Origin of the sequence: Rothia sp. HMSC066G02, from assembly GCF_001813145.1 — a bacterium.
GTDB lineage: Bacteria > Actinomycetota > Actinomycetes > Actinomycetales > Micrococcaceae > Rothia.
Genome location: NZ_KV811595.1, coordinates 72829 through 188171 on the forward strand (window position 1 = coordinate 72829; position 115343 = coordinate 188171).

Consider the following 115343-nt stretch of genomic DNA (forward strand, 5'->3'; position numbering starts at 1 on the left):
TCCGTGTGGATGGTGGCCCGTGGCAGATGATGATGGTGACTCCGCAGGCGACCAGTGATCCGTTGCTGGTGCGTGTCTGGTGGGTTGATGTGGGACGCGTAGCCGGTGACTGCAGCTATGACGACACTCGTTGGGGCTGCAAGAACGATCCGACGATGGGTAAGAAGGATAATCCGAACCCGCGTCTGCGCAAGGCTGATATCCGTACCGGTCAGCGTTGGCACCTGAATGATAACGGTGACGGGGACACGGAGTATTCACTGCACCGTGACTGGCCCGACATGTAAAGTCCACTGTGGGTCTTACGTTGAGAAGCCACATGTTCGCCGAGAAGCCACCATTCTCGTGGCTTTTCGAAACACATGTGGCTTCTCAGCTATCGGGGTTCTCCCCTTCAGCTGGTTAGTCTTCCGGTTTCTAACCAGCCCCCCTATTCACACTTCACACCGATACGAGGAATGTATTTCCATGACTTCCGTTATTTTGAACCGCCGCACACTGTTGAGCGGCGGTACCCTTCTGGGTCTTGGTGCCCTGCTTGCGGCATGCGGCCAGCAGGCGGCTAATGAGGCGAGCGCCTCGGCAGCACCGAGCGAGACCGCCTCCGCCACGCCGAGCGAAATGACTTCCGCTTCAGCTTCTACGGCGGCTTCCGATGCCTCTTCTGCATCAGCTACTCCGAGCCCGGTCATTACCCGCGGCTACTCCGGCGGCTCAAAGGCACCTGACGGGGAGTACCGCGGAGCTGACCCTAACGGTCCGGCACAAAACGTTCCGAAACCTGCATCACCTGAGGACGGATACCGAGAAAAATCCAATGAAGGTCTACGCAAAACACTCAACGCGTGGATTGAATGGAACAACTACGGCGCCCAAACCGGAGATTACAGCCAAGCACGCAAATTCGTTGATAGCAGCTTTACCGAACTACTAGACTCCTACGAAGGTCTTGAAGCCCTCTACAAGCGAGGCGGCTGGATTATCGCGGGACTTGATCACTACATTGCTGACGGGAACCCCTGGATCGAGGGGGAGACTTACTTCTGGAAGGCGTACCGGGAGTGGGGTTACGTTATGTACATTGAACCTAACGGTGATTGGAAGTCTTACGAGAATGACAGAAAGGATGACGACACGTGGAAGTTCTCGTTCAAGTACACCTCTGAGGGCTGGAAGATTATCGATTTTGAACAAGTAGATGACTAAATAGGAAATATAAAGCACTTATTAGTATCGCAAGAATTCTTATTCTTGCTTCGAGAATTTCTCTATCTTCCGCTTTCTAATCAGCATCCCCCATTCACACCACACCGATAGAAGGAATCTACTTCCATGACTTCCGTTTTTCTTACTCGTCGAGCGTTGTTGAACGGCGGCGCACTCATGGGTCTCAGTACCCTTCTTGGAGCCTGCAGTCAGCAGGCTAATAACGAGGCGGCAGCCACCGCCTCCGCAGCGCCGAGCGAAACGGCTTCGGCGTCTGTAGCGGTGTCGGAGTCGCCTTCGGCAAGCGCTACCCCGTCTACTGTCCGAGGCTACTCGGGCGGATCAAAAGCACCCGATGGCGAGTACCGCCCTGCTGATAAATACGGTCCAGCACAGAATGTACCGAAACCCAATGCTCCGGAAGACGGCTACAACGAAAAGTCTCTAGAGGGCATGCGTAAGACGATGGATGCCTGGATTTTGTGGGGTAATTACGGTACTCAAACTGGCGATTACTCGATGGCTTTCAAGTTCATGTCCCCTACTTTTGAAGACGAACGTAAGGCCTATACAGGCGTCGAGGAACTTTACAAAAGCGGCGGATGGGTCATTGGCGGTATAAACCATTATCTTGCTGACGGTAACCCCTGGTCAGAAGACGGTGAAACCTATTTCTGGAAGGCGTACCGCGAATGGGATTACGAGACTTATGTTGAATCTGACGGTAGCTGGCGCAAATGGAGTAATGACGATAAAACCGATGACACCTTTAGATTTGAGCTGAAGCACAACGGGCAGAAATGGGAAATCATGAATTATGAGCCCGTTGATGACTAGTCCCTCCAGCCGATCCTAAAAGTCCGCACCCCGCAGATATCCCGCATCCCACAGACACCCAGCAGACATTCCGCAGACACGCAGAAGCCACATGTGTTTCGAGAAGCCACCAAAAAGTGGCTTTTCGAAACACATGTGGCTTCTCGGCGTTAATTAGACCGTTATTTAGACCGTCGGCTAGACCTTAGTTGCCGAAGCCCTGCAGAGTTGCTGCCCAGGCGCGGCGCGCCTCCAGAGCTTCCTTAGCCTTGGCGATCTTCTTGGAGTCGCCGCCCTTTTCAGCTGCTGCGAGCTCTGCTTCCAGCTCGGCGAGGGAGTCCTCGATCTGTGCGAGCAGGGAGTTCGCGCGTGCCGCCTTGGCGGGGTCGTTGCGCTTCCACTTTGCCTCTTCGGCGCCGTTGATTTCGTCCTGAATACGGCGCAGTTCGCCGTCGACGCGGCGCAGGTCGTTGCGGGGCACGCGGCCTGCCGCATCCCAGCGGTCCAGGATCTTCTCGAAGGATGCCTTTGCTGCCTCGATGTCTTCGACGGGCAGGAGTGCGCGTGCTTCTTCGAGCAGTGCTTCCTTGACCTTGAGGTTTTCGGCGTAGACTGCGTCCTGCGCTGCTTCGGCTTCGTTGCGGGCGTTGAAGAACACGTCCTGTGCCGCGCGGAAGCGTGCCCACAGCTTGTCGTCTTCGCGACGGTGGCCGCGGGGTACCTGCTTCCAGGCGCGCATCAGGTCGCCGTATACGCGGGAAGTCTCAGACCAGTCAGTCGAGGTGGACAGCTCTTCCGCACGTGCAATCAGCTCTTCCTTGGCGCGCTTGATGCGTGCGTTGCGGTCGTCGAGCTGAGAGAAGTGTGCGCGGCGGTTGCGGTCGAAGGTGGTGCGGGCTGCACGGAAACGCTTCCACAGCTCGTCCTCTACGCTCTTTGCCAGGTGAATTTCGCGCTGTGCCTTCTTCCACGCTTCGAACAGTTCGTTCATGCGGGAGTGGGAGTTCTTCCAGTGGATCTGGTCGGGGTCCTGGCCGGCGATCTGCTCGGCTTCCGCGACGATTTCTTCGCGGACGGCGAGGGCGCGTTCACGGTTTTCGGTGCGTGCCTGCTGCTGCTTTTCGCCGAGTTCAGCGATCTGCTCTGCGAGGGAGATGAGGCGCTTCTGCAGGCCGGAGTAGTCACCGACCATGTTGCGCACACCAATCTGTGCACCGATGGAGGTGATGCCCTTCTGCAGGTCTGCGGCAGGGGCGTTGTTGGCGAGGCGGGATTCGAGCAGGGCAACCTGCGCCTCGACGTTTTCAAACTTGCGGGCGAAGTAGCTGAGCGCTTCTTCTTCGGAGGCGCCGGGCAGCTGGCCTACGGCGTATTCTTCGCCGTCGACAATGACGAAGACGTGGCCGTCCTCGGAGACGCGGCCGTACTGGCGTGCCTTTTCGAGGTTTACAGTGTCGTCGGGTTTGGTAGTCACCGCTATAACTCTTTCACTCGGGGGTGCTGGGGGTGGGGCGCCTTTGCGCTGTTCCCCGTGGTGGGCACCCGTTTGGGTGTGCGTGTGCACCTCCTAAGCATAGCCTCTGTGGGGTGTGTGTGAGTAGTGTCTGGTCGTGTTGTGTTGTGGGCGAACCTGCCGGCTGCGGGTTTGCGCGGGTTTGTGTCGGGTGAGCTGGGGGAGTGGGTGCTGTGCTGGGGCGGGTGTTGGTATGATGGGTAGATATGCCCGGAGGTGTTCCGGGGTTTTGTTGTCGAGTTCTTTGTCAAGGAGTATCGCGTATGGCTCGCAAGGCTTCGCTGTCTGGTTTTCCCGAGTATCTTCCGGCTGAGCGGTTGGTTGAGAATCATGTTCTGGACACTTTGCGTGAGACTTTTGAGTTGCACGGTTTCTCCCCGATTGAGACTCGTTCGGTAGAGACTATTGAGCAGCTGCTGCGCAAGGGTGAGATTGACAAAGAAGTTTACGCAATTTCTCGCCTGCAGGAGGACGAGGCTGCGAAGGCTAAGGAAAAGCTGGCTCTGCACTTTGACCTGACCGTGCCGTTTGCCCGTTACGTGGTGGAGAACGCCGGTTACCTGAATTTCCCGTTCTCGCGTTACCAGATTCAGAAGGTGTGGCGTGGTGAGCGTCCGCAGGAGGGCCGTGCCCGCGAGTTCACTCAGGCTGATATTGACGTGGTTGGCGACGGTGAGCTGCCGTTCCGTTACGACGTGACCTTGGCGCTGGTTGTTGTTGATGCGCTGTCGAAGCTGCCGATTCCTGAGTTCAAGCTGCGTGTGAATAACCGCAAGCTGGCTGAGGGTTTCTATCTGGGCTTGGGTTTGACTGATACTGCGGCTGTTCTGCGTTCTATTGACAAGCTGGAGAAGATCGGTGCTGAGCGTGTGGCTGAGGAGCTGCAGGCTGAGGCTGGTGCGAGCGCGGATGCTGCCGCTGCCGCCTTGGAGCTGGCGCAGATCCGCACTGAGGATGCTTCTTTTGTGGAGCAGGTGCGTGCGCTTGCGGCTAAGTATTCGGTGGAGCATGAGCTGCTGGATCAGGGTCTTGCTGAGCTGGCTGAGGTCATTGAGGAGGCGGCTCGCCGTGCGCCGGGTAAGGTGCTGGCTGACCTGTCGATTGCTCGCGGCCTGGACTACTACACCGGCACCGTGTATGAGACTGTTCTGGTTGGTCACGAGTCGCTGGGTTCGATTTGCTCGGGCGGCCGTTATGAGTCGCTGGCGTCGAACGGTAAGAAGACGTACCCGGGTGTTGGCCTGTCGATTGGTGTGACTCGTGTGGTGGCTCGTATTCTGTCGCAGGGTTTTGCGCAGGCGAGCCGTAAGGTGCCTTCGGCTGTGTTTGTTGCCCTGACGAATGATGAGGGCTGGTCGGCCGCGAATGATGTTGCAGATGCGCTGCGTGCCCGCGGCATTGCCTGCGAGGTGTCTGCGAATGCGGCGAAGTTCGGTAAGCAGATTAAGTACGCTGAGAAGCGCGGCATTCCGTTCGTGTGGTTCATTTCGTCGGATGAGTCGGGTGCCCCGGTTCACGAGGTGAAGGATATCCGTTCGGGTGAGCAGGTTGCTGCTGATCCGGCTTCGTGGATGCCGCCGGCTGAGGACCTGCACGTTCAGATTGTGCGTGCTGAGGGCCTGTAAACATTAGGGGCCTGTCATCTTAGGGCCTGTAATGCCTGCGGTGTTTTGCCGCTGTAGTATCTGGCTGCTGTAATAATTTGGTTACTGTAGCCTGCATATGGATGTGTACCCGCCTGGTGGGGAGGACTGACCTCCCTGCCGGGCGGGTCTTTTGTGTGAGCCCAGATTTTCGATAGGTTAGTGTCTTCGCCGTGGGTCTTTAACCCGGGGTGAAGGCGCTAACCTATCGACTGAGGCGTTTCCTCGCTTTATCTCAAGAGTAGTTTCCGCAAGTGGGTGATGACTTCCCGCTCTTTTTGAAAGATGTCAGCCCATGTGAGGTGTACGACCGTCCAGCCGGCGCGGGTTAGAGCACGGTCGCGGGTGGCTTCGTAGCGGTCCCTGCCGGGGTGGTCCACGTATTTCTGTTCGCCGTCGAACTCGAGAATGACGCGCGCCTCGGGCCAGGTGAAGTCCACTCGATAGTTACGGCCTTCGCATGAAATCGGGTACTGCGTTACGGGGAGGGGCAGCCTGTGCTCCATGAGTAGGCACCGGGTGAGGCTTTCACCAGCCGACTCGCTGGATGCATCCACCGCCTGCGCCAGGAGAGGCCCGGCGGAGCCGCCGTACCCGGTGAGGTTCAGTAGAATCTCAGTCACCTCGTGGGGTTCCAAGAGTTTCCGCCGCATGATGGAGTCAGCGAGGACCACCGCCTCCCGAAAGGGCATGCTGCGAGCACAATCCTGCAGCGTGCGAGCCACCGTCGTAACCATGATGGATGTGCCCGGCAACCTGGTGACTTCCTCGGGGCCAGGGGCGCTGTAATGCCGGGTGATTCTTCCCTTGTCAGAGGTGCTATGACTACAGCTATACACGCTTATCATTTGGGGAACAGAGAGTACATCAAGTCCCCATAGCGCCGCGGCTGATGTGTGGGAGAAGATTCCTTGAAGACCCATCATCTGAGCAGCGATGCACCGTACCGTGAGCCGCTCTTCGGGGGTGAGCGCTTGGGCATCGCGGGTGTAAATATAGGCTCCTCGCTGGATACGTTGCAGAGACCCTTCCGCCACTAGCTTGCGAATGCGTTTTGGCCCGATTCCTCGCAGGTTGAGCATCTGGGAGTTCAGCACGAATGGGTGCAGATCTGCGGCGCGGGTAATTTCTGGTGTAGCCGGTAGTACGTTTGGGACGCGTTGCCACGGAATAGTTACGGTGTTCATAGGCTTTATCCTGGCAGGCTGTGTGAGGTTGTGGGGCTTGTTTGTGAAATCTGTGGATAACTTCGCGGATTCTACCGAAAAAGTGTTTGTCCACAGGCATGCGGAGTGGATTCCCCGGTAATACTTCGATAGGGTAGTGGCTTTTCGATAGGTTAATGCCTTCACCCCGGGTTAAAGACCCATGGCGAAGACACTAACCTATCGACCGCAGACACCCACGAACCTGCCGCCCTACCCGCATCCCGCCTCCGCACCCCATTTTCTGGTGCCTGACTTGCCCCGACCCGCCATCGACCTGCCCGGAGGGGATACAATATATGAGGCGCACGCAGTGTGCGCATATCATCAACCGCGTGTACCCGGCTACTGTCTATAGTCGTGAGGTGCCCGCTATGAAAGGAATGTCTGTGCTTCGCACTCACACCAACGGCGAGCTGACCGCCGCAAATATTGGAGAGACTGTTACCCTGACCGGTTGGGTGGCTCGCCGCCGCGACCACGGTGGTGTCGCTTTCGTTGACCTGCGTGACCGTGAGGGTGTCACCCAGTGTGTTTTCCACAATGAGGCTGATTTTGAGCACCTGCGCAACGAGTATGTGCTGCGTGTGACCGGTCTGGTGACTAAGCGCCCGGAGGGTAACGAGAACCCGAACCTGGCGACCGGCGAGATTGAGGTTGAGGTGTCCGCCGTTGAGGTGCTGAACACTGCCGCTCCGCTGCCTTTCCAGATTGACGAGCACGTTGAGGTGGGTGAGGAGGCGCGCCTGCGCTACCGCTACCTGGATCTTCGCCGCCCGGAGCCGGCTCGCATCATGCGCCTGCGTTCGGACGCGAACCGTGCGGCACGCAACCTGCTGGCCGAGGACGGCTACATTGAGGTTGAGACCCCGACCCTGACCCGTTCGACCCCTGAGGGTGCGCGTGACTTCCTGGTGCCGGCTCGTCTGGCTCCGGGTTCTTGGTATGCTCTGCCGCAGTCCCCGCAGCTGTTCAAGCAGCTACTGCAGGTGGGCGGTATTGAGAAGTACTACCAGATTGCTCGTTGCTACCGTGATGAGGATTTCCGTGCGGACCGTCAGCCTGAGTTCACTCAGCTGGACATCGAGGCTTCCTTCGTTGATCAGGAAGACATCATTGAGCTGGGCGAGCGCATCGTTGAGGCTGTGTGGAACCTGATTGATGTGAAGGTTCCCCGCCCGATTCAGCGCATGACCTACAAGGATGCGATGGAGAAGTACGGTACGGACAAGCCTGACCTGCGTTTTGGTCTGGAGCTGACTGAGCTGACCGAGTACTTCAAGGACACCACTTTCCGCGTTTTCAAGGCTCCTTACGTGGGTGCTGTTGTGATGCCCGGCGGTGCTTCTCAGCCTCGCCGTACCCTGGACGCTTGGCAGGAGTGGGCGAAGCAGCGCGGCGCTAAGGGTCTGGCTTATGTCCTCATTCAGGAGGATGGCGAGCTGACCGGTCCGGTGGCTAAGAACATTACTGACGCTGAGCGTGCTGGCCTGGCTGAGGCTACCGGTGCGAAGCCCGGCGACTGCATCTTCTTCGCTGCTGGTGAGGCTAAGGCTTCCCGTGCGCTGCTGGGTGCTGCTCGTGTTGAGATTGGTCACCGTACCGGCCTGATTAAGGACGGCGAGTGGTCCTTCGTGTGGGTTGTTGACGCTCCCATGTTCGAGTCTTCTGCTGAGGCTACTGAGTCCGGTGACGTGGCTCTGGGTCACTCCGCGTGGACTGCTGTGCACCACGCGTTCACCTCCCCGAAGCCCGAGTTCATGGATACTTTCGACACTGACCCGGGTTCGGCTCTGGCGTACGCTTACGACATTGTTTGCAACGGTAACGAGATTGGTGGCGGTTCGATCCGTATTCACCGCCGTGACGTGCAGGAACGCGTGTTCGCTGTGATGGGCATTGGTGAGGAAGAGGCTCAGGAGAAGTTCGGCTTCCTGCTGGATGCGTTCAAGTACGGCGCACCGCCCATGGGTGGTATTGCGTTCGGTTGGGACCGTATTGTGTCTCTGCTGGCTGGCGTTGATTCGATCCGCGAAGTTATTGCGTTCCCGAAGACCGGTAATGGTTTCGATCCGCTGACTGCGGCTCCTGCACCGATTACTCCGGAGCAGCGTAAGGAAGCTGGCGTTGATTTCAAGCCGAAGAAGAAGGACGAGGAGTAATCTTCTCTAGTCTTTGGTCGTGCGCCCCGTAGGGGGTGCGGGCTGTGCGGCGTGGGCCCGGCGGGCGTTGAGTTGTGCCGGGGTCGCCGTTGAGGGTGGGCTGTGTATTCTGCTGGTGCAGGGTCGCAGCCCACCTTTTGTATCAACTGGCGTGCGTGCCGATTTGTGTACTAACCAAAGGGGGAGGGGAGGATGCGTATTCTGATTGCTGGCCCGAGCGGTAGCGGTAAGACGACGTTCGCGGCGCGGTTAGGGCGCCTCCTGGACATTCCGCATACGGAGATGGACTCGTTGCATTGGGGTCCGAACTGGACTCCGCGCCCTAGTTTTGAGGCGGATGTTCAGACACTCATTGAGCGGCCTGCGTGGATTACGGAGTGGCAGTATCCGCAGGTGCGTGGCCGCCTGCTGGAGCGTGCGGATGTGGTGATTTACCTACGCTATAGCCGTGCGGTGGTCATGTGGCGTGTGGTTCGCCGGACGGTGCGTCGTGCGGTGACGGGTCAGAGGCTGTGGGCTGATAATGTGGAGCCGCCGCTGAAGAATATTCTGCGCGACCCGGACAACATGATTCGGTACACGTGGAGGAGCTACCCGCACGTCGGGGAGTTGCTGGCGGAGGCTCGCGGGCAGCATCTGCAGAAGCGTTTTATTGAGTTTCGTACCCCGCGGGCGGCGAACCAGTTTTTGCGTGCCGTGCAGTTGCGCGGCGTGCTCTGAGGCTGTTGCCTCTAGAACTGCGGCTCTCCTAAACCAGCCGCCGAGAGTGGTGTCGAAAGAGATGTATGAGCCCGGCGAGGGCCGGCTCCATGATGAAAGGTGAACGATGCGAGTAGTTATTCAGCGTGTGACCCGCGCGGCGGTGCGCGTGGCGGGTGAGACGGTCGGCGCGATTGACCAGCCCGGCTACCTGGTGCTGGTCGGTATTACGCACGGTGACGGTGCGGCGCAGATTGCGAAGCTTGCCGATAAGACCGCGAACCTGCGCCTGATGGAGGGGGAGAAGTCCCTGCTCGATGAGGGCGCACCCGTGCTGGCGGTCAGCCAGTTCACCCTGTATGGGGATGCGAAGAAGGGCCGCCGCCCCTCCTGGTCTGCCGCTGCGCCCGGCGCGGTGAGTGAGCCGCTGTTCAACGACTATGTTCAGGCGCTGCGTGAGCGTGGCCTGCACGTGGAGACCGGCGTGTTCGGTGCGGACATGCAGGTGGAGCTGGTCAATGACGGCCCGGTGACCCTGATTCTCGATAGTGAGACCCTCTAGGCCGGCGCTAACCCGTGTGGTGTCACGCCGCGAGCTAAATCCGCAGCTGTATACCCACACCCCGTACCCGCCTCCAGATTGTGAAACGATAGAGTAAGACTATGGCTGATTCCCTCTTTGATCTTGAGTTGCCCGATGACGGGGACCGCGTGAGCCTGATTGGTGCGCCTGCTGAGGAGCCCTCCTCGCGTGCCTCTGCCTCGCGTACGTATTCTGCGCGTTCGGCGTCTCGTGCGCCGTTGGCGGTGCGTATGCGTCCGCGCACTATTGACGAGGTTCTCGGCCAGGAGCACCTGCTGACTCCGGGTGCGCCTCTGCGCGTGTTGGCGGGGGAGAACGCCGGCCCGGCTGGCCCGTCCTCGGTGATTTTGTACGGCCCTCCGGGTACGGGTAAGACCACTCTGGCGCATGTGATTGCGCGCGCGCCGGGTCGTAAGTTCGTGGAGCTTTCGGCGATTACCGCGGGCGTGAAGGATGTGCGCGCAGTCATGGATCAGGCGTTGCTCGACCGCGACATGTACGGTACGACCACAGTGCTCTTCCTCGACGAGATTCACCGTTTCACGAAGGCTCAGCAGGATGCGCTCCTGCCCGGCGTGGAGAACCGCTGGGTGATTCTGGTGGCGGCTACGACGGAGAACCCGTCGTTCAGCATTATTTCGCCGCTGCTTTCGCGCTCGCTGCTGCTGCGGGTTCATTCGCTGGAGCAGTCCGATATTGAGCAGCTGATTGACCGTGCGTTGGCTGACCCGCGCGGTTTTGACGGTGCGGCGGTCATTGATGAGGATGCGCGCGCCCACCTCGCGGCGGTTTCGGGAGGCGACGCTCGCCGCTCCCTGACCTCGCTGGAGGCGGCGGCTGCGATTGCGTTTAGCGAGGCCGAACAGGCTTCGGCAGAATCTGCCCGCTCCGCCGAGGATTTGGCAGATTTGGCAGACCCGGCGGGGGAGTCGGGGGAGAAGTCTACGAAACCTGCCGCGCCCGTGCGCATCACCCTGGCGCATGCTACGGAGGCGGTGGACCGCGCCGCGATCCGCTACGACCGTTCGGGCGATCAGCATTATGACGTGGTGAGTGCGTTCATTAAGTCCATGCGCGGCTCTGATGCGGATGCCGCGGTGCACTATCTGGCGCGCATGTTGGAGGGCGGCGAGGATCCGCGTTTTGTGGCGCGTCGCATCATGATTTTGGCGAGTGAAGATATTGGCCTGGCTGATCCGCAGGCGTTGCAGGTGGCGACGGCTACGGCGCAGTCGGTGGCGCTGGTGGGCATGCCGGAGGCGCGTATTATCCTGTCGCAGGCGGTGATTTATTGTGCGCTCGCGCCGAAGTCGAACGCGGCGTATAACGCGATTAACCGCGCGATTGCGGATGTGCGTGCGGGTGCTTCGGGTCAGGTTCCGGTGCATTTGCGTGATGGTCATTATGCGGGGGCTAAGCAGTTTGGTCACGGCGTGGGGTATGTGTATGCGCATGATGAGCCGGGGCATGTGGCGGCGCAGCAGTACCTACCGGATACTCTGCGCGGCACGGTCTACTACGAGCCGACTCAGCATGGTTTTGAGCGTACGTTGACGGAGCGTCGTGAGCGTATTCGCCGTATTTTGGATGCGGCACCGGTGCAGGATACGACCCGTTAGCTTACGTGGCTCCCATCGAGCCGTCTACTACTTTGAGTGCTGACCACCGGGGGAGTGGCGTGCCTCGGCAGGCAGGTAGCCGTATAGAGCAAGCAGCCGTATAGGGCTGAGCGCAAACAGAAAGCGGTGCGTAGTACCTCGGTAGTACTGCGCACCGCGTCAGAGTTTTGAGTTGTGATAGACGTCTTGACTGTCGGCCTTCCCGGAAGGGCGGACGCCAAGCTTGTTATGTTCTCTAGTCTAGGCGATATGGGGGTCTGATTCAAGCTATTCCCATAAAGACACAGGTTAAAAATAACGAAATGATTACAATCCAACATCCCGGCGCCGTGATTTTTTCGGGAAGTCGCACCTAAATAGCTCTGACGGGCATAAATAATTCTTGCGGGGTCGTGTGGGTAAGTATCAAAAACCCACACGCACAGTGATTTGAACCAAAGATTTCCCAAAAGGCTGGTAAAGCCCGGACGCATCCGGTAAGCTTGACGGGTCTGGCAATTACTATGCCCGCATTCGTGCGAGCGTCAGTAATGTAGCTGCGGGGTACTCTGCCCCGAGCTCTCCGCCCCACCGCCGTACAGCAACGACCGAACCGGTCGCGTACGGATCCCGGCGGGGTCAACCGAGGAGGCCAGTATTCAACAGACCGAGGCCCCACCCGCAAGGGTGCAGGAGCCTCACATAGAAAGGTAGATTGTGGCTAAGCACAACCGCACCCGCCGTACCGTGCGTCAGTCCCGTGCCCTGGGCATTGCACTGACCCCGAAGGCAGAAAAGTACCTCGAGCGTCGTCCTTACGGCCCCGGCCAGCACGGCCGTGCCCGCAAGAAGGCTGACTCCAACTACGCTACCCAGCTGAAGGAAAAGCAGCGTCTGCGCGCTCAGTACAACATCCGCGAGGCACAGATGCGCCGCGCATACCTCGAGGCAAAGCGTACCGAGGGCCAGACCGGTAAGAACATGGTCGAGCTGCTCGAGACCCGCCTCGACGCTCTGGTTCTGCGTGCAGGCTTCGCCCGCACCATTGCACAGGCACGTCAGATGGTTGTTCACCGTCACATCATGGTTGACGGCGTTCGCGTGGACCGCCCCTCGTTCCACGTCAAGCCCGGCCAGCTGATCCACGTTCACCCCAAGGCTGAGAAGACCACCCCCTTCCAGGCTGCGGCTGCAGGTGAGAACCAGGCAGTTCTGCCCGAGGTTCCCGCATACCTGAACGTTGAGATCGAGAAGCTGCACGCAAAGCTTGAGCGCAAGCCCAAGCGCGAAGAGATCCCCGTGATCTGCGACGAGCAGCTGGTCGTTGAGTACTACTCGCGTCTGGCATAATCTCGATTTTTCGAGAAGCAACCCGTCCTGCACCGTTCGGTGGGGGCGGGTTGTTCCCGTTTAACGCGTGGGTTTTTGGGGCTTATACACTACAGGGCTGTGGCGCTGCTGAACCTGTGAATCTTCCGTCGCTGGGAGTTTCATGAGAGTTTAGGGGGCGTTTGAAGGATTTTTCGACTAAAATAGGGGATTGAGCTGTGTATATAGTCCTGAACTGTATGCACGATCCGGCTGCGCGCCACGGTGGCGTCCAGCCTTGTACGACTATTGATAAGCATCATGCATTGAGCGGAATGGGGTTATAGATGACCGGCGGAGATATTGCGGGCCTGATTGCAGCAGGAGTTTTTGCGATTCTGGTGGCACTTCTTGCGCTACCCATTATTCGCCTGACCAAGGTGTTTGATGAGCTTATCGTGACGATTCGTTCGCTGAACCAGAGCACCGGCCCCCTCATTGAAGAGGTGACCCGTACTGTGGTGACCACCAATGAGCAGCTGGAGAAGGTTGACGACATCACTTCGAATGTTTCGGATGCGTCCGCGAACGTTTCTGCGCTGTCCTCGCTGGTGACTTCGACTGTGGGTCAGCCGCTGATTAAGGTTGCGTCCTTCTCGTACGGTGTGCGTCAGGCGTTCCGCGGCGGTAAGTCCGGCGATGCACACGGCACCGCCAACACTGGTAGCACTGGCGGTCAGTACGGTTCGGCACAGTCCTCTTACTCTGCAGGCGGTGAGAACTAATGGGTCTGCTTCGTTCAGCTCTTCTGCTCGGCGCCGGCGCGGCGGTTGGTTACTTCGCTTCCAGGCGTGCCGCCTCCGAACCTGCTCAGCGTACCCCCGGCAGCGCCCTGCTCATGCGTGAGCACGGTGAGCTTGCCCTCAACCCGGAGTCTCAGATGGGAAAGTTCTTCGATTCGCCGATTGGCAAGCCCCTGCAGCCGTATGCGTTGCGTGCTGTTGAGTTCGCCGCCCGCGTGCGTGAAGGCATGCAGGAGAAGGAGATGGAGCTCAACGCTAAGGTGGAGCGCCAGAAGCAGGATCTGCGTCCTGGCTCCCTGGACACCTGGGACCGCCAGATGAGCTCGGCTGAGATTGAATCCACGAACCGCCGCCTGGCTGAGCGTGAACTCATTGAGGTGGAGGCTGAGATTGCCTCCTTGGAAGAGGCTCAGAAGCGAGCGCGTGAGCAGCGTATTGCGCGTGACCGTCAGCTCGGCGACGGCTTCTTCAACTAGGTTTTTAAAGGTGGTGCTTTTGTCCGTTAACCACGGTACGAGACTGGCTCGATTAGCCATTTTGCTCTCGGACAGGCACCATAGGTCAGTAGACTAATTTAGAATTTCGCACAGATTACTCTAAGGAACGAGATGCTCTCACAGGAGATTTCTAAGCGCTGGATCGATTTCTTCGCTTCCCGCGGCCATACTGTGGTGCCTTCGGCATCGCTGATTTCGAACGAGCCCGGCGCTATGTTCACCATCGCCGGTATGGTGCCGTTCATTCCCTACTTCCTGGGCCGTGAGACCCCTCCGTTCTCCCGCGCGACCAGCGTGCAGAAGTGCATCCGCACCCTGGATATTGAAGAGGTCGGTAAGACTGCGCGTCACGGTACTTTCTTCCAGATGGCTGGTAACTTCTCCTTTGGTGATTACTTCAAGGAGAAGGCTATTCCTTTCGCTTACGAACTGTTGACCACCCCTCAGGATAAGGGTGGTTTCGGTCTGGATCCGGAGCGCCTGTGGGTCACCATTTACGAGGGTGACGAAGAGGCATACGAGATTTGGACTAAGACTGTTGGTTTCCCGTCTGAGCGTATTCAGCGCATGGGCATGAAGGAAAACTACTGGTCGACCGGTCAGCCCGGCCCTGCAGGCCCCGACTCGGAGATCTTCTACGACCGTGGCCCCGCTTACGGTAAGGAAGGCGGCCCGGCGGCTGACGACGACCGTTACATCGAGATTTGGAACCTCGTGTTCATGCAGTACCAGCGTGGCGAGGGCATCGGCAAGGATGACTTCGAGATTCTGGGCGACCTGCCGAAGAAGAACATCGATACCGGTCTGGGCGTTGAGCGTCTGGCTATGCTGCTGCAGGGTGTTGAGAACTTCTACGAGACCGACCAGGTCCGCCCTGTTCTGGATGCTGCTTCTAAGCTGTCCGGTAAGAAGTACCACGGCTCTGAGTCCGCTGAGGATGAGGGCTACGAGGACGACGTGCGTATGCGCGTGGTGGCTGACCACATCCGCTCCTCGCTGATGCTGATTGCCGACGGCGTGACCCCCTCGAACGAGGGTCGCGGTTACATTCTGCGCCGCCTGATGCGCCGTGCGATTCGTGCGATGCGTCTGCTGGGCGTGACTGAGCCCTGCCTGCCCGTGCTGTTCCCGGCTTCGCGTGATGCGATGAAGGGTGCTTTCCCGTACGTTGCTGACGACTTCGAGCGTATTTCGCGTATTGCGTACGCTGAGGAGAAGGCGTTCCTGCACACCATTGAGACCGGTACTGAGCGTCTGGAAGAGGCTGTTGCTGCCGCTAAGAAGGACGGCTCTAACTCTGTTTCTGGTGCTGAGGCGTTTGCTCTGCACGACACCTACGGCTTCCCGATTGACCTGACCCTGGAGATGGCTGCTGAGGCTGGCGTGAAGGTGGATGAGAAGGCCTTCCGTGAGCTGATGGCTGAGCAGCGTCACCGTGCGCAGGCTGACGCTAAGGCGAAGAAGGGCGCGTTTGCTGACCTGTCCGAGTTGCGTAAGCTCGTGGACGAACGCGGCTCCATCTTCACCGGCTACACCGAGCTGCGTACCGAGACTAAGCTGCGCGCAATCCTGGTGGATGGTGTGTCTGTTCCCGCTGCTAAGGCTGGCGACAAGATTGAGGTTGTTCTGGACGAGACCCCGTTCTACGCGGAGGCCGGTGGCCAGGCTGCTGATACCGGTGTCATTACCGGCAACGGCTTCATCATTGACGTTCAGGACGTTCAGCAGCCCGTGAAGGGTCTGAGCGTTCACCGCGCCGTTGTGCGTGAGGGTGAGGTTCACACCGGTGCCGATGTTGTGGCACAGGTTGACGTTCAGCGCCGCCGCGACGGTGAGAAGGCACACTCCGGTACCCACATCATTCACGCTGCCCTGCACCAGGTGCTCGGCAACGAGGCTACTCAGCGTGGCTCTTTCAACAAGGAAGGCTACCTGCGTTTCGACTTCGCGTGGGGCGAGGGTCTGTCCGAGTCCGCTAAGCGTGAGGTTGAAGAGGTTGCTAACCTCGCGATCCGCGATAACCACGAGGTGATTACCCGTGAGATGCCGCTGGCTGAGGCTAAGGCTCTGGGCGCGATGAGCCTCTTCGGCGAGAAGTACGGCGACGTGGTGCGTGTTGTTGAGATCGGCGGCGAGTTCTCCCGCGAACTGTGCGGTGGTACCCACGTTGGTTCGTCCGCTGAGATTGGTTCGCTGACCCTGCTGACCGAGGGCTCTGTTGGCTCCGGTAACCGCCGTGTTGAGGCTCTGGTGGGTCTGGACTCCTTCAACCACCTGGCTGCTGAGCGTACCCTGGTGAACCAGCTGACCGGCCTGATGAAGGTTCAGTCCTCCGCTGATCTGCCCGAGAAGATTAACCAGACTCTGGCTAAGCTGAAGGCTGCTGAGAAGGAGCTGGCTCAGCTGCGCCGCGAGAAGCTGCAGGCTGAGGCTGGCAAGCTGCTGGAGAACGCACAGACCATCGGTTCTGTTCGCGTTCTGGCGCATGACGCTGGCGAGCTGGACGCTAACGGTGTTCGTGACCTGGCTCTGGATCTGCGTTCGCGCTTCGGTTCCGAGGCTGCTGTTGTCGCCGTGGTGGGTGTGGCTAATGGCCGCCCCGTCGTCCTGGTGGCAACCAACGAGGGTGCTCGTGAGGCTGGCGTGAAGGCTGGCGCTCTGGTCCGCGTCGCTGCCGGTGTTCTCGGCGGCGGTGGCGGCGGTAAGGACGACGTCGCTCAGGGTGGTGGCCAGGACGCATCCAAGATTGGTGCTGCACTGGACGCTGTCCGCGACGCTATCGCACAGGCTCAGGCCTAAACATGGCAGAATTTCAGTGCGGAGTGCGGATGGGTGTCGATGTGGGTAATGCCCGCGTCGGCACCGCCCTCAGCGACCCCGACGGCATTCTCGCCACCCCGCTCAAGACGCTACGCCGCGACGCGAAGAAGAACTCTGACCGCCGTGTTTTGCGTAAGCTGATTGAGGTGAACGAGGTGGTGGAGGTTTTCGTCGGGCTTCCGAGGACCATGCGTGGTGGGGATTCTCCCTCCACGGAAATGGCTCGGGAGTACGCTCAGGCTCTGCGCTCCGAGCTGGATGCCGAAGAGAAAACACACATTAACATTTGGCTGGTGGATGAGCGACTCACCACCGTGAGCGCTCACCGTGCACTGCACGAGGCTGGGGTTTCCAGCCGAGATTTCAAGACTATGGTTGACCAGGTGGCGGCTGTGAACATTTTGCAGTACAGCCTGGATGCCCTCAAAGCGGGGCAGTCCGTAGCCGGGTACAAGGTGAGCGATCCGGCCCACGAAGAAAACCGACCGTCCGAGTCAGAAGGGACCACGGTCGGTGCCGTCAACGAAACGGAGAACCTTCAGTGACCGAACAGAATAAACATCCCGAAGAGAGCGGGCTCGACCTCTTTAGGCCGACAGCCGAGGATGAACGTAAGGGCATCACCGGCATCACGATGGAACAGGAAATCGTGTCGGTGGCTACGTTGCGTGCGCGTAAGCGCCGCCGCCGCGCCATCATGCTGAGCGCTATTTCCTTGTTTGTGGTGGCTCTGGTCATCATTTCGGGTGCCTTGATTACTCGCTATGACCCGTTCAAGACTCGTGACTACTCGGGTGGCGGCAATGGTACGACCGTGACGTTCACGATTCGTTCTGGCCAGTCCACCGCGCAGGTGGCGCAGGAGCTTGAGGCGGCGGGCGTTATTGCTGATGCTGATAAGTTCGTTGAGGTGTACACCAAGGAGAGCAAGGGCAAGTACCTGCAGCCTGGCACCTACGAACTGCAGCAGCACATGAGCAGCTCGAGCGCGATTACGACCATTATCGAGGCGAACAGCAACGTACTGTACCTGGCGATTCCGCAGGGTAAGCGCGTGAGCGAGACCATCGATTTGATTGTTTCTGGCTCCGATGGTGCGTTCACCCGCAAGCAGGTTGAGGACGCGGTCAGCAACTACACCCAGTACGGTGTGCCGAGCAACTTCCCCTCGATTGAGGGTTGGCTGCACCCGGGCGAGTACCGCTTCCCGAAGGACACCGACATCAAGAAGGTCATTCAGACCATGGTTGATAAGACCAAGGCTGACCTGAAGGAAGCCGGCGTGAGCGGCGACCAGAAGACCTTCGAGGTTCTGACCATCGCCTCCATCGTGGAGCTTGAGGCTCAGCCGAAGGACTACGTGGCGGTTGCAGGCATCATTGAGAACCGTCTGAACAACCCCGATGGTGAGACCTCGGGTCTGATTCAGTCGGATGCGACCGTGACTTACGGTCTGGGTGTCCGTTCGTACCACCTGACTGAAGAGCAGAAGGCCGATAAGAGCAATAAGTACAACACTTATGCGAATAAGGGTCTTCCGAAGGGTCCGATTGGTTCCCCGCAGCTGGCTTCGATTAAGGCTGCCGCGGCTCCTGAGAAGAACCCGTACTACTACTGGGTGACTGTGGACCTGGATTCCGGTGAGACTAAGTACTCCCGCACGTACGCTGAGCACCAGCGTTATGTTGAAGAGTACAACCAGTGGTGTTCTAAGCACCCGAACCGTTGTAGCTAATCGGTTTAGCCGGTAGCTATGATTCGGTAGCTTTGGACTGAAGGTTCCTTGCTGAGGCGGGTACCGCCTCCACGAGAGTGGGGGAGGTGCCCGCCTTTGCTATACCTGAATATTGGTTTGTCCCTTAAAATGGGTAGAGTGCGCCTATGAACGCGGGTTCGTGGCGTGCGTGTCCGCAAGCCCGCAAGCCCCGAGCGTTGAGTGTTGAGAGTGTTCCCCAGCGTTGAGAGCGAAAGAGTATCTATCGATGAAGACTGAACCGTACCGCGAAGCCCCGTATCTTCGCCGCGCCTACGTGCTGGGGCACCCTATTGCGCATTCGCTGTCGCCTGCGCTGCATCGTGCCGCGTATGACTTTTTGGGTGAGCAGAATTTGGGTTATGATCGCCGCGATACTCTGCCCGATGATTTGCCGGAGATTATGCACGGGGTGCGCCACCCGAAGGGTACGGAGGACGCCCCGTATATTGCGGGTCTGTCGGTGACGATGCCGTTGAAGACCGCGGTCATTCAGTATTGCGATGAGCTGAGTGAGACTGCCCGAGTGACCGGTGCGGTGAACACGGTGTATCCGCGCGGTGAGAAGGTGCTGGGCGATAACACGGATGTGATTGGCATTGTGAACGCGCTGCGCCACGCCGGTTTGGAGCCGCAGCCGCTCAAGGATTCTGCCGCGATTGTGGGCGGGGGAGCGACCGCTATTTCTGCTTTGGCGGCGTTGCACGCGTTGGGGTACCGCCGCGTGAGCGTGTACGCCCGTTCCCTGCATAAGCTCGGTAGCGTGCAGGAGGCGGCGGACCGCCTGGGTGTTCAGCTGGAGCAGGTTTCCCTGGCTGAGCTGCCGCAGAATCTTGTGGAGCGCGGCCATCACCCGGTGGTGTCTACTCTTCCTGCCCATGCGGCGGATGAGTGGGCGAGCCAGCTGAGCGGGTTGAAGGGCGCCTCCGCGACGCACCGGCCAGTACTGCTCGATGTTGCGTATAACCCGTGGCCTTCGGTGCTGGCGAGCGCTTGGGAGGCTAACGGCGGCACGGTGGTTTCTGGACTGGAGATGTTGCTGTATCAGGCGGTGGAGCAGGTGCTGCTGTTTACCGACCGCACCCTGTCTGAGGGTGAGTTGCTGGGCTTGGTGAATGCGATGTGCGCGGCGGTTGATCTTGCGCCTCGTGCTTCCGTTTCGTGAAAAAAGCGTGCTTTCACTCGCTCAGTAAACGGGCATTTTATACACTATTTATACACGTGAAGAATTATTATTCCTTCCTCCTGCGCTGCGGTGCGGGTGCGATGAAAAGAGGTTAACCTATGGCCCTGCGTTGGCTCACTGCCGGAGAATCCCACGGCGAGGCGCTCGTCGGCATTATTGAGGGCGTACCCGCCGGTGTGGAACTCACCAGCGACATGGTGCGTGACGCCCTGGCTCGTCGCCGCCTTGGCTACGGCCGCGGTGCCCGCATGAAGTTCGAGGAGGACCGCGTGCGCATCCTGGGCGGTGTGCGTCACGGCCTGACTCAGGGTGGCCCGGTCGCGATTGAGATTGCGAACACCGAGTGGCCCAAGTGGACTGACGTGATGAGCTCCGACCCGGTGGATCCGAAGCTGATTGAGGGTCGTGCGCGTAACGCTGCGCTGACTCGTCCGCGCCCCGGCCACGCTGACTTTACCGGCATGCAGAAGTACAACTTCTCTGAGGCTCGCCCGGTGCTGGAGCGCGCCTCCGCACGTGAGACTGCGACCCGCGTGGCTCTTGGCGTGGTTGCCGCCCAGATTTTGAAGGCTCTGGGTGTTGAGCTGGTTTCTCACACCGTGGCTGTGGGTGGCGTGCACGCTCCCGAGGGCGCCCCGGTGCCTTCGCCCCGCAACGTTGACCAGCTGGACGCTGACCCGCTGCGTTGCTTTGACAAGGCAACCTCCGACGCGATGGTTCAGCGCGTGGACGAAGCGCACAAGGACGGCGAGACTCTCGGCGGTGTGGTTGAGGTGCTCGCGTACGGTATGCCTCCCGGACTGGGTTCGTACGTGCACTGGGACCGCCGCCTGGACGCGCGCCTTGCCGCAGCGCTGATGGGTATTCAGGCTATTAAGGGCGTTGAGGTTGGCGACGGTTTTGCGACCGCTGACCGCCCGGGCACTGCCGCTCACGACGAGATTTCCATCGGTGAGCACGGCGTTACCCGCGATACCAACCGTGCAGGTGGTATTGAGGGCGGCATGAGCATTGGTGACCTGCTGCGTGTGCGCGCGGCAATGAAGCCCATTGCGACCGTGCCGAAGGCTCTGAAGACCATTGACACTTCCACCGGTGAAGAGGCTCGCGCCCACCACCAGCGTTCGGACGTGTGTGCTGTTCCCGCCGCCGGCGTGGTGGCGGAGGCTATGGTCGCCCTGGTGCTCGCTGAGGCTGCACTGGAGAAGTTTGGTGGCGACTCGATTGGTGAGACTCGCCGCAACATGGATTCCTACCTGGACGCTATCCCGGCGTCTCTGGCGTGGGAGTCTAACGTGGCTGGTTGGGACGCGTAGTGCCCCTTCCGGCGGAGTCAGAGGGCCGCGGCGCGAAGGGTCGCGGTTCCGGGGAGGTTTCTGTGGAGCAGGGTGTTCGCCCGGTCGCTTCGAGCCCCCTTGCGCGTATTGCTGCGGCAACGCAACGTGCGCGAGGGGGCGCTTCGCCGCGCCCGGAACCCGGCGCAGAATCCGGTGTATCTGCTGCGGCTGAGCAGGCTGTTGAGGCTGCGGGCGCTGAGGCTGTTGCGCGTGAGGATTCTTCCCGCCCGGCTTCTCGCGTGCCCACCCCAGCTGATCTGATGCGTTCTGGCGCCCGTCCCCTGCCCGCCGCCGCTGCGGCGAGCACGCAGGGTGTGCGCCTGTACGCCTCCTCGGTGTCTGAGGACGCCGACCCGGCGCTCGGCCTGGACGAGGACCTGCGCCTGAAGCTGCTCAGCGCCCTGCAGGTCATGGGCACCGCTGAAGAGGAATCCCGCAAGGAACCCGTGAAGGCGGAAGCACCCAAGCCGACTGCGCCGAAGCCTGCCGCGCCCTCAGTAGTCGCTGCGCCCAAGCCGACTGTGCCTAAACCTGCCGCGCCCAAGCCGGCACCTGTAAAGCAGGCTCAGCCTGCAGAAGCGGTGGGGGAGAGCGTTTCTGCTCCCGTGCAGAAGGCTGAACCCAAGACTGTACAGGTCACGCCCGCAGCCCCCGTAGGTGTGCCCGAAACTTCCGTAGCTGTGCCCGCGGCTGAACCCGCCAAGCCGGTCCGTCCGACCCCGGCGCTGTTCGGCAAGGTTCAGGTTGCCGCACCCGCAGTACCCGCTGTGCCCCCCGCGGAAGAAGAGAACCAGGTGGGGGAGAAGCCCCTCGACGCTTCCGAACTGCCCGCAACCCCGGCTGAATCTGTGGCACCCGCAGAGCTCACCGTCCCCACAGAGCTTGCCGCCCCCGCAGAGGCGCTCGCAGAAGACGAGTCCGCCGGCGCTCGCATCCACCCGCAGCAGGTGCGTGAAATGCACGAGAACTTCGCGGAACGCTCCCGACCCATCGTGCTCATCGGCCCCATGGCGGCAGGTAAAACCTACATTGGTACGCACCTTGCGCGTTTCTACGGCTACGAGTTCCTCGACGCCGACCAGCTCATCGTGGAACGCTACGGCGAAGTCTCCGAAATCTTCGAGATTTTTGGTGAGGCGTACTTCCGCGAGCTCGAACGCAAAACCATCGAAGAGGTCCTCACCTCGCCCGTGTACCGCAACACGGTGTTCTCCCTGGGCGGTGGCGCACCCATGACCGACTCGGTCGCGGAGCTGCTCAAGGACGAATGCGTGGTGTACATCCTCGTTGATGCTGACACCGTCACCCCGCGCATTACCGGCAATAAGACCCGCCCGCTGCTGCAGCCGAACCCGGTCGAGCGGTGGACCGAAATTTTTGAGCGCCGCCGCAGCCGATACGAAGAGCTGGCGCACTTCACTCTGGACGCACGAGGCGGCCGCCCCATCACCGAGATGACCGCCGAAATCCAGGCGTACGTGACCGCAACCCGCGCCTCCCGCGCGCAGCGCCCCCAAGCATAACCCCTCACCTGTGAAAGGACACACGATGAGCACTCAGCCCACCCCCACTTTCGGTGCCTCCGGCGCGGAAGATATCACCCGCATCCCGGTGACCGGCAGCTCCCCGCGTGAGAACTATGAGGTTCTTATCGGCCACAACCTGCTCGGTAAAATCCCCGAAATTCTGGGCAACCGCGCCAAGAAGGTGCTCGTGATTCACCCGCGTGCCCTGCGTTCCACCGGTGAGCTGGTCATGGAAGACCTGCGCGCCATGGGCTACGAATCGTTCAGCGCCGAAATCCCGGACGCTGAGGAGGCGAAGCACTACCAGGTGGCGGCGTTCTGCTGGCAGGTGCTCGGTCAGAACGACTTCACCCGCACCGACGCGATCATCTCCGTGGGCGGCGGTGCCATTACCGACGTTGCCGGCTTCGTCGCGGCAACCTGGCTGCGCGGCGTGCGCGTTATTCACATTCCGACCACCCTGCTCGGCATGGTGGACGCTGCCGTGGGCGGTAAGACCGGCATCAACACCGCCGAAGGTAAGAACCTGGTCGGCGCGTTCTGGCCGCCCGCCGCAGTGCTCTGCGAGATCGGCACCCTGCGCACCCTGCCCGAGCATGAGCTGCTGACCGGCATGGGTGAGGTCGTCAAGTGCGGCTTCATCGCAGACCCCGAAATCCTTGACCTGATTGAGGCGAACCCGAACGCCGTACGCGATTCGCAGTCCGCCGTGATGCGTGAACTCATTGAACGCAGCGTGCGCGTGAAGGCTGAGGTCGTCTCCGAGGACCTGCGCGAATCCGGCCGCCGCGAAATCCTGAACTACGGCCACACCCTCGCCCACGCGATTGAGCGCAACGAGCGTTACCAGTGGCGTCACGGCGCGGCAGTGTCCGTCGGCATGGTCTACGCCGCCGAACTGGCGCTGGCAACCGGCCACGCCGACGAAGAACTCGTGGCACGCACCCGCCGCATCCTCGAATCCCTGGGCCTGCCCACCTCCTACAAGGCAGACGCATGGCCCCAGCTGCTCGAAGCAATGCGCCGCGACAAGAAGGCACGCGGCAACCTGCTACGCTTCATCATTCTTGACGGTTTGGCTCGCCCGCGCGTCTACGAGGTGCCGGACGACTCGATCCTGTACATGACCTACCAGGAAATCATCTCCGAGTAGGTGCAAGTCCCGTACATTCACCGGATGCACTCGGCGCGTGTTTGCTAATACGCGCCAGCCGGGCGGGGCGCCGCAGAAACTGTGGCGCCCCTGCTAGGCAAAATCGTGCGCATCCTGTAGAATGTACGGGACATATTTTTGCTCATTGAAAACTTAGCGCCGCGCCGGGTACCACTACGGCGTGAGCGTCGATGACACGAAGGAGAGCCCCATGGCATCCACTACCGATATTAAGAACGGCGCCGTCCTGAAGATTGACGGCAACCTCTGGTCCGTCGTAGAGTTCCAGCACGTTAAGCCCGGCAAGGGTGGCGCATTCGTCCGCACCAAGCTGCGCAACGTTACCTCCGGCAAGGTCGTCGACCGCACCTTCAACGCTGGCGCTAAGATCGAAACCGCAACCGTTGACCGCTCCGACTACCAGTACCTGTACCAGGACGGCGACGACTACGTCTTCATGGACATGAAGACCTACGACCAGATCAACGTTCCCGCAACCGTTGTCGGCGACGCAGCAAACTACATGCTCGAATCCCAGACCGCAACCATCGCAATGCACGAGGGTAGCCCCCTGTACATCGAGCTGCCCGCATCCGTGGTCCTCGAAATCACCTACACCGAGCCCGGCCTGCAGGGTGACCGCTCCACCGGCGGCACCAAGCCCGCAACCGTTGAGACCGGCTACGAGATCCAGGTTCCCCTGTTCCTGGAGACCGGCACCAAGGTCAAGGTTGACACCCGCACCGGTGAGTACCTCGGTCGCGTGAACGACTAATGAATTCGCGTACAAAAGCCCGATTGCGCGCCCTCGAAGTGCTCTTCGAGGCGGATCAGCGCAACGAAGATTATATTGAGGTACTCCGCCGCCGCCGACTGTACACGGTAGCGCAGATCTCTGCTTACTCTGAGGAAATCATTCGTGGCGTCCGTGACCACGACGAAGAGATCCGCGAGTTTGTGGAGACTTACGCCCGTGACTGGTCCTTCGAGCGTATGCCCGCCGTGGACCGTGCCGTGCTGCGTATTGGCACTTGGGAGCTTCTGTACAATGATGAAGTTCCGGATGCTGTCGCAATTTCTGAGGCTGTCGGTCTGGCGCGTGTGCTGTCCACGAATGAATCTCCGAAGTTCGTGAACGGTCTGCTGGATAAGCTCCGTCAGGTGAAGCCGACCCTGCTCGCGTAAGACGTCCCGCCGCGGCCTGCCCGCCAGCTTTTATGGCTGGTTGGTTTGCTGCCGTTGAGGATGCGTCCGCAGGGGAGCGTACGTGAAACCCCCGCCGTGCTGTAGTTCGCTACAGGACGGCGGGGGTTTTCTGTGTCTAGGTTGCGCTTGGTTGGTGCAGTTCTGCGTGGGGTTCCGTATTGGGTGCGGATGCGCTCGCAGGGTTTGTTAGCAACAGTTGAGGTTTCATCGGAGCCCGTGGGTAGGGTAGGCGGCAACAGTCGAGGCTTCACCGGACAACGCAGGCGGGGGAGTGCCCCCTCTGCGGCGCTGAGCGCCTTGAGGACGGAGCCCCCGCCCTGCGTGTCCGGTATGCGCCTCGTTTAGTATCACTACTCGCTTTGAGCGGATGCGGTCGCCCCGCGTGCCCGGTATGCGCCTCTATGCATACCTCAGATATGCCCTTGTCTGCACCGATATGAACGGAACATTGCCAAAGTGGACAAATAGTGAGCCGGGGTGTGTGCTCTGTGGATATATGTTAGGGTAATGGCATCAACCGATAACATTCCGCTGAATTCCACACGTTGTTGCGTGGATAATTCTGCGGTTTACACAACCACACACCAGAAAAGAACCAACAATGATGTTCAACCGTACTTCTATTGCCGCGCTCTCTGCGGCGATGATGCTCACCCTGTCCGCTTGTTCCGGCGGCGCGCAGGTCAACGCAGAATCGAGCGCTTCCACTTCCGCGAGCACTGAATCCGCAAGCGCCGAAGCTTCCGCAACCCCCACTCCTTCACCTACCCCGACCGGCCCGTCTGGCTCCGAGATTGTACTGGTTCGCCCGAGCGTGGACACCAATAATGATTCGAAGGAAGCTGAAAACGCGGCGCTTGTCGCAGCGTACGCCGTATTGGACCAGCATCTACGTGTTAAGAACGCATGGGTGCATGGAGATCTGGAGCATACCAGCGATGAGGAACTATTGCAGTATGTAGATAAGCGCATTCTTGAAAGCGTTAAAAAGCAGGTAGAGTCTATGCGTAAGCTCGCTGTATCCGCTCCTGTGGAAGGCGATATTGTTTTCCGTGATGTTCGCTTTCCCTCTATCTACAGTTTGGAGCACTCTGACGGTTCTAAGCCGTCGCAGCCTAACGCTGGTATAGCCATCACCTACTGTGAAGATACCAGCAATATTCGTATGTCTGACGGGCGTAGGCTGAACGCCAGCCAAACACGGAGGATTTTTATCGTTCGACGTGATGACGGGGCATATGTTCTCGGCAGTACCGATATTGAGCATGAAGGTTGTGACTATGAGGTAGACGAGGTTGTCTAACCTCCGCCCTTAATCTAATGGGACGCATATCGGGCACACGGGGAGGCTACCCCCGCCTGTGTTGCTCGATATGCGCCTCCAGCAGTCACCGTTTCATAGCCGTCTTTTGGCGGCACAACCACACACCAGAAAAGAACCAACAATGATGTTTAACCGTAGTTCTATTGCCGCGCTCTCGGCGGCAATGATGCTCACCCTGTCCGCATGTTCTGGCGGCTCGCAGGTCAACGCAGAATCGAGCGCATCCACTTCCGCGAGCGCTGAATCGGCAAGCGCCGAAGCTTCCGCAACTCCCACTCCTTCGCCTACCCCGACCGGTTCTGAGGTTGTCGAAATCCGTGCCGCCGTTGACACCACCGTTGACTCAGAAGAAGCACGAAAAGCTGCAGGAGAAGCTGCTAAGCAAGTGCTGGAACAGGACGTGCGCCTTCGGAATGCCTGGATGCAGGGGAACCTGGAACATACCAGTGAAAAGGATCTCGCTAAGTATATGGAACCGAAGGGCGTTAAAAGCACCCTGGATGGTTTTGCGGACTTACGTGAAACACTTCAGGAAGGGCCGTTCAGTGGGCAGATTGAAATCCGCGATGTAGAAGTAGTCGAAGTATCTGCCTCAACGGACCAAAACGGGCAGAGCACCCCTAACGCCGTTGTTCGTGTGCAGTATTGCGAAGACTGGGGAAGCCTTCGCTGGCCAACCGGCGAACCTATTGTTCTTGATGATTCTCTCGCAACAGAGGAAATGCGCGAGAACATTATGATTCGTCGACCTGACGGTGTGTTTGTGATTCAGAGTGGCCGCAAAGTTCAGGGTGACTGCAAGCCCTCGCAGCACTAACGCTTTCAGAAATGGGAAGGTACTTGAAGTACATCTGAGTGTGCTTCAACTACCTTCCCACTTCTATTTTTGGCCTCATGCTATAGACGTGCTTCTTCAATAGGTGCTTCTGATATCCCCGCAGCCCCCTCACCGTGAGCGGTCTCTCGCCGAACCTGAACGTAGCCTGTGAACTGTGGTACCCTACTAGAAGCACAAAACCTTTAAATCCGTCCCGTGAGGCGGGGAAGGAGACGGCTATGCCTGGGTCAACTGTACCCACATCCGGCGCGAATCAGGGGCGAAATCTAACCGCAGCCCCCCATTCGGCAACCCCTCAAAGCACCTCCGAGGACGCGACCACCGTCGGCCGCACCATCCTCAGCGAGGACGAAATCCGCCGCGCCCTCACCCGCATCGCCTACGAAATCATCGAAACCAATAAAGGCGTAGAAAACCTCGTACTCATCGGCATCCGCTCCCGCGGCGTGCCCCTTGCCGTACGACTCGCAGCCCGCATCCAAGCCATCGAGCCGAACTTCAACGCAGAAACACGAATCGGCGCCCTGGACATCACCGCCTACCGCGACGACCAGCGAACCGGCGGCACCACCTCCCCAGACACCGCAGGGGAAAGCATCATGCCCACCATCGGCATTGAAGGCAAAACCGTAGTCCTCGTTGACGACGTCCTCTACTCCGGCCGCACCGTACGCGCCGCCCTCGACGCACTCAACGCCCACGGACGACCCGCCCTCGTACGCCTGGCAGTCCTCGTAGACCGCGGACACCGGCAACTACCCATCCGCGCCGACCACGTGGGCAAAAACCTGCCCACCAGCGCCAGCGAAACCGTGCGCGTCGTACTGACTGAAACCGACAACGCAACAGACCGAGTTGACATTATCCAGCTGGGAGGGCTCTCATGAAGCATCTGCTCGACACCCGCGAACTAACCCGCGAAGAAGCCATCGAAATCCTTGACGTCGCCGACTACATGGCGCAGGTCAAAGCCGAAAACCGCACCCTCAACGTGCTCAACGGCAAGACCGTCGTCAACCTCTTCTTCGAGGACTCCACCCGAACCCGCCTCTCCTTCGAAGCCGCAGAGAAGCGCCTGGGCGCCGCCGTCACCAACTTCTCCGCATCTGGCTCCTCCCTGTCTAAGGGCGAGTCGCTCAAGGACACCGCGCAGACCCTCAAGGCGATTGCCGCGGATGCGTTCGTGATCCGCCACTCGGCATCCGGCGCACCGCAGCGCCTCGCCGAGGCAGGTTGGACCGACATTCCCGTGCTCAACGCGGGCGACGGCACCCACGCACACCCCACCCAGGCACTGCTCGACGCCGTATCCCTGCGCCAGTACAAGGCAGAACGCGACGGCCTCGACAGCCCCCGCGGCACCGACCTGTCCGGCATGCGTGTGCTCATCGTTGGCGACATCCTGCACTCGCGTGTGGCACGCTCCAACCTCTGGCTGTTGCACACCCTCGGCGCGCAGGTCGTCTTCGTCGCGCCGCCGACCCTGCTGCCGCTGAACACAGCCTCCTGGGTTGAAGAAGCCGGCCTGGAAATCTTCCACGACTTCGACGAAGCCATCGCCACCAACCCCGACGCCGTCATGCTGCTGCGCATCCAGAAGGAACGCATGAACGCCGCGTACTTCCCCTCCGCAGAGGAGTACACCGACCTGTGGGGCCTGACCGCCGAACGCTTCGCAACCCTGCAGGCGCAGCCGCAGCCGGTCGCAATCCTGCACCCGGGCCCCATGAACCGCGGCCTGGAAATCTGCACCGAAGCCGCCGACGCCACCAACTCCTGGGTCCTGCGCCAGGTCAGCAACGGCGTGGCGTTGCGCATGGCGGTGCTCTACCTGCTTCTGACCGACGGCTCCAGCGCCAAGCTCTACGCCGGCGACGAATCCTAAACGACCTTCCTAACGAGAGGAACCAACACCATGAGCAAGTACCTGATTAAGGGCGCAAGCCTCTACGGCGAAAAGGTCGCCGACATCCTCATCGAGGACGGCGTGATTAGCCGCATCGCAGAGAACATCGACGCCGCAGACGCACAGGTCGTCGAGGCGGCAGGCCAGGTGGCACTGCCCGGTCTGGTCGACATCCACACCCACCTGCGTCAGCCCGGCTACGAGGCATCCGAAACCGTTGAGACCGGCACCCGTGCAGCAGCCCTGGGCGGCTACACCGCGGTGTTCGCCATGGCAAACTCCATGCCCGTGGCAGACACCGCCGCAGTCGTTGAGCAGGTTGACCGCCTCGGCAAGGAATCCGCATGGTGCCGCGTGCAGCCCATCGGCGCAGTAACCGTGGGTCTGAAGGGCGAGCGCCTCTCCGACATTGGCGGCATGGCGAACTCCACCGCGAACGTGCGCGTGTTCTCTGACGACGGCATGTGCGTGTACGACCCCGCCGTGATGCGCCGCGCCCTCGAATACGTCAAGACCTTCGACGGCGTTATTGCGCAGCACGCGCAGGAGCCGCGCCTGACCGAAGGCGCCCAGATGAACGAAGGTAAGGTGTCCGCTGATCTGGGTCTGACCGGTTGGCCCGCTGTCGCTGAAGAGGCAATCATTGCCCGCGACGTGCTGCTGGCTGAGCACCTGGACTCTAAGCTGCACATCTGCCACCTGTCCACCAAGGGCTCCATTGAGGTTGTGCGCTGGGCTAAGTCCCGCGGCGTGAAGGTGACCGCGGAGGCAACCCCGCACCACCTGCTGCTCACCGACGAGACTGCACGCACCTACGACCCGATTTTCAAGGTGAACCCGCCGCTGCGCACCGAAGAGGACGTCATGGCGCTGCGTCAGGCTGTTGCTGACGGCATCATCGACGTGATTGGTACCGACCACGCACCGCACCCGGCAGAGACCAAGGAATGCGAGTGGGCGTGCGCCGCGAACGGTATGACCGGTCTGGAGCAGGCACTGTCCATCATCCAGATGACCCTGGTTGACACCGGCATGATTACCTGGCGCGATGTGGCACGCATCCTCTCCGAGGAGCCCGCGAAGATTGGTCGCCTGGACCACGAGCAGGGCCGCCCGCTTGCCGAAGGCGAACCGGCAAACATTGTGCTGGTCGACCCGAAGGCAACCCGCGTGATTAAGCCGGAGGAGCAGGCTACCAAGGGTAAGAACAACCCCTACCGCGACATGGAGGTGCCCGGCTCGATCCGTGCAACCTTCTACGCTGGCCACCCGACCGTGCTGAACGGCGAGCTGGCAACCCCGCGCCGCTAAACCCGCGAGGCGAACGCACGTGGTGACCGTGCCTGGCGGTGGTAGGTTCACGCCTGCCACCGCCTCGCCGGGAGCACCGCCCCCAACCTCACCAACCCAGGCCGAGATCATCGACCGAGACCCCAACCGAAAGAGAGAACCTTCGTGGGAAAGTTCCTGACCGCCATCATCTGCATCGCCCTGGTCGCCCTGTGCATCTACGGCATGTGGCACGGATGGCGCTCGCGCCTGGCACGCCAGGCGAACATGTTCGGCTCCCTCAAGGAAGTTCCCGAACGCTACGAGGGCATGACCGCTGACGCCGCTTTTGAGGGCGAGTACGTCAGCACCACGATCTTCGGTAACTGGCTGGACCGCGTGGGTTTCGATTCGCTCGGCTTCAAGAGCAAGTCCACCCTGCTGATTTACCCGGACAGCATCATCTTCACCCGTAACGGAGCGAAGGACCTGTGGATTCCGGCGAAGAAGCTCGCCGTCATCACCACCGACCGCGGTATGGCGGGCAAGGTTGTGGAGAAGAACGGCCTGGTCGTGATTGGTTGGACCCTGGACGGTCACCGCGTGCAGACCGGCTTCCGCACCCGCTACGCCGAGGACAAGCAGGCGGTACTGCAGGAGCTGCGCCGCATCGCCCCGAACGCGGTGGATGCGCCCGAGAAGTGGACGGCAGAACCGGAAGCCTAAATCCCGGTGTAATATCCCTGCGCACCCACACCCATAGATTTTGCCTGAGGTCAGGCGAACACCCGCCGAAGGCACCATAGACTACCCCGGAACCTGCACGGTAGAGGCCGTACAGGAAGCGGGGGAGAACACCAGAGAAAAGGAAGAAGAGCATGACTGACATGACACGATCCGGCGCCCTGCGTACGGACCGCGCGCTGCTCGTCCTGGAGGACGGCACCGTCTACCGCGGCTACGGCTACGGCGCAACCGGCGCGTCCCTGGGCGAGGCGGTTTTCTCGACCGGTATGACCGGCTACCAGGAAACCCTGACCGACCCCTCCTACGCGGGTCAGATTGTGGTTCAGACCGCTCCCCATATCGGCAACACCGGCGTGAACACCACCGACGCTGAGTCCCGCAAGATTTGGGTTGCCGGCTACGTGGTTCGCGACGCAGCACGTGTGGCATCCAACTGGCGTTCTGAGCGCACCCTCGACGAAGAGCTCATCGAGCAGGGCATCGTCGGTATTCAGGGCATTGACACTCGCGCCCTGACCCGCCGCCTGCGTTCGAGCGGTTCGATGCGTGCGGGCGTGTTCTCCGGTGAGCACGCAGAACGCCCCGAAGCTGAACTGCTGGAGGAGGTGCGCGCCTCCGAGCCGATGGCTGGCCGTAAGCTCGCTGACTCCGTTTCGGTTGACACCGCCTACACCGTTGAGCCGCACCAGTTCAACTGGTTCGCACCCCCGGTCGCAACCATCGTCGCCCTGGACCTGGGCATTAAGTCGATGACCCCGCAGCGTTTCGCTGAGCGTGGCGTGCGCGTGCACGTGCTGCCCGCAAGCGCAACCCTCGAGGACATCTACTCCCACAACCCCGACGGCGTGTTCTTCTCCAACGGCCCCGGTGACCCGGCAACCGCTGACGAGCAGGTTGAGCTGCTGCAGGGCGTGCTGCGTAAGGGCACCCCGTTCTTCGGCATCTGCTTCGGTAACCAGCTGCTCGGCCGCGCCCTGGGCTTCGGCACCTACAAGCTGCCCTTCGGCCACCGCGGCATCAACCAGCCGGTCATGGACAAGACCACCGGCAAGGTTGAAATCACCGCGCAGAACCACGGCTTCGCTGTGGACGCGCCGATTGGCGACTACGTGACCGCACCGAACGCTGAGTTCGGTCAGGTCATGGTCTCCCACGTGGGTCTGAACGACAACGTGGTTGAGGGCCTGACCTGTAAGGACATCCCCGCGTTCTCCGTGCAGTACCACCCCGAGGCTGCCGCGGGCCCGCACGATTCCGCCTACCTCTTTGACCGTTTCATCGACCTGATGGTCGCAACCAAGACTGCAAAGGAAGCATAAATGCCTCGTCGTACTGACCTTAATAGCGTCCTCGTCATCGGTTCCGGCCCCATCGTCATCGGTCAGGCAGCGGAATTTGACTACTCCGGCACTCAGGCACTGCGCGTGCTGAAGGAGGAGGGCGTGCGCGTCATCCTCGTGAACTCGAACCCGGCAACCATCATGACCGACCCCGAGTTCGCGGACGCCACCTACATTGAACCCATCACCCCCGAGGTGATTGAGAAGATCATCGAGAAGGAAAAGCCGGACGCAATCCTGCCGACCCTGGGTGGTCAGACCGCGCTGAACGCGGCTATCTCCCTGGATGAGCGCGGCGTGCTCGCCAAGTACAATGTTGAGCTGATCGGCGCGAACATTGAGGCGATTAACCTCGGTGAGGACCGTGAAGCATTCAAGGGCGTGGTGGATCGCGCCGGCGGCGAGTCTGCACGCTCGGTGATTGTTCACTCCATGCCGGAGGCGCTGGAAGCCGCTAAGGAGCTGGGCTACCCGATGGTGGTCCGCCCCTCCTTCACCATGGGTGGTCTCGGCTCAGGTATGGCGTACAACGAGGAAGACCTCTACCGTATTGCTGGCGCCGGTATTCAGTACTCGCCGACCAGCGAGGTCCTGCTGGAGGAGTCCATCCTCGGCTGGAAGGAATACGAGCTGGAGATGATGCGTGACACCAACGACAACGTCGTGGTCGTCTGCTCCATCGAGAACTTCGACCCCGTGGGCGTGCACACCGGTGACTCCATCACCGTGGCACCCGCACTGACCCTGACCGACCGTGAGTTCCAGAAGCTGCGCGACATCGCGATTAACGTGATTCGTGAGGTTGGCGTGGACACCGGTGGTTGTAACATCCAGTTCGCGATTGACCCGAAGACCGGCCGCATCATCGTCATTGAGATGAACCCGCGCGTGTCTCGTTCCTCGGCGCTCGCGTCGAAGGCTACCGGCTTCCCGATTGCGAAGATTGCGACCAAGCTGTCCCTGGGTTACACCCTGGATGAGATTCCGAACGATATCACCCAGAAGACCCCGGCGTCCTTCGAGCCGACCCTCGACTACGTGGTCGTGAAGGTTCCGCGCTTCGCGTTTGAGAAGTTCCCGGCTGCTGACCCGACCCTGACCACCACCATGAAGAGTGTTGGTGAGGCTATGGCTCTGGGCCGTAACTTCACTGAGGCTCTGCAGAAGGCGATGCGTTCGCTGGAGCAGAAGGGTGCGTCCTTCTCGTTCAAGCCGCTGTCCCTGTCTGAGGCTGAGCTGGCTGAGCTGGTTGAGAAGACTAAGGTTGCGACCACTCAGCGTATCTACCAGGTTCAGCAGGCTCTGCTGGCTGGCGCTACCGTGGAGCAGCTGCACGAGGCGACCAAGATTGACCCGTGGTTCCTGGATCAGCTGGTGCTGCTGAATGAGGTTGCCGGTGTGGTTCACGCTAAGCGTGACAACCTTGACCCGGAGACCCTGAAGCTGGCTAAGCGTCACGGTTTCTCGGACGCTCAGATTGCTGAGATTATCGGCTCTTCTGAGGATGTTGTGCGCGGTGTTCGCCACGCTCTGGGTATCCGCCCGGTCTTCAAGACTGTTGACACCTGTGCAGCCGAGTTTGAGGCGTTCACTCCGTACCACTACTCCTCCTACGACCTGGAGGATGAGGTTGCGCACCACGAGAAGCCCTCGATTATGATTCTGGGTTCGGGCCCGAACCGTATCGGTCAGGGTATCGAGTTCGACTACTCCTGTGTGCACGCTTCGCTGGTGCTGCGTTCGCTCGGTTACGAGACTGTCATGGTCAACTGCAACCCTGAGACTGTTTCGACTGACTACGATATTTCGACTCGCCTGTACTTTGAGCCGCTGACCCTTGAGGATGTGCTTGAGATTGTTGAGTCGGAGCGTCGTACCGGCGGTCTGATGGGCGTGTTCGTGCAGCTGGGCGGTCAGACTCCGCTGAAACTGGCTCGTGCCCTGAAGGATGCGGGCGTGCCGATTCTGGGCACCACCCCCGAGGCTATTGACCTGGCTGAGGACCGCGGCGAGTTCTCCCGCGTGCTGGAGGAGGGCGGCCTGATTTCGCCCAAGAACGGTACCGCGTTCACTTTCGAGGGTGCTAAGCGCATCGCTGACGAGATTGGTTACCCGGTTCTGGTTCGTCCTTCGTACGTGCTGGGTGGCCGTGGCATGGAGATCGTCTACGATGAGGCGAACCTGGCACGCTACCTGGAGAACGCTACCGAGGTTTCGCCTTCGCAGCCCGCTCTGATTGATAAGTTCCTTGAGGACGCTATCGAGATTGACGTTGACGCCCTGTTCGACGGCGATGAGCTGTACCTGGGCGGCGTCATGGAGCACATTGAGGAAGCCGGTATTCACTCGGGTGACTCTTCCTGTACTCTGCCTCCGATTACTCTCGGCCCGGACATCATCGCGAAGGTGAAGGACGCTACCGAGAAGATTGCTCGCGGCACCGGTGTGCGCGGCCTGATTAACATTCAGTTCGCGTACGTGTCTGAGAACCTGTACGTGATTGAGGCGAACCCGCGTGCCTCTCGTACTGTTCCGTTCGTGTCGAAGGCTACCGGCGTGCAGATGGCTAAGGCTGCTGTGCTGATTGGTCTGGGCAAGAGCATTGCGGAGCTGAAGGCTGAGGGCTACCTGCCGTCGAACATGGATGGCGCATCCCTGCCGGAGGAGACCGCGATTGCTGTGAAGGCTGCGGTTCTGCCGTTCGCTCGTTTCCGCACCCCGGAGGGTGTCGTGGTGGATTCGCTGCTGAGCCCGGAGATGCGTTCGACCGGTGAGGTCATGGGTCTGGATAAGCACTATGACACCGCGTTCGCGAAGGCTCAGGCTGGTGCTGGTTCGCCGCTGCCGACTTCCGGTAAGGTGTTCATTTCGGTGGCTAACCACGATAAGCGTAACGTCATTATTTACGCGAAGATGCTGGAGTCGCTGGGCTTTGAGATCGTTTCGACCGGTGGTACCGCTGAGATTCTGCGCCGTAACGGCCTGAACTCGGTGATTGTGGCTTCGAAGTTCGCTGAGGCGAATGGCGACCACTCGATTGTTGACATGGTCCGCAACGGTGATATTGACCTGATTCTGAACACCCCTGCCGGTGGTGCTGCTCGTAGCGATGGTTACGAGATTCGTGCCGCTGCGGTTTCGGTGGGTTGCCCGGTCATGACTACCATTTCTGAGTTCGCTGCGGCTGTTCAGGCGATTAACGCTCTGCGTGAGCACAGCTGGGACATCATGAGCCTGCAGGAGCACGGCGTTCAGCTGGCTGCCGCTGTGGATGCTCGTTCTGAGGGTGGCGAGGCGTAATGTCCGCTGCTTTTGGTGATCGTCTGGCGAAGGCGATGGCGGAGCGCGGCCCGCTGTGTGTGGGTATTGACCCGCATCCGAACCTGCTGGAGCAGTGGGGTCTTGAGGATTCTGCTGCCGGTCTGGCTGCTTTTACTGAGGCGGTCTATGAGGGTTGCGCCCCGTTTGCGGCGGCGTTGAAGCCTCAGGTGGCGCTGTTTGAGCGTCACGGTTCGGCTGGTCTTGCTGTGCTGGAGGCGCTGTTTGCCCGCGCTGCCGCTGATGGTGTGCTGATTGTTGCTGACGCTAAGCGCGGCGATATCGGTTCGACTATGAAGGCGTACGCGGATGCGTGGCTCGGCTCGTCTTCGCCGCTGGGTACCGATTCGGTGACTTTGAGCCCGTATCTGGGTTTTGAGTCGCTGCGTCCGGCGCTGGATTTGGCTGATGAGAATGACCGCGGCACTTTCGTGTTGGCGCTGACCTCGAACCCTGAGGGTAAGAGCGTTCAGCACGTGGGCGCGTCGGAGTCTGGTCATTCTGGCGAGTCTGGGGGCGCTGTGGCTAAGCGTATTATCGCTGCGGCTACCGCTGAGAATGCTTCCCGCCAGTGGGAGCAGATGGGCCCGTGCGGTCTGGTGGTTGGCGCGACTGTTGGTCAGGCGCTGGTTGATTTGGGTATTGACCTGAGCGTGTTCAACGGCCCGATTCTGTCGCCGGGTTATGGTGCGCAGGGCGCTTCGGCGGCTGATCTGTACCGCGTGTTTGCGGGCGTTGAGTCGCAGGTGTTGGTGAATTCTAGCCGTGGCGTACTGGCTGCTGGCCCGTCGGTTGAGGGTTTGGCGCAGGCTGCGCAGGCGGCTCGTGATGACCTGTTGGCGGCTCGCGGCGCATAGTTCGCGTGTTGTGTGAGAGGGGCGTGTGCTCCGGGTGGATTCTGTTGAGGGTCTGCTCGGGGTGCGCACCCCTTTTGCGTTTCCGGGTTCCGATACCCGGTTTTCGGCACCCGATTTCCGCGCCCAATTTTCGCCCCGGGAGCGCCGGGTTCGACTGGTTTAACCCCCGTTTCTGGGTACACCGGCATGCATAATTTTGCCGCCGCACACCCGCGCCGGTGCGAGTTTGCTCACCTCTGTAGCGGGGGAGTGCGCCCGCTCTATGAGGCGCTTCTGTGGTTCCACTTTTGATAGGGCGAATACTCCGCTATGCTATAGGGGTACTCCCTGATATTTACGTGCTGACGTGCGTAGACGCATTGTTGGTGCGAGGGTGAGTGCCGCGGGTGGAACGAGGATTCTCGCGCTATCCGTGATACATTAGTTGATAAGTAAAATTCTATAACTCGCAGAAATGGGGGACCCAACCATGCCGCTGACTCCGCTAACTGAGGATGCGCGCGCCTCCGCCCGCGAGAAGGCAGTACTTGCCCGAGCACACCGCCAGGAAATTAAGCGTGCACTGAGTGACCGTGAACTTTCCGTGCGTCAGGTGCTCGATATGGTCGATTCCGACCCTGCACTGGCTAAAATGCCGGTGGGGCAGATGCTGCGCGCACTTCCGGGCATTGGTGCCGTTCGAGCTGAACGCATCATTGAAGAACTTCATATTGCACCGACTCGCCGCCTTGGCGGCCTGGGTGTACACCAGCGTCGCAAGATGGTGGAGTACTTCAACCGTAATTCGCGGTATTTGAACCGTGCACGTCGCAGGACTAATACTCTGCCTCCTGAATCTTCTCAGTCCTAACACATCGTGCCTTCAGTCGATGAAGGCGCAGTAAGGAAGCTATGTCTCAGCCGACTCTCACCGTACTGGCTGGCCCCACTGCTGTTGGCAAGGGTACGGTGTGCCAGTACATTCGTGAGAACTACCCGAACGTGTGGTTCTCTGTTTCCGCTACTACTCGTGATCCTCGCCCCGGTGAGGTTGACGGTACTCACTACTATTTCGTTTCGATGGAAGAGTTTGACCAGATGATTGCTGACGGTCAGATGCTTGAGTACGCTGTGGTACACGGTAAGAACAAGTACGGTACTCCGCGCGCTAAGGTCCAGGAGGCTCTGGATGCTGGCCGCCCGGTGATTCTTGAGATTGACTTGCAGGGTGCTCGCCAGATTCGCGAGACCATGCCGGATGCTCGCCTGATTTTCTTGGCTCCTCCGAGCTGGGATGAGCTGGTGTCGCGTCTGGTGGGTCGAGGTACCGAGAGTGAGCAGGAGCAAGCTCGTCGCCTTGAAACCGCGAAGGTTGAGTTGGCTGCTGAGAAAGAATTTGACGTCACGGTCGTCAACGACTCTGTTGAGCGTGCAGCGAAGGAGATTGCTGAGCTGATTGGCGCCGCCTAATCTGCATGCTTTGCGTTTGCGGTGGGGCTAGAGTTTCTTCCGACCTGTAGTTCTGCCGTGAGGCGTTGTGAAAGGTGGGGGTTTCGAAGAGTTTTCTTCGGGCCCCCACCTTTTTGGCTGTGCTGACACCTTTTGTCCAGGCTGGTACGTGCGTTTTAGCCGTTGAGAGGGTAGAATAGTTCTTTAGTTTTGACCGTGCCCTCAGTCTGCCCGGTTTGCGCCATAGCGCGAACGGTGTACGGGGGCGTTCGGTACGTACATTCCATCAAGCTATTTGGAGTTTTTAGTGGCAAACGAAATCAAGGAACACGAGGACTACAACTTCGTTGACGGTGTCGCTCCCGAGGGCATCGTGAGCCCCAGCGCTGACGCGCTGATTGAGAAGGCGGAGTCCAAGTACGGCCTGGTGATTTTCGGTGCCCGCCGTGCACGCCAGATTAACGCGTACTACGCTAACCTGCAGGACAATACTGCTGCGCACGTTGGCCCGCTGGTTGACGCTGAGTCGAACGAGAAGTCCCTGTCGGTGGCAATGCGTGAAATCATTGCTGACCGTGTTGTGGCAGAGCACCGCCCGGACGCTAAGTTCGACGAGGACGGCTACCCGATTCCCGAGGATCTGTCCGCTGTGATTGATTTCAGCGCGGCTGAGTTCTCTGGCGCTATCGAGGAGGAGTACATCCCCGCAGGTAGCGAAGAGGTTATTGCTATCGAAGAGGTTATCCTCGACGAGTCCGCTGAGTAATCTGCTTCTACAAGGATTCTTTGACGTACCATGCGCATTATCGTTGGTATTGGAGGGGGCATTGCTGCGTATAAGGCGGCGATGCTCCTTCGTCTTTTTGCGAAGAATGGCGACGAGGTAATCGCCATGCCCACCCCGAACGCGACGAAGTTCGTGGGTGTTCCCACCCTGGAGGCGCTGAGCGGCAACCCCGTCTCAACGGACGTGTTTGACCGTGTGCCGGAGGTGAACCACGTGCGTCAGGCTGAGCAGGCTGATGCTGTGGTGATTGCCCCGGCGACCGCTGATTTGCTGGCTCGTTTGGCGGCTGGTCGTGCTGATGATCTGCTGTCCTCTACGGTGTTGACGACGCACGCTCCGGTGATTTTGGCGCCGGCGATGCACACCCAGATGTGGGAGCATCCGGCGACTCAGGCGAATGTGCAGACGCTGCGTTCGTGGGGTTATCACGTGATTGAGCCTGCGATTGGGCGTTTGACGGGCCCGGATTCTGGTCCGGGTCGTATGCCAGAGCCGGAGGATATTTTCGCGGTGGCGCTGGATGTGATTGCTCGCTTCCCGAAGGGGCAGGTGCACCCGGTGTACACGCCCGGTTACGCGCCGACTGAGCCCCTGTACACGGGCACGGAGCAGGAGCGTATGGCGGCGGCGCGTGCGGCGACGCTGACTTCGGCGTTGCTGGGTCAGGGTGATTCGAGCCAGGTTGAGCCTGGTCAGGTTGATTCGGGCCAGGCAACTGGCGCATCCGAATCGCTGCGTGGTCCTCTGGCCGGTCGCCTCGTGGTCATTACCGCTGGCGGCACCCGTGAGGCACTGGACCCGGTACGCTTCCTCGGCAACCGTTCGACCGGCAAGCAGGGCGTGGCGCTCGCGGAGGCGGCACGCGACCTGGGCGCGACCGTGCACCTGATTGGTGCGAACCTTGAGGTTCCCGCGCCGGAGGGTGTGCAGGTGACCCGCGTGGTGAGCGCCCTGGAGCTGCGTGAGGCGACCCTTGAGGCGAGCGCGGCGGCGGATGTGCTGATCATGTCTGCGGCGGTGGCTGATTTTAGGCCCGCCGAGTTTGCCGAGTTCAAGATTAAGAAGAGCGCCGATTCTGAGGATGCGCCGGTGATTCAGCTGGTGCGCAACCCGGATATTCTGCGTGAGGTCGTGGTGCGCCGCCAGCAGGCTCATGAGGCGGGGGAGAGCACCCTCGGTCCGAAGCTCATTGTTGGTTTTGCGGCGGAGACCGGTTCGGCGGAGAAGACTCCGTTGGAGCTGGGTCGTGAGAAGCTGCAGCGTAAGGGCACGGACTTCTTGGCGGTCAATACGGTGGGTGTGAATCGTGGTTTCGGCACGGACGATAACACGATTACGTTGCTGTCGACCCTGAATGATGAGGCGCCGGTGTTCTCCGGTTCGAAGAAGGAGCTGTCGGTGCGTCTGCTGGAGCATGTGGCGGCTTTCCTGCCTGAGCTTTCTGCCTGAGTTTTCTGTCTAAGGCAACCTGGCGTATCCGCGTAGAGTTTTGGAGCGTTTATAGTGTGGAGCCCGTGCGGTGCCTCCTGTGGGAGGTATCGTGCGGGCTTTGCTGTGCCCGCGGCAGTGTTACCGCGCGAGGTTCTTAGCCGGGGGCTGTACCCTCCGTAGCTCTGCCGTCCGCCTCCTTCTGTAGACCCCTCGGAGAGCATTATGTGCAAGCACTTGTGATGCGGGTTTCTTTCTTCTGGGGTTCCTTCTGGGGTTCGGTCGGGGGAGCGTCTCATATTTCTGTCATAGTGGTGAAATTTCTGACCGTACCCCTGAACCGTCAGATAAAGGTCTTGTATCATGGCATAGAGAGTATTTCGCGTTGAAGGGGAAGAAGCACCATGCCCGAGAATCAGAGCAAGCCCGCCACGGTACAGTCCGCCCAGAGTGAGGAGCGCCCTCAGATTCTGGTGATTACCGGTATTTCCGGTGCCGGCCGCAGCACTGTCGCAAACGTGCTGGAGGATGAGGGCTGGTACGTTATCGATAACATCCCACCGCAGATGCTCGGTTCCCTGGCTGAGCTGGTGACCCGTGACGGTGCGCGAGTTCCGAAGGTGGCGCTCGGCATTGACGTTCGCGCCCGCGCACTGTTCTCCGATCTTCCCGTTGCGATTGAGACTCTGCGCAAGTCCGATATTGACTTCTCCATGCTCTTCCTTGACGCCAAGGACGAAACCATTATTGCCCGCTACGAGGCTCAGCGCCGCCCGCACCCGCTGCAGGGTGAGGGCCGCGTCCTCGACGGTATCCGCGCTGAACGCACTCTCTTTGAAGGTCTGCGCCTCGCTTCTGACCGCACCATTGACACCACCGGCATGAATGTTCACGAGCTGGCTCGTACCGTGCGTGAAATGTTTGCTGAGGGTGCGGATAAGAAGCTGAACCTGACCGTGATGAGCTTCGGCTTCAAGTACGGTGCGCCTTCGGACGCTAACTACATGGCTGATATGCGTTTCATCCCGAACCCGCACTGGGTTCCGGAGCTGCGCCCCCTGACCGGTCAGGACGCCCCGGTGCGCGACTACGTGCTGGAGCACGCAGGCACCGAGGAGTTCATCAGCAACTATCTTGCGGCTCTTCGCCCCGTGCTTGAGGGCTACCGCCGTGAGGGTAAGTACTACGCCACCATCGCAATTGGCTGCACCGGTGGTAAGCATCGTTCCGTGGCTGTGACGGAGGAACTGGCTCGTCGTCTCTCTGCTTTCGGTGAGCTGAACGTGAATGTTCAGCACCGCGACAAGGGCCGCGAGTAAGTTTTTCCCGGCGCGTCCCAACCACCGCGTCGTGTTTCATTAGCCGCCGTCCGGCCCCGCACACCGTGGGGCCGGCATACCATTCCTTCCGGGTATGTGAGGTATTACTATGTCTACCCATTCGACCAGTTATGACACTCAGGGTATTCCGCGCCTGCCGGCTCTGCCGACTCAGGCTTTGCGCTTGTTGAAGACCACGCACCGTTCGCCGAAGGTTACGGCGATGGGCGGCGGCCACGGGCTGTACGGTTCCCTGTCTGCGTTGCGCCACGTCACGCCTGATTTGACGGCTGTTGTGACGGTTGCTGACGATGGCGGTTCGTCGGGTCGTTTGCGTGAGGAGATGGGTATTCTCCCTCCGGGTGATTTGCGTATGGCGCTTTCTGCGCTGTGTGATGACACCGATTGGGGTCGCACGTGGCGTGATGTGATGCAGCATCGTTTTAGCGCACCCGAGGGTTATGAGGGTGAGTTCCCGCTGGATTATCACGCGCTCGGTAACCTGCTGATTGCTACTCTCTGGCAGCTGCTGGATGACCCGGTTGCGGGTCTGGACTGGGCGGGTGCGCTGCTGAATGCGCGCGGCCGCGTGCTGCCGATGGCGCTGGATCCGATGGTCATTTACGGCACCGTGTTGCGTGAGCATAACGGCGGCGGTATTGAGCGTGTGAAGGTGGTCGGCCAGGTGAACCTCTCGAAGGAGGAGCGCGTTCACGATATCGGTTTGACCCCTGAGAATGCTCGCCCCTGCCCGGAGGCGCTCTCCGCTATTGAGGAGTCCGACTGGATTGTTTTGGGTCCGGGTTCGTGGCGTACGTCGGTTCTGCCGCATCTGCTGTTGGACGCTCAGCGTGAGGCGATTATCCGCACGGAGGCGCGCCGCTGCGTGGTCATGAACCTCTCCGACGATAAGGAGACGGTCGGCTTCACCCCGGCAACGCACCTGGATTTGTTGCGCCAGTACGCCCCGAAGCTTCACCTTGACGCGGTGATTGCTGACGCTGACATGCAGGCTGATCACCGTTCCGAGCTGGAGCGTGAGGCTTCTGCGATGGGTGCGAAGGTTGTGTGGGCGCATCTGCGTTCGAGCTCCCAGCCGAATGTGCACGACCCGCTGAAGCTTGCGGCTGCGTATAACGAAGCGTTTGAGCTGAGCTCCTAGAATCACCGTTGCGGCTGCTATTTTGGTGTGCCCATTTCCCGAAGTTATAGACTCTTAGACACTACGCCCAGAAGGACCTGTTCATGGCATTAACCACGCTCGTCAAGGACGAACTCGCCAACTACGAGGCAACGAAAGTCTCTGCTCGTAAGGCAGAAATCTCTACGATTCTGCGTTTTACCGGAGGCCTGCACATTGTCTCGGGGCGAATCGTGGTGGAGTCTGAGGTCGACCACGAAGCAACCGCCCACCGCATGCGCCGCACCATCGCGGAGATTTACGGCCACGACTCTGAGCTGACCAGCGTCAGCGGTGGTGGCCTGCGTCGAGGCGGCCGCTACATTGTGCGTGTGGATCACGGCGGTGAGGCGCTGGCTCGCCAGACCGGTCTGCTGGATTTGCGTGGCCGCCCGGTGCGTGGTCTGCCGCCGGCTGTGGTGAACGGCTCCCTGCAGGACGCCGAGGCGGTCATGCGCGGTGCGTTCTTGGCGCACGGTTCGCTGACTGAGCCGGGTCGCTCCTCCTCCCTGGAAATTACCTGCCCCGGTCCGGAGGCGGCGCTCGCGCTGGTGGGTGCGGCTCGTCGCCTGGACATTATTGCGAAGGCACGCGAGGTGCGCGGCACGGACCGTGTGGTGGTGCGTGACGGCGAGACGATTTCGCAGCTGTTGGAGCGTATGGGCGCGACCGGCACCCTGACCACGTGGCGTGAGGCGCGTACCCGCAAGGAGGTTCGTGCGACCGCGAACCGTCTGGCGAATTTTGATGATGCGAACCTGCGCCGTAGCGCTCAGGCGGCTGTTGCGGCGAGCGCTCGCGTGGAGCGTGCCCTGCAGATTCTGGGTCATGAGGCGCCGGATCATCTGCGCTATGCCGGTGAGCTACGTGTGTTGCATAAGCATGCGTCGTTGGATGAGCTGGGTCGTCTGGCTGATCCGCCGATGACGAAGGACGCGATTGCGGGCCGTATTCGTCGCCTGCTGGTGATGGCTGATAAGCGTGCTTCGGAGCTGGGCGTTCCGGGTACTGAGTTGCCGCGTGAGGACTAAGCGAGGGCTAGATTCTGGTCTGTGCGGCGCGGTCTGCGCGTGTGGCGGTGCTTGTGTCTGGGCATGTGGCTGAGGTGTTTGTGACGGTTTTATGACAAACCGAAACCCGCCGTTTTTGAACAAAAACCGCATATTTTTCAAAAATGAGCCTGTGGATAGCTTCTTTCTCGTTGTTCGAGGGGAGTTATCCACAGGTTCTTTGTTCGCGCTCGTGCGTTCGCGCGCGTGAGCCTAGGGTAGGGGTATGACGAGCATGACCCCCAACCCCGACCAGAACGCTGTACAGAGCCCTGCGCAGGACAGCGCAGCCCAGCCTGGCAACACAACCCAGCAGGGCGGCGCGCAGCGTAGCGCCCGCTCCCTGATGAACAGCCTCTACCGCAGCCCCCGCGCCCGCAAGAACGGTGCGCCGGATGCCGAGGACACCGTGCCGCTGGCTATTGCCGCTGAGGTAACGCCCGCGGAGGTAGCTGCCGAAGAAGCTGAGGCACCGCAGCCTGAATTTTCGCTGCCTAATTCTTCTCAGCCCGGCACCGCACAGCCCAGGGCGAGCCAGCCCGTACCTACCGGCGACCCTGTACCTACCAGCAAGCCCACGGCATCCCAGCCGGAGTCGAATGGTTGGGCTGACTGGGATCAGCAGCCCGATTGGAACGAGGTGGACGACTGGGCGGAGTGGGAGCAGGCCGATCAGCCCGGCACCACCCGCAGTGCCCGTTGGGGCTTGTCGCCGCGCGTGCTGCTTCTGGTGGCGGTGTTGGCGTTGGTTGCCGTGGTGTGGGGTGTGACCCAGTTTTCGGCGGCGCCGCGTGCCGAGCAGGTCGCCTCCCCGGGCGCTTCTGCCGAGTCGGTGCAGGCGGTGGGTGCCCAGCAGAGCCCCGGTGCTCAGCCTGGCACCCAGTCTACTGCCCAGCCGGGCGCTAACCCGAGTGAATCTGCGCAGAGTGGCGCCTCCGGTGAGGCTACCGTGCGGGTGCACGTGGCGGGTGCCGTGAACAACCCCGGCGTGTACACGCTGCCCGCGCAGGGTCGTGCCGTGGATGCGATTGCCGCCGCCTCCGGTGCGGCCGCGGATGCTGACCTGGACCGCGTGAATCTTGCCGGTGCGCTCAGTGATGGGGTGCAGATTTATGTGCCGCATCGTGGCGAGACGGCTGCTCCGGCGCAGATTCAGCCTAACGGTGGTACGGCGAATGCGGGTCAGGGTAACGCGGCGAATGGTGCATCGCAGGGTGGCACTCAGCCTCAGCCTGCACGCACGCTAACTCCTGCAGGCAGTGCGCAGAAGGGTTCAACCCCGGTGAACATTAACACCGCCACCGCTGAGGAGCTACAGACCCTGCCGCGTATTGGTCCGGCGATGGCTCAGCGCATTATTGCCTGGCGTGAGGCGCACGGCGGTTTCCGTAGCGTGGATGAGCTGGATGCGGTGCCTGGCATTGGTCCGTCGATGCTGGAGAATCTGCGTCCGCTGGTGACGGTCTAATGCCCCGGCAAAACCGCAGGCCGAACCGCCCGCAGGCAGGGGAGCAGGAACTCTTTCCCGGTTCCTTGCGCCTCACCCGGCGCCTCATCCGGTCCGCGGCTACGGCGTATGACCGCGTCCGCTACCGCTGGAGCATCGGCGCTGAACGGTGGCGTACCCGCCGTGATGAGCAGGAGCTGCGCGCCCAGGGAAGCCTCATTCACCTGGACTTTCGCCTGAGTTTTACGGTGCTGGTGCTGTGGGCTTTTACCGCGGCGGCGCTGACCGTGGGTACGTGGCGGGTGGTGCATCCGCTGGCGTGTGTGCTCATTGCCCTGCTGGGGTGCCTGGTGATTCTGCTGTTCTTTCCGCCGCGTGCGGTGATGCCCTACAGCCTGCTCTTTCGCACGACCGGTCAGCTGGTTTTTCTGGCGTGTATTGTCACGGTTCAGGCGGTGCTTTTGTGCGCTACGGGGGTGGATGCATCCCGCGCCACCCTGCAGCAGGCGCAGGGTGCCTCGCTTCGTCTGAATGGCACGGTGGAGCAGGTTCGCCGCGTGGATCCGCGCACTACTCTGGTGGTCATTAAGCTGGAGGAAATTCAGGGGCGGAGCGTGCGTGCGCTGGTGAATGAGCGGGTACGCGTGTATCGGCGTGACGGTTCGGCAAAGAGCGCCGCGCAGCGCCTGGAGGCACGTTCGGCGGCGAGCTCGGCAGCTCAGCAACAGGGGAGCGGTACCGCGCGCTCGCAGGCGATTTATCCGGGCATGAAGGTGACCGCTCTCGGCACGGTGGAGTTCAACGGTTCCACGGCGAAGCTGAGCGGCGCAACTATTTTTCCTGCGCCCGCCTACGGTACCGGGTCGAACGCTGTCACCCGGACGGCGGCGGAGCCGTACCTGTCCACGCTCAAGGAGCAGCTGCGCACCCGCGCCCTGGACGCCCTCGGCACGGAGTCGGCGGCACTGGTTTTGGGTACCGCCTACGGGGATGATTCGCTGATGAGTTCGACCGCGCGGGAGGAGTATAAGCTCAGCGGGCTCAGCCATATTACGGCGGTATCCGGGGCGAATATTGCCATTGTGTTTTTGGGTGCGTACCGGCTGGTGTTGGCGGTTCGTCCGTACCGTTTCGCCAGCGCATACCTGCTGTTCCGTTCCTGGATGCAGCGGTTGCGGGGGAGAAGCACGGCTCGTTCTCGCCGCCCCGCGTACCCCCGGCGCCCCGCCCAACCTCAACAACCAGCCCAGTTTCAACAACCTACCCCGCCAAACGCCCACGCCCTGCCGCCGCTCGTACATCGGCTGAGCACCCTCGCCATTCCGCACCGCGTCATGGTGCTGTGCGGGGTCGCGGCGGTGCTCGCCTACGCCATGCTGCTGGACTCTGAGGGTTCCGTAATTCGTTCCCTCGCCATGGGTCTGCTCGGTGCATACGCGATGCTGCGCGGTTCGGGTCGCCAGTCTTTGGCGGCGCTGCAAACAACGGTGCTGATGTGTCTGCTTGCCGCCCCGCACCTCGCCGTGGATATGGGGTTCGCCCTGTCGGTGACGGCGACCTCCGCGCTGATTCTGCTGGGCCCGCCGCTGATTCGCCTGCTCATGCGCGTCATGCCGGTGTTCTGCGCAGAGATGCTCGCCGCGCCGATTGTGGCGTCCCTGTGGTGCACTCCGCTGATTTTGGCGATGAGTGGTAAGGTGCCGCTCTATTCGGTTCCGGCGAACCTGGTTGCCGCTCCTTTGGCGCCGCTGAGTATGCTCGCCGGGCTGGTGGCGCTCGGATTCATGCTCCTGGGTCTGCCCGCTCTGGCGGATGTGTGCCTGCGCGCCGGTGGCCTTGCCGCGCAGGGCATCGAGTGGGCGGCACACACTGCCGCGCACGCGCCGGGTAACCCGTGGGAGCCCGGTTCGAGCCTCCCTGCGGTGGTGTGTAGCGCCCTCTGCGTGCTGGCGTTGAGCATTGCCCTCTGGTGGGTGGATGCGCGCCGCTACCGCGCGGTCACGCACCGGCAGTATCTGCGGGTAGTACCGCAAACCGCGCCCTCCTATCAGCGCTCCCATCAGCCCGCCCGTCCCTGACCGACTACCCCTAACCACCGCTAGGAGGCATCTGAGAAGAAAACGCTATGATGGATACTCGAGACTCTACCCGCGCCGCACCCCGCGCGCAGCGGGGCCGAGTTCAGCCCGTACCCTGCAGATAAAGGCGAGTGATAAGCGTGTCCGAGCGTAAGCGTTCAACCCAGCGTGGTGGTTCCCGAGGCTACGCCCGCCGAGGCGGCCCCGCCCTCGACACCGCGTGGCGTACCGTCACCCCGGCACCCGCCGTCATGCTCTACGGCCCGGAGGAGTACTTCGCCTCCCGTGCCGCGGCACGCCTGCGTGAGCTGTTCCGCAGCATCCACCCGGAGGTGGACCGCGTTCAGATTAACGCCGCCACCTACACGGCGGGGGAGCTGATCCTGCACGCTTCGCCCTCCCTGTTCGGTTCGGCGAAGATTATTGAGGTTGAGAACGTAGCCTCCATGAGCGACGAGTTTTTGACCGATACGCTTGCCTACTTGAACGCCCCCGAGCCGGATATCATGCTCATTCTGAACCACTCGGGCGGTAACCGCGGCAAGAAGCTCATCGACCTGGTGCGCTCCCAGTTCGTGCTCATTAACTGCAAGGCGCTCAAGACCGACCGTGAGAAGAGCGAGTTCTTGGCGGGGGAGTTCGCCGCAGCTCAGCGCCCCATTACCGGCGGCGCCTTGGCGTTGCTGACTGCTGCCGCCTCCGACACCGCTGAGCTTGCCGCCGCATGCCAGCAGCTGCTCTCAGATGTGCCCGGCGAAATCACCGAGGAGGCAGTGAACCGCTACTACGGCGGCCGCACCGAAGTCACCGCGTTCCGCGTCAGTGACGCCGCGATTTCCGGTAACGCCCCGGAGGCTCTGCGTCTGCTCCGCCACTCCCTTGCCACCGGCACGGAGCCGATTCCGATGCTTGGCGCGCTAGCCATGCGTATCCGCAATATTGCGCGCGTGCACCACGTGCGTATGAGCGCTAACGAGCTGGCGCGTGAGGTGGGTATGTCACCGTGGCAGGTTGAGCAGGCTCAGCGTGACGGCCGCCGTTTTACCGGCGCCCAGTTGGCGCATATTGTGCAGCTTCTGGCTGATGCGGACGCCCAGCTGAAGGGCGAGTCGCAGGACGCGGTGTATGCGGTGGAGCAGGCTGTTTTGGCGATTGCTCTACCTCCGCGCCTGTAGTGCATAATAGAGCCCATGCTCGAAATTCTGAAGAAAATTTTCTTTGCCCTGCTGCCCTTCCTGCAGAAGGCGGCAGAGGATGCCCTCAACGATGCTACTGCGTCTAAGGGCGGCTCCGAGTCCTCCCAGAAGAGTGAGTCCCGCAAGGATGAATCTCGTCAGCGTGAGGCTCGTACCTCCGGCTCTTCGGCGCCTAAGCCGAGTGCCCCGAAGCCTTCCTCGGCAAAATCCTCGGCACCTAAGCCTTCCGCACCGGCTTCGACCGTCGCATCCGACAGCTCGGATTACCCCGGCGATTACCGCGACATGATCAACTTTGAGTACTCGCCCTCCCTGGACGGCGACGCTGACCCGGGTGAAATCGTGTGGACGTGGGTTCCCTTTGAGGAGGACCACTCGCAGGGTAAGGACCGCCCGGTGCTTCTGGTGGGTCGTGACGGTGAGTACCTGCTGGCGCTGATGATGACCAGCAAGGACCACAATAACCGTGAGCACGCTGATTCGAACTACCTCGATATTGGTTCGGGTCCGTGGGATCCGCAGGGCCGCGCTTCTGAGGTGAAGCTGAACCGTGTGATTCGTGTTCGCCCGGATGCGATGCGCCGTGAGGGTGCGATTATGCCGGAGGATACGTTCCGCCTGATTGAGCGTGCGTGGACTCGCCATAACGGCTAACACCCTGTGCCGGTAGTTTCACCGGCGACTGGTGCCGATTATCTGCGCCGGATGTGGAGGCTGCGTGTAGTGGTTTTCACAGTATTTTTCTCTCCGCGGGGGTCTGTCGTGGAGGCTGTTCATCTGGTATTATGTGTGGTTGAGTGTCCGATGGTCATCGGGCACTGCTGGCCGGTTGCCATAGGCATCCCCACGCCGCTCAGTCGATGATCGGCCAGCGTCGCCCTCACCGACCAATAAGACAAAACAGAAAGTTTAATTGTGGCTAACATTAAGTCTCAGAAGAAGCGTATCCTCACCAACGAGAAGGCTCGCCTGCGCAACAACATTGTAAAGTCCGAGCTGAAGACCGCGACCCGCAAGGTCAAGGCTGCTGTTGAGGCACAGAACCAGGAAGCTGCTGTTGAGGCTCTGCGTTTTGTGAACCGTAAGCTGGACAAGGCTGTTTCCAAGGGTGTTCTGCACAAGAAGACCGCTGCAAACAAGAAGTCCGGTCTTGCTGCGCTGGTAAACAAGGCTTTCTAAAACTTGCGGGGTACCTAAGTACCTCTCTGGTTTAAGGGCAGAGACCCCCTGTGTTCCCCCTCCTCTAAGGGGAACGCAGGGGGTTTCTTTATGCCCGAATCGTTTATTGTGGGTGTTTACCCGTTATAAAGTTGTGAGTAAATCGCAATCAATCTATGTACCTGATGACGCTCTCCGAACTATAACCTAGTTATCGCGAGGCATAACTAAAGTTAGAGGATCCTTCGGAAAGACCCTTACCAGTTCCTGGTTATAAATAGATTGATGATGAACTCAACCTATTTTACCTATTTAGTAGGAGGTCGAGATTATATTCAATTGGGACGCAGAGGATATTATCCCGCCCGTCGATTCGGAGACGCAGGTTTAAGTCTGACCCATGATGATATAGTTCAAATCGGACCATCTCGCCAGAGCCAAACTCTTTCTCAATAGTCTCTTTGAGGTTTTCTTGATTCCCAAACTCGCTTAAGTTAACCACCTCAAGAACCTTAATAGGGCCCATAGTGACATTACGTAGCCTAAAGGTTTCCTTCCCTAATACATGAGTCAGTTCAAACTCAGGCCGCCATAGGTTGGAAGCAATATCTGACATCTGCTCAAGCAATTCCTCAGCCTGATTGACTTGTTCTTCCGCAGCCTTTGCGGAGCGTTCAGCCTGCTTGACCTTTTCTTGTGCAACTTCTGCAGAACGCTGAGCCGCATCACGCATATCTAGAGCTGCTTTATGCGCTTCATCTGCCTTTGCCTTGGCCTCCTTAGAGCCAAGGGCTTGACGCCACGTAATATAGGCAAAAATCGCCGAAACGATAGCTCCAAGGGCCGACAGACCAGCAAAAAAAATTTGAAAAAATTGATCCATACTAACCATTCTAAGTAAATGCGGTCCGATACAAATAGCAAGCCGATATCTATACACATCTGCTTGTAGGTGATGTATTCGTAGCTGACGACTCGTTACTGAATTTTTTAGCAGGATTATGGGGAGGCGCCCGCGCCCGGTGACGAAACTGCTTGCGGGTCGCGGAAGAGGCCGTATAGTGGGAACTATCAGCGGTACCGCACACCGCCCGCACCTATCTTTAGCGCCCCACGCGGCGTTGCACATGGCGCCGGTGTGGGTACACATTTTTGCATATTATCAGGAGGTTCCCCATGAGTAGCGAGATTGCAGAAGAAGCTTACGATTATCGTGAAGACCCTGAGTATTGGCGTGCCCCGTTCGATTTTACGAAGCCCATATCTGATGCAAATACTCCGGAGGGGTGGATGCGTGCTGAGTTGAAAGGGCGTTTTTTCAACGCTCCGGTGGCACGCCCCGGTGCCGAATATGAGTGGGGTTTAGCAGAGATTAAGCGTAGGAACGAAGCTAAGGAATTCCCCTTCAACTACAGCGAAGTAACCCTTTTGTATCGTGAGAAGGTAGCTAATGGTGAGTTGCCAGATGTTTATGCTGGCACTCCATACGATTTGGCGCTTCTGCCTTTCTAACATAGTTTCCCTTTCCGTCCGGGGTTTTGGGCGGCATAACCGAATATAGAACATATTTTTTACAACACCACCCACCACACAACCACCGACCACGAGCTAAGGACAACGATGAGCCAGCCGAACTTCCCGCCCGCCCGACTCTTTGACGCTTTCGCCAAGCCCGCCTCCACAGAACAGTCCGCAAAGAAGGGACTGCTCGGCAAGCTTGGCCTGGGCGAATCCTCCGAAGAGGACAACTACACCACCGTCATGCTGGTCGGTTTCAACTCCGCGAAGGAACCCCCGGGCAACGGTGAAGACGCCCTCGACGTGATTCACCGCGCGTTCGACCCCTGCGATGAGAGCCCCGGCTTCGACATGGACGACTTCTACGACTATGCTTCCGTCGCCCCGCAGCTACAGAACAGCGACGACTCCGAATCCACGGTTCTGGTGTGGCCCAAGATGTTCTACAACATGGTCACCATCCCGGAGCGCCACCTGCGCCTGCTCGTGGTGACCGGCCCCGCCCCGAGCCTGTGCCTGCAGCGGTTCATGACCCGCTTCTTCAAGTACGTGAAGAAGCTCCACGTGGACCACGCGATCTTCGTTGAGACCTTTGAGGATCAGGTGGCGCACACCCGCCCGTACCCGTACACGCTGACCACTTACGACGAGAAGCTGGCGGCAATCCCCGGTATTCTGCACGAGTATTTCACCGGTTCTACCTCGGTGACGATGGCAATGTCTGCGCTCGCCGCCGAGCACGGCCTGTCCTCCTCGGTCATGCTGCGTATGAGCATCCCGGGGTATCTGAGCTTTGACCAGCAGAACCCGCGTGCGGTCGTGAGCCTGATCGAGGCGCTGGAGGTCATCCTCGGTATCAAGGTCGAGTCTGAGGAGTACGACCGCCTGCGCACCCATGCTGATGAGTGGGAGGCGGAACTCGCCGAAGAAATGGCGAAGGACTACGAGAAGGTCGAGCTGGTGCGTGAGATTGAGCAGAAGATGGATTCGACTCTGCGCACTGTCTCCGGTGAGGTGATTGCCGAGGATATTGAGGGCTACCTGGATTCCCTCAGCGGCGCCTCCGAGGGCGTAAACCCTGCCGATGATGGTGCGGATTCTGCGGAGGATTCTTCGGAACGTTAGGTCCGTTCGCACATATGGCGCGGGTATGGGAAAATGATAGGTAACTATGCCCATACCCGCAGCCAGCATCTCGAAAGGATGATGTGATTGGCACCCATGTCGAAGAACCCGCCCGTTCCGGCGGCGACCGACCCCGCGATTATTCGCAACTTCTGCATTATCGCCCACATTGACCACGGTAAGTCCACCCTCGCAGACCGTATGCTGCAGGCCACCGGCGTGGTTGCCCCGCGCGATATGAAGGCGCAGTACCTGGACCGCATGGACATTGAACGTGAACGCGGTATCACCATTAAGTCCCAGGCTGTGCGCATGCCCTGGGACGTTGACGGCACCTCCTACGCGCTGAACATGATTGACACCCCCGGCCACGTGGACTTCACCTATGAGGTGTCCCGCTCCCTGGCTGCGTGTGAGGGTGCGCTTCTGCTTGTGGACGCCGCCCAGGGTATTGAGGCTCAGACCCTGGCGAACCTGTACCTGGCGATGGAGAACGACCTGACCATCATCCCGGTGCTGAACAAGATTGACCTTCCCGCGGCTCAGCCCGATAAGTATGCTGAGGAGCTGGCGAACCTGATTGGTTGCGAGCCGGACGAGGTTCTGCGCGTATCGGGTAAGACCGGTGAGGGTGTTGAGGCTCTGCTGGACCGTATTGTGGAGGCGATTCCCGCCCCGCAGGGTGACGCATCCGCCCCGGCGCGTGCCATGATTTTTGACTCGGTGTACGACTCGTACCGCGGCGTGGTCACCTATGTGCGTGTTGTGGACGGTAGCTTGCAGCCGCGTCAGAAGATTAAGATGATGTCCACCGGCGCTGAGCATGACCTGCTCGAAATCGGTGTGATTTCGCCGGAGCCCGTGCCCTCGAAGGGCCTGGGTGTGGGCGAGGTGGGTTACCTCATTACCGGTGTGAAGGACGTCCGTCAGTCCCGTGTGGGTGATACCGTCACCTCCGCCGCTAAGCCCGCCGAGGAGTCCCTGGGCGGTTACGAGGACCCCAAGCCGATGGTGTTCTCGGGCCTGTTCCCGATTGATGGCTCGGACTACCCGGCGTTGCGTGACGCGCTGGATAAGCTGAAGCTCAACGACGCCGCACTGATTTACGAGCCGGAAACCTCTGCCGCTCTGGGCTTCGGTTTCCGCTGTGGCTTCCTGGGTCTGCTGCACCTGGAGATTGTGCGTGAGCGTCTGGAACGCGAGTTCAACCTGGACCTGATTTCGACCGCACCGAACGTTATTTACGACGTGGTGGACGAGGCCGGCAACGCTAAGCGCGTGACCAACCCGAGCGAATTCCCCGAGGGTAAGGTCGCGACGATTCGCGAGCCCATGGTGGCGTGTACGATTATTGCCCCGAGCGAGTACATTGGCGCAATCATGGAGCTGTGCCAGGCTCGCCGCGGCCAGATTGGCGGCATGGATTACCTCTCCGAGGATCGTGTGGAGATGCGTTACCGCCTGCCCCTGGCGGAGATCGTGTTCGACTTCTTCGATCAGCTGAAGTCCCGTACCCGCGGTTACGCGTCGCTGGACTGGAAGTTCGACGGTGAGGAAGAGGCTGACCTGGTGAAGGTCGACATCCTGCTGCAGGGTGAGAAGGTGGATGCGTTCAGCGCCATTACTCACCGCGATAAGGCGTACTCGTACGGCCTGATGATGACTTCTAAGCTGCGTGAACTGATTCCTCGCCAGCAGTTTGAGGTGCCGATTCAGGCGGCTATCGGTTCGCGTATTATTGCCCGCGAGAATATCCGTGCGATGCGTAAGGACGTTCTGTCTAAGTGTTACGGTGGCGATATTTCGCGTAAGCGTAAGCTGCTGGAGAAGCAGAAGGAAGGTAAGAAGCGCATGAAGATGGTCGGTCGTGTGGAGGTTCCGCAGGAAGCCTTCATTGCGGCACTGTCTTCGGGCGAGGAGAAGGAAAAGAAGAAGTAGCCTTTCGCTGCTGTAGCTTTTCCGGCTGTGTGCTGACCTGTTGATTGTGGAGAACCCGGCTGGTGCCTCGTGTACCGCCGGGTTCTCTGCTGTCTAGCTTAGAAAACACATCAATTTGCGTAGGACATTCCTGAGATGACGAACTGACTTGGCACGCATCAGGGGTACAGTTACCCTTGAAGTATGGAATTTGTGGAACGCGCTGAGATACGACGACAGCAGGCTATGAGTGCTCTCGATGAGAAGAGCCAAAGCGACCAAGGTCAGTTTTTTACCCCGCTCGCAGTCGCGCAGATGATGGCGCAGATGTTGCCTCTTCCAACTTCTAATAAAGTTCGTATCCTAGACCCTGGCGCAGGATCTGGCATATTGACAGCAGCAGTTGTGGACCGATTTACACGAGAATCTCCAGAAACTAATCTTGAGATTATTGCTGTAGAAAAAGATTCTGAGCTCATTCCTGCGTTGAAGAATACTCTGAAAGATTGTTCTCGCCCAGGGGTGCATCTTGAATACGTTAATCAAGATTTTATTGAATGGGCTTTGCAAGGTCAGAGCCTGTTTGACTATGTTATTCAGAATCCACCGTATTTTAAGATTGCAAGTAAGTCAGAAGTAGCTCAAATTCTACGCTCACATGGATGCAATGTGCCCAATATGTATGCCGCCTTCATGTCTCTAGGTGAGCGCCTTTTGAAGGATGGTGGCTATCAGGTGTCCATTACCCCGCGTTCATGGATGAATGGAACCTACTACACTGCTTTTCGCCAAGAATTACTCAAAGAATCTAGTATTGATTCTATCCATAGTTTTGAGTCTCGTTCTTCTGTTTTTGGGGAGTCTGGAGTACTCCAGGAAACAGTTATCACTGGTATGTATAAGGGAGTAGCAAAATCTCATGTGCAGCTAAGTGTATCGCATGACCATAAGGGAACAGTCTCTACGCGTTTGGTTCCGTACACTCAAGTTGTAACTGGTGATTTTATCTTTGTCCCCAATACAGATTATGACGGGGAGATTATTGAGCGAATGTCCCATGCCAAGGAAACGTTATCCTCTTTGAATCTGAATGTTTCGACAGGTAAAGTGGTGGGTTTCCGTTCTCGTGAGATTCTTCTTGAGAATCAACTTGTTGGTTCTCTACCTCTCATTCATGCTTCCCATATATTTAATGGACAAGTAATCCATCCTCTTGAATCTTGCAAAAAAGAACAGTGGGTTGATGGGTTTCATCCAAATACGGCAAAAAATGTTATTTCACCAGGTTGGTATGTCCTTGTGAAGCGTTTCTCTGCGAAAGAAGAGAAGCGTCGCATAAGCGCAGCCTTGTACCATTCAAATAACTTGTTCGCAGTAGATAATAAGGTGAACTATATTCACAATAATGGCTCAGGTCTTGAAAAGGACGTCGCTATAGGAATTGAGCGATGGCTAAACTCAGCCCAAGTAGACGATTATTTTCGCATTTTCAGTGGACATACCCAGGTAAATGCTGGAGATTTGCGTCAACTTCCGTTCCCTTCAATAAGTTCTTTGCGAAAACTTGCCCATTCAAAACAACCGACTCAGGACATTTCTGAGATTCTTTCAGATAATATCGAATCTCTACAGATTAAGAAGGAGAAAGCCGTATGAGCATACATGAAGAAGCTAAAAGACTTTTGAAGCTCTTTGAGTTTGATGAAAAACGAACTAATGATATGGCAGCAAGGACTCTTCTGTCGCTGTTGAACCTTCGTGAAGGAGATACCTGGGATCAAGCAACAAATAATCGAATCGGAGTGCGTGGTCTGATGGATTGGATGAGGAATAATCTTGATTTCCCAATTGCAGAAAACTCCAGGGAGACTATACGCAGAGAGGTTCTTCATCAGTTTGTCGCGGCAGCTTTTTGCGAACACAATGATGATGATCCGAATCGCGCGACTAATTCATCAAAAAATGTATATAGGGTTAGCCCCAATGCGCTAAGTGTGATTCGCATGTATTCAGGAAGCAATGATGATACTTCTAGTGAATTTCGTATTGCTCTTGAAGAATATCTAGCATATGCTCCGAGCCTAGTGGAATTGCAACGTGAAGAGCGTAAAATACACAAGATTCCGGTTCGTATGCCCTCGAATGAAATTGCATACATTAACCCCGGCGGTCAAAATAAATTAATTAAATCTATGGTTGAGGAATTTTGTCCTCGTTTTGCGCCAGGGGGCCAGGTTCTGTATATAGGTGACGCGGATAGTAAAACATCAAATTATAACGAAGAGCTACTTTCCTCTCTTGGTATTAATCTTGATATGCACGGAAAGATGCCTGACTTGGTTGTGTATCAGAAGGATAAAAACTGGCTCTTTTTAATGGAAGCAGTAACAACTCATGGTCCAGTAAATCCTCTCCGTAAGAAAGATTTGGAATCACTTTTTAAAGGTTCGAAAGTTGGAATCGTGTATGTTTCCTGTTTCCCGAACCGACAAGTACTCCGCTCTCACCTAATGGATATTGCTTGGGAGACAGAAGTCTGGCTGGAGAGCGACCCGACTCATATGATTCATTTCAATGGCTCACGATTTATGGGGCCCTACGAAAGTTAGACATATGAGAACCCGGCTGGTGCCTCGTGTACCGCCGGGTTCTCTGCACGCTGTCTGTTGATATACCGCCCGTTGATGCTAACCGCGTAGCCGCATGCGCGGTGCCCATATTTGATTCCCCCAACCGCCACACCTAGTTCCAGGAGGCAGAATGCCCGCCCAGCCCACCGGCGCCCCCGCACCCCGCGACGGGCGCATCCCCGCCATCAGCGCGGCAGGATGCGAAACCCGCGACTTCAGCCTCTACGTACACATCCCCTTCTGCTCCGTACGCTGCGGCTACTGCGACTTCAACACCTACGCCACCGAAGACTTCGGCGACGGCATCGGCCTCGGCACCTACGCCGACGACGCCATCGCAGAAATCCTCTTCGCCGCCCGCACCCTCGAGGCATCCGGCGTCGCAAAACGCCCCATGCACACCGTCTTCTTCGGAGGCGGCACCCCCACCAAACTGCCCGCCCGCGACCTCGTGCGCATCCTGCAGGCAGCCATCGACGTATTCGGCCTCGTCGAAGGCGCAGAAGTCACCACCGAAGCGAACCCCGACTCCGTAACCCGCGAAGACCTGCAGACCCTCAAGGACGGCGGTTTCACCCGCGTCTCCTTCGGCATGCAGTCCGTCGTCCCCGAGGTGCTACAGGTACTCGACCGCACCCACACGCCGTCGAACGTGCCGAAGGTCGTCGCCTGGGCTAAGGAGGTCGGCCTGCAGGTGTCCGTGGACCTGATTTACGGTTCGCCGGGGGAGAGCCTGCACCAGTGGGAGCGCAGCGTTCGCGCCGCAATCTCCTACGAGCCGGACCACATTTCGGCGTACTCGCTCATCGTGGAGGACGGCACCAAGCTTGCCGCGCAGATCCGCCGCGGCGAATACACCATACCCGATGAGGACCTCATGGCGGACATGTACCTGCTCGCCGAGGAGCTACTCACCGAAGCCGGCTACAACTGGTACGAGGTCTCCAACTACTCGCGCAGCGAGGACACCCGCAGCGACCACAACCTCGCCTACTGGCGCAACCAGGACTGGTGGGGCATCGGCCCCGGCGCGCACTCGCACGTGAACGGTACCCGCTGGTGGAACGTGAAGCACCCGGTGCCGTATGCGCAGAAGGTGCGTGCGGGGGAGTCCCCGGCGGCGGCACGTGAGGTGCTGGACACCGCCACTCGTGCTTTTGAGACGGTTATGCTCATGATCCGTGTGCGTGAGGGCTTGGCGATGCGCGAGCTGCTCGCCGTGCACGATGAGGCGCAGCTGGGTGCCTCCCTGCGCTGGCTGGTTTCTCAAGCTCTGATTGAGCCTGATGCTTTGAATTCTCAAGCTGAACCTGACCCTGAAGCCCACGTGCGACTAACCCTCAAGGGCCGCCTGCTGGGCGATGCGGTCACCCGCGAGCTGCTCCCGGAGGTCTCTGAAGAGCACTAGAAATACCTGCTTGATTAGGGGCTTTTCAGCTGGAGCTGTGTCTTGGCTCAGATCTGGTTCAACTTCATTTGCCCCTTGTCTCTGCCGCCGCCTGCACGCGGCGTGCACCCCGGTATTGCCGTAATATTTCGGTGATTTCGGGGTGTTTTTGTGGGTTCAGAAAAACTTTTAAAAAATTTTTTCGGGTCTGTTTGGAGGGACTTTGGGGGAGCATCACACCTTACACCGGTGTGCTAATTGTTCGCATTTGTGCTGGACTAGCCGAAAGAATTTTCCACTCCTTCATGCCGCTTTTGGGATGCGTATTTTTCGATTACTTTCCTTAGAAAAAATTCTCCAAAACACCCAATTTCAAGTTGTGGTTGAAGGTTACGCTGTGCCATAATAGGTCATGGCAGGACGGTATATGTCTAACAGCGTGTTCTCGTCTTTGCTGAAGTTGAGTGAATACGGTTGTGGGCTCCTGGTAACAGGGGCCCACGATCGTTTAACAACGATTATCTACAGCACCATTCGGTAGAGTTTGCAGCAATTCACGCGCACTAGGCAAAGAAGCCCCACTTAAACGTAGAACGCCCCGCACACAACGTGCGGGGCGTTCATCGTAAAAGTTATCAGCGCGGTTCTGAGACAGCGCGGTTTAGGACCGGCAGTTCTTAGGATTCTGCGGATTCTGCGTTCTCGGTGGAGTAGAAGCGGTCCAGCAGGCGCGGGTTAATGCGGTAGCTGTACGGCTCACCGCGGTTCACCTCAATACCGGCTCGGACAGATGCAACCGCCATGAACAGCCACACGAGCGCGCCCAGAACCATGGCAGTGTTGCCCATGCCGGGCAGGAAGGACAGTACCCACAGCGCCACCAGAGCAATGGAGGGCAGGAGGGTGAAGTTCATCGCCTCGCGAGCTTCCTGCTCAGCGAAGGGTGCGTTATTGCGGCTGACGTAGAAAACCGCAGCGGAAGGGATGATGCCGAGAATACCGCCGAAATGCGCGAGAGTCGCACGGTTGCGGTCCTGAATCACGCTAATCTTACGGGTTTTCTGAGGCCCGGTTGCCGGGCGAACATCGTTAGTCACGAAAATCCTGGTTCGATAGAAGTTTCTTGTGGTGATCACCTAAGCCGGTGGATCTGCCCTCCGAGGAGGTGAATCGTTTGAGCGGTGGTGACCTAAGAGTGTAGTGATGTTGCGGCAAAACCCACAGGGGCAATGCCACACGCTCAACCATTGTACCGCTTTAGCTGGCAAAACCCACAGGATAATGCCCTGGAGGGAAAGGTTCTGAGCAAATTCACACCTGCGCCCGCATACGGGGGCGCAATAGCGGGTCTCGGGTGCGGCTAGGCACCCGGCTCGGTGAGAAAATCGATGAGCGATTCGACCGGACCGAGCAGCGTCGGATCCAGGTCAGCGTATGAGTCAACGCGGGAGAGAATATGCTTCCACGCCTGCGCCACATCCGCTTGCGTTTCGTGCGGCTGACCCAGACGACGCAGCGTGCCCTTCTTGAAGTCCTCACCGCGCGGAACCTGCGGCCACGCCTTCAGACCCAGCACCGAGGGCTTGACCGCCTGCCAAATATCGATGAACGGGTGACCCACGATCTTCACGTGCCCGGCGGCACCCGGCACGGCAAGCGCCTCGGCAACAATGCGCTGCTCTTTCGTGCCCTCAATCAGGTGGTCGACCAGAATACCCAGGCGGCGGCCCGGGCCCGGCGCGAACTCACGAATAGCGCCGGCAAGATCATCCACGCCGTGCAGCGGCTCCACAACAATGCCCTCAACGCGCAGATCGTGGCCCCAGACCTTCTCCACGAGCTCGGCGTCGTGCAGACCCTCAACCCAGATGCGGGAGGCGCGCGCCACCCGAGCCGGGGCGTTCTTCACCGCGATAGAACCGGAACGAGAAATCGTGCACTTCGGCTCCTTCGCCGCCACCGGGGCGACAATCTCAACGGGCTCACCCTCAATCAGGTAGCCCGGACCCAGCGGGAAATTCTTTACGCGACCCTTCGCGTCTTCGAGTCCGAAGAACAGGGCACCGCCGATGCGTTCAGCCTTCACGACCTCACCCACCCAGCCGTTAATATCCTCAATCAGCAGGCCGCGGCGCAGCGGCACCTTACGTGGGGCCGGCGCCTGGCGGCTCATGCGGGCGGCGTTTAGATCCTGGGCACCCCAGCCGTAGGGGGAGTGGTGGGTACTCAACGTATTCTCCTTTGGGGCGGTAGGGGCAGCAGAGCCAGTAGGGGCGGTGACCGCGCCGGAACCGTGAGACAGAACAATCAGACGGAACCGTGAGACAGAACCGGCGGGGGAACTAAAACGGGGTTCGGAGCGCACCGCAGATTAAGCGGATAGCGGGAGCGACCCCCTTTCAGCCTAGCCATTGTATCGGGTCGGGGGTAGTATCCCCTAGAATTGATACGACCATTGTTGGCGGTGCACTCATCGAGCACCGCCATCGTCTCGAGAGGAAGGAAACGCATGAGCCACTACGATACTCTCGGCGTATCGAAAGACGCCAGCCCCGAAGAGATCAAGAAGGCGTACCGAAAGAAGGCACGCCAGCTGCACCCCGACGTGAACCCCTCCGAGGACGCAGCCGAAGAATTCAAGCGCGTCACCCTCGCCTACGAGGTGCTCTCCGACCCTGAAAAGCGCCGCAACTACGACACCACCGGCGACGAACAGGGCCGCGCAGGCTACCCCGGAGGCGGCGGCTACCCGGGCGGCGGATTCAGCGGCTTCGGCGGTTTCGAGGACCTGCTGAACATGTTCACCGGCGGCGCGGCAGGCGCCCGCGGCCCCGCATCCCGCATGCGTCAGGGCCAGGACGACCTGATTACCGTCTCCATCAGCCTGCAGGATGCCGTGTTCGGTGTTGAGAAGACCATTGAGCGTCGCTCCGCCGTAACCTGTAAGTCCTGTAACGGTGAAGGCACCGCAGAGGGCACCCAGCCCGAAACCTGCACCACCTGCTCCGGTCACGGTTTCATGCAGCGCCGCGTGCAGTCCATCCTCGGTACCGTCATGCAGCAGGTCGAATGCCCCGACTGCCACGGCTACGGCACCGTCATCAAGACCCCCTGCCCTGAATGTCACGGTCAGGGCCGCGTACGTGAAGACGTGCCGCTGACCTTCAACGTTCCCGCCGGCGTGCACGACCAGGCGCGTATCCGCCTGCGCGGCAAGGGCGAGGCAGGCCTGTACGGTGGCCCCAACGGCGACCTGTACATTGACCTGAACGTCAAGCGCGACAAGTACTTCAGCCGCGAGGGCGACAACCTTGTCACCACCGTGAACATCCCCATGGTTGCGGCGGCACTGGGCACCACCATCCCGCTGAAGACCTTCGACGGCGACCAGGAAGTTGCTATCCCCGCAGGCACTCAGAGCGGCGACGTGATTACCCTCAACGGCCTGGGCGCAACCGTGCTTGGCACCGAGCGTCGCGGCGACCTGCTGGTGCGTATCCAGGTGGTCACCCCCACCGACATGACCGAAGAACAGCGTGAACTGCTGCGCCAGTTCGCTTCCCTGCGCGGTGAATCCCTCACCGAAGGTTCGCAGGTCAAGTCCCGCGGCGGTCTTTTCTCCCGCCTGAAGGACCAGTTCAAGTAGGATTCCTACACCAAGCTGAGGATGCGGCGGGTGCGGTACTCAACCCGCACCCGCCGCATTCCTGTCAGCATTGCGCTGTACGCGCCCGCGCTAAGCTATACACCTATTTCACACTCCACCCACGCTTTCAGCCCGCACCTCAAGGAGAACCATGAGCGCCCCCATCTTCTACATCAGCACGGAAGAATACGACGCACTCACCCCCGGCGCCACCTGTGCGCTCGGCGGCTCCGAAGGCAAGCACGCCCTCGTCAAGCGCCTTGAGCTCGGCGAACGCATCGACCTGGGCGACGGCACCGGCCGCCGCGCACTCGGTACGGTCGCCTCCATCAATGCGGACGGCGTGAGCGTGCAGGTGCAGGAGCTGCGCGAGGAACGTAGCGTGCCCTCCATCTACCTGGTGCAGGCGCTCGCGAAGGACGGCCGCGACCTGCTCGCCATCGAAACCGCGACCGAGCTGGGCGTGTACGGTGTGCTTCCGTGGAGCGCGGACCGCTCCATCGTGCGCTGGAAGGGGGAGCGCGCCTCCAAGGCACACACCAAGTGGCAGAACACCGTCACCGCCGCGGCGAAGCAGTCGCGCCGCGCGCTCATTCCCGAAGTGTACGACCTGTACAGCACCGCCGACCTGGTGGAACTCATTGAAGAAGTTGCCGGTGAAGGCTCCGAGCAGTCCGCCGCCGTGTTCATCCTGCATGAGCAGGCGACCGAACGCCTCAGCGCCCTGGCACGCAAGCTGGTAGAGGCAGAGAACCTGCCCGAAGAGATCTACCTGCTCGTCGGCCCCGAAGGCGGCATCAGCGACCGCGAAGTGCAGCTCTTCACCGACGCCGGCGCGCAGCTGGCACTACTCGGCGACGAGGTGCTGCGTTCCTCCACCGCCGGTTCTGCCGCCATGTGCACCCTGAACGTGGTGCTGGGCCGCTGGTAGAGCGCCCGCTACTGGATTCCCTCCGGTGCGTGGTGCATCACGCGCATCTATACTTGTAAATACATCACTAGCCAAGGAGCCCATATGACTACCTCCCGACCTCTCTCGACCGCGCGCACCGTATCCTTCAAGAGCGCCGCAGAAATGATCGCCGTGCTCGGCCCGCAGGACGCGCACCTGGCGATTATCGAGGACTACTTCGAGCAGATTAGCCTGCGTCCCAAGGACCTGGACGTGCTCATCACCGGCCCCTCCGAGGCCGTCAACACCGCCGCAAAGCTGCTGAACGAGCTGCGCGTACTCTCCAGCCACGACACGCAGATTACCGTGCAGGTCATTCACCGCCTCATGGGCATGCTCGGCGACGAACTGAGCAACCCGGCGCACTCGCTGTCCACCAGCATCCTCTCCACCCGCGGCACCACGATTCGCCCCAAGACCATTAACCAGAAGAAGTACGTGGACGCTATCGACGCGAACACCGTCATCTTCGGCATCGGCCCGGCGGGTACCGGTAAGACCTACCTCGCCATGGCGAAGGCTGTGCAGGCGCTGCAGAGCCACGAGGTGAACCGCATTATCCTCACCCGCCCCGCCGTGGAGGCCGGCGAGCGTCTGGGCTTCCTGCCCGGCACCCTCAACGAGAAGATTGACCCGTACCTGCGCCCGCTCTACGACGCGCTGCACGACATGCTCGAGCCCGAAACCATCCCCAAGCTCATGGAGGCGGGCACCATTGAGGTCGCACCGCTGGCGTACATGCGCGGGCGCACCCTCAACGACGCGTTCATCATCCTCGACGAGGCGCAGAACACCACCGCCGAGCAGATGAAAATGTTCCTGACCCGCCTGGGCTTCGGCTCGAAGATGGTCATTACCGGCGATATCACCCAGGTTGACCTGCCCGGTGGCGCCGCATCCGGCCTGAAGCAGGTGCGCAACATTCTGCAGGGTGTGGAGGATATTCACTTCAGCATCCTGGAATCCTCCGACGTGGTGCGCCACACCCTGGTCTCGAATATTGTGTCCGCCTACGATCAGTGGGGCGAAGACCAGAAGGCAATGGAACGCAAGCGCAACCGCAAGGTCAAGCGCGCCACCATCGAGGCCGCAGCTGAGAAGCTGCTGGACCGCGCTGGTATTAACGGCGGCTCCGAAAAGAACGTTGAAAAGAACGCCGCGCAGAACCAGGCAAACTCCGATAACGCACAGACCACCCCGGAAGGACGCTAAACGGTGGCAGAGATTGAATTCGACTGCGAAGAGCCCGCAACCGGTGCTGACCCGGCAACCGACGCGTTCGTCCGCGAATCCTTCGAGGCGGTAGACACCGAGGTGCTCACCCGCCTCGTCGAGCACGCTTTCAAGCGCATGCACCTTGCCGATGACACCTACCTGTCCATCGCCATCGTGAACGAAGACGAGATGGAGCGCGTGCACATCGAGTGGATGGACCTGCCCGGCCCCACCGACGTGATGAGCTTCCCCATGGACGAGCTGGAACCGGGAACCCCCGAAAACCCCTCCAGTGGTATGCTCGGCGACATCGTTCTCTGCCCGCCCGTTGCCGCACGTCAGGGCGCGGATGCGGGCCACAGCACCCTGGATGAGCTGTGCCTGCTCACCACCCACGGTATTCTGCACTGCCTGGGCTACGACCACGGCACCGCCGAAGAGGAAGCTGAAATGTTCGGCATTCAGCGCTCCATCCTCGAAGAGTTCCTGGGCCGCCCGGCACCGGTCGAAACCCGACACTAGGGGAGCGGCGTGGACATTCTACTCACAGCCCTCCTCGCCGTTCTCGCGCTCTGCCTGACCGTGGTCGCGGCAATCGCCGAAACCGCATTCACCTACCTGCCGCACAACGAGGCTGAGGAAGCGGTGGAGGCACACCCGGACACCCTCGGCGCCCGCGTCCTGCAGCGCACCCTCGACGGTGACTCTGAGGCGTACACGCACCCGCTGCGCCTGACCCGCCTCATTGCGGCAGCCGCCGCGGTGCTCGCCACCATGACCTGCCTGCTGAACCTGGTCGAGGTGCACGCGCTCGCCATCGTGCTGACCCTCGTGATTGTTGCGCTGGTGGGCTACCCGATTCTGCATGTGCTGGCGCGTGCTCTGGGACGTAACCGCCCGGTCGCGTCGATTCGTGTGCTGGCTCGCCCGGTGCACTATCTGTCGGTTCTGCTGAGCCCGGCGACCGGTCTGCTCGATAAGCTCAGTGTGCGCCTGGCGCCGGAACGTTCGGCTGAGGCCCCGGTGGGCGTGTTCGATGAGGAGGAGCTGCGCGAGTTCCTGGACCGCGCCTCCGACGCTGAAACCATTGAGGACGACGAGGCGCAGATGGTGCAGTCCGTCTTTGAGATGGACGATACCCGCATCCGTTCGCTCATGGTTCCGCGTACCGACATGCTCACCGCCAGCCGTGACACCCCTCTGCGTGAGGCGCTGAGCCTGTTCCTGCGTTCGGGTTATTCGCGCATGCCGGTGATTGGTGATTCGAGCGATGAGATTCTGGGCGTGCTCTACCTGAAGGACGCGATGCGCGCCTTCATCCTGCATTCGGAGTCTCCGGAGGGTACCGCCCTGCCGACCGTGGTTGAGCTGATGCGCCCGGCTCGTTTTGAGCCCGAGTCGAAGCGCGCCATGGACCTGCTGCGTGAGATGCAGCGCGAGTCCACGCACGTGGCGATCATTGTTGATGAGTACGGCGGCACCGCCGGTCTGATTACCCTTGAGGACCTGATTGAGGAGCTGGTCGGTGACATTTCTGATGAGTACGACCGTGAGCGCCCCGAGTACACGCTGAATGACGACGGCACGTTCCGTCTCTCTGCCCGTCTGGGTATTGATGAGCTGGGCGAAATTTTCGGTCGTGAACTCGACGATGAAGATGTTGATACGGTGGGCGGTCTGCTCGCTAAGCATCTGGGTATGGTGCCGATTGTCGGTTCTGAGATTGAGATTGACGGCATTCATATTCGTGCGATTGGTTCGTCGGGCCGCCGCCACCAGGTCGATATGTTGCAGGCGTGGTATGAGCCGCCTCGTGATGAGCAGCAGAACGCTGAAGGTTCCACGGCGTCTAATTCCCCGGCCTCTAATTCCCCGAAGTCTGAGGTTGCTGACATCCTCACCGTGGATACCGACCCGCCCGCTGTAGCTGAGCCGCATGCGCATCCGGATCTTCCGGGAGATATTGCAGAGGCTGAACCGGCAATCGATCAGCACGGCAACCGCTAGATATCGAATATAGACACCGCATTTTCCCTAACACACTTTGAGTCGGCCGCCCCGCCCCGGAAGGCGCAGGCAGATGAGGCTGGCATCCCATACCCCGCACGGGGTTTGACCCCGGGATTTAACAAGGAGAAACACATGGACCAGGAGTACACCCCGCTCGATTTGAGCACTCTGGACTTGAGCACCCCGCTACCGACCTACCCGGAGAATTTCCGTTCGGGCTTCGCGTCGCTGGTGGGCCGCCCGAATGCGGGTAAGTCTACTCTGACGAACGCTATGGTCGGTCAGAAGGTGGCTATCACCTCGAACCGTCCGCAGACGACCCGCCACACGATCCGCGGTATTGTGCACAAGGACGAGTACCAGCTGATTCTGGTGGACACCCCGGGTATTCACCGCCCCCGCACTCTGCTGGGTGAGCGTCTGAACGACCTGGTGGCGAGCACTCTTTCGCAGGTGGATGTGCTGGGCTTCTGCATTCCGGCGAATGAGAAGATCGGTCCGGGTGACCGTTACATTGCGTCGCAGCTGGTGGCGTCGAGCAATAAGCCGGTGGTTGCTATTGTGACCAAGGCCGATACCGTGAACTCCGACGAGCTGCGTGAGCAGCTGCTGGCTGTTGAGGCGCTCGGCGAGGAAGTCATGAGCGCTGAGCGTGCGGCTCGTGCTAAGCGCGCCGCGCATCGTGCGAAGCAGAAAGGTAAGGGCCCCAAGGGTAAGGGCGGCAAGAATGATGCTGTGCCTTTCGCGAAGGGTTCGGGCCCTGCGGCTAAGCGCCGTGCCGGTGAGGTCGCTGAGCCGATGCCGGTTGACGGTAAGGGCGGCTGGGCTGCGATTATCCCGGTGTCTGCTGTGAAGCATTTCCAGGTGGATGCGGTTGCTGACCTGCTGGCGCAGTACACTCCGCTGTCGCCGCCGCTGTACCCCGAGGGTGAGCTGACCGATGAGCCGGAGGCAACCCTCATTGCGGAGCTGGTGCGTGAGGCAGCTCTGGAGGGTGCGCGTGAGGAGCTGCCCCACTCGATTGCTGTGACGGTTGAGGAGATGGAGTTCCGTGAGGGCCGCCCGGAGGATAACCCGCTGCTGGATGTGCACGTGAACCTGTTTGTGGAGCGTGAGTCGCAGAAGTACATCATTATCGGTAAGGGCGGCTCGAATCTGCGCAAGATTGGTACGAAGGCTCGTGAGCAGATTGAGGCGATGCTCGGTACCCGCATTTACCTGAATATTCATGTGAAGGTTGCGAAGGAGTGGCAGTCTGACGCGCGTGCGTTGAACCGTCTGGGATTCTAGTAGCTTTCCTGAGCGCATCGCCCTGAGGGGTTTGTCCTTGGGGGCGGTCGCGCATCCATAGTTTTCACCCGGTGGCTTGCAGAAATATGTGCATGCCTCCGGGTGAAACTTTTCACTCTCATTCGGCGCTCATAGGGAAGAGTGTTACTCTGAGAAAGCACTTGCTCACCGGCAGAAAGAGAAAAGGTATGCCCCAGGCACCTCGTTTACGAAGCACCGGTCGTCATATGCGCACGACGGTGATGACTTCAAACCGCAATAAGTGGATTGCTCTGCTTACTGCTTGCATGCTCGTCATTGTTGTTGGCTTTGGTGGCGTGTTGGCTCTGCGTATGCGCAATAATCTGCATACTCAGGAGCTGAACATCAGCAATTACAAGAACGGCCTGGAGAACGGCGCCTTGGACATTCTCGTGATTGGCTCCGACACCCGTAAGGGCAATAACGGCGCGTACGGCGATGAGGATGACCGCAATTCTGAGGCTCGCGCGGACGTGATGATGCTGCTGCAGATCAGCAAGGACCGTAAGAACGTGAGCGTGCTGTCGTTCCCGCGTGACCTGATGGTTGATGTGCCGCAGTGTACTGATCCTGAGAGCGGCACCGTGTACCCGGCTGAGGAGAACGTTCAGATTAACGAGTCTCTGTCTCGCGGTGGCCCCGGTTGTACTGTGGCAACCATTAGCAAGCTGACCGGTGTGAATATTGACCACTTCATGTTGGTGGACTTTAACGCTGTGAAGGAGCTGTCGAAGGTTGTTGGCGGCGTTCAGGTGTGTGTGGACGCTCCGATTGATGACGAGTACAGTGGCCTGAAGCTTCCTGCGGGTACTTCTACTGTTGAGGGTGAGCAGGCTCTTGCGTTCTTGCGTAGCCGCCACGGCTTCTCGGATGGTTCCGATATTGGTCGTATTCAGGCTCAGCAGGGCTTCTTGTCTTCGCTGCTGCGTAAGGTGAAGAGCGAGGGTACTCTGTCGAATCCGGGCCGTCTGATTAATATTGCTGAGGCGATTACTCAGAACGTGACGGTGGATAAGAACCTGGGTAATATCAGCACTCTGGTGGGTGTTGGTGCGGCTCTTGGTGGCGTGGACCTGTCGAATGTTGTGTTTGCGACGGTGCCGACTGAGCCGTGGAGCCAGGATGAGAACCGCCTGCAGGTTTCTGCGGATGCTGCGAACGTGTTCCAGCGTCTGCGTGACGATAAGTCGCTGAAGGAGGAGAAGGCTCCGGAGGCGCCGGCTACTTCTGCCGCTCCGGTTCAGCTGGATCGTACGGTTCCGGTGAACGTGTACAACGCGACCGGTCTGGATGGTCGCTCGGCTACGATCGCTTCGGTGATTGAGGGCCTAGGCTACACGAATGTTACTCCCGGTACTTCGGCTAACCCGACGAACTTCACCACGGTGTTCTACTCGACCGGTTACGAGGCGGAGGCGAAGGAAATCGCCGCGAAGCTGAACGTGACCCGCGTGGTGGCTACTGAAGAGGTTCTGGGCGTGTCGGTGACGATTGGTACTGACTTCCCGTCCGGTGAGGCGATGGAGAAGCAGGAGGCTGCGATTGCGGGTAACGCGACCGGTCAGACTGCTGATCAGCACAAGTGCCAGACTGCTTTCGCCTACTAGGTTGTAGCTAGTAGAACATAGCGCAGATACGTGAATATTGAGTGAAGGGGCGTAGCGCCAGAAATGGTGGCTGCGCCCCTTTGTCGTTGATTCTTTCCAGATGATGGACGGCTTCCCGGGTGCCCTGCCGCCGCCTCCGACCCCTGTGATAGCGTGGAGGCATGACTATTGACGGTGAGAGCATGCGTGGGGTTACCCGCCAGGCAGTGAACCTGCTGCTTATTCGCCGGAACGGGGCACACTAGAATCTGCCGCGACCGTTCCGGCTTTTTGACGCGGCATCTCACCTTTGCATCCTTTCTGATGCACCGCCTTGACCACGGCTGCCGGGGACCGATACCCGGCACGGTACGAGCCCCACAATTGGGGTAGAGCGAGACGGACCAACCCACAGGAAATTCATCATGAAAAACCACCAGAAGCCCAGCCCCATGCCGGTACACAAGTACCGCCCTTTCCACGAGCAGATTGTTGTTGACCTGCCGGACCGCACCTGGCCGGATAAGGTCATTGAGAAGGCTCCGCGCTGGTGCGCAGTGGATCTGCGTGACGGCAACCAGGCGCTGATTGACCCCATGGACACCGACCGTAAGCTTGCGATGTTCAAGCTGCTGGTGAAGATGGGTTACAAGGAAATTGAGGTTGGTTTCCCTTCGGCGTCGCAGACTGACTTTGATTTTGTGCGCACTCTCGTTGAGGACGGCCACATTCCTTCGGATGTGACCATTCAGGTTCTGGTGCAGGCGCGTGAGCACCTGATTGCCCGCACTTTTGAGGCGATTGAGGGCGCACCTCAGGCGATTGTGCACTTCTACAACTCGACCTCCGTTCTGCAGCGTCGCGTGGTGTTCAACCAGGATCAGGAGGGCGTGCTGGATATCGCCCTGCAGGGTGCGCGCCTGTGCCGCAAGTACGAAGAGCAGATGATCTCTGACACTAAGGTCATCTACGAGTACTCGCCCGAGTCTTTCACCGGCACTGAGCTGGAGTACGCGGCTCGCGTGGTGAACGCTGTGGCTGAGGAGCTGGAGGTCGGTCAGAACGGCCGCGAGCTGATTGTGAACCTGCCCGCTACCGTTGAGATGGCTACCCCGAACGTTTACGCTGACTCTGTCGAGTGGATGCACCGCAACCTGAACCACCGCGAGCACATTGTGCTGTCGCTGCACCCGCATAATGACCGCGGTACCGGCGTGGCTGCTGCTGAGCTGGGTTACTTGGCGGGTGCTGACCGTATTGAGGGTTGCCTCTTCGGTAATGGCGAGCGCACCGGTAACGTTGACCTGGTGACGTTGGGCCTGAACATGTACACCCAGGGTGTGGATCCGCAGATTGATTTCTCTGATATTGACGGTATCCGTAAGACTGTTGAGTACTGCAACCAGCTGAAGGTGCACGAGCGTTCGCCGTATGGTGGTGACCTGGTGTTCACCGCGTTCTCTGGTTCTCACCAGGACGCTATTAAGAAGGGCTTTGAGGCTCTGGAGCGTACCGCTGCTGAGGCTGGTAAGACCGTGGATGAGGTTTACTGGGAGGTTCCGTACCTGCCGATTGATCCTCGCGACCTGGGTCGTACCTATGAGGCGATTATTCGTGTGAACTCGCAGTCCGGTAAGGGCGGTATGGCGTACCTGCTGAAGCAGGATCACGGTCTGGATTTGCCGCGTCGTGCTCAGGTTGAGTTCTCAAAGATTGTTCAGGCTCGTACTGACGCTGAGGGCGGCGAGATGACCAGCGAGAAGCTGTGGAACATCTTCGCGGATGAGTACCTGCCTGCTGCTGATCCGCAGAACCGTTGGGGTAAGTACCGTATTGAGTCGATTAACATTGATTCGGCTGATACTGGTGCGACCAATCTGCGTGTTGGTCTGAACATTGATGGCCACACCTACACTCGTTCCGCTTCGGGTACCGGTCCGGTGGATGCTCTGCAGAACATCCTTTCGGGCGAGGGCGTGGATATTCGCGTGATGGATTATTCGGAGCACACCATGTCGTCTTCGTCGACTGCTAACGCTGCCTGCTACGTTGAGGCTGCTGTTGGTTCTCGCGTACTGTGGGGCATTGGTGTGGACAGCTCGACGACTCGTGCGGCGTTGAAGGCGATGATTTCGGCTGTGAACCGTGCGCTGCGTGATGAGCGCCAGGCGTAGGCGATAGCCGTACATATTTCGTGCGGGGTTGGCGGGTGACCGCTGGCTGGTGACCATTGACCGTGCATGATGTGGGGGCGGGATGCATACTGGGAGTATGTATCCCGCCCTTAGTCGTTTAATGTGCGCAGGTGTTGTGTGCATCGGCGTGCTGTGGGGCGAATAATCTGCAGGGAGGAACTCTCATGAAAAGCTACGCGATGGTGTTTAGCCCCGTTGATGCGGCGGGCACCGATTCTTCTGTTCGTGCCTGGAATTATGAGCTGCGCGGTGGTGATGATACTGCTCTGCCTGCCGGTTCCGCCGAGGTGTGGGAGGCTGGCTGGGTGGGTTCGGCTGGTCCCGGTATTGAGCAGGATCAGTGGCCGCGCAGTACGTTTACTGGTTTGCCGATGCAGCATATTTTTACGGTGAGGTTGCCGGGGGAGTACCTGCCGGATGCGCAGAAGTATCCGGGCGTTGTGGCGTTCTCTTTCTTCGCCGGTGATGGCCAGTTCGCTGAGGATGAGGCGACTGAGGGTGTTGCTAATGCTGCTAGTGATGACCCGTTTGAGGTGCAGTATGCGCGGGCGCGGGTGCATCCGTATCAGTTGTTGTTGCGCGATATTTTGGATGCCGAGTTTGCGGTGCTGTACCTGAATGAGGAGGAGTTCTCGTCCCGTACACAGCCACCTGAGGATGTGCGCCGACCCGGTGAGCACCGCGGTGAGGAGGAGAGCTTCAGCGCCTGGGCGTTGGCGGATCAGCAGCCGCCGCTGGCTCGTAAGCCTGCTCTGGTGGGGTGGGTTCCGACGGATGACCCGAATGCCGGTAAGGTCCCCAGTGATGTGTTTGAGAATGTGGACCCGCAGACTGGTTATCTGAGTCCTTTCGATTGGGATGCTGAGGATTCGGCGTGGTTTGAGTGGGCGAAGCCGCTAATTGCGGTGGGTACTCATCTGGGCGGCACTCATTTTTATGCGCAGAGCCTGCCGGAGGGTATGACGGCTAGTTATATTGAGTTCGATGAGTTTGATGTGCTGAATTTTGGGTGCGGTAGCGCTGTTTTTGATTTTGAGACCGGTGTTTTTGACTGGTCGTGCGGCTAGTACGCTTGCGCAGGAGAGCGCGCCGTTGACGCGTCTTTGAGCCGTGGATGCACCGCGGTGTACCTCCTGAAACGGCACCCTGAGCGTTTCACAGTGTGGACGGGGTGGTTTGCGGAGGTTCCACATCACCTTCGGCGAACCGCCCCGGGCGGGTGCGCCTCCTGTATCCTTGAATGCGTGGAATGGATTCAAGCAATTATTTTGGGCTTTGTTCAGGGCCTGACCGAATTTCTGCCGATTTCGTCATCGGCGCATCTGAACATTGTTGGCCAGATCCTGCCGGAGAAGGCTGACCCGGGCGCCGCGTTTACCGCAATCACCCAGCTGGGTACTGAGACCGCGGTCTTGATTTTTTTCTGGCGCGATATTGTGCGCATTGTGAAGGCGTGGTTTGGCGCTCTTACCGGTCGTGTACCGCGCAATGACCCGGATGCCCGCATGGGTTGGCTGATTATTATTGGCTCCCTGCCCATCGGCGTTCTGGGTCTGCTGTTGGAAGACTACATTGACACGCAGTTCCGTAGCCTGTGGATTGTGGCGACCATGCTGATTGTGTTTGCTGTGTTCCTGGGCCTTGCGGACCGTTTTGGTCGTGAGCAGCGTGAGCTGAAGGACCTGACGTTCCGTCACGGCCTGCTGTACGGTTGCGCACAGGCGCTGGCACTGATCCCGGGTGTTTCCCGTTCGGGCGGTACGATTACTGCGGGTCTGTTCATGGGTTACACCCGTGAGGCTGCGGCACGTTACTCGTTCCTGCTGGCCATGCCCGCCGTGTTCATGTCTGGCCTGTACAAGACCTTCAAGGTGGTCACCGGCGAGGAGGCGACCGGCTACTACGGTATTCCCTCGACTATCGTGGCTACTCTGGTTGCGTTTGTGGTGGGTTACCTGATGATTGGCTGGTTCCTGAAGTACGTGTCTTCGAAGTCCTACGGCATTTTCATCTGGTACCGCATTGCGCTCGGTATCCTGATTTTCGTTGGTCTGGGCACTGGCGTTCTGAACGCTACTTCTTCGGCGTTCTAAGGCTTTAGCCCTCAGCGTGATATGACATACCCGTCCGTGAGTTTCTCACGGGCGGGTATTCTTATTGGAGTAGATTTTTTGGCACCCGCATGCCTTGAGGTTGGGCGGCGGGTGTGGCGCGTCCACCGGTTGTGGGCGTTTTTACGGAAAGGAAACCCATGCGAGCTTGGGATGCCCCGGCCTCTGTGACTCTGCCCGGTCAGGCTGCGCTGCCGCGTATTTTTGATACTGCGGCTGGTGAGATTGTTCAGGTTCAGGAGGATAAGGCGGCGAGCCTGTACGTTTGCGGTATCACCCCGTACGACGCGACGCATATGGGTCACGCCTCCACCTATGTTGCTTTTGACTTGCTGCACCGCGCCTGGCTGGATGCGGGCGTGCCGGTGACGTACGTGCAGAACGTGACCGATGTGGACGACCCGCTGCTGGAGCGTGCGACTGCGACGAACGTTGATTGGCGTGAGCTGGCTGAGGATCAGACGGAGCTGTTCCGCACCGATATGAAGGCGCTGAACGTGATTCCGCCGGCGCACTATGTGGGTGTGGTGGAGTCCATTGAGTGGCTGTTCCCGCTGATTGAGGATTTGCTGCGCCGCGGCCTGGCGTACCGCGTGCCCGGTTTCACGGATGAGCAGGGTGTGGTGCATCCTGACGGTGACGTGTACCTGGATCTGAAGGCTGTGCGTGAGCTGCCCGCGAACGCTGAGGGCTACTCGTGGGCGCCGGGCGAGGTCTGCCACTTGAGCCGTGATGAGATGCTGGAGATTTTCGCTGAGCGCGGCGGCGACCCGAACCGTGCCGGTAAGCGTGACGCACTGGATCCGCTGCTGTGGCGTATTGAGCGTGAGGGCGAGCCGAGCTGGGATGCCGGCGAGCTGGGCGCGGGCCGCCCGGGCTGGCACATCGAGTGCACGATGATTGCCCGCCGTTTTGTGAATGGTTCGCTGACCGTTCAGGCTGGCGGTAACGACTTGACGTTCCCGCACCACGACCTGGGTGCTGGCCATTCGTGGGCTGTGTCTGCACGCCCGCACGCTAAGCATTACGCGCACACCGGCATGGTTGGTTTGGATGGCCATAAGATGAGTAAGTCCCGCGGTAACCTGGTGTTGGTTTCGCGTCTGCGTGCGGCCGGTGAGGATGCGAACGCGGTGCGCCTGGCGATTATGGGTCAGCATTACCGTTCGGATTGGTTCTGGACTGATGAGCTACTGGAGCACGCGAAGGCTCGCCTGGATACCTACCGTCATGCGGTGTCGGTGGCTGAGGGCCGTGAGGGTTCTGAAGGTGTCACCGATGAGGCGGCTGTTGAGCTGCTGACCGCTGTGCGTGAGGCACTCGGTGAGGACCTGAACGCACCGGCTGCTCTGGCGGCTGTGGATGCGTGGGCGGTGAAGGCTCTGGCGGACACCACCGTCGGTGGCGGCGCGCTGGTGCGTGACATCCTGGCGGCACGCCTGGGCGTGGTCCTCTAAGATGGCTTCGTCGGTCATGGAGGAGCTGTACGCTCTTCGCCCGTATGACCGTGAGACGGTCGATGCGCTCGCCGCAGAGATGTTAGCTGAGGTGCGCGCGTACGAGGCGCAGAAGGAAGCGTAGGGCTTCTGAGAGCAACAAGAGGGGTGGGTGACTCTGGAATAATCCAGGGTCACCCACCCTTTTTGCGTTTAACCGGTTGTGAAACCCGATAACTGATGCTGCTCATCAACGGCTAGTTTTGAGCGGCTAGTCTTCGGTGTCTACAAATTCCTCACGGAAAATCTGCTCACCGGCGAGAACCTCATCAAGGAGCTTCTCCTGAGCAGGTTCCAGATGCACCAGGTGCGTGAGAGTGTAGAGCAACCGCTCGTACTCTTCGCTCCAAGCTTCCGGCCATTCTCGCTGAACGATGTAGTCCAGAGGTGAGCTACTGCGTACTTCCGGCTTCTTGAGGCGGTATTTAGCCCACAGACCCAGCACCTGGTTGCCGCCGATGGTGTAGTCGAAAACGCGCTTCTCCACGTTCTCGCAGCGAGCCTTACCGAAGGAGACCGTACCTGTAACCGGGATGTTCTCTTCTTCAGAGAGACTATCGGTGACCGGGTCGGGAGAGAAACTAGGCTTCTTCTCCGGCATCGTCTTGCCCATGTCTACCGTCGGGGTCGGCAGGGCGTAGTCTACACCACCCGGTAGCGGTTCACCGCGTTCACCGTAGGTGTGTAGCCACACAACCTGCTTGCCGAGCTGAACGGCGCGTTCCCAGAGCGCAGGGTCAGCGGTGAGGGGCACACGAATACCCGCCTGCTGGAGCGGCTCGTCAAAGGTGCGCACGTAGCCGGGGTGTCCGGTGAGCGCCGCCAGGTAGTAAACGAGGTCACCCGGGGCATTGTTACCGAAACGCTCACGTAGCATCTGCGTGGCAGATTCGGTAAGGTTCGGAATACCACTAACAGTAAGTACAGGGTGAGCTCGTCCGCCTTCACTCCCCTTGAAAGAATTCATGTCAGGGATAAGAGCGCTAAAATACAGGCCCGGACCTGCTTTAGGATGTCGTGAGTGCTGCTCAACGATAAAAATCTGCCCAGGAACACGGTATTCCCAGAGTTCGGGACGGGCTCTCTCCAAAAGACGAGAATCAGCCAAGATATACTGCCGGTCAAAGGAACGATATCCTACCGGTACAATATTCGGTGCATCCGGGATGAGCTCGCGAGCAATCTGGTCGTTAAGGCTTTCATGACTTCCTTGGAAAGTATCTTCTCCGGGAAGCGGTTTTTTACCTGCGAAGATACTGGTGCTACCAGTTTTCTTAAAACGCTCAGCACGTACTTCCAGGTCATTACCCTCAATCAGCTCAGCCCACCGTTCCTGCAGAACATTTTCTGAAGGAGCGTAGACCCAGGTCTTATTGGGTTTCACACCCTGAAAATTTTTGGTATAAAAATCTACCAGTTCAGGGTAGCTATCCCAGTCACCGCCAGCTTCGGGAGCAAACTTATCTCCCCAGCCGGAACGTACCGGCTCAAACTCTGCACCGTCCAGGTCGAGGGCAGCGAGGGCTTGCATTTTCTCAGCAAAGGTACCGTGCAGGGCAACGTAGCGAATATCCGCGGGGGTTTCCTCATCGGTATCTTCTTCCCGTAGGAAAAGAGCAATGGACACCGGGGTCTCAATGGCAAAGATAGCGTTCTCCGCCGGAGGCTGTAGGCCTTCGGGGGTCACATTAATAATCCAGCCGCGGCTAGACGAACGGCGAATATACTCGCGCATTCCCGCGAAACCAGGTCCTTTCAGATAGCCGTCTGCGGTAATGAAACAGACTACGCCCGCATGTTGAGCGATATCGGGCTGACCCTCCAGAGTACGGAAAGAATCCTCAAAGACCTTCCAAAAAGCCCATCGCCAGAAATAGACGTACAGGTTCTTCAACACATACTCGTACTTGCCCATACTGGGGGCACGGAAGTCGTTCAGAATGGGAGAGTTTTTTTCTTTCTTATCCTTTTTCTTGTAGCGGTGCCCAGATTCAACCCAGCCACCCATACCCTGTGCTTTGTCTTTGTAGGGCGGGTTGCCGATGCACACCTGAATGGGGACCTCACGCTTTACTCTGGTTGCCTTATTCGACAACTGAGAGAGCAAGCGTAGAGTATTACCACTCATAGGCTTTGCCCTTGAGTAGGGATTATGCAATGTATCTGCCACATAGAGGTTCAAACCATCCTTGGGAACCTCAGCACCCAGCTCCTTAAGAGTCTGGTTGAGGCGCAACTCAGCCACGGAGAAAGGACCCGACTGCAGCTCAAATCCGTACAGATTCTTTGCCAGACGATTCAGAGCGCGAGTACGCGCAGCGGGAGCTAGGCTCTCCGTCTTCGCTACCTTATGCATGACTGACAGAGGATAGGTGCCGGTACCCATCGCCGGGTCAATTACGGACACACCCTCACTTGCCAGACCGTGCTCCTTACCCAAGTAGGTGCGCAGGGCGTCATCCACTAGACGCACCATCTGGTCTACCACCTCAACGGGGGTGTAGTAGCTACCGGTCTTTTTGCGTTGTTCGGGATTGTAAATACTTAGGAAATGCTCGTAAAGATGCAGATATACATCTGCCTTTCCCCCGGAGATATATTCCCAGGAGGCAGCGCCCATGACTCGCACAATGACGGCTAGAGCGTTATACAGTGAGCTCTTCTCATCCAGATGTTCGGTGAGCAAACCCAGCGCATTACCCAGCAGACCGTGCTGAGAACGCAATCGATTAGCCATAGTTGATAGAGATTCAATGCTGAGGTTATGCCCCTCAGATAGTGCAACGACCAGCGAGAATACCACCGTCTGCGCAAAGCTATCAGCAAATTCCTCATCACTAGTATTCGGAGCTAGGGTATCTCGCCAATCCTTACGCAGACCCACCAACGGAGGAGGAAGAACTTCATCTTCTTCACCCCTACTCTTAGCTTCTTCCTGCTCTTTCTCATAGAGTTTCTTCTGATCAGAAAGTCCTCGTAGCGCTTCTTCACGTAGCAGAGCCGCAAGAGGAGCGAGAGTTTCCACCAACTGGTCGGCACTCGTAATCGAAATCGGAGTCCAACGCAAAAAGTTCAGGAAGAATGCAGAGAGTGAATCTGGTGCACTCCATTTGCCCCTCCATACGAAAGATTTACCCTTCTTAGTAAATGAGCCGTCCACGTGCACTGCCTCGTACCCGGAGCTTGTTTGTACCGGCTCGCCATAACGGTACAGGCGCCATTCGGTACCGTTGGTGTACAAAAGGTTCGGGAGGTTCCGCAGACGCTGCCACTGCCTATACTCGTGGCCGTTCTTAGCAAAAGAAGCTGGGTCAATGTTCTTATCCGGAGCCTTGAGCTCCACATAACCGGTCAAAACACCATCGACCATGATGGCGTAATCAGGGCGAACCAGACCCTCAGAAACTAGACCCCCCCCCCGCTGTTTTCAGCGAAGTTTCACGGACGGTCACAACCTTCATCGAATGCAAAGCGCCAAAGTCCTGCAACAGGGTAGCGACCGGGTTCGTCAGCTGAGCCTCCGGTTCACCTTCCCCAACGCGCAGGTTCTCTTGCACCTGCTTGCCGAACTCGGCAATCAGTGAGTTGAAATCAGTCACAATACTCTTTCCTTTGCCCATATTTCGTGGGCACTAAGGTGTTTCTGCCCGCAGAGGATTTCCGCGGACTCCCCTCAAGTCTAACCAAAAATAAGTAGCCCTCATTGTTCAGCGGTCATCGCTCCATCCGTGCCGCCGCATTATCACGCTCGCGGGGTAATGCACCACAGCTGATTTGCAGACTCCGCTAAAATAGAAAAGGACTTTTTCCGTACCCTAGTTCGCCGCAAAGCGCGAACAGCACAGACTGACCCAAACCCGAGGAGAATCACCCCGTGAGCAGCGGCACCCCCACCCCCACCGGCGCAATCAACCGCCGCGGCCCCTTCCGCCCCGGCGAGCGCGTCCAGATCACTGACGAACGCGGCCGCATCACCACCATTACCCTCGCCGAAGGCGGCGAATACCACTCCCACAAGGGCTTCCTCAAGCACGATGACCTCATCGGCGCACCCGAAGGCACCGTCATCGCCAACACTCACGGCATCCTCTACCAGGCGCTGCGCCCCCTCTACAAGGACTTCGTGCTCTCCATGCCGCGCGGCGCAGCCGTCGTCTACCCCAAGGACGCCGCCCAGATTATCGTCAAGGCTGACATCTTCCCCGGCGCGCGCGTCGTCGAGGCAGGCGTCGGTTCCGGTGCGCTGTCCATCGCCCTGCTACGTGCGGTCGGCGACTACGGTTGCGTGCACTCCTTCGAACGTCGCGAAGAGTTCGCAGACGTCGCCCGCGGCAACATTGAGACTATGTTCGGTGGCCCGCACCCGGCGTGGAAGCTGAGCATCGGCGACCTGCAGGACACCCTGCCGCAGGTTGAAGAGCCCGGCAGCGTCGACCGCGTCGTCCTCGACATGCTCGCACCCTGGGAGTGCCTGGACGCTGTGGCGGAGGCGCTCGCACCCGGCGGCGTGCTCATCTGCTACGTTGCGACCGTGACCCAGATGTCCCGCCTGGTTGAGGGCATGCGCCTGGACGGCCGCTTCACCGAACCCGAATGTGACGAGACCATTGTTCGCGGCTGGCACGTGGAGGGTCTGGCGGTCCGCCCCGACCACCGCATGGTTGCGCACACCGCGTTCCTGGTGGTTGCCCGTCGCCTGGCTGACGGTGCGGTGCGCCTGGCACCGAAGCGTCGCGCGTCCAAGACTGACTTCTCTGAAGAAGATATGAACGCGTGGATTCCCATGAATGTGGGCGAGCGTGAGGTGACCGATAAGAAGATCCGCCGCGCAGCCCGCGATGCGAAGAACCTCGCCGCTCACGCCGCACGCGCGAACGAGATTGCGCTGGAACAGAACGGTACCGCGCAAAACGACGCAGCTGCTGAAACTGACTCTGCGGCGACTGAGTCCGCCGAATAATTTGAACCACTGACCTGCGGGGGCACGGGCGTTGCCTGGAGCCCCCGCAGTGCATCCACCAGGCTACTCGCCTTACCCGACCACCCGCATCGAGTAGCCGCCGACAAGGACGAACAGCTAAAGGAGCTACCGTGTCCACCCACGAATCTGCAGATCAGGCAGGAACCCCCCAGTACGGCACCGCCCACAGTGCAGCCAGCGCGGCACCGCACTACTCGGCTGCTTTCGGGTCGACCTCCCTGCCCGGCAGTCAGCCCGTCAGCGCGCAGGAGTATGACGCCGTGCTGCGTCGACTCTCCGCGGCGGAGGCAACCCGCGACAATATGAGCCGACAGATTCGTGGTGCGGGGGAGAAGAACCGCAAGCTCGTTGAAGCAATCACCAGCATGCGCTACCAGGTGGAGCGTCTGCGCGCGTCCCTGTCGCAGAATGTTATGCCGCCGCTGAATTCGGCGATTGTGCTGGCGGTGCATGAGGGCCAGACCATGACCTACGAGCAGGTTGCCGACGATAAGACTCCCGCCGAGATTGACACCTACCTGGATGTTCAGGTGAGCGGGCGCATGATGCGTATTCCCGTGTCCCCGCTCATTGACCTGTCCACGCTGACCCCCGGCATGACCGTGCTGCTCAACGATAAGACCGAGGCGGTCGTTGCCCTAGACACCGAACCCTTCGGTGACGTGGTGACCGTGCGCGAGGTGCTGGATGAGCAGCGCGTGCTGGTTGATACGTCCTCGGGTGCTCAGCAGGTGGCGCGCGTGGCTGGTTCCCTCGACATTGAGCAGCTACGCACCGGTGACGCGGTCACGCTCGACACCCGCACCCGCATGCTGACCTCGCAGGTTCCCGCCTCCCGTTCGCAGGAGCTGGTTCTGGAAGAGATCCCGGACGTCACCTATGAGCAGATTGGTGGCCTGGGCGCGCAGATTGAGCAGATTCGCGACGCGGTGGAGCTGCCGTACCTGCACCCCGAGATTTTTGAGCGCTACCACCTGGCGCCGCCCAAGGGTATTCTGCTGTACGGTCCTCCCGGTAACGGTAAGACCATGATTGCTAAGGCTGTGGCGAACTCCCTGGCGGCTCGTGCAGCTGCGCTGAACCCGGGTTCGGCTACTCGCGGCTATTTCTTGAACATTAAGGGCCCCGAGCTGCTCGATAAGTTCGTCGGTGAGACGGAGCGCCAGATTCGCGATATTTTTGTTGCTGCCCGTGAGAAGGCGGAGGCGGGCCACCCGGTCGTCGTGTTCTTTGACGAGATGGAGTCGCTGTTCCGTATGCGCGGTTCGGGTCGTTCTTCCGATATTGAGACGACCATCGTGCCGCAGCTGCTGGCCGAAATTGACGGTGTGGAGTCGCTACAGAACGTCATCGTTATTGGTGCGACCAACCGTGAAGACTTGATTGATGCCGCCGTGATGCGCCCGGGCCGACTCGACCTGAAGATCCGCATTAACCGCCCGGACGCCGCCGGTGCGGCAGAGATTTTCGGTCTGTACCTGACCGAGGACCTGCCCCTGGACGCTGCGGAGGTGGCCGCCGCCGGTTCGACCCGCGCCGCCCTGACCGCGATGATTGCGGCGGCGGCAGGTCAGCTGTACGCACGCACCCCCTCCACGGCGTACGCTGTGGCGACCGTGGATTCTTCCATGGTCGTTGGTTCTGGTGCGAGCGCGAACCTGTCCACTCACACGCTGTACCGCGGCGATTTCGCTTCGGGTGCGGTGATTCGCAATATTGTGGACCGCGCGAAGAAGGCCGCGATTAAGGAGCAGCTGCAGGCGCTGACCGCCGGTGCGGACGCCTCGAGCGTGGGTATTGGCACCCGCCACCTGCTGGAGGCGGTACGCGCCGAGTTTGAGGATCAGGTGGACTTGCCGCCGCTGCCCGATATTGAGGATGCGCTCACCGTTGCCGGTGTACGTGGCCGTCTGGTGTCGGTGGAGCCGCCGCGCTAAACCGAGCGCCCGCGCCATGAGTCGGACGGCGCGCACCCGCTAACCTGCGCGCTCAGCCCACACCTCGCGCTTACCCCGCTATACAACCGGCATTACCGCAGGTCCAGACTTTATATAGGAACCCTTCAGGAGAAACCCATGAACTCCACACCCAGCTACGGCGTGCACCGCATTATGGGTGCAGAAACCGAGTACGGCGTCATCGCGCCCTCCGCACCGGGCACCAACCCGACCGTGCTGTCCGCACTGGTGGTCAACACCTACGCCAAGCTCGCCTTCCGCCGCGGCGCCGCCTTCCGCGAGCAGCTGCAGCGCCGCGCCCTGGCCGCCGAGCTCGTCGCCGAGGAGGCCCGCCAAGCCGAGAACTACTCGACCGAACCCAGCGCCCCCGCCGCACCCGAGGGCCAGTGGCTGGGGGAGTCCGAGTCGCCCCTGCGCGACGCCTTCGGCCGGGTGCAGGACGCCTCCACCGCGCACTCGAGCCAGATGACCCACACCCGCACCGAGCTGACCAGCCAGGACATCGCCCTGGAGATTATGCGCGAGGCTGGCGTGCAGGCACCGGGTGAGCCCGCCGAGCCGCGCAGCGCCCTGGATGCGCTCGCCGGCGTGCACGGCCGCGGTGGTTTCCCGGAGCGTCTGGATTGGGACCGCGTGACCATGAACGCGATCCTGCCCAACGGTGCGCGCCTGTACGTGGACCACGCGCATCCGGAGTATTCTTCGCCCGAGGTGCTGAGCCCCGCCGACGCGGTGCTCTACGATGTCGCCGGTGACGCGCTGGCGTACGAGTCGCTGGTTGAGCTGGGCAACCACGCGCAGGATTTGCCGCAGGTGAAGCTGTACAAGAACAACACCGACTCGAAGGGCCAGTCGTACGGCGCCCACGAGAACTACCTGATTAGCCGTGACGTTCCGTTTGAGCAGGTTGCGGATGCACTCCTGCCGTTCTTTGCGACCCGCGCTATTTTTACGGGTGCGGGCCGTGTGGGTATTGGTACGCACGGTGAGGTTCCGGGTTTTCAGATTAGTTCGCGTGCTGATTTCTTTGAGCGCACGATTGGTTTGGAGACCACGATTCGCCGCCCGATTGTGAATACGCGCGATGAGCCGCATGCGGATGAGTCGAAGTACCGCCGCCTGCACGTGATTCCGGCGGACGCGAACCTCTCGCACTATTCGAACCTGTTGAAGTTTGGTACGGCGGCGCTGGTGATGAACCTGATTGAGTCGCACAGCGAGCAGCACCCCGCGCTGCCGGGTGTGCGCCTGTCTGACCCTGTGGCGGCGATGCACGCGGTCAGCCACGATTTATCGCTGTCGGTTCAGTTGCCGCTGGCGCCGTCTTCGGCGACCCTGCCGAACCCGGTGTCCACGAGTGGTTCGGCGAGTGCCCTGCAGATTCAGCGCGCCTACTATGAGGCCTCCCGTGCGCACGAGGAGTCGAACCCGGCGGGTGTGGATGCTGCGACCGCGCAGATTCTTGACCTGTGGGGCGAGGTTCTGGACGCCCTGGAAACCAACCCGCTCTCGCTGGCGGATCGTCTGGATTGGGTGGCGAAGTATGCGCTGGTGCGCGGCTATGTCGCTCAGGGCGTAGATTATGCGAATCCGAAGTTGAAGGCCCTGGATTTGCAGTACGCTGATATTGACCCGTCGAAGAGCCTGTATCACCGTCTGGTGTCGCGTGGCCGTATGCGCACGCTGTTCTCTGCTGAGCAGATTGAGCGTGCGACGACCGAGCCGCCGCGTGAGACGCGCGCGTTTTTGCGTGGCACTCTGATGGCGCGTTGGCCGGAGGAGATTCTGGGGATTAACTGGGATACGGTGTCCTGCCGTGGCCGCTATTCGAAGGATCTGACTCGCTTTACGATGATGGAGCCGACCCGCTACGGTGCCGCCGAGGTGGAGCCGCTGCTGGATGAGGTGAACCATTCGGATGAGTTGCTGAACCGCCTGCGCTAGTAGCGCCTCGCAGCCACAAACCCACATAAACTCACATTCTTCCCCGGGGCGAATACCCCCATTCGGAAGAATAAAAACCACATAACCCACAGGCGGGGTGCAGTAAGGTCCGGGTACCAAAACCCTTATACCCCGCACCCAACCCCACTAAAAACTTATTTGTCCACAACCGAAAACCCCTTGAGGAGAGAACCATGAGCCGCGAACGCATCAGCGCACAGCAGACCGAAACCACCGCAGCCGAGCAGGAGCAGGAACTGACCCTCGCCGCCTCCCACGTTGTCTCTGACGTGAGCGAGGTCGACGACCTGCTCGACGAAATTGACGGCCTGCTCGCTGAGAACGCTGAAGATTTCGTCACCGGCTTCGTCCAGAAGGGCGGCGAGTAACCGGCGCACCTGCGCGCCGGGTCAGCATCATGGAACACCGTATTTTCGGCATTGAAAGCGAATTCGGGCTCAGCTACGTCCCGCACGGGCTCGGTCGGCTGAGCATCGAAGAGTCCGCCGCCGCCCTTTTCAAGCCCGTCCTGGATCAGTGGCGTTCAACGAACGTCTTCCTGCCCAACGGCGGTAGGCTCTACCTTGACGTGGGTTCGCACCCCGAGTACGCCTCCGCCGAATGCGGCAGCATCGACGAACTACTCGCGCAGGAACGCGCCGGTGAGCTGCTTTTCGCTGATCTGGCGCGTACCGCCCGCAAGCGCTTGCTCGCAGGTTCGGAAGGCCGCCCCCTCGACGGTGAACTGTACCTGTTCAAGAACAATGTGGATTCGGCGGGCAACTCCTACGGCAGCCACGAGAACTACCTGATCAGCCGCAAACTGCAGTTCAACGACCTGATTGCCCAGCTCGTGCCGTTCCTGGTGACCCGCCAGATTCTGGTCGGTGCCGGTAAGACCCACCCGAACGGCGGCCCGGTGCCCGGCTCGACCGACCCGGCGTCCAGCACGGGTGTGCCTTCGTATTCGTTCTCGCAGCGTGCCGACCATATTTGGGAGGCGGCGTCCACCTCGACCTCGCGCGCTCGCCCGCTCATTAACACCCGCGATGAGCCGCATGCGGACGCGTCGAAGTTCCGCCGCATGCACGTCATTAATGGTGATTCAAACATGGCGGAGCCGACGACTCTGCTGAAGATTGCCAGCACCGACCTGGTGCTGCGCATGCTGGAGGACCGTTTCCCGGTGACGAGCCTGGATATTGTGTCTGTTCCTGCGGCTCTGCGCGCTATCAGCCACGATCTGACCGGCACCGCGACCTTCGAAACCACCGATGGTAAGCACTACACGGCGTTGAGCGTTCAGCGTCACTACCTGGATGCGGCACGCCAGTACGTGCAGCAGTACGGCGCGCACCACCACCATACGGAATACGCCCTGGACCTGTGGCAACGCACCCTGGACGCTATCGAGTCCGGCGACTACAGCAGCATCGACACTGAGATTGACTGGGCGATTAAGAAGAAGCTTCTGGATGCGTATATTGCCCGCGCCCGCGCGGCTGGTCAGCCTGCCGATTATGCGAGCGCCCGCATCCGTCAGCTGGATTTGGCGTACCACGACATCGACCCGGAGCGTAGTGTCTTCCATGCGCTGGTTCGTCGCGGTGCGGTCAAGCGCATCCTGCCCGAGGGTGCTGCGGAGGCGGCGAAGACTCAGCCGCCGAACACTCGCGCTCTGCAGCGTTCGCGTTTCATTAACGCGGCGGTTGCGGCGGGGGAGCAGTTCACCGTGGATTGGGTGCATTTGAAGCTCAACGCCTACCCGCAGCATACGCTGGTGTGTAAGGACCCGTTTGCTACCGGTAGTGAGGAGCTGGAGGAGGTGCTGAGCCTGTTGGCGTCTAAGGCGCGTCAGCACCAGGAGGAGGCATTCCCGCCGCCCTGCTAAACAGCACCGCTAAAACCCCAGCTCACCCCGCGCCGCGACACAGCCTGAACACAGCTACATGCCGTAGCATAAAACAGCTAAACCTATACCTGTAAACTGTTCTGTGGCACACGGGCACTCACACGCCCCACTCTCACAGAAAACCCCAGAGGATAACACTATGACCAAACGCTCTAAGCTCACTATTTTCGGTGCCAGCGCGGCTGCTCTCGCGCTTGCACTGTCTGCATGTGGCGCGCAGTCCAGCGGCGACCTGTCTAAGGTGAAGTACACCTTGAAGAACGCGACCGCTGAGCCTGAGGCGTCCTTCGCGACCCCCTTTGCCGCTTCTAGCCCCTCCGCGTACGTGATTGAGGAAGGTAACGGCGAGTCCATCAACGATGGTGACTACGTGCTCGTTGAGGCTGCCGTGTTCAACGGCACCGACGGCAAGCTTAACGGTTCCACTTACTCCAGCGAGCCGATTCTGCTGCCGATTAACGATCAGCTGAAGCAGGCTGCACCGCAGGTGTACGAAACCCTGAAGAAGATTAAGGTTGGCGGTTCTTTCTCGTACACTACCAACGTTCTGCAGCAGCGCAGCACCGCGGGCGTGACCACCACGACCGCTTCGCCCGGTGCCGCAACTAACGTTGAGGTGTACACCGTGAAGACGAAGCTGCCCAAGTACGCAACCGGTAAGGCTGTTGAGGCTGACCCGTCGCTGCCGTCCTTCACTCTGGATGAGTCCACCGGCAAGGCTGATATTAAGCTGCCCGACACCAAGCAGGAATACACTGAGCTCGTCTCGAAGAACCTCATTGAGGGCGAGGGCGCCGAGGTCAAGGAAACCGATACCGTGTACGTGCGTTACATTGGCGTGCAGTACTCCGACGGTAAGGTCGTCGACGGCAACTATGACGCCGCCACCCCGATGGGCATCTCCCTGCAGGGCGTTATCAAGGGCTGGACTCAGGGTCTGAAGGGCAAGAAGGTCGGCTCCCGCGTTGAGCTAGTCATCCCGGCGGATTTGGCGTACGGTAACGACACCGGCGGTTCCAAGCCTTCGGGCACTCTGGTGTTCGTTGTTGATATTCTGGGCGCGGAGGAGAACCCGCAGACCCTGCAGCGTGCCCAGGCGGCTTCTAGCGCAGCTGCTGCGGAGGCGAGCGCCTCGGCAACCGCTGAGGCTTCTGCGACTGCGACCCCGGCGGCTACTGCTTCGGCTACCGCACAGTAACCCGACGCCTACGTTTTTACGTCACATTTTTATATAGTGTTTTATACAGCGCTCGCCGCTTATCCTGTATGGGCGGCGAGCGCACCCACTATTTCGATTCATTTCGAACCAATCAAAGGAGACACCCATGTCTTTCGGTCAGCGTAACCTCGACCGCGAAAAGCCCGAAATCGATTTCCCCGAGGGCGACGCCCCCACCGAGCTGGTCATCACCGACCTGATCGAGGGTGCAGGCGCTGAAGTTGTTCCCGGCTCCCGCGTGCTCACCCACTACGTTGGTGTGGCATTCTCCACCGGTGAAGAGTTTGACGCGTCCTGGAACCGTGGCGAGCCGCTGCCGTTCCAGGTGGGCGTTGGCCAGGTTATCCGCGGTTGGGATGAGGGTCTGCTCGGCATGAAGGTCGGCGGCCGTCGTCGCCTGGAGATTCCCGCCGACATGGCGTACGGTGACCGCGGCGCTGGTTCGGTCATTAAGCCCGGCGAGTCCCTGATTTTCGTGGTGGACCTGCTGGACGTCCGCTAAGGATTAGCAAGGTTCTCGCGTTTTTCGCGCTTCTCACGTAAGACGCGCAGAGACGCGCAGCCCGGTGCTTTCTCCCGATTGTGGGAGGGGCGCCGGGCTTTTGTGTATCAAGTTTTTGTACTGGGCTTTTTTGTACTGGGCTATCGGCGCGTCCGCGAAATTTTATACCCGCGCATTCTTCTCGCAGCCACCCCACACGCAAGTAAGTGCCGCGGAACACACACGGTATGATGGAATCATGTCCACCGCAGCCCAGCTTTACATGACTCTTCACCGCCTCTCCACCGCCGCCGAGGCACCCGATGCCGCAACCCGAACCCAGGGCATCAGCCGCAACGAGCTACTGACCCTGCTCGGTATTAGCACGCGCGCTAACGGCTCCCTCAGCGAGGCCCAGGAACGCGCCTTTGAACGAGCCAAGCAGACCCTGCGTGATGCCGGCGCGCGCATCACCCACGTGACCACTGACCTGGGGGAGCGCTACCGCCTCGAACCCAGCGACGCAGCTAAGCTACCCGCATGGAACCCCACCGCCGAGGATTTCCGCCTCATCAACACCATCCTGCGCGGCTGGGAAGGCACCGAACTGCAGGATGACGCCTACCGCATCCTGCGTAAGATTGCGCTGACCAGCGAGAACCTCACCGATGAGGCGCTCGCCGCCGCGAAGATCCTGGAGCCGAAGACCGGCAAGCGTCAGCGCGCGAAGAACCTGTACACCTACCGCGAGCCCCTTCAGCGCATTTACTTTAGCGATAACCCGCACCTGAATGAGCTGTTTACCGCCTATGCGGAGCGTAAGACGGTCACGTTCACCTATCAGACGGCTGCCGGTGCGACCCGCACGCAGGAGAAGGTCAGTGTTGCCGGTATTGGGTACCGTTACGGCACCTGGTATTTTGTCGGCTACTACACTGAGAGCTCGGAGCGTAAGGAGTACACGTTCCGTGCCAGCCGTATTCAGAAGCTCACGATGCTCTCACGTATCGATTCGACCCCCATCAACGCGACGTTCAACGCCAAGAACTGGCTTGAAGACATTAAGGGCTACGAAGAGAGCCTGATTGTTGCCGAGGTCAACGCCGATTCGACGTTGTCGGAGCCCTTCACCGTGCCCTCGTACGGCACGATTGATAGCGCTGTGGCGGCGACCAGCTACAGCTGCGTGATCGAGCCGCCCGAGGAATCGGAGGATGCCTCTACCCGCCAGCGTGACAGTTACGCCGCCCAGCAGCAGCTGTTGCGCACCCTCACCGACCTGCACAGTGGCACGGTCGAAGATCCCGGCACCTGGGCAGATATCAACCAGCGCAACCGCAACAACTCCCTCGACGACCTTGTGGACCTACTCCTGGGTCTGCACCGTGCCGACCGCTGGGCGAGCGCCCACGATGAGGCGCCCATGCCGTTGAACCAGCTCAACGCCCTCTACAGCGTGGATACCAAGAAAAACCGCGACCTCGGCAAGACCATCATCCCCGAGATTTTCGCGCAGGTAGATACCGTTCCCTTCGAGTCTGACCCCAAGGACCCGGACGCACTCAAGCCCACCTACATTAACCTGCTGCCGGACTTTGGCGGCGCCACCCCGCACACGCTGCTGAACTACGCGCGCCTCACGGACACTGAGCTCGCCATTCTCGTCTTTACCCTTTCTGCCGCAGATATTCTGCACCCGGCGGATGCGCGTCTGGGCAGTATCCGTGCGGCGCTCGCCGCCGCGTACCCGAACGCGCCTGTCTATGCGCAGCACCTGTGCTTCGCCCCGGAGGAGCCTCTGCTGCAGGAGGCGACTGCCGCCCTGAGCAGCGGCAACGCCGTGACCATTGGTTACGGTACCTCTGAGCGTGCCGCGGATCGTCTGGTGGATCCGTATGCGCTGGTGTTGCACCGCGACCACATGTACCTGCATGCGTGGTGCCGTACCGCTGAGGAACGCTACTATGCGGCGCGCGGTGAAGAGGTACCCGCGCAGGTACCTGAGGCTTTTGCTCACGCAGCCACCGGCGAGGCAGCGAACAGTGCCGACAGTGAGGCGGGGGAGAAGGAACCCACTTTCTGGCGCAACTTCCGCCTCACCCGCATCAACCACATTCAGGAGGCGGGCGCGGGTCGCACCCACCCGGTCACCGGTGACACCGTGCCAAACTGGCACGCGCAGCAGCACAGCACTCAGACCAACCCGTTCGCTGAGTTGCGGATTCACCCGACCGAGCATATTCCCAGCGGTGAACCGCTCGATACTCTCACCGCAACGTACATGCGCCGCAGCACCCACCACGTGAAGAAGGCTTCACGCACCCAGTACGTGCGCATCCACTACTACAACAACGCCCACGGTGCCGGCGATAAGAACATTCTCGACACTGTCATCGCGCACCGAGGTGCCCTCGAACTGGTCGGTCCTGCGCACCTGCGCGCGGCGCTGCTTGACCAGTTGCAAACCCTCAAAGCGAGTAGCCGCCGGGGTGCGCCCGCAGAAAAATAGAACTTCACCCACAAGCAAAAACGCCCTAAAAACCCATCTAAGGGGCCAAAACATTAACCTAAAACTTGTATAATGGTGCTCATGTCTTGGTGGTTCTGGATTTTGCTATGGGGCGCGCTCATCATCTGCTCGCTCCTCTATTTGGCATGGTTCACCTACAAAGCACTCACTCGCGGTTTCACACTCCTTGACGAAACCGTAACCTGGGTCGAGTCAATCGAGGGACAATTCGACGCAGCGCAAGCGAACGCAAGCCGAAAACTCCCGCGAGACACCACCCTCGGGGTATTCACACCCATCACCGAGGCATACAATAACTACGAACAAGGTAAGCAGACACGCAGGTCTGAGCGGATCAAGCGACGGGTCTCCCGACGAGATCGACTCGGCCAACCTCAAAACATCGGAGACCTGCTCTAACAGAAAGGCACACCACCATGGGCCAGATTTTCAGCCACCCCGCGACCATCATCGTCGTTATCCTCCTCATCGTCCTCCTCTTCGGCGCACCCAAGCTGCCCGGTATGGCACGCAGCCTCGGCCAGTCCATGCGCATCTTCAAGACCGAAGTTGAGGGCCTGAAGAACGACTCCAAGAAGGACCCCCGCGAGAAGGACGGCGAAGAGGTCGTCACCGCTGAGGTCGTAGACAACGGCAAGGACGGCAAGACCGAAACCAAGTAACGGTCCCGCCACCGACGCACCAAACCCGTGCCAGCCCACCGGCCGGCACGGGTTTTGCGGCACCACCCCATAAACACCCCACCAGACCCCCTCAGCCGAATCACACACGGCACCGACACCCAGAGGACACCACGTGGCAACACCTGACCAGGACGTGCGCAACCGCAAAATCAATCCTGAAGCACGCATGGAACTCAAGGAACACCTGCGCGAATTCCGCGACCGCCTCATCAAAGCGGCTATCGCAACCATCATCGCAGCCATCATCGGTACGGTCTTCCTCTACCAGCCTTTCATTGAAATGATCTCTGCGCCCCTGCAGCAGATCAACGCAGAAACCGGCCGCAACGCAAACCTGAACTACGGTAGCGTCGCATCTCCTTTCGACCAGCTGCTTAAGGTCGGTATGTACATCGGCTTGGTGATCGCCTCTCCCGTCTGGCTCTACCAGGCACTGCGATTCCTGCTGCCGGCACTGCACACCAAGGAGAAGAAGTATCTCTTCGGCTTCCTCACCGCATCTATTTTCGCGTTTGCCTGCGGTGTCGCCATTTCGTACTTCACCCTCCCCGGCGTGGTCTACGCGCTGCTGAAGTTCACCCCCGTCAACGAAAGTAACTACATTGACGCGGGCGTGTACATCTCCTTCATCCTGAAGTTCGTTGTGACGTTCTCTTGCGCCTTCATCATCCCGGTGATCCTGGTCGGCATTAACATGCTGGGCCTGATTCGCGGTAAGACCATCCTGAAGTCTTGGCGCTGGGTTGTTGTGCTCGTTGCGGTTATCGCAGCGCTGACTGCACCCGGTAGCGACATCATGATGATGTTCGTGCTCATGGCGCCGCTGCTGATTTTCTTCTTCGCAGCAATCCTCATCTGCATGATTAACGACAAGCGCCGCGACCGCAAGCTCGCAAAGCTGGCGCAGGGTGCAGACGAAGCAAGCCTGAACACCGCAACCAGTGCCGAAGACCTGGCGAAGATGGGTTACTTCGAGGACGAGAAGACTTCCTAAATTGAATAGCTCGCTTTGAGCAACATCGCCGAAAGGGGCGGGGCACAGAATCTCTGTGCCCCGCCCCTTTCGCATATTCCACAAAAGGGTCTCGAGGCGTACAGACGAATTTTTACAACGCCCGCCGGTACGTCCCCGCAGAAACGCAGCGTATATTGCGCCGAAACTGTGCCGCCGATGCGCTCGCTGTTCGCCCGTACCGGATTAGTGCCCATGCAGGATGCTTTCGGAAGGTGGGCGGTGGGCGAGCGGTTACACTGGACATACTATGAGCAAGCACCACGCACAGTCCGACGCACACACTTCTACCGCTTCTAACGAGCAGACCGGCACCGACTACGCTGCCGCCTACGCCGCATCCCGAGAGCGCGCCGCATACGCGAAGACCGCCCTGGGGGCTTTTGAGGCGTCCCTTGATTTTCCGCTGGATGATTTTCAGCGTCAGGCGTGTGCCGCTGTGGAGGCGGACCGCTCCGTCCTCGTTGCCGCGCCTACTGGTGCCGGTAAGACCATTGTGGGTGAGTTCGGTATCTACCTGGCGTTGCGCCGCGGCATGAAGGCGTTCTACACGACCCCCATTAAGGCGCTGAGCAACCAGAAGTACCACGACTTTGTGCGCGCGTACGGTGAGGATTACGTGGGTCTGCTCACCGGCGATACGAGCATTAACACGGAAGCACCCGTGGTCGTGATGACCACCGAGGTGCTACGCAACATGCTCTACGCCAACTCGACCACGCTGACCGGCCTGGGCTATGTGGTCATGGATGAGGTGCACTACCTGGCGGACCGTTTCCGTGGCGCGGTGTGGGAAGAGGCGATTATTCACCTTCCCGAGCATGTGAACGTCATTTCCCTGTCGGCTACGGTGTCGAACGTTGAGGAGTTCGGCGCGTGGCTGGATACGGTGCGCGGCGGCACGGACATTATCGTTTCCGAGCACCGCCCGGTGCCCCTGTGGCAGCACATGATGGTCGGTCACCGCGTGGTGGACCTGTTCGTACCCGAAGACAACTCCGCGCAGGGCAAAAACCACACCCAGGGCAAGAACCAGGAGCCGGAGGAGAAGCTCTCCCGCAAGCAGGCGAAGAAGGCACAGAAAGCTAAGCAGCGTGGCGCAACCGTGGAGGCGGGCGCCAACCCACTGCTTGCCGGTCTGCGTCTGAACCCGCAGCTGAAGGCGTTACGCCCCGGCTTCCGTTCCGCGCCGGGCCGTGGACGCTACGGCGGCAAGCGTGAGCGTTTCCGTCACCGCCGTGAAGGCTGGCTCAATGAGACGTTCAGCAGCGGCGAGCGCGGCCGCTCGAACCGTCGTGACCGTTTCAGCAACGATCGTTTCAGTAACGACCGGGACTTTGATGCGCGCGGTGAGCAGAAGCCTCTGCGCCCGCAGCGCATTACCCGCCCGGAGATGGTGCGCGCCCTCGACAAACAGGGCCTGCTGCCCGCAATCTGCTTTATCTTCTCCCGTGCCGGTTGCGACGGCGCGGTCAGCCACTGCGTATCCGCCGATATTACGCTGACCACCCCCGAACAGCAGCAGACCATCCGCGCCTACATTGCGGAAGCGACCGCTCACCTGGACACCCGCGACCTGAACACCCTCGGCTACTACGAATGGCGTGACGGCCTGATTCGCGGTATCGCCGCGCACCACGCCGGCCTACTACCCCTATTCAAGGAGGTCGTCGAAACCCTCTTCGCCCAGGGCCTGATTAAGCTGGTCTTCGCCACCGAAACCCTCGCGCTGGGCATCAACATGCCCGCCCGCACCGTCATCCTGGAAAAGCTCACCAAGTACAACGGCGAATCCCACGTGGACATCACCCCCGGCGAGTACACCCAGCTGACCGGACGCGCAGGCCGCCGCGGCATCGACATCGAAGGCCACGCCGTCGTCATGTGGCGCCCCGGCATGTCCCCGGAGCACGTGGCGACCCTCGCCTCAACCCGCACCTACCCGCTGAACTCCTCATTCCGCCCCACCTACAACATGGCGGCAAACCTCATCGCCTCCTACGGCGCCGAACGCACCCGCAAAATCCTGGAATCCTCCTTCGCACAGTTCCAAGCAGACAAGTCGGTCGTCGGCGTCGCCTCCCGCGTACGCAAAAACGAAAACGCCCTAGAAGGCTACCGCGAAGCAATGGCATGCCACCTGGGCGACTTCACCGAATACGTCCAGCTCAGCCGCCACATCGCCGAACTGGAAAAGAAAGCGTCCAAGAGCAACGAACGCCACGCCCGCGCGCAGGCACACCACAGCATCCAGCAGCTACTACCCGGCGACATCATCTACATTCCGCACGGCCGCTCCCGCGGCTACGCAGTCGTCATCACCCGCTCCGACTCGCACGCCGACCCGCGCATCGGCATCCTTACCGAGGACGCACACCAGCGCACCGCCTCAACCCGCGACTTCGAAGGCGCCGTCGAACCGGTCTCACGCATCAAAATCCCCAAGCGACTGAGCCTCAAAACCCCCAAGGAACGCCGCGACACCGCAAGCCGCATGCGTCAGGCGCTCTACGACGGCCGCGCCCCGCGTGCGCTCGCACAGCAGAACATCCCTGCACGCCAAAACAGCATCGACGCGCAGCTGGAGGCTCTGCAGGCTCAGCTGCGTAACCACCCGTGCCACGGCTGCTCCGACCGTGCAAACCACATGCGTTGGGCTGAACGCTGGCAGAAGCTCAACTCTGAAACCGAAGGGTTGCGCCGTCAGATTGCCCGCCGCACCAACACGATCGCTCAGGTCTTCAACCGCATTGCGCGTCTGCTGGAGAGCTACGGCTACGTCGAACGCACCGAGGATAACGAACTATCGCTAACCACCGGCGGACAGGCTCTACGCCGCATCTACGGCGAGCGTGACCTACTGACCGCCCTGTGCCTGGACGCGCACTTCCTCGACGGACTGGAACCCGCCGCCATCGCGGCAACCGTTGCCGCGCTGACCTACCAGGGCAAGCGCGACGCGGTGGAATACCTGGCTCACTACCCGCACCCGTCCCTGCGCGCACCCATCGCGACGATTACGCAGCGCCTCGCCGACCTGAACGCAGCCGAGGAACAGTTCAAGGTCAACCCGACCCCCGCATGCGACTTCGGCCTGGTTGAACCCATGTACGCCTGGGCGAACGGCGCGCACCTCGCAAAGGCAATCGAGGACACCGGCCTTGCCGCCGGCGACTTCGTACGTTGGGCAAAGCAGGTACTGGACGCCCTGGACCAAATCGCGCACATCCGCTCACTGGACCCGGTCATTCGAGCCCGCTGTGAAGAAGCGATTGAGGCGGTACGCCGCGGCGTAGTCGCCCTGGACGTCTAGCCCGCGCCTTAGCTACACCGTACATAGTGCTACACCGCGCCCGACCAGTTCGGGCCACCACCCCCGCTACTGTGCATTGTTCTACATCATCTAAGTTCCGCCTCATCTAAGGACGAACGAACTATCGCAGGCAGCGGGGGTGCTTCTATACTCAAATGAGACGCTCAGCTAAGCTACGCGAGCACAATTGAAGTGCCCGCCCTCGTGTGCGCCTCGGCGCGCCTCAAAGGTGAAAGGAATCTAATGTCTACCCGTATTTTCGTAGATGGTAGCGTGTACAGCCCCGTCGACCCGTACGCAACCGCAATGCTCGTCGAAGACGGCTTCGTCCGCTGGGTTGGTTCCGACTCCGGGGCGCGTTCAATTGCCGACGAATCAGCCACCATCACCGAACTTGACGGCGCCCTACTAACCCCCGCCTTCGCGCGCGCACTGGCACCGGTAGCAGGCAAAGAAGCACCCGAAATCCTCGACTACCTGCAGGCATACCGCGCAGCCGGCTACCACACGCACACCCTACTCGCCGGCATGGAAGACGTCCCCGACCTCGTCTCCACACTCAGCTACTACAGCGCCGAACACGGCACACCCGACATCCGTCTCATCCTCAACGCCACCGGCATTGAGACCGACGAACTGATCAGCGCCATCAAAGCACTACGCCCCCTCACCGAAGGCGAACGCGCCATCAAGGGCCTGCAACTGGTCGGCATCTCTGTCACACCCGAAGAGGCACCCGCAGCAGCACAGGTAGCCGAAGACGCCGCACTCCTGCTCTCCATCGACGCATCCACCGGCTTCACCACCGCAGCCGATGCCGCACTCGCCGTACGCGAAAACCGCCCCTGGCTGCCCATCCGCCTCGACGCAGCAATCAGCACCCCGCAAGACCCCATCACCGACGAATACCTCACCAAACTGGCAGAAGCACGCATCAACCTCGGCCTCAGCGTCTGCGAACCCGAAGAAGACGAAGCCAACAACGACACCGTCCAGGCACTCCTCGCACACGCCGGGGGAGAAGCACGTGAATCTGTGGCATCCGTCGCACGCCGCGCAAACGCAGCCGGCACCTCCATCGCCCTCGGCTCCGACGCCAAACTCTACGCACCCGGCGCCTGGTCCCTCATCCGCGAACTCGTCAACGACGAACACGGCATCTCCGCACGCAGCGCCTTCGCCGCCCTCACCCGCGGCGTCTACCGCCTAGCACACGAAGAAAACCCCTTCACCGGCCAGCTAACCCCCGACACCCCCGCATACGTAGCACAGTGGCGCGTCGAAGCCCTCATGGTCCAGGCACCCGACTCCCGCGTAGCATCGTGGAGCACCGACCCCCGCGCTCGCATTCCGTTGCTTCCGGCGCTGGAGGAGGATTCGACTCTGCCCATTCTGGAATCTATTTACACTGAAAGTAACTAATTTTTTAGCTTGTCAACACCTTTTTAGGCAGTTTAGGAGCAGTGGAGGCCGCCAATGGTTCAGTTGCTCAAATATTTACCCGGTATACTGGATACCTACACTGCCTGTTTTATATGCACCTGTGAGGGAGTAATATGCGCGTTCTAACTGTCATCCCGACGTATAACGAGAAGGAGAACCTGCCCATCGTGGTAGAGCGTCTTCGCAAGGCAGCTCCCGAGGTGGATATTCTCGTGGTGGATGATAACAGCCCCGACGGTACCGGTCAGATTGCTGATGAGCTGTCGGCTAAGGATTCCCAGATTCACGTTCTGCACCGCACCGTTAAGGACGGTCTGGGTGGCGCATACCTCGCTGGCTTCGATTGGGGCCTTGAGGCAGGCTACGACGTTCTGATTGAGATGGACGCTGACTGCTCGCACCAGCCTGAGCAGCTTCCTTCTCTGGTTCGTGCTGTGGAGGCGGGCGCTGACCTGGCTATTGGTTCGCGTTACGTTCCCGGCGGCAAGACCAAGAACTGGCCGGCTCACCGCCAGATTCTCTCTCGCGGTGCTAACCTGTACACCCGCCTGATTCTGGGCACCTCCATTAAGGACATTACCGCTGGTTTCCGTGCGTACCGTCGTGACGCTCTGCAGCGCCTGAACCTTGAGGGCATCGACTCGAAGGGCTACGTGTTCCAGGTTGATCTGGCGTGGCGTTCTGAGCAGGCTGGCCTGAAGATTGTTGAGGTTCCGATTACCTTCGTTGAGCGTGAGATTGGCGCTTCGAAGATGGACGGCAACATTATCTTTGACTCCATGTCTAAGGTGACTCGCTGGGGTATGGCTAACCGCATTCAGAAGCTGAAGAAGGCTCTGGGCAAGTAAGCCCGGTAGCTTTTTGCGCAGACGCTTCTCGCGCCTGAGCTTTAAACGAAAGACCGGGGCGGATACATAACGTATCCGCCCCGGTCTTTTTATGCTGTCTGTAGCGCTCTTTCCTGGCTCATGTACCGACGGAACCAGCGCCAAAACAAGAAGCCCGCTAAGAGCACGAGTGGTGCTTAGCGGGCCCTTCTTACAGCGCGGGCTTCTACAGCGTTTCTACGGCGCCTCTACGGCGCTTTTAGAGCGCGTAGTGCTTGCGGTAGTATTCTAGGCGGTCTTCCAGAGTCTTTTCCAGCTCTTCGATGCTGCGGCGTTCCATGAGCATATCCCAGTGGGTACGTGCGGGCTTCTCTTCTTCGGCGTCTGCGGTGGAGTCGCCGTTGACGAGGTATGCTTCCTTGCCGGACTTTGCGGTCCATACCGAGGGGATTTCTGCTTCTGCCGCGAAGGTCACGAAAACGCGGTCACCGTCAGCGGTACGGTATTCGACGCGCTGGCGGGGCGCGGGCTGTACGTTCGATTCGGTTTCCATCGACTGGGAACCCAGGCGCATACCGCGCAGGCTACGATCGCTCATTTTTCCTCCAGTGTCGTCGGGTGCGCTCTTTGGCGCTTTAGGCATAACGTTGGGCGGGGGAGAGCTATTCCCTCGAACGTTTACAAAACATCCATTATATCGGTAATAGTCTCCGCCCGCCCAGCGTGGTGGTATTTATTCGGCGTGATTTTTGGTGATTCACGCCTTTTTATGCGTTAGATTTCGCGTTTAGCCGTTGATGCCGTAGCTTCCGGGTGCCTGCGGTGCGCTCTTGGGCGCCTGCGCTGCGGGATTCTTCGGTGCGTCTGCCAGGTCGGATGCGGGCAGGGTGCCGAATGCGTTGCCGAGGCCTCGCAGTGCATCGCCGAGTTCAGTCGGGATGAACCAGAGCTTGTTGGCGTCGCCTTCGGCGAGCTTGGGCAGGGTCTGCAGGTACTGGTAGGTGAGCAGCTGCTGGCTGGGGTTGGATTCGTGGATTGCTGCGAAGACCTTCTGCACGGCTTCTGCTTCACCGTTTGCACGCAGGATTGCGGACTGTGCGTCACCTTCTGCGCGAAGGATCTGTGCCTGCTTTTCACCCTCCGCACGAAGGATGGCTGCGCGGGATTCACCTTCTGCGGTCAGAATGTCGGACTGCTTCTGGCCTTCTGCGGTGAGGATTGCGGCGCGGCGGTCACGCTCTGCACGCATCTGCTTCTCCATGGAGTCCTGAATGGACACCGGGGGCTGGATTTCCTTGATGTCCACGCGGGAGACGCGCAGGCCCCAGCGGCCGGTGGTGGAGTCGAGTACGCCTCGCAGCTCGGCGTTGATCTGGTCGCGGGAGGTGAGGGTCTGCTCCAAGTTCAGGCCACCAACGACGTTACGCAGGGTTGCGCTGGTCAGCTCGTCTACGGCGCGAATGTAGTTGGTGATTTCGTAGGTTGCAGAACGCGGGTCGGTGACCTGGAAGTACACGACGGTGTCGATGCCGACCACGAGGTTATCTTCGGTGATCACGGACTGCGAGGGGAAGGAAACGACCTGTTCACGCAGGTCGATGAGGGGCAGCACGCGGTCAACTACGGGGATGACGATGTGCAGGCCGGGGTTGAGAACGGCGTGGAACTTGCCCAGTCGTTCGACGATGCCGGCTCGTCCCTGCGGGATGACGCGCACGGTCTTTGCGAGCATCGTCAGCACGAAGAGGATGAGTAGGACCGTCAGAATAAGGCTGATAGGCATTGTTTCTCCTTATCGGTGAGTTATATGGTGTGTTTTTGGAATATCTGAATTGGCTTTGGAGCCGGTATTCAGATGGGTCTTAGTTTGTTGGTCTTAGTCGTGGGGGAGAGGCTCTACGATTGCGGTAGCACCCTCAATGGCTCGTACCCTCGCGTGTGATCCTACTACGAGTGTTCCGGAGGCGGTGCGCGCCGTCCAGGTGTCGCCAGCTAGTACCACCAAACCGGTTTCACTAGTCACATCTTGAGTGACGCGCACCTCAGCACCAATGAGCGCTTCGGCATTAGTAACAGCGCCGGTAGCTGATTTATTGAGCTTTTTCAGCAGCGGCGGGCGCAGACCAAGGACCAGAATCAGGCAGATCACCACGAAAATAACGGTTCGAATCAGCATGTTATCCACGAAGGGTGATATTGCTGCAGTGATGCCTGCACTGATCGCCAGCATGAGAAAGAACAGGTCGAGGCTGAGCATTTCTATGACGGCGAAAACGAGGGCGAGTGCAACCCAGAGTGTCCAGGGTGTCTCAAAGAGCCAATCCACGAGTTTTCTCCTTTGGTGTACATCAACCGGCGTGGTTGATGTTGGATCTGCACACGAGGCGACGGCACCTTCGTGATGCGGGGTATATCCATTATTTCAGGTGGATTGAGTGCTGGCGACAGTTCTGGTGACCGAGTGAGGTTAATACATGAACTGTTAAGACTTTATTTAGATACGGGGAATCTTGAGTTCATTCTAGACCTCCCTAAAAAGCCGATAATATACATTATGTAAAGTAGACCTATTTTCACTACCCCACCGGATGCTCACCGGTGCTTTCTACGCTCAGGCTGGCACGGGTCAAACCATGCTCCTCATAATGCGACCGCGCTGTTCCATCCGCGGTTCTGAACTCCGCTATTCTGAGCTCCACGCGCCTCGCGTCTTCCTCGGCACTCAGCCGCACGCTCACATGCCCTGAACCTTCGGGCTCCTCAACGCATCCCGTTAAACGACAAACACCCGAGACGAGCTCACACCATTCGGTGCGCCCCATCTCGGGTGCCTATCATCAGCTACTGCGCTTCTTTATTCTGGGCTTCTTATTCTGCGTGCTTGGAGCTGAACTCTACCCAGGCGTTGAGCACACGCTCCGCTGCACCGGATGCAATGGATTCGCGTGCATCGGCCAAAGCCTGAGTGAAACGGGTCTCAAAGCTCTCCCCGTTGGTCGGGCGGTATGCCACCAGGCCTGCGGCTGCGTTGATGAGCACAGCGTCGTGAATTGCGCGTAGCGGGCTCTTCGGGGCTTCGCCCTCCCCCGCCAAAATTGCACGGAAAACGCCCGCGTTGTACTCGGCGTCGCCGCCTCGCAGCTGCTCCAGCGGTGCGTTCTGCAGACCATACTCGGTCGGGTCAAAACGGTATTCGGTCAGCTCGCCGTCTACAGCCTCCCACAGGTGGCTCGTGGTCGCGATGGTCAGCTCATCCAGGCCGTCATCACCGCGGAAAATCAGGGCGTGGTCGCCGCGCTCTGCGAAAACGTGAGCCATCTTCTCAGCCATGACCGGGTTAGCAACGCCGATAGCCGAGGACTTCACGCGAGCCGGGTTCGTCATGGGGCCCAGGTAGTTGAACGCGGTCGGAATGCCCAGCAGGCGGCGGGTCGGGCCCACGTGGCGCATTGCCGGGTGGAAAGTCATCGCAAATAGGAACGTGATGCCGGTCTCGCGAGCGCATTCGGCGACTGCGGGAATGGGCATGTCGAGGCGGATTCCAAGGGCTTCAAGGACGTCTGCGGAGCCGGATTTGGAGGTGGAGGCGCGGTTGCCGTGTTTGACGACGGTGGCGCCGGTGCCTGCGATGACGAGGGCCGCCATGGTGGAGATGTTGACGGTGTTTTGCTGGTCGCCGCCGGTGCCGACGATGTCTACGGCGTGGGGGTCGATGTCGACGGTTTCGGCTTTGGCAATCATGCCGGCTGCGAGTGCGCCGAGTTCTTCGGGGGTTTCGCCTTTGGAGTGGAGGGCGGTGAGGAAGGATGCGAGGATCGGCTGTTCGGTTTGGCCGGTCATGATGTGGTCCATTGCCCAGGCGACTTCGGTGTCGGTGAGGTTTTGGTGTTTGACGAGCTGGTTGAGGATGTATTTCCAGGTGATTTCGTGCGTAGTCATGTGTTAAGTGTAAAACCCCCGCCGCGTATCTGCATGGTTGGGTGCAGTATGCGAGACGGAGGTTTGTTAGGCGTGTTGCACCGTGGGGTGCTTAGCGCTGGGGTGCCTTCGGTTTAGTGGAAGGAGTCACCGCATGCGCAGGAGCCTGCTGCGTTGGGGTTGTCGATGGAGAAGCCCTGCTTTTCGATGGTGTCTTCGAAGTCGATGGTGGAGCCGTCGAGGTAGGGTGCGCTCATCTTGTCGACGATGACTTCTACGCCGTCGAAGTCGCGGACTGCGTCGCCGTCGAGGACGCGCTCGTCGAAGTAGAGCTGGTAGATGAGGCCGGAGCAGCCGCCGGGCTGGACGGCGATGCGCAGGCGCAGGTCGGTGCGGCCTTCCTGTTCGAGGAGGGTGCGGACCTTGGTCTGTGCTACTTCGGTGAGGTTGACGCCGTGGGTCGGCAGTTCGGTGGTGGTTTCACTCATTGGTGTTGTCCTTTTGTTTGGTTGGTTGCCCGTGTGCGCCGCGTGTGGGTGCGTGTGGGCGTTTTAGCCTTCACGATACGCGCCCGAGTGTTTGTTGTACAACCTAGGGTGTGCATAGTTCGCCGGGGGCGTGAGTGTTGGTGTGGAGGCTTGACATGTAATTCTGCTTCTAGGATACCGAAAAAGTGGGGGTTGGGGTTTGTGACCCTTCTCCCCCACTTTTTTGCCTCCACTTCCCTACCCAGTGTTTTGCGAGCGCGTTTGCGCCGCTATTTCTGATGAGCGCGTTTAGCGAGCGCCAAGTGCGCTCAGAAGCAGCGCTTCCGCGAGGATTGCGTTCTTGAAGTCCGGGATGTAGAGGGACTCGTTGGCGCTGTGTGCGCGGGTGTCGGGGTCTTCTACGCCGGTGACGAGGATCTGTGCCTGCGGGAAGAGGTTCTTCAGGTCGGAGATGAACGGGATGGAGCCGCCCATGCCGGTCTGTACGGGTTCTACGTCCCAGGCGGCGCGCATTGCGTCGAGGGCAGTTTGTGCGCCGTCTGCGTCGACTTCGGTGGCGAAGGGCATGCCGGAGTCGACGGCGGTGTAGTTCGCCTGGGCGCCGTGGGGTGCGTGTGCCTTGATGTGTTCGGCGAGTGCGCGGTGTGCGTTTTCGGGGTTGTCGCCGGGTGCTAGGCGGGTGCTGATGCGTGCGCGGGATACGACGGCGAGGGTGTTGGAGGAGGTTGCGATGGAGGGGATGTCCATGCCGATGACGGAGATTGCCGGCTGGGTCCACAGGCGGGAGGCAACACTACCGGTGCCTGCCAGGGGTACGGTGTCGAGGATGCCGGAGTCGTTGCGAAAGTCTGCTTCGGCGTATTCGAGTTCGGGTTCAGGGGCGCGGTGCAGGCCTTCGACGGCTACGGCGCCGGTGGCGTCGTGCAGGGTGGCGAGTAGCTGCGCCATGAGGGTGTGTGCGTCGAGCATGGGGCCGCCGAACATGCCGGAGTGGATGGCGTGGCTGCCGACGCGTACTTCGATGTCGCCGGATGCGACGCCGCGCAGGCTGATGGTCAGTGCGGGTACGCCGGCACGCCAGTTGGCGGAGTCTGCGACCACGATGTAGTCGGCGGACAGTTCCTCACGGTAGGTGTTGAGGAAGGAGACGAAGGAGGGTGAGCCTGCCTCTTCTTCGCCTTCGATGAAGAGCTTCACGCCGAGCTTGAAGTCCTCGCCGAGAGTTTCGTTGAGGGCTGCGAGCGCGGCGAGGTGCACGAGGATGCCTGCCTTGTCGTCTGCTGCGCCGCGGCCGTAGAGGCGGTCGCCCTTGCGGGTTGCGACGAAGGGTTCGGTCTCCCACAGGTCGAGGTTGCCGGCGGGCTGTACGTCGTGGTGGGCGTAGAGCAGGATGGTCGGGTAGCCTTCTGCGGCGGGTCGGGAGGCGATGACGGCGGGCATGCCCTGCTTTTCGGTGCCGTCTGCGGTGGTGTAGGTGGCGCGTTCGATGCGTACGTTGTCGAAGCCTGCCTTGGTTGCGAGCGCGGCGACTGCCTCGGCGCTGCGGTCTACCTGGGTGAGGTCGTGCGATTCCCAAGCGATGGAGGGGATGGCAACGAGCTCGGTGAGGGTCTGCAGGGTTGCTTCGAAGTTTTTGGTGACGGCGTCGCGGAGGGCGCTGTGGTGGGTGAATTCAGTAGTCATGTTTCTACCTTACCCCTACCTTACCCGCCGCCGCCGGGTGGTTGGGGTTGTTTCAGTTGCTGGTGTGGGCTTGTGGGGGCGGGTTTGGTGTGTGCCGTTCGGGTATGATGGGAGGGTGTTTGGTCGTAAGAAAGAGAAGGCTGAAGCGGAAGCTGTTCAGCCGCAGGTTGTAGAGGAGCCTCAGGCTCCGGTTAATCCGAAGTTCACCCCGAAGAAGGGCCGTCCTACCCCTTCGCGTAAGGAGCAGCAGGCGGCTCGTCGTCAGCCTCTGGTTGTTAGTGACCGTAAGGAGGCGAAGGCGCGTGAACGTGAGGCGATGGCGAAGGCTCGTGAGCGTCAGAATGATGCGTTGATGGGTGGCGATCAGCGTTACCTGCCTGCCGTGGATCGTGGTGCGCAGCGCCGTTATATCCGTGATTATGTGGATGCGCGCCGTAACCTTGGCGATTTTATGTTGGCTGTGCTGCTGGTTCTGCTTATTGGTGGCTGGATTGCTCAGGGTGTGTCGGGTACGTCTAGCGTTGGTGCAACGGTTTATTACGGTTCCGTGTACGCAATGTATGCGCTGATGATTCTGTGGGTTGTTGACTACTTTATTTTGTGGCGTAGCCTGAAGAAGAAGCTGATTGCGAAGTTCGGCGAGGTTCAGCGTGGTTCTGGCATGTATGCGTTTAACCGTGTGATGATGATTCGTCGTATGCGCCGCCCGGTTCCGATGGTGAAGTACGGCGAGTACCCGCACTAAGTCGTTTGTGCCCTGCGGTGTGGCTCCCTAGTGGCTCTGTGGGGGTTGTGCTTGTTGGGTGTGGGGAGAGGTCCTGAAGGTTCAAGGCCTCTCCCCTATTTTTGTGCCCGCTAATTCTTACCCTCTTACGCGTGGACGTATATGTCGTGGTTATACGCCGGTACGGTTAGGCTTCGATTCGGGAGTAGAGGATCTGCCACCTGCCGTCGCGGTGTTCGAGGGCGAATGTGTAGATTTCTTCTTCCTTGTCGCTGCTCCAGGTTTCTTGGCGGCCGTCGGGTTCTACCTCGGTGTGTTTGTCCCATTCGTGGTTGGTTTTCAGGTAGTAGGTTTGGCCGTCGTCGCTCCAGGGTATGCCTTCGGGTTCGAAGTGTTCGATGCCGTCGATGACCCATCCGCCGCGCTGGTAGAGCGCTTCTATTTCCTTGTAGATTTTGAGTTCTCCGTCGTTTGATGAGGAGAGGAATTCGCGGGCTTTGCTGTAGTCGCCGGTTTGGACGCCGTAGTTGACCCATTGGTTCCAGGCGTCCATGGTTTTGAGGAGGCCGTCGGGGGTCTTGTCGCGGTATCCGTTTTCGGGAGCGTTGGGTTTGGGGACGTTCTGGGCGGGGCCTTTGGCGTCTGCTTTTCGGTATTCGCCGCTACCTGCGTTGTTGCCGGCGCTACTGCTTGAGCTGCTGTTAGTGGCTGTGCCGGAGGCTGTGGATCCGTCTCCTGCAGTTGTGATGTCGTGTGGCACGCAGGCGGCGAGTAGGGTGCTGAGGCTGATGAGTGTGCCTCCGGTCAGCATTGAGCGGCGGTTCAGCATGTTCGGGTTCATGGTTGGTCCTCCACATCGTTGTAGTGCACATCGCTGTAGTGCATGGTCTCCCGTTTATCTCCATTATGCGCGAGCGCGCACTGGGAACCTGTCATTGCTCCTACCCTCTGGGAGTGTGGCGGTCTATCTTGCGGAGAGATTATGAGGGTTTCACTTTGGTTGTTGCTTCAATCAGCCAACGCTCACCGTTATGACGCAACTTAAAATCCCACATATTGTCATTCTTGTCATCGTTCTCTCGACTCTCCCAACTACCATCAGGCTGAACATAAATCGAATACGTCCAATCATGATAACTATTGGAAGACTTTATTGAGAGTAATGTATGATTTTATCAGTACAACATATGCATACATAAACAATTAAACACTGCAATGTTGCAACATAATTTTTAGTTCAAACCACACGATACACACGAAAGGACAACAAACAAGATGAAACTCTACAAAGAAATACTTTTGAACACAGATTCATATTCCAATCCATTCAAATTACCCGATGGGCTAATTAAAAACATTTTCCAACTAATATCCGAGTACTCTACTCCAATAATAATATTATGTGCCATCGGCATACTTGTATCATTCTGTTCTCTATTTTCAAATAAATATTCATTTCTAGATAAATCTTTCGGCACTAGCAGTTATTCGATTGCATGGATTTCAGTTTTTACTGTTCTAGCGGCTTTTTGCCTATCTGTTTCATTTGAGGACCTGGGGTTCACTATATTTAAGACAATCGTTCCAACCACGGCTGGATTTACAGCACTTGCACTCTTAGCTCAAAACGACCAAAAAAACAGAAGGGAATCTTATGAGCGCCACAAAGAATATGTAAGGGACAATATATCAAATCGAAGAGATAGATATTCAGAAGCCATTGAAAAAATAGCCGACGGAGGAAAAGTTAAAACCCTGGCAGGACTACGTCAGTTAAATTCTTTGGCAATTGAGTGGTCAGAAGATAAGTCGATTAGCACATTTGATAAAAATAATGAATTAAACAATATTGCAATTGAAATATCTGATGTTTTCCGCAAAGACACAAGGACTAAAAACCCTAGCCCCTCTCTTCTTGCAATCAATGCATTAGTAACTGCAAACAAATTGCGAGGCTACTATAGCCCAACAGAACTAGATACTGTCTCCCGGCTAGTATCCCGAATTCTATGGAAAATAATAGACGAACGCCTCTCCTCCCAGGAAAACGAAAATGAGAAAATCTCTTTTCTTGAAAAACCTGCCAGCTGGATCATACCTAAAGAAGTTGCCAGCAGATTCCTGATTAATTCAATATATATACAGATATATAATTTTGATACCGATACATACAACTTTGATTTCAGTGGATCAAAAATAAATACCCCAATAGATTTCTCGGGTTTTCAAGGTGTGGATTTTTCTTCAACTGAATTCCACAAAAATTTCACTATCAAGCCGATTCTTTACCATAAACATGATTCATACATGATTAATAATAGTTTTTCAAGGGCAAAATTTAAGGAACTTGTAGAGTTTCGCCTAACCAAGTTCTTATCAATTTCGGATTTACCTCTATTTAATGAAACAGAATTTAATAAATCAGTTAAAATCATAGCTTGCGTATTTATAAACAAAATACAGTACACTCTCCTTGTATTTCAAAAAACTCATTTTCTGGCGTCCGAAAAAAGTGTTTGCATCAATGGATCATTGTTCTACCCCTCTGTCCGATTTTCAGATTGCACCATAAATAACGGATTGTTTAATAATAACTATTTTCTCTCAGGGCTGTCATTCAAAGACACAAGTTTCAAAGAAATCGAATTGCATTCCACTGTAGTCAACGGTTTATCTATTGAGGAAATTAAAGATTCAGGAAACAGTGCAAAGGTTCCCAAGATAATAATTGAAGATTCACTTGTAAGAAATTTTTGCACGATTAAGGGAAATGTTGAATCAGCAAATATTGAAGTTAAAAAATCACATTTTAAAGGGCAAGTGAAGTTTGGTGATTCCAAAATGCCTCATCATTATCAACATGATATAAATATCTCAGGGTCTTTATTCAAGGACCTAGAAATCGTTTCTAATACACAGGTCTCATTAAAAGATGTATCAGTGAATAGCTTAAAAATATCTTCAAGCTCCAAAGGTATTCAGGAAATAGCTTTGAAAAACATTCACAGAGAAACACTCTTCGGGAATTACAGGGCTTCGGAAATAATAATAGATGGTTCTAGGGGCATAAGGAATCTAACTCTCGAAGATATAAAGACAAAAATTCTCCGCATTAAAAATATAGACATAGGACTGATTAAGAACTTAAAATTATGCAATATTGAGTGCGAAGAACTTGATATCGATTATCTGAATAATCAAGAGATAGAAGAAATTAAAAACAGAGCAAAAATTTCATGCCCTTAAAATAACTAGGGGTTGAAATATTTTCAGACATATATGTATATGCGGTAGATATACAAATGTTCTTTAGCAACATAAATTTCTGATAATACACATCAACATCAGATAGGTTATACACACAAAAGGGGGCACCGCCTCCACCCCAACGGGTAGAGAACGGTGCCCCCTTTCAGCATGCAGAGTCAACACGCCAAGTCAGCGCGCCGGGAAGCATAACGCTCCCGCCTGCAAACCTTTTAGCGGCGAGCGCGGCGCAGCTTCACCAGGCCACGGTTAATGTGTGCCGCCCAGAGCGGACCCTCATACAGGAACGCGGTGTAGCCCTGCACCAGGTCGGCGCCAGCGTCCAGGCGCTCCTGCACATCCTCGGCGGTGGTCACGCCACCAACGGAGATGATGGCGAGGTCGTCGCCGATTTCGCGCTTGAGCAGTCGCAGCACCTCCAGGGAGCGCGGCTTCAGCGGCGCACCGGAGAGGCCGCCAGCACCGATTTCCTTGACCTTGGTCATGTCGCTGGTCAGGCCCAGGCCGTCGCGGGCAATGGTGGTGTTGGTGGCGATGATGCCGTCCAGCTTCAGCTCCTTAGCCAGGGCTGCCACCTCGATCACGTCCTCATCGACCAGGTCCGGCGCGATCTTCACGGTCAGGGGCACGTGGCGGTTGGGGCTGACGCGGTCTGCCTCTTCACGCACGGCGGCAAGCAGCGGGCGCAACGACTCGATAGCCTGCAGGGTACGCAGACCCGGAGTGTTCGGGGAAGAAACGTTGACGACCAGGTAGTCTGCCTGCGGTGCCAGGGTGCGGGTAGAAATCAGATAGTCCTCGATAGCGTTCTCGAGCTCAACGACCTTGGTCTTGCCGATGTTCACGCCGATGACGGGGCGTACGGCGCCGCGGTATTCGGTTTCGAGGTCTGCGCGGGCGGCGGCAACGCGCGGGCCTGCCGCTGCGGCACCGTCGTTGTTGAAGCCCATACGGTTGATGACCGCCTTATCTTCCACAAGGCGGAAGAGGCGCGGCTGCGGGTTGCCGGGCTGCGCCTGACCGGTGATGGTGCCAATCTCGACGTGGCCGAAGCCGATACCAGCCAGCGCGGCAATGCCCTTACCGCCCTTGTCGAAGCCTGCAGCCAGGCCGAACGGCGAGGGGAAAGTAATGCCCATGACGGTGGTTGCCAGTTCGGGGGCGGGCTGGAAGTACTTGCGCAGCGCGCGGGTGATGCCGACGTTGCGCAGGGTCTGAACGCCCCAGAATCCGACGTGGTGTGCCTTCTCGGGGTCCATGCCCTTGAAGAAGATGTTGAAGAAGGTCGGGTAGATGCGCATTTGTTCTCCCTAGTGTTGGAGGGTGTGGGTGGTTTATGGGGCTATGAGCCGGGACTGTATGCCGGGCTGCTACTTGTCGTTGGCGACGGCGTCGACAGCGCCACCGTAGCGGCGGTCGCGGCGCGCGTACTCTCCGACAGCTTCCCAGAGGGTGCGGCGGTCAACGTCGGGCCAGAGCACGTTCATGAAAATCATCTCGGCGTAGGCGCTCTGCCACAGCAGGAAGTTCGAGATGCGCTGCTCACCGGAGGAACGCAGGAACAGGTCAACGTCCGGCAGGTCGGGCTCGTCCAGGTACTTCTGGATGGTCTTTTCGGTAATGTTGCCGGGCTTGATCTTGCCCGCCACGGCGTCTGCTGCGATAGCTGCCGCCGCGTCAGCGATTTCTGCGCGGCCGCCGTAGTTCACGCACATGGTGAGGGTGCAGACGGTGTTGTCGATGGTTTCGCGCTCGCAGTGTTCGAGCTCTTCGATGACGTTTTTCCACAGCTTGGGTCGGCGGCCAGCCCAGCGGATGCGCACACCCCAGGTTTTGAGGGTTGCCAGCTGACGCTGCAGCACCTCGGTGGAGAAACGCATGATGAACGCGACTTCGCTGGGTGAGCGCTTCCAGTTTTCGGTGGAGAACGCGTAGGCGGTCACGTACGGGATACCCATTTCGATAGCGCCCGCAACAACGTCCAGCAGTGCCGCCTCGCCGGCGCGGTGGCCCTCGGTGCGGGGCAGGCCGCGTTCGTTTGCCCAGCGTCCGTTACCGTCCATGACGACGGCGACGTGCTGCGGAATGAACTTCTTCGGGATCGGCGGCGGGGTTGCCCCGGTGGGGTGTGCGGGCGGGGGTACGGGCTGGGTGCGTGCCATGTGTGCCTTTCTTCCCTGGCGGGTTCTCCCCCGGGGTCGTTTGCCTAGATATGCGCCAGATATAAACCTGGCGTGCTGTTAGCTATTTTACCGTGACATAGCGCGCATGGGCGGGTGCTTCGGGGGTTATTTTGCGTCCTGGTTGGCCCATGTTTGACGCTCCGGCGTGCATCTTTTACGATGCAGGAATTTCTGCTTCGAGGGCGCTCGCCGTTTTCAGGGGGTGTTCGAGCAGGTTCTGGGTGGTTTTCAGGTAGAGTCCCAGAATTTTGGAGGCGACCGGCACCGGTGCTGCGTCAATAGTCGCCCAGGCGCGCTGATCCGCCGATGCGGTAGCGAGCGCATAGTCGAGCTCTTCGGCACGCAGGCCGGTCAGGGGTGTGTCGGTGGCGGGTGCGCATTGGGGGCAGAGGATCGTGTGGTGCCCGTAGGTGTGGGCGGTGTGGAATGCAATATACCTGCCACTTCCGCCTGTAGCGACGGGGGTACTACTGTCTGCCCCGTTATCGCCCCGGCTATCGGCACTGACCAGCGGGTTGCCGCATCGGGTGCAGTTTTCACCGATGAGCGGCCAACCGGCGGCATTCATGCTACGCGCCAGGTAGCGGGTCAGGATTCTCTGCGGCACGTGTTGCCCGTGCGCGAGCGCGGCAAGCGCCCCGTGGGTGAGGGTGTAAATATCGGCGGTGCTGTCGGTGTCTTTGGTGAGTGCTTCTGCCAGTTCGGCGATGGTGGAGGCGCACGTGTACGCATCGTAGTTCGCCATAATCGGTGCGGTGTAGGCGTGCAGGGTTGCCGCCTGGGTGATGGTGTGCAGGTTGGTTCTGCCACGGCTGAAGGACAGGTCGGTGTGCATGAACGGTTCGAGTCGTCCACCGAATTTGGAGGTGGGTTTGCGTACGGCTTTGGCGACGGCGTGGGTGATTCCGCCATCGCGGGTGAGCATGATGATGATGCGGTCGGTCTCGCCGAGTTTTTGGGTGCGGAGGATGAGGGCGGCGTCGCGCCAGGTGCGGGGTTCGCTCACGGGTGTCTCCGTTCTCGGTGCATGCTCGGTGGGTATCAGGCAGGCAGGTTTTCGGTGGGCTTCTCAGTAGACGTTGCACTCAGTAGGCGCTGAGGAGCGGGCGCTTGGTAGGCGCTGCACGGGTGTTGTGGGTACGGTTCGACCCCTGCCTCGTTACCCCGCATAGGGGGTACCGGTCAGGGGTCGGTCCGTAACGTATGGGCGAGGCGCTACTTAGTCCTCGTACTCAATATCGTCGTCGTCTTCATCTTCTTCGTCGTCGACCAGTTCGTCTAGGTCGTCCTCGTCTTCGTCACCGTAGACGCTCAAGGGGGTGACCTCGTTGTGAGCCTCGAAAAGGGCATCTTCGTAGGCTTCGAAGGCGTTGGCGATTTCTACGTACGCCTCATCGACGGCGGGGTCGTGCTCGCCGGTTCGGTTTACGACGGCGGTCAGGTGCGCCTCCAGCGCGTCAAGGAGGCGGGTGAGTTCGGTGCGAGGATCAATGCTCATGCCATTATTCTACTACCTACGCGCCTATGGTGTGCGCCGGGCGGTCATACGGCGGTTTAAACGCGGAACTATGAACGGGCGCGGCAGGTCAATCGGCAGGTAAATTCGGCGCCGCGAAGAGAGCACCAAAGCCAAAGCGGTAAAGCCAGGTTGGTCACGCGAAGCAGCACGCGGCGCATCAAGCCCCGCATAGAAGACCTTACAGACACAGCGAACCCGCCGTCCCCAGCTCCCCCACTCCTCAAGGGAGCAGGTGCCGGGTGCGGCGGGTTCTTCTGTCGGTTAGCTCAGCTTGACGCTGCGCCTACTGAATGTTTGCTTCTTGCGGGTTGAGCCCGAGAGAATGAGAAGCCGGGTTTTTAGAAGCCCAGGGAAGCTGCGGATGCGCGGATTGCCTCAGCGGATGCCTTCAGCTGTGCCAGCTCAGCCTCGTTCATGGGAACCTCGAGCACGCGCTGGATGCCCTGACGGTTCACGATGGTGGGCAGGGACAGTGCAACGTCCTTGAAACCGTACAGCTCGCCTGCAATGGTGGTGGAGACGGGCAGCACTGCGTTCTGGCCGCCGAGGAATGCCTCAGCGATACGTGCGCCGGAGATACCGATTGCGTAGTTGGTGGAACCCTTGCCCTCGATAACCTTGTATGCTGCGCGCATAGCTTCGGTTGCGAGCTCTGCACGGACCTCTTCGGTGAAGACAGGCTTGCCGTCCTGCTCCCACTCGGTCAGGGGAACCATACCGATGTTTGCTGCGGACCAGACGGGGAACTCGGAGTCGCCGTGCTCGCCAACAACGTTTGCGTGAACGCTCTTGATGGAGACGCCAGCCTTGTTAGCAATCAGCCAACGCAGGCGGGAGGAGTCCAGAACGGTACCGGAGGACAGCACGCGGTTTGCGGGCAGGCCGGTAATCTTCTGGGCCACAACGGTGAGAACGTCACAGGGGTTGGTGACGAGCATGATAATCGCGTTGGGTGCTACGGACAGAATGTTCGGCAGCAGCTTCTCGAGGATTGCGACGTTTGCGCCTGCCAGTTCGAGGCGGGGCTGACCCGGCTTCTGGCGAGCACCAGCGGTGATGATGACCATGTCGCAGTCGCGCAACAGCTCGATGTCGTCGCCACCGGTTACGGTTGCTTCGTGTGCGAACATTGCACCGTGTGCGATGTCCAGTGCTTCAGCGTGTGCGCGCTTGCCGTCGATGTCGTACAGGACGATTTCGTCTGCGGAGCCGCGGACCATAGCTGCGTATGCGGTTGCGCTACCGACGCCGCCTGCACCGATGACGCCGAGCTTGGTGGGGTTGTTGACACCGTTCATTGCTGTATGCCCTCTTTTCGTGAGAGTTATCCGTGTGGTGCGAGAGGATTCTCGCGTGGTCTATAAGGAAGCGGGTGTGTGCCTCGGGGTTGAATTTCCTTGGGCGGGCGTCCTTCCCCGGTGAGCTTGCTTCGTTATGTTCTATTATGCCGCAGATTTTGCGTTTTGTGTTGGGTTATTTTGCTTTTTTCGATGGGTGCTGGTGACTTTATGGGCTATGAGGGGTGTTTTTCACTCACAAAACCAAATAATGACGTTCTGACCTTTTGAGCAAGCTCACATGCCGCTAAAGTAGCCCTCCACATCCACGGCGCCGCCGGAAGCCTCAAAATCAGCACGAACCGCATCCGCCAGCTCGTCGTCGACCAGGAAGTCCAAAGCCACAGACGCCAGACCGAACGCCGCATCCAGAGCAGCATCCACCGCCGCCGGAGTGTCAGCACAGTGCGCGAACTCCACCGTGTGCATACCGGTACCCTCGGGCGCAATCTGAATCAGCGGGTGAATACCGGGCACGCGCAGGCTCACATTACCGAAATCAGTAGAAGCCGCCAGGGTGTCACTGACCGTTCCGGGCGGGTACGGGTGGCGACCCACCGAACGCTGAGCCGAAACCCAACGCTTCAACAGCGGACGGTTCGTACGCACCGGCATGGTCATCGGCGAAGAATCCCACGTCACCTCCGCACTCACGCCAGCCATGAGCGCCGCACCGCGCAGCACCTCCTCAACCCGTCGCGACAGCGCACGCAAAGTCGGCGCGTACTTAGAACGGATATTAATATGCAGGCTCGCGGAGGCAGGAATCAGATTCGGGGCGTCCCCGCCGTGGTCAATAATCGCGTGAATACGGTCAGAACCAGGAATCTGCTGACGCAACAACCCCAGGCCCTGATACGCCAAATTCGCCGCATCCAGTGCGTTACGACCCATAAACGGGTGCGAGGAAGCGTGCGCACTCACGCCCGTATAGGTCACGCGACATTCACGGCGACCCAACCACGCCTGATCAGCCACATCCATAAAGTAGGGGTGCACCATAATGGCGGCATCCACCTGCTCGAACGCGCCGGCGCGTGCCATCAGCTCCTTACCGGCATCGGACTCTTCGGCGGGCGTGCCGTAATAAAGGACCCTGCCGCTGAACGCCTCGGGGCCGGTAGCGAGCGCATCCGCCAGGGCAAGGAAAGCGCCCAGCCCGGATACCGCGATGACGTTGTGGCCGCAGCCGTGACCGATGCCCGGCAGCGCGTCGTATTCGGAAAGAATCGCAATGGTGCGGTGTGTGGCGGGGTCGTAGTCGGCGCTGGTGAGCTCCACCTTGAACGCGGTATCCAGACCGAAGGCGGGGTACTCGATACTGAGGTTCGGGTTACTGAGGTTCGGGCAGGCTTCGCGGACCGCATCAACGAGCGTGCGGGAGGCGAAATACTCCTCGTAGGCAGTCTCAGGATGCGCGTGAATCGCCTTGAGAATTGCGGTCAAAGAGTCCGCGCGCGTGGCTACGGATTCGGCGAGGTCGCGGCGAATATGCGCCAGCCCGCTGTCTTCGTCGAGGCGGTGCCCGTGATGCTTGCCGTGACTACGTTCCTGCTCGGGATGCGCATGGTCGGGGTGCTTGTGCCCGTGCTTGCGGCGGTGCTCAGCGGCACGCTTACGCTGCTCGGTTTCGAGGGCGAGGATTTCGGAGTACTCGCTACCGCGCACGCAATCAGCGTCGGGTGCGTCGTAGTGGCGGGTTGTTGCGGCGGGTCGGTTCGGTGCCGTTCGACCGGAACTGTCAGAAGTAGGCTGGGTGTGGGCGGCGGTGCCCTGTGCGTTCGCGTCAGTCATGCTTCTACGCTACCGTCTGCGCTCGCCGGGCGCTAGATGCTCGGGCGTGATGGAGTCGAAAACACCCAAAAAGAAATATCTGTCACATAAAAGAAATTTTGTATATATCCTAGGAATCTTTGATTTATAGGAGTAGCGTTAAGCACATGGGAGCGACAATCCAGCCGCACCCGTCACCATCCGGCGCTAGCGATGCGAATGCCGGCAGGACAGTTCACAACCGGTCCAAACCATGTCGTTTGGGCCTCTGTCAATACAGTGACAGACCCAAGGACGCGAACCGTACCGGCAAGCACACACCGCAGTGAGCGCCACAACCACGCTAAGGAGCTCCAATCCCATGAAGGCAGCACGCTTCTACGACCGTAACGACATCCGCATTGAAGACATCCCCGCACCCGAAGCAGCTGCGGGCGAGGTTCTGATTAAGGTCGCCTGGTGCGGCATTTGCGGTACCGACCTGCACGAATACCTGGACGGCCCCATCTTCTGCCCCCAGCACGGTCACCCCCACCCCATTTCTGGCGAGGACTCCCCCGTCACCCTCGGTCACGAATTCTCCGGTGTTGTTGAGGCACTGGGCGAAGGCGTAGACGACCTTGAGGTTGGCGACCACGTTGTCGTCGAGCCCTACATCATTCGTGATGACGTCTACACCGGCCCCGACTCCAAGGACTACCACCTGTCTAAGGACATGAACTTCATTGGTCTGGCAGGTCGCGGTGGCGGTCTGTCCGAGAAGGTTGCTGTCAAGCGTCGCTGGGTTCACAAGATTCCTAACAACATTCCCCTGGACGAGGCTGCACTGATTGAGCCCCTGAGCGTTGGCTACCACGCTGTTGAGCGTGCAGGCGAGTTCGAAGAGGGCGCATTCGCACTGGTGACCGGTGCTGGCCCCATCGGTCTGCTGACCTCCGCAGTTCTGAAGGCTAAGGGCGCTAAGGTTATCATCTCTGAGCTGTCCCCGCTGCGCCGCCAGAAGGCTCTGGACTCCGGCGTTGCTGACTACGCTTTCTCCCCCGCAGAGGTTGACGTTCTGGCTGAGATTCACAAGCTGACCGACGGCCGTGGCGCTGATATCGCGTTCGAGTGCACCTCCGTTCAGCCCGCACTGGACCTGATTCTGGATGCTCTCAAGCCCACCGGTAAGGTCGTCATCGTCTCCATTTGGGGCAAGCCCGCTTCCCTGGATGTTCAGAAGGTTGTGCTCAAGGAGCTCGATATCCGCGGCACCATCGCATACGTGAACTCCCACCCGGAGACCATCAAGCTCGTTGAGTCCGGCAAGATTGACCTCAAGCCCTTCATCACCGGCAAGATCGCTGTGGAAGACCTGATTGACAAG

94 protein-coding genes and 2 pseudogenes (1 of these 96 running past the window's edge) are annotated in these 115343 nt (G+C 59.4%); 75 read left to right on the forward strand and 21 right to left on the reverse strand.

Annotated elements, in window-relative coordinates; all coding sequences use genetic code 11:
- The 3 genes and pseudogenes from HMPREF2894_RS06110 to HMPREF2894_RS06120 all read left to right on the forward strand — a co-directional run.
- Positions 1-287, forward strand: a pseudogene (locus HMPREF2894_RS06110) (peptide ABC transporter ATPase); the annotation flags it as partial.
- 181 nt (positions 288-468) lie between these two features.
- A complete protein-coding gene (locus HMPREF2894_RS06115; protein WP_049345492.1) occupies positions 469-1206 on the forward strand; it encodes a DUF6318 family protein in 738 nt (245 codons plus the stop codon).
- Between the two features lie 126 nt (positions 1207-1332).
- Complete coding sequence (locus HMPREF2894_RS06120) at positions 1333-2043, forward strand: DUF6318 family protein (RefSeq protein ID WP_049345490.1); 711 nt, start codon at positions 1333-1335, stop codon at positions 2041-2043.
- A gap of 184 nt (positions 2044-2227) precedes the next feature.
- On the opposite strand, the gene HMPREF2894_RS06125 is transcribed toward HMPREF2894_RS06120, so the two are convergent.
- Positions 2228-3496 carry a DUF349 domain-containing protein gene (locus HMPREF2894_RS06125; RefSeq protein ID WP_044150409.1) on the reverse strand — a complete coding sequence of 423 codons (1269 nt, stop codon included), beginning with the start codon at positions 3494-3496 and terminating at the stop codon, positions 2228-2230.
- Positions 3497-3798: 302 nt separating this feature from the next.
- On the opposite strand from HMPREF2894_RS06125, the gene hisS reads away from it, so the two are divergent.
- Positions 3799-5160 (forward strand): histidine--tRNA ligase, encoded by a 1362-nt coding sequence (hisS, locus tag HMPREF2894_RS06130; protein ID WP_049350086.1) that lies wholly within the window; start codon positions 3799-3801, stop codon positions 5158-5160.
- 248 nt (positions 5161-5408) lie between these two features.
- On the opposite strand, the gene HMPREF2894_RS09260 is transcribed toward hisS, so the two are convergent.
- Both HMPREF2894_RS09260 and HMPREF2894_RS09345 read right to left on the reverse strand, forming a co-directional pair.
- The gene (locus HMPREF2894_RS09260; RefSeq protein WP_231840307.1) at positions 5409-5801 is read right to left on the reverse strand and encodes an endonuclease domain-containing protein; all 393 of its coding nucleotides are present in this window, start codon (positions 5799-5801) and stop codon (positions 5409-5411) included.
- 378 nt (positions 5802-6179) lie between these two features.
- A pseudogene (locus tag HMPREF2894_RS09345) lies at positions 6180-6365 on the reverse strand (type IV toxin-antitoxin system AbiEi family antitoxin domain-containing protein); the annotation flags it as partial.
- Between the two features lie 407 nt (positions 6366-6772).
- Between HMPREF2894_RS09345 and aspS the strand changes: the two are divergent.
- The 37 genes from aspS to rpsT all read left to right on the forward strand — a co-directional run bounded on the left by aspS (position 6773) and on the right by rpsT (position 49704).
- Entirely contained in the window at positions 6773-8545 is a 1773-nt protein-coding gene (aspS, locus tag HMPREF2894_RS06140; RefSeq protein ID WP_044145827.1) for an aspartate--tRNA ligase, read from the forward strand.
- A gap of 192 nt (positions 8546-8737) precedes the next feature.
- Positions 8738-9265 (forward strand): P-loop NTPase family protein, encoded by a 528-nt coding sequence (locus tag HMPREF2894_RS06145; protein ID WP_049337468.1) that lies wholly within the window; start codon positions 8738-8740, stop codon positions 9263-9265.
- Between the two features lie 106 nt (positions 9266-9371).
- Positions 9372-9806, forward strand: coding sequence for a D-aminoacyl-tRNA deacylase (gene dtd / locus HMPREF2894_RS06150; RefSeq protein ID WP_049352473.1), 435 nt, complete (start codon positions 9372-9374; stop codon positions 9804-9806).
- 101 nt (positions 9807-9907) lie between these two features.
- Positions 9908-11446 (forward strand): replication-associated recombination protein A, encoded by a 1539-nt coding sequence (locus HMPREF2894_RS06155; RefSeq protein WP_070678290.1) that lies wholly within the window; start codon positions 9908-9910, stop codon positions 11444-11446.
- Positions 11447-12142: 696 nt separating this feature from the next.
- The gene (gene rpsD, locus HMPREF2894_RS06160; protein WP_005508739.1) at positions 12143-12775 is read left to right on the forward strand and encodes a 30S ribosomal protein S4; all 633 of its coding nucleotides are present in this window, start codon (positions 12143-12145) and stop codon (positions 12773-12775) included.
- Between the two features lie 305 nt (positions 12776-13080).
- Positions 13081-13518, forward strand: coding sequence for a DUF948 domain-containing protein (locus HMPREF2894_RS06165; protein ID WP_049327226.1), 438 nt, complete (start codon positions 13081-13083; stop codon positions 13516-13518).
- Positions 13518-14012, forward strand: coding sequence for a hypothetical protein (locus HMPREF2894_RS06170; protein WP_005508736.1), 495 nt, complete (start codon positions 13518-13520; stop codon positions 14010-14012). Before HMPREF2894_RS06165 ends, HMPREF2894_RS06170 begins: the two co-directional genes overlap by 1 nt.
- A gap of 132 nt (positions 14013-14144) precedes the next feature.
- On the forward strand, positions 14145-16832 hold the full coding sequence (gene alaS / locus HMPREF2894_RS06175; RefSeq protein ID WP_070678293.1) for an alanine--tRNA ligase: 2688 nt from the start codon (positions 14145-14147) through the stop codon (positions 16830-16832).
- A 2-nt stretch (positions 16833-16834) separates the two neighbouring features.
- Positions 16835-17398, forward strand: a complete 564-nt coding sequence (ruvX, locus tag HMPREF2894_RS06180) for a Holliday junction resolvase RuvX (RefSeq protein ID WP_070678296.1) — start codon at positions 16835-16837, stop codon at positions 17396-17398.
- Positions 17395-18588 (forward strand): endolytic transglycosylase MltG, encoded by a 1194-nt coding sequence (gene mltG, locus HMPREF2894_RS06185; RefSeq protein ID WP_070599980.1) that lies wholly within the window; start codon positions 17395-17397, stop codon positions 18586-18588. Before ruvX ends, mltG begins: the two co-directional genes overlap by 4 nt.
- Positions 18589-18835: 247 nt before the next feature.
- Complete coding sequence (locus HMPREF2894_RS06190; protein ID WP_070678299.1) at positions 18836-19771, forward strand: shikimate dehydrogenase; 936 nt, start codon at positions 18836-18838, stop codon at positions 19769-19771.
- Positions 19772-19890: 119 nt separating this feature from the next.
- Complete coding sequence (gene aroC / locus HMPREF2894_RS06195; RefSeq protein WP_070678302.1) at positions 19891-21108, forward strand: chorismate synthase; 1218 nt, start codon at positions 19891-19893, stop codon at positions 21106-21108.
- Complete coding sequence (locus tag HMPREF2894_RS09320; RefSeq protein WP_070678305.1) at positions 21108-22652, forward strand: shikimate kinase; 1545 nt, start codon at positions 21108-21110, stop codon at positions 22650-22652. The genes aroC and HMPREF2894_RS09320 overlap by 1 nt, the downstream gene beginning before the upstream one ends.
- A gap of 25 nt (positions 22653-22677) precedes the next feature.
- On the forward strand, positions 22678-23808 hold the full coding sequence (gene aroB / locus HMPREF2894_RS06205; protein WP_049352486.1) for a 3-dehydroquinate synthase: 1131 nt from the start codon (positions 22678-22680) through the stop codon (positions 23806-23808).
- Positions 23809-24019: 211 nt separating this feature from the next.
- Positions 24020-24583, forward strand: a complete 564-nt coding sequence (gene efp / locus HMPREF2894_RS06210; RefSeq protein WP_005505932.1) for an elongation factor P — start codon at positions 24020-24022, stop codon at positions 24581-24583.
- The gene (nusB, locus tag HMPREF2894_RS06215) at positions 24583-24993 is read left to right on the forward strand and encodes a transcription antitermination factor NusB (RefSeq protein WP_005505934.1); all 411 of its coding nucleotides are present in this window, start codon (positions 24583-24585) and stop codon (positions 24991-24993) included. The genes efp and nusB overlap by 1 nt, the downstream gene beginning before the upstream one ends.
- 622 nt (positions 24994-25615) lie before the next feature.
- Positions 25616-26317 carry a hypothetical protein gene (locus HMPREF2894_RS06220; RefSeq protein ID WP_070738471.1) on the forward strand — a complete coding sequence of 234 codons (702 nt, stop codon included), beginning with the start codon at positions 25616-25618 and terminating at the stop codon, positions 26315-26317.
- Positions 26318-26459: 142 nt separating this feature from the next.
- Positions 26460-27155 carry a methyl coenzyme M reductase subunit gamma gene (locus tag HMPREF2894_RS06225; protein ID WP_239664819.1) on the forward strand — a complete coding sequence of 232 codons (696 nt, stop codon included), beginning with the start codon at positions 26460-26462 and terminating at the stop codon, positions 27153-27155.
- A gap of 239 nt (positions 27156-27394) precedes the next feature.
- Positions 27395-28063, forward strand: a complete 669-nt coding sequence (gene pyrR / locus HMPREF2894_RS06230) for a bifunctional pyr operon transcriptional regulator/uracil phosphoribosyltransferase PyrR (protein ID WP_049345471.1) — start codon at positions 27395-27397, stop codon at positions 28061-28063.
- Positions 28060-29061 (forward strand): aspartate carbamoyltransferase catalytic subunit, encoded by a 1002-nt coding sequence (locus tag HMPREF2894_RS06235; RefSeq protein ID WP_049337443.1) that lies wholly within the window; start codon positions 28060-28062, stop codon positions 29059-29061. Before pyrR ends, HMPREF2894_RS06235 begins: the two co-directional genes overlap by 4 nt.
- Positions 29062-29091: 30 nt before the next feature.
- Positions 29092-30393, forward strand: coding sequence for a dihydroorotase (locus HMPREF2894_RS06240; protein WP_070506251.1), 1302 nt, complete (start codon positions 29092-29094; stop codon positions 30391-30393).
- A gap of 144 nt (positions 30394-30537) precedes the next feature.
- A complete protein-coding gene (locus HMPREF2894_RS06245) occupies positions 30538-31077 on the forward strand; it encodes a PH-like domain-containing protein (RefSeq protein WP_070604312.1) in 540 nt (179 codons plus the stop codon).
- Between the two features lie 152 nt (positions 31078-31229).
- Positions 31230-32417: a glutamine-hydrolyzing carbamoyl-phosphate synthase small subunit gene (gene carA / locus HMPREF2894_RS06250; RefSeq protein WP_049327218.1), complete on the forward strand. Its 1188-nt coding sequence runs from the start codon at positions 31230-31232 to the stop codon at positions 32415-32417.
- The gene (carB, locus tag HMPREF2894_RS06255) at positions 32418-35738 is read left to right on the forward strand and encodes a carbamoyl-phosphate synthase large subunit (RefSeq protein ID WP_070666530.1); all 3321 of its coding nucleotides are present in this window, start codon (positions 32418-32420) and stop codon (positions 35736-35738) included.
- Complete coding sequence (gene pyrF, locus HMPREF2894_RS06260; RefSeq protein WP_012903497.1) at positions 35738-36613, forward strand: orotidine-5'-phosphate decarboxylase; 876 nt, start codon at positions 35738-35740, stop codon at positions 36611-36613. Before carB ends, pyrF begins: the two co-directional genes overlap by 1 nt.
- Before the next feature lie 469 nt (positions 36614-37082).
- Positions 37083-37463, forward strand: coding sequence for an integration host factor, actinobacterial type (mihF, locus tag HMPREF2894_RS06265; RefSeq protein ID WP_005505949.1), 381 nt, complete (start codon positions 37083-37085; stop codon positions 37461-37463).
- A 41-nt stretch (positions 37464-37504) separates the two neighbouring features.
- A complete protein-coding gene (gene gmk / locus HMPREF2894_RS06270) occupies positions 37505-38062 on the forward strand; it encodes a guanylate kinase (RefSeq protein WP_005505951.1) in 558 nt (185 codons plus the stop codon).
- Between the two features lie 286 nt (positions 38063-38348).
- Complete coding sequence (gene rpoZ, locus HMPREF2894_RS06275; RefSeq protein ID WP_044150418.1) at positions 38349-38807, forward strand: DNA-directed RNA polymerase subunit omega; 459 nt, start codon at positions 38349-38351, stop codon at positions 38805-38807.
- A gap of 30 nt (positions 38808-38837) precedes the next feature.
- The gene (locus tag HMPREF2894_RS06280; RefSeq protein WP_070604309.1) at positions 38838-40277 is read left to right on the forward strand and encodes a bifunctional phosphopantothenoylcysteine decarboxylase/phosphopantothenate synthase; all 1440 of its coding nucleotides are present in this window, start codon (positions 38838-38840) and stop codon (positions 40275-40277) included.
- Between the two features lie 383 nt (positions 40278-40660).
- Positions 40661-41575 carry an RNase adapter RapZ gene (rapZ, locus tag HMPREF2894_RS06285; protein WP_070678312.1) on the forward strand — a complete coding sequence of 305 codons (915 nt, stop codon included), beginning with the start codon at positions 40661-40663 and terminating at the stop codon, positions 41573-41575.
- A gap of 109 nt (positions 41576-41684) precedes the next feature.
- The gene (yvcK, locus tag HMPREF2894_RS06290; RefSeq protein WP_012903503.1) at positions 41685-42737 is read left to right on the forward strand and encodes a gluconeogenesis factor YvcK family protein; all 1053 of its coding nucleotides are present in this window, start codon (positions 41685-41687) and stop codon (positions 42735-42737) included.
- A gap of 83 nt (positions 42738-42820) precedes the next feature.
- Positions 42821-43786: a DNA-binding protein WhiA gene (whiA, locus tag HMPREF2894_RS06295; protein ID WP_005505961.1), complete on the forward strand. Its 966-nt coding sequence runs from the start codon at positions 42821-42823 to the stop codon at positions 43784-43786.
- Between the two features lie 244 nt (positions 43787-44030).
- Entirely contained in the window at positions 44031-45272 is a 1242-nt protein-coding gene (locus HMPREF2894_RS06300; protein ID WP_070678317.1) for a ComEA family DNA-binding protein, read from the forward strand.
- Positions 45272-47329 carry a ComEC/Rec2 family competence protein gene (locus tag HMPREF2894_RS06305; protein WP_070678320.1) on the forward strand — a complete coding sequence of 686 codons (2058 nt, stop codon included), beginning with the start codon at positions 45272-45274 and terminating at the stop codon, positions 47327-47329. The genes HMPREF2894_RS06300 and HMPREF2894_RS06305 overlap by 1 nt, the downstream gene beginning before the upstream one ends.
- Positions 47330-47469: 140 nt before the next feature.
- On the forward strand, positions 47470-48504 hold the full coding sequence (gene holA, locus HMPREF2894_RS06310) for a DNA polymerase III subunit delta (RefSeq protein WP_049327212.1): 1035 nt from the start codon (positions 47470-47472) through the stop codon (positions 48502-48504).
- 15 nt (positions 48505-48519) lie between these two features.
- A complete protein-coding gene (locus HMPREF2894_RS06315; RefSeq protein WP_070678323.1) occupies positions 48520-49179 on the forward strand; it encodes a type II toxin-antitoxin system PemK/MazF family toxin in 660 nt (219 codons plus the stop codon).
- 261 nt (positions 49180-49440) lie between these two features.
- Positions 49441-49704, forward strand: coding sequence for a 30S ribosomal protein S20 (rpsT, locus tag HMPREF2894_RS06320; RefSeq protein ID WP_005505969.1), 264 nt, complete (start codon positions 49441-49443; stop codon positions 49702-49704).
- A 283-nt stretch (positions 49705-49987) separates the two neighbouring features.
- Here the strand turns inward: rpsT and HMPREF2894_RS06325 are convergent, their stop codons facing one another.
- Complete coding sequence (locus HMPREF2894_RS06325) at positions 49988-50566, reverse strand: hypothetical protein (RefSeq protein ID WP_070593334.1); 579 nt, start codon at positions 50564-50566, stop codon at positions 49988-49990.
- 293 nt (positions 50567-50859) lie between these two features.
- Between HMPREF2894_RS06325 and HMPREF2894_RS06330 the strand changes: the two genes are divergently transcribed.
- From HMPREF2894_RS06330 to hemW, 6 genes are all read left to right on the forward strand, one after another.
- Entirely contained in the window at positions 50860-51195 is a 336-nt protein-coding gene (locus HMPREF2894_RS06330) for a hypothetical protein (protein ID WP_070678326.1), read from the forward strand.
- 108 nt (positions 51196-51303) lie between these two features.
- On the forward strand, positions 51304-52326 hold the full coding sequence (locus HMPREF2894_RS06335) for a PAC2 family protein (RefSeq protein WP_070678329.1): 1023 nt from the start codon (positions 51304-51306) through the stop codon (positions 52324-52326).
- A 96-nt stretch (positions 52327-52422) separates the two neighbouring features.
- Entirely contained in the window at positions 52423-54264 is a 1842-nt protein-coding gene (gene lepA / locus HMPREF2894_RS06340) for a translation elongation factor 4 (protein ID WP_371325810.1), read from the forward strand.
- A 183-nt stretch (positions 54265-54447) separates the two neighbouring features.
- Positions 54448-55899 (forward strand): Eco57I restriction-modification methylase domain-containing protein, encoded by a 1452-nt coding sequence (locus tag HMPREF2894_RS08950; protein ID WP_083309918.1) that lies wholly within the window; start codon positions 54448-54450, stop codon positions 55897-55899.
- Positions 55896-56852 (forward strand): BsuBI/PstI family type II restriction endonuclease, encoded by a 957-nt coding sequence (locus tag HMPREF2894_RS08955; RefSeq protein WP_083303613.1) that lies wholly within the window; start codon positions 55896-55898, stop codon positions 56850-56852. The genes HMPREF2894_RS08950 and HMPREF2894_RS08955 overlap by 4 nt, the downstream gene beginning before the upstream one ends.
- Before the next feature lie 151 nt (positions 56853-57003).
- The gene (gene hemW, locus HMPREF2894_RS06345; protein ID WP_070678337.1) at positions 57004-58281 is read left to right on the forward strand and encodes a radical SAM family heme chaperone HemW; all 1278 of its coding nucleotides are present in this window, start codon (positions 57004-57006) and stop codon (positions 58279-58281) included.
- A 656-nt stretch (positions 58282-58937) separates the two neighbouring features.
- Here the strand turns inward: hemW and HMPREF2894_RS06350 are convergent.
- Positions 58938-59357 (reverse strand): DUF4870 domain-containing protein, encoded by a 420-nt coding sequence (locus tag HMPREF2894_RS06350; protein WP_070543537.1) that lies wholly within the window; start codon positions 59355-59357, stop codon positions 58938-58940.
- Between the two features lie 263 nt (positions 59358-59620).
- Positions 59621-60490, reverse strand: coding sequence for a DUF3097 domain-containing protein (locus tag HMPREF2894_RS06355; RefSeq protein WP_070678339.1), 870 nt, complete (start codon positions 60488-60490; stop codon positions 59621-59623).
- A 279-nt stretch (positions 60491-60769) separates the two neighbouring features.
- Between HMPREF2894_RS06355 and dnaJ the strand changes: the two genes are divergently transcribed.
- The 12 genes from dnaJ (at position 60770) to HMPREF2894_RS09295 (ending at position 74867) form a co-directional block, all read left to right on the forward strand.
- Positions 60770-61906 carry a molecular chaperone DnaJ gene (gene dnaJ, locus HMPREF2894_RS06360; RefSeq protein ID WP_070678342.1) on the forward strand — a complete coding sequence of 379 codons (1137 nt, stop codon included), beginning with the start codon at positions 60770-60772 and terminating at the stop codon, positions 61904-61906.
- A gap of 151 nt (positions 61907-62057) precedes the next feature.
- On the forward strand, positions 62058-62837 hold the full coding sequence (locus HMPREF2894_RS06365; RefSeq protein ID WP_070666560.1) for a 16S rRNA (uracil(1498)-N(3))-methyltransferase: 780 nt from the start codon (positions 62058-62060) through the stop codon (positions 62835-62837).
- A gap of 84 nt (positions 62838-62921) precedes the next feature.
- Positions 62922-64070, forward strand: coding sequence for a PhoH family protein (locus HMPREF2894_RS06370; RefSeq protein WP_070678344.1), 1149 nt, complete (start codon positions 62922-62924; stop codon positions 64068-64070).
- 3 nt (positions 64071-64073) lie between these two features.
- Entirely contained in the window at positions 64074-64595 is a 522-nt protein-coding gene (ybeY, locus tag HMPREF2894_RS06375; protein WP_070604298.1) for an rRNA maturation RNase YbeY, read from the forward strand.
- Positions 64596-64604: 9 nt separating this feature from the next.
- Positions 64605-66080, forward strand: a complete 1476-nt coding sequence (locus HMPREF2894_RS06380) for a hemolysin family protein (RefSeq protein WP_070678347.1) — start codon at positions 64605-64607, stop codon at positions 66078-66080.
- Positions 66081-66215: 135 nt separating this feature from the next.
- Positions 66216-67373, forward strand: a complete 1158-nt coding sequence (locus HMPREF2894_RS06385; protein ID WP_210399405.1) for a GTPase Era — start codon at positions 66216-66218, stop codon at positions 67371-67373.
- Positions 67374-67561: 188 nt separating this feature from the next.
- Positions 67562-69001, forward strand: a complete 1440-nt coding sequence (locus tag HMPREF2894_RS06390) for an LCP family protein (RefSeq protein WP_049356922.1) — start codon at positions 67562-67564, stop codon at positions 68999-69001.
- Positions 69002-69405: 404 nt separating this feature from the next.
- On the forward strand, positions 69406-71154 hold the full coding sequence (gene leuA / locus HMPREF2894_RS06395; RefSeq protein WP_070678350.1) for a 2-isopropylmalate synthase: 1749 nt from the start codon (positions 69406-69408) through the stop codon (positions 71152-71154).
- 185 nt (positions 71155-71339) lie between these two features.
- Positions 71340-72242: a hypothetical protein gene (locus tag HMPREF2894_RS06400; RefSeq protein ID WP_070678353.1), complete on the forward strand. Its 903-nt coding sequence runs from the start codon at positions 71340-71342 to the stop codon at positions 72240-72242.
- Positions 72243-72419: 177 nt separating this feature from the next.
- A complete protein-coding gene (locus HMPREF2894_RS06405) occupies positions 72420-73268 on the forward strand; it encodes an undecaprenyl-diphosphate phosphatase (protein WP_044145830.1) in 849 nt (282 codons plus the stop codon).
- A 158-nt stretch (positions 73269-73426) separates the two neighbouring features.
- The gene (mshC, locus tag HMPREF2894_RS06410; protein WP_070678357.1) at positions 73427-74743 is read left to right on the forward strand and encodes a cysteine--1-D-myo-inosityl 2-amino-2-deoxy-alpha-D-glucopyranoside ligase; all 1317 of its coding nucleotides are present in this window, start codon (positions 73427-73429) and stop codon (positions 74741-74743) included.
- Between the two features lies 1 nt (position 74744).
- Positions 74745-74867 (forward strand): hypothetical protein, encoded by a 123-nt coding sequence (locus HMPREF2894_RS09295; RefSeq protein WP_256370683.1) that lies wholly within the window; start codon positions 74745-74747, stop codon positions 74865-74867.
- A 126-nt stretch (positions 74868-74993) separates the two neighbouring features.
- On the opposite strand, the gene HMPREF2894_RS06415 is transcribed toward HMPREF2894_RS09295, so the two are convergent.
- Both HMPREF2894_RS06415 and HMPREF2894_RS06420 read right to left on the reverse strand, forming a co-directional pair.
- Positions 74994-78152: a type ISP restriction/modification enzyme gene (locus tag HMPREF2894_RS06415; RefSeq protein ID WP_083309919.1), complete on the reverse strand. Its 3159-nt coding sequence runs from the start codon at positions 78150-78152 to the stop codon at positions 74994-74996.
- Positions 78153-78180: 28 nt separating this feature from the next.
- Entirely contained in the window at positions 78181-78381 is a 201-nt protein-coding gene (locus HMPREF2894_RS06420) for a hypothetical protein (protein ID WP_070678363.1), read from the reverse strand.
- A gap of 275 nt (positions 78382-78656) precedes the next feature.
- Here HMPREF2894_RS06420 and HMPREF2894_RS06425 point away from each other — a divergent pair, with 275 nt between their 5' ends.
- The 13 genes from HMPREF2894_RS06425 to HMPREF2894_RS06490 all read left to right on the forward strand — a co-directional run bounded on the left by HMPREF2894_RS06425 (position 78657) and on the right by HMPREF2894_RS06490 (position 97106).
- Positions 78657-79742 carry a tRNA (adenine-N1)-methyltransferase gene (locus HMPREF2894_RS06425; protein WP_049353078.1) on the forward strand — a complete coding sequence of 362 codons (1086 nt, stop codon included), beginning with the start codon at positions 78657-78659 and terminating at the stop codon, positions 79740-79742.
- A gap of 131 nt (positions 79743-79873) precedes the next feature.
- Positions 79874-81700 carry a proteasome ATPase gene (gene arc, locus HMPREF2894_RS06430; RefSeq protein ID WP_070678366.1) on the forward strand — a complete coding sequence of 609 codons (1827 nt, stop codon included), beginning with the start codon at positions 79874-79876 and terminating at the stop codon, positions 81698-81700.
- 138 nt (positions 81701-81838) lie between these two features.
- Complete coding sequence (gene dop, locus HMPREF2894_RS06435) at positions 81839-83665, forward strand: depupylase/deamidase Dop (protein ID WP_070678370.1); 1827 nt, start codon at positions 81839-81841, stop codon at positions 83663-83665.
- 194 nt (positions 83666-83859) lie between these two features.
- Positions 83860-84054: a ubiquitin-like protein Pup gene (locus HMPREF2894_RS06440; protein WP_005506016.1), complete on the forward strand. Its 195-nt coding sequence runs from the start codon at positions 83860-83862 to the stop codon at positions 84052-84054.
- A 29-nt stretch (positions 84055-84083) separates the two neighbouring features.
- The gene (gene pafA, locus HMPREF2894_RS06445) at positions 84084-85556 is read left to right on the forward strand and encodes a Pup--protein ligase (RefSeq protein WP_070678373.1); all 1473 of its coding nucleotides are present in this window, start codon (positions 84084-84086) and stop codon (positions 85554-85556) included.
- Positions 85557-85716: 160 nt separating this feature from the next.
- Positions 85717-86775: an FKBP-type peptidyl-prolyl cis-trans isomerase gene (locus HMPREF2894_RS06450; RefSeq protein ID WP_049349606.1), complete on the forward strand. Its 1059-nt coding sequence runs from the start codon at positions 85717-85719 to the stop codon at positions 86773-86775.
- Between the two features lie 127 nt (positions 86776-86902).
- Positions 86903-87298, forward strand: a complete 396-nt coding sequence (locus HMPREF2894_RS06455) for an FKBP-type peptidyl-prolyl cis-trans isomerase (RefSeq protein WP_005508667.1) — start codon at positions 86903-86905, stop codon at positions 87296-87298.
- A 238-nt stretch (positions 87299-87536) separates the two neighbouring features.
- Positions 87537-89786, forward strand: coding sequence for a WYL domain-containing transcriptional regulator (locus HMPREF2894_RS06460; protein WP_070678376.1), 2250 nt, complete (start codon positions 87537-87539; stop codon positions 89784-89786).
- Positions 89787-90223: 437 nt separating this feature from the next.
- On the forward strand, positions 90224-90469 hold the full coding sequence (gene tatA, locus HMPREF2894_RS06470; protein WP_005506024.1) for a Sec-independent protein translocase subunit TatA: 246 nt from the start codon (positions 90224-90226) through the stop codon (positions 90467-90469).
- Between the two features lie 133 nt (positions 90470-90602).
- Positions 90603-91484, forward strand: coding sequence for a twin-arginine translocase subunit TatC (gene tatC, locus HMPREF2894_RS06475; RefSeq protein ID WP_005508665.1), 882 nt, complete (start codon positions 90603-90605; stop codon positions 91482-91484).
- Positions 91485-91752: 268 nt separating this feature from the next.
- Positions 91753-94815, forward strand: coding sequence for a DEAD/DEAH box helicase (locus HMPREF2894_RS06480; protein ID WP_070678378.1), 3063 nt, complete (start codon positions 91753-91755; stop codon positions 94813-94815).
- Positions 94816-95058: 243 nt separating this feature from the next.
- Positions 95059-96237, forward strand: a complete 1179-nt coding sequence (locus HMPREF2894_RS06485; RefSeq protein ID WP_049349616.1) for an amidohydrolase — start codon at positions 95059-95061, stop codon at positions 96235-96237.
- A 134-nt stretch (positions 96238-96371) separates the two neighbouring features.
- Positions 96372-97106, forward strand: coding sequence for a polyprenol monophosphomannose synthase (locus HMPREF2894_RS06490; protein WP_049341224.1), 735 nt, complete (start codon positions 96372-96374; stop codon positions 97104-97106).
- A 238-nt stretch (positions 97107-97344) separates the two neighbouring features.
- On the opposite strand, the gene HMPREF2894_RS06495 is transcribed toward HMPREF2894_RS06490, so the two are convergent.
- The 6 genes from HMPREF2894_RS06495 to HMPREF2894_RS06520 form a co-directional block, all read right to left on the reverse strand.
- On the reverse strand, positions 97345-97683 hold the full coding sequence (locus HMPREF2894_RS06495; RefSeq protein ID WP_005506034.1) for an RNA polymerase-binding protein RbpA: 339 nt from the start codon (positions 97681-97683) through the stop codon (positions 97345-97347).
- Positions 97684-97872: 189 nt separating this feature from the next.
- Positions 97873-98868, reverse strand: a complete 996-nt coding sequence (locus HMPREF2894_RS06500) for an SPFH domain-containing protein (protein WP_049349618.1) — start codon at positions 98866-98868, stop codon at positions 97873-97875.
- 93 nt (positions 98869-98961) lie between these two features.
- Positions 98962-99411: an NfeD family protein gene (locus tag HMPREF2894_RS06505; RefSeq protein WP_049353085.1), complete on the reverse strand. Its 450-nt coding sequence runs from the start codon at positions 99409-99411 to the stop codon at positions 98962-98964.
- Between the two features lie 542 nt (positions 99412-99953).
- Positions 99954-101024 carry an anthranilate phosphoribosyltransferase gene (gene trpD, locus HMPREF2894_RS06510; protein WP_070678380.1) on the reverse strand — a complete coding sequence of 357 codons (1071 nt, stop codon included), beginning with the start codon at positions 101022-101024 and terminating at the stop codon, positions 99954-99956.
- Between the two features lie 113 nt (positions 101025-101137).
- A complete protein-coding gene (locus HMPREF2894_RS06515; RefSeq protein WP_049347628.1) occupies positions 101138-101491 on the reverse strand; it encodes a HesB/IscA family protein in 354 nt (117 codons plus the stop codon).
- Positions 101492-101779: 288 nt separating this feature from the next.
- Positions 101780-103174, reverse strand: a complete 1395-nt coding sequence (locus tag HMPREF2894_RS06520) for a M20/M25/M40 family metallo-hydrolase (RefSeq protein WP_070678383.1) — start codon at positions 103172-103174, stop codon at positions 101780-101782.
- 115 nt (positions 103175-103289) lie between these two features.
- Here HMPREF2894_RS06520 and HMPREF2894_RS06525 point away from each other — a divergent pair, with 115 nt between their 5' ends.
- Positions 103290-103919 carry a DUF3043 domain-containing protein gene (locus HMPREF2894_RS06525; RefSeq protein WP_070678386.1) on the forward strand — a complete coding sequence of 210 codons (630 nt, stop codon included), beginning with the start codon at positions 103290-103292 and terminating at the stop codon, positions 103917-103919.
- 166 nt (positions 103920-104085) lie between these two features.
- Here HMPREF2894_RS06525 and HMPREF2894_RS06530 read toward each other — a convergent pair whose 3' ends face one another.
- Complete coding sequence (locus tag HMPREF2894_RS06530; RefSeq protein WP_070678389.1) at positions 104086-104739, reverse strand: DUF6318 family protein; 654 nt, start codon at positions 104737-104739, stop codon at positions 104086-104088.
- Positions 104740-105173: 434 nt separating this feature from the next.
- Between HMPREF2894_RS06530 and HMPREF2894_RS09050 the strand changes: the two genes are divergently transcribed.
- Positions 105174-107144: a hypothetical protein gene (locus HMPREF2894_RS09050; RefSeq protein WP_141754533.1), complete on the forward strand. Its 1971-nt coding sequence runs from the start codon at positions 105174-105176 to the stop codon at positions 107142-107144.
- A 233-nt stretch (positions 107145-107377) separates the two neighbouring features.
- On the opposite strand, the gene HMPREF2894_RS06540 is transcribed toward HMPREF2894_RS09050, so the two are convergent.
- The 6 genes from HMPREF2894_RS06540 to HMPREF2894_RS06565 all read right to left on the reverse strand — a co-directional run bounded on the left by HMPREF2894_RS06540 (position 107378) and on the right by HMPREF2894_RS06565 (position 113998).
- A complete protein-coding gene (locus HMPREF2894_RS06540; protein ID WP_070600156.1) occupies positions 107378-108466 on the reverse strand; it encodes a quinone-dependent dihydroorotate dehydrogenase in 1089 nt (362 codons plus the stop codon).
- 69 nt (positions 108467-108535) lie between these two features.
- A complete protein-coding gene (locus HMPREF2894_RS06545; protein WP_070678395.1) occupies positions 108536-109327 on the reverse strand; it encodes an isoprenyl transferase in 792 nt (263 codons plus the stop codon).
- 175 nt (positions 109328-109502) lie between these two features.
- On the reverse strand, positions 109503-110354 hold the full coding sequence (gene recO, locus HMPREF2894_RS06550) for a DNA repair protein RecO (protein WP_070678398.1): 852 nt from the start codon (positions 110352-110354) through the stop codon (positions 109503-109505).
- A 213-nt stretch (positions 110355-110567) separates the two neighbouring features.
- Positions 110568-110846, reverse strand: coding sequence for a hypothetical protein (locus HMPREF2894_RS06555; protein WP_070643281.1), 279 nt, complete (start codon positions 110844-110846; stop codon positions 110568-110570).
- 359 nt (positions 110847-111205) lie between these two features.
- The gene (locus HMPREF2894_RS06560) at positions 111206-112165 is read right to left on the reverse strand and encodes an L-lactate dehydrogenase (RefSeq protein WP_070635232.1); all 960 of its coding nucleotides are present in this window, start codon (positions 112163-112165) and stop codon (positions 111206-111208) included.
- Between the two features lie 276 nt (positions 112166-112441).
- Positions 112442-113998 carry an amidohydrolase gene (locus HMPREF2894_RS06565; protein ID WP_070643279.1) on the reverse strand — a complete coding sequence of 519 codons (1557 nt, stop codon included), beginning with the start codon at positions 113996-113998 and terminating at the stop codon, positions 112442-112444.
- A 340-nt stretch (positions 113999-114338) separates the two neighbouring features.
- Here HMPREF2894_RS06565 and HMPREF2894_RS06570 point away from each other — a divergent pair, with 340 nt between their 5' ends.
- A protein-coding gene (locus tag HMPREF2894_RS06570) for a 2,3-butanediol dehydrogenase (RefSeq protein WP_049362194.1) crosses the window boundary here: on the forward strand, positions 114339-115343 show its 5' portion. 81 nt of this gene lie beyond the right edge of the window; only the first 1005 of its 1086 coding nucleotides appear in the window; the start codon lies at positions 114339-114341; the stop codon falls past the right edge of the window.

Excerpts from the sequence above, each read along its gene's own strand:
- HMPREF2894_RS06115 (WP_049345492.1), top strand. The coding sequence starts at position 469 with ATGACTTCCGTTATTTTGAACCGCCGCACACTGTTGAGCGGCGGTACC.
- HMPREF2894_RS06120 (WP_049345490.1), top strand. The coding sequence starts at position 1,333 with ATGACTTCCGTTTTTCTTACTCGTCGAGCGTTGTTGAACGGCGGCGCA.
- hisS (WP_049350086.1), top strand. The coding sequence starts at position 3,799 with ATGGCTCGCAAGGCTTCGCTGTCTGGTTTTCCCGAGTATCTTCCGGCT.
- HMPREF2894_RS06145 (WP_049337468.1), top strand. The coding sequence starts at position 8,738 with ATGCGTATTCTGATTGCTGGCCCGAGCGGTAGCGGTAAGACGACGTTC.
- dtd (WP_049352473.1), top strand. The coding sequence starts at position 9,372 with ATGCGAGTAGTTATTCAGCGTGTGACCCGCGCGGCGGTGCGCGTGGCG.
- HMPREF2894_RS06155 (WP_070678290.1), top strand. The coding sequence starts at position 9,908 with ATGGCTGATTCCCTCTTTGATCTTGAGTTGCCCGATGACGGGGACCGC.
- HMPREF2894_RS06165 (WP_049327226.1), top strand. The coding sequence starts at position 13,081 with ATGACCGGCGGAGATATTGCGGGCCTGATTGCAGCAGGAGTTTTTGCG.
- HMPREF2894_RS06170 (WP_005508736.1), top strand. The coding sequence starts at position 13,518 with ATGGGTCTGCTTCGTTCAGCTCTTCTGCTCGGCGCCGGCGCGGCGGTT.
- alaS (WP_070678293.1), top strand. The coding sequence starts at position 14,145 with ATGCTCTCACAGGAGATTTCTAAGCGCTGGATCGATTTCTTCGCTTCC.
- ruvX (WP_070678296.1), top strand. The coding sequence starts at position 16,835 with ATGGCAGAATTTCAGTGCGGAGTGCGGATGGGTGTCGATGTGGGTAAT.
- HMPREF2894_RS06190 (WP_070678299.1), top strand. The coding sequence starts at position 18,836 with ATGAAGACTGAACCGTACCGCGAAGCCCCGTATCTTCGCCGCGCCTAC.
- aroC (WP_070678302.1), top strand. The coding sequence starts at position 19,891 with ATGGCCCTGCGTTGGCTCACTGCCGGAGAATCCCACGGCGAGGCGCTC.
- aroB (WP_049352486.1), top strand. The coding sequence starts at position 22,678 with ATGAGCACTCAGCCCACCCCCACTTTCGGTGCCTCCGGCGCGGAAGAT.
- efp (WP_005505932.1), top strand. The coding sequence starts at position 24,020 with ATGGCATCCACTACCGATATTAAGAACGGCGCCGTCCTGAAGATTGAC.
- nusB (WP_005505934.1), top strand. The coding sequence starts at position 24,583 with ATGAATTCGCGTACAAAAGCCCGATTGCGCGCCCTCGAAGTGCTCTTC.
- HMPREF2894_RS06220 (WP_070738471.1), top strand. The coding sequence starts at position 25,616 with ATGATGTTCAACCGTACTTCTATTGCCGCGCTCTCTGCGGCGATGATG.
- HMPREF2894_RS06225 (WP_239664819.1), top strand. The coding sequence starts at position 26,460 with ATGATGTTTAACCGTAGTTCTATTGCCGCGCTCTCGGCGGCAATGATG.
- pyrR (WP_049345471.1), top strand. The coding sequence starts at position 27,395 with ATGCCTGGGTCAACTGTACCCACATCCGGCGCGAATCAGGGGCGAAAT.
- HMPREF2894_RS06235 (WP_049337443.1), top strand. The coding sequence starts at position 28,060 with ATGAAGCATCTGCTCGACACCCGCGAACTAACCCGCGAAGAAGCCATC.
- HMPREF2894_RS06240 (WP_070506251.1), top strand. The coding sequence starts at position 29,092 with ATGAGCAAGTACCTGATTAAGGGCGCAAGCCTCTACGGCGAAAAGGTC.
- carA (WP_049327218.1), top strand. The coding sequence starts at position 31,230 with ATGACTGACATGACACGATCCGGCGCCCTGCGTACGGACCGCGCGCTG.
- carB (WP_070666530.1), top strand. The coding sequence starts at position 32,418 with ATGCCTCGTCGTACTGACCTTAATAGCGTCCTCGTCATCGGTTCCGGC.
- pyrF (WP_012903497.1), top strand. The coding sequence starts at position 35,738 with ATGTCCGCTGCTTTTGGTGATCGTCTGGCGAAGGCGATGGCGGAGCGC.
- mihF (WP_005505949.1), top strand. The coding sequence starts at position 37,083 with ATGCCGCTGACTCCGCTAACTGAGGATGCGCGCGCCTCCGCCCGCGAG.
- gmk (WP_005505951.1), top strand. The coding sequence starts at position 37,505 with ATGTCTCAGCCGACTCTCACCGTACTGGCTGGCCCCACTGCTGTTGGC.
- HMPREF2894_RS06280 (WP_070604309.1), top strand. The coding sequence starts at position 38,838 with ATGCGCATTATCGTTGGTATTGGAGGGGGCATTGCTGCGTATAAGGCG.
- rapZ (WP_070678312.1), top strand. The coding sequence starts at position 40,661 with ATGCCCGAGAATCAGAGCAAGCCCGCCACGGTACAGTCCGCCCAGAGT.
- yvcK (WP_012903503.1), top strand. The coding sequence starts at position 41,685 with ATGTCTACCCATTCGACCAGTTATGACACTCAGGGTATTCCGCGCCTG.
- whiA (WP_005505961.1), top strand. The coding sequence starts at position 42,821 with ATGGCATTAACCACGCTCGTCAAGGACGAACTCGCCAACTACGAGGCA.
- HMPREF2894_RS06300 (WP_070678317.1), top strand. The coding sequence starts at position 44,031 with ATGACGAGCATGACCCCCAACCCCGACCAGAACGCTGTACAGAGCCCT.
- HMPREF2894_RS06305 (WP_070678320.1), top strand. The coding sequence starts at position 45,272 with ATGCCCCGGCAAAACCGCAGGCCGAACCGCCCGCAGGCAGGGGAGCAG.
- HMPREF2894_RS06315 (WP_070678323.1), top strand. The coding sequence starts at position 48,520 with ATGCTCGAAATTCTGAAGAAAATTTTCTTTGCCCTGCTGCCCTTCCTG.
- HMPREF2894_RS06325 (WP_070593334.1), bottom strand. The coding sequence starts at position 50,566 with ATGGATCAATTTTTTCAAATTTTTTTTGCTGGTCTGTCGGCCCTTGGA.
- HMPREF2894_RS06330 (WP_070678326.1), top strand. The coding sequence starts at position 50,860 with ATGAGTAGCGAGATTGCAGAAGAAGCTTACGATTATCGTGAAGACCCT.
- HMPREF2894_RS06335 (WP_070678329.1), top strand. The coding sequence starts at position 51,304 with ATGAGCCAGCCGAACTTCCCGCCCGCCCGACTCTTTGACGCTTTCGCC.
- lepA (WP_371325810.1), top strand. The coding sequence starts at position 52,423 with ATGTCGAAGAACCCGCCCGTTCCGGCGGCGACCGACCCCGCGATTATT.
- HMPREF2894_RS08950 (WP_083309918.1), top strand. The coding sequence starts at position 54,448 with ATGGAATTTGTGGAACGCGCTGAGATACGACGACAGCAGGCTATGAGT.
- HMPREF2894_RS08955 (WP_083303613.1), top strand. The coding sequence starts at position 55,896 with ATGAGCATACATGAAGAAGCTAAAAGACTTTTGAAGCTCTTTGAGTTT.
- hemW (WP_070678337.1), top strand. The coding sequence starts at position 57,004 with ATGCCCGCCCAGCCCACCGGCGCCCCCGCACCCCGCGACGGGCGCATC.
- dnaJ (WP_070678342.1), top strand. The coding sequence starts at position 60,770 with ATGAGCCACTACGATACTCTCGGCGTATCGAAAGACGCCAGCCCCGAA.
- HMPREF2894_RS06365 (WP_070666560.1), top strand. The coding sequence starts at position 62,058 with ATGAGCGCCCCCATCTTCTACATCAGCACGGAAGAATACGACGCACTC.
- HMPREF2894_RS06370 (WP_070678344.1), top strand. The coding sequence starts at position 62,922 with ATGACTACCTCCCGACCTCTCTCGACCGCGCGCACCGTATCCTTCAAG.
- HMPREF2894_RS06385 (WP_210399405.1), top strand. The coding sequence starts at position 66,216 with ATGGACCAGGAGTACACCCCGCTCGATTTGAGCACTCTGGACTTGAGC.
- HMPREF2894_RS06390 (WP_049356922.1), top strand. The coding sequence starts at position 67,562 with ATGCCCCAGGCACCTCGTTTACGAAGCACCGGTCGTCATATGCGCACG.
- leuA (WP_070678350.1), top strand. The coding sequence starts at position 69,406 with ATGAAAAACCACCAGAAGCCCAGCCCCATGCCGGTACACAAGTACCGC.
- HMPREF2894_RS06400 (WP_070678353.1), top strand. The coding sequence starts at position 71,340 with ATGAAAAGCTACGCGATGGTGTTTAGCCCCGTTGATGCGGCGGGCACC.
- mshC (WP_070678357.1), top strand. The coding sequence starts at position 73,427 with ATGCGAGCTTGGGATGCCCCGGCCTCTGTGACTCTGCCCGGTCAGGCT.
- HMPREF2894_RS09295 (WP_256370683.1), top strand. The coding sequence starts at position 74,745 with ATGGCTTCGTCGGTCATGGAGGAGCTGTACGCTCTTCGCCCGTATGAC.
- HMPREF2894_RS06415 (WP_083309919.1), bottom strand. The coding sequence starts at position 78,152 with ATGGTCGATGGTGTTTTGACCGGTTATGTGGAGCTCAAGGCTCCGGAT.
- dop (WP_070678370.1), top strand. The coding sequence starts at position 81,839 with ATGAACTCCACACCCAGCTACGGCGTGCACCGCATTATGGGTGCAGAA.
- HMPREF2894_RS06440 (WP_005506016.1), top strand. The coding sequence starts at position 83,860 with ATGAGCCGCGAACGCATCAGCGCACAGCAGACCGAAACCACCGCAGCC.
- pafA (WP_070678373.1), top strand. The coding sequence starts at position 84,084 with ATGGAACACCGTATTTTCGGCATTGAAAGCGAATTCGGGCTCAGCTAC.
- HMPREF2894_RS06450 (WP_049349606.1), top strand. The coding sequence starts at position 85,717 with ATGACCAAACGCTCTAAGCTCACTATTTTCGGTGCCAGCGCGGCTGCT.
- HMPREF2894_RS06455 (WP_005508667.1), top strand. The coding sequence starts at position 86,903 with ATGTCTTTCGGTCAGCGTAACCTCGACCGCGAAAAGCCCGAAATCGAT.
- HMPREF2894_RS06460 (WP_070678376.1), top strand. The coding sequence starts at position 87,537 with ATGTCCACCGCAGCCCAGCTTTACATGACTCTTCACCGCCTCTCCACC.
- tatA (WP_005506024.1), top strand. The coding sequence starts at position 90,224 with ATGGGCCAGATTTTCAGCCACCCCGCGACCATCATCGTCGTTATCCTC.
- HMPREF2894_RS06480 (WP_070678378.1), top strand. The coding sequence starts at position 91,753 with ATGAGCAAGCACCACGCACAGTCCGACGCACACACTTCTACCGCTTCT.
- HMPREF2894_RS06485 (WP_049349616.1), top strand. The coding sequence starts at position 95,059 with ATGTCTACCCGTATTTTCGTAGATGGTAGCGTGTACAGCCCCGTCGAC.
- HMPREF2894_RS06490 (WP_049341224.1), top strand. The coding sequence starts at position 96,372 with ATGCGCGTTCTAACTGTCATCCCGACGTATAACGAGAAGGAGAACCTG.
- HMPREF2894_RS06495 (WP_005506034.1), bottom strand. The coding sequence starts at position 97,683 with ATGAGCGATCGTAGCCTGCGCGGTATGCGCCTGGGTTCCCAGTCGATG.
- HMPREF2894_RS06500 (WP_049349618.1), bottom strand. The coding sequence starts at position 98,868 with ATGCCTATCAGCCTTATTCTGACGGTCCTACTCATCCTCTTCGTGCTG.
- trpD (WP_070678380.1), bottom strand. The coding sequence starts at position 101,024 with ATGACTACGCACGAAATCACCTGGAAATACATCCTCAACCAGCTCGTC.
- HMPREF2894_RS06515 (WP_049347628.1), bottom strand. The coding sequence starts at position 101,491 with ATGAGTGAAACCACCACCGAACTGCCGACCCACGGCGTCAACCTCACC.
- HMPREF2894_RS06520 (WP_070678383.1), bottom strand. The coding sequence starts at position 103,174 with ATGACTACTGAATTCACCCACCACAGCGCCCTCCGCGACGCCGTCACC.
- HMPREF2894_RS06530 (WP_070678389.1), bottom strand. The coding sequence starts at position 104,739 with ATGAACCCGAACATGCTGAACCGCCGCTCAATGCTGACCGGAGGCACA.
- HMPREF2894_RS09050 (WP_141754533.1), top strand. The coding sequence starts at position 105,174 with ATGAAACTCTACAAAGAAATACTTTTGAACACAGATTCATATTCCAAT.
- HMPREF2894_RS06540 (WP_070600156.1), bottom strand. The coding sequence starts at position 108,466 with ATGCGCATCTACCCGACCTTCTTCAACATCTTCTTCAAGGGCATGGAC.
- HMPREF2894_RS06545 (WP_070678395.1), bottom strand. The coding sequence starts at position 109,327 with ATGGCACGCACCCAGCCCGTACCCCCGCCCGCACACCCCACCGGGGCA.
- HMPREF2894_RS06555 (WP_070643281.1), bottom strand. The coding sequence starts at position 110,846 with ATGAGCATTGATCCTCGCACCGAACTCACCCGCCTCCTTGACGCGCTG.
- HMPREF2894_RS06560 (WP_070635232.1), bottom strand. The coding sequence starts at position 112,165 with ATGAACGGTGTCAACAACCCCACCAAGCTCGGCGTCATCGGTGCAGGC.
- HMPREF2894_RS06565 (WP_070643279.1), bottom strand. The coding sequence starts at position 113,998 with ATGACTGACGCGAACGCACAGGGCACCGCCGCCCACACCCAGCCTACT.